Annotated in this window: 104 protein-coding genes, 1 tRNA gene and 1 pseudogene; 43 read left to right on the forward strand and 63 right to left on the reverse strand. The window is 74.5% G+C overall.

Going from position 1 to position 111,858, the window contains the following annotated elements:
* The 3 genes and pseudogenes from AB0910_RS18585 to AB0910_RS18595 form a co-directional block, all read right to left on the reverse strand.
* Window positions 1–311 (reverse strand): annotated as a pseudogene (locus AB0910_RS18585) (protein phosphatase); the annotation flags it as partial.
* A gap of 214 nt (window positions 312–525) precedes the next feature.
* A complete protein-coding gene (locus AB0910_RS18590) occupies window positions 526–3,024 on the reverse strand; it encodes an SUKH-4 family immunity protein (protein ID WP_366745682.1) in 2,499 nt (832 codons plus the stop codon).
* Between the two features lie 7 nt (window positions 3,025–3,031).
* Window positions 3,032–4,009, reverse strand: a complete 978-nt coding sequence (locus tag AB0910_RS18595) for an SMI1/KNR4 family protein (RefSeq protein WP_366745683.1) — start codon at window positions 4,007–4,009, stop codon at window positions 3,032–3,034.
* Window positions 4,010–4,338: 329 nt separating this feature from the next.
* On the opposite strand from AB0910_RS18595, the gene AB0910_RS18600 reads away from it, so the two are divergent.
* Entirely contained in the window at window positions 4,339–5,001 is a 663-nt protein-coding gene (locus tag AB0910_RS18600; RefSeq protein ID WP_366745684.1) for a YwqJ-related putative deaminase, read from the forward strand.
* 88 nt (window positions 5,002–5,089) lie between these two features.
* Entirely contained in the window at window positions 5,090–5,584 is a 495-nt protein-coding gene (locus tag AB0910_RS18605; RefSeq protein WP_366745685.1) for an SUKH-3 domain-containing protein, read from the forward strand.
* 73 nt (window positions 5,585–5,657) lie between these two features.
* On the opposite strand, the gene AB0910_RS18610 is transcribed toward AB0910_RS18605, so the two are convergent.
* Window positions 5,658–7,064: a histidine kinase gene (locus tag AB0910_RS18610; protein WP_366745686.1), complete on the reverse strand. Its 1,407-nt coding sequence runs from the start codon at window positions 7,062–7,064 to the stop codon at window positions 5,658–5,660.
* Window positions 7,065–7,218: 154 nt separating this feature from the next.
* Between AB0910_RS18610 and AB0910_RS18615 the strand changes: the two genes are divergently transcribed.
* From AB0910_RS18615 to AB0910_RS18645, 7 genes are all read left to right on the forward strand, one after another.
* Window positions 7,219–7,950 (forward strand): hypothetical protein, encoded by a 732-nt coding sequence (locus AB0910_RS18615; RefSeq protein WP_366745687.1) that lies wholly within the window; start codon window positions 7,219–7,221, stop codon window positions 7,948–7,950.
* Window positions 7,951–7,976: 26 nt separating this feature from the next.
* Window positions 7,977–8,048, forward strand: a tRNA-Gln gene (locus AB0910_RS18620).
* A gap of 113 nt (window positions 8,049–8,161) precedes the next feature.
* A complete protein-coding gene (gene glmU / locus AB0910_RS18625; RefSeq protein WP_366745688.1) occupies window positions 8,162–9,610 on the forward strand; it encodes a bifunctional UDP-N-acetylglucosamine diphosphorylase/glucosamine-1-phosphate N-acetyltransferase GlmU in 1,449 nt (482 codons plus the stop codon).
* 129 nt (window positions 9,611–9,739) lie between these two features.
* Window positions 9,740–10,717, forward strand: a complete 978-nt coding sequence (locus tag AB0910_RS18630) for a ribose-phosphate diphosphokinase (RefSeq protein ID WP_366745689.1) — start codon at window positions 9,740–9,742, stop codon at window positions 10,715–10,717.
* A 281-nt stretch (window positions 10,718–10,998) separates the two neighbouring features.
* Window positions 10,999–11,592 (forward strand): 50S ribosomal protein L25/general stress protein Ctc, encoded by a 594-nt coding sequence (locus tag AB0910_RS18635; RefSeq protein WP_366745690.1) that lies wholly within the window; start codon window positions 10,999–11,001, stop codon window positions 11,590–11,592.
* A gap of 127 nt (window positions 11,593–11,719) precedes the next feature.
* Window positions 11,720–12,316 (forward strand): aminoacyl-tRNA hydrolase, encoded by a 597-nt coding sequence (gene pth / locus AB0910_RS18640; protein WP_366745691.1) that lies wholly within the window; start codon window positions 11,720–11,722, stop codon window positions 12,314–12,316.
* Window positions 12,317–12,408: 92 nt separating this feature from the next.
* Window positions 12,409–12,894: a hypothetical protein gene (locus tag AB0910_RS18645; protein ID WP_366745692.1), complete on the forward strand. Its 486-nt coding sequence runs from the start codon at window positions 12,409–12,411 to the stop codon at window positions 12,892–12,894.
* 112 nt (window positions 12,895–13,006) lie between these two features.
* On the opposite strand, the gene ppc is transcribed toward AB0910_RS18645, so the two are convergent.
* Window positions 13,007–15,697: a phosphoenolpyruvate carboxylase gene (gene ppc, locus AB0910_RS18650; protein WP_366745799.1), complete on the reverse strand. Its 2,691-nt coding sequence runs from the start codon at window positions 15,695–15,697 to the stop codon at window positions 13,007–13,009.
* A 345-nt stretch (window positions 15,698–16,042) separates the two neighbouring features.
* On the opposite strand from ppc, the gene AB0910_RS18655 reads away from it, so the two are divergent.
* Together AB0910_RS18655 and AB0910_RS18660 are read left to right on the forward strand one after the other, a co-directional pair.
* Window positions 16,043–17,041 carry a fatty acid desaturase gene (locus AB0910_RS18655; protein WP_366745693.1) on the forward strand — a complete coding sequence of 333 codons (999 nt, stop codon included), beginning with the start codon at window positions 16,043–16,045 and terminating at the stop codon, window positions 17,039–17,041.
* Window positions 17,042–17,104: 63 nt separating this feature from the next.
* Entirely contained in the window at window positions 17,105–17,803 is a 699-nt protein-coding gene (locus tag AB0910_RS18660; RefSeq protein ID WP_366745800.1) for a TetR/AcrR family transcriptional regulator, read from the forward strand.
* Between the two features lie 74 nt (window positions 17,804–17,877).
* Here the strand turns inward: AB0910_RS18660 and AB0910_RS18665 are convergent, their stop codons facing one another.
* Entirely contained in the window at window positions 17,878–18,726 is an 849-nt protein-coding gene (locus AB0910_RS18665; RefSeq protein WP_366745694.1) for a trans-aconitate 2-methyltransferase, read from the reverse strand.
* A gap of 126 nt (window positions 18,727–18,852) precedes the next feature.
* On the opposite strand from AB0910_RS18665, the gene AB0910_RS18670 reads away from it, so the two are divergent.
* Entirely contained in the window at window positions 18,853–19,356 is a 504-nt protein-coding gene (locus tag AB0910_RS18670; RefSeq protein ID WP_366745695.1) for a MarR family transcriptional regulator, read from the forward strand.
* Here the strand turns inward: AB0910_RS18670 and AB0910_RS18675 are convergent.
* Window positions 19,309–20,262 carry a response regulator transcription factor gene (locus tag AB0910_RS18675; RefSeq protein WP_366745696.1) on the reverse strand — a complete coding sequence of 318 codons (954 nt, stop codon included), beginning with the start codon at window positions 20,260–20,262 and terminating at the stop codon, window positions 19,309–19,311. The genes AB0910_RS18670 and AB0910_RS18675 overlap by 48 nt on opposite strands.
* Window positions 20,263–20,513: 251 nt before the next feature.
* On the opposite strand from AB0910_RS18675, the gene AB0910_RS18680 reads away from it, so the two are divergent.
* The 4 genes from AB0910_RS18680 (at window position 20,514) to galK (ending at window position 24,350) form a co-directional block, all read left to right on the forward strand.
* Entirely contained in the window at window positions 20,514–20,963 is a 450-nt protein-coding gene (locus tag AB0910_RS18680) for a GNAT family N-acetyltransferase (RefSeq protein WP_366745697.1), read from the forward strand.
* A gap of 215 nt (window positions 20,964–21,178) precedes the next feature.
* Entirely contained in the window at window positions 21,179–22,222 is a 1,044-nt protein-coding gene (gene galT, locus AB0910_RS18685) for a galactose-1-phosphate uridylyltransferase (protein ID WP_366745698.1), read from the forward strand.
* Entirely contained in the window at window positions 22,219–23,181 is a 963-nt protein-coding gene (gene galE, locus AB0910_RS18690; RefSeq protein ID WP_366745699.1) for a UDP-glucose 4-epimerase GalE, read from the forward strand. Before galT ends, galE begins: the two co-directional genes overlap by 4 nt.
* Window positions 23,178–24,350 carry a galactokinase gene (gene galK, locus AB0910_RS18695; protein ID WP_366745700.1) on the forward strand — a complete coding sequence of 391 codons (1,173 nt, stop codon included), beginning with the start codon at window positions 23,178–23,180 and terminating at the stop codon, window positions 24,348–24,350. Before galE ends, galK begins: the two co-directional genes overlap by 4 nt.
* A 128-nt stretch (window positions 24,351–24,478) precedes the next feature.
* On the opposite strand, the gene AB0910_RS18700 is transcribed toward galK, so the two are convergent.
* The 4 genes from AB0910_RS18700 to AB0910_RS18715 form a co-directional block, all read right to left on the reverse strand.
* Window positions 24,479–25,150: a response regulator transcription factor gene (locus AB0910_RS18700; protein ID WP_366745701.1), complete on the reverse strand. Its 672-nt coding sequence runs from the start codon at window positions 25,148–25,150 to the stop codon at window positions 24,479–24,481.
* Between the two features lie 160 nt (window positions 25,151–25,310).
* Entirely contained in the window at window positions 25,311–27,065 is a 1,755-nt protein-coding gene (locus tag AB0910_RS18705) for a PQQ-binding-like beta-propeller repeat protein (RefSeq protein ID WP_366745702.1), read from the reverse strand.
* A gap of 58 nt (window positions 27,066–27,123) precedes the next feature.
* Entirely contained in the window at window positions 27,124–29,058 is a 1,935-nt protein-coding gene (locus tag AB0910_RS18710; protein WP_366745703.1) for a PQQ-binding-like beta-propeller repeat protein, read from the reverse strand.
* 241 nt (window positions 29,059–29,299) lie between these two features.
* Window positions 29,300–31,120 (reverse strand): ABC-F family ATP-binding cassette domain-containing protein, encoded by a 1,821-nt coding sequence (locus tag AB0910_RS18715; protein WP_366745704.1) that lies wholly within the window; start codon window positions 31,118–31,120, stop codon window positions 29,300–29,302.
* 211 nt (window positions 31,121–31,331) lie between these two features.
* On the opposite strand from AB0910_RS18715, the gene AB0910_RS18720 reads away from it, so the two are divergent.
* Window positions 31,332–32,948, forward strand: a complete 1,617-nt coding sequence (locus AB0910_RS18720; protein WP_366745705.1) for an MFS transporter — start codon at window positions 31,332–31,334, stop codon at window positions 32,946–32,948.
* A 24-nt stretch (window positions 32,949–32,972) separates the two neighbouring features.
* Here AB0910_RS18720 and AB0910_RS18725 read toward each other — a convergent pair whose 3' ends face one another.
* The 5 genes from AB0910_RS18725 to rsmI form a co-directional block, all read right to left on the reverse strand.
* Window positions 32,973–33,995, reverse strand: coding sequence for a 4-(cytidine 5'-diphospho)-2-C-methyl-D-erythritol kinase (locus AB0910_RS18725; protein WP_366745706.1), 1,023 nt, complete (start codon window positions 33,993–33,995; stop codon window positions 32,973–32,975).
* Window positions 33,992–34,903, reverse strand: coding sequence for a 16S rRNA (adenine(1518)-N(6)/adenine(1519)-N(6))-dimethyltransferase RsmA (rsmA, locus tag AB0910_RS18730; RefSeq protein ID WP_366745707.1), 912 nt, complete (start codon window positions 34,901–34,903; stop codon window positions 33,992–33,994). The genes AB0910_RS18725 and rsmA overlap by 4 nt, the downstream gene beginning before the upstream one ends.
* A gap of 9 nt (window positions 34,904–34,912) precedes the next feature.
* Window positions 34,913–35,740, reverse strand: coding sequence for a TatD family hydrolase (locus AB0910_RS18735; RefSeq protein ID WP_366745708.1), 828 nt, complete (start codon window positions 35,738–35,740; stop codon window positions 34,913–34,915).
* Window positions 35,741–35,787: 47 nt separating this feature from the next.
* Window positions 35,788–36,285, reverse strand: a complete 498-nt coding sequence (locus AB0910_RS18740; protein WP_366745709.1) for a hypothetical protein — start codon at window positions 36,283–36,285, stop codon at window positions 35,788–35,790.
* Window positions 36,286–36,525: 240 nt separating this feature from the next.
* Window positions 36,526–37,491 (reverse strand): 16S rRNA (cytidine(1402)-2'-O)-methyltransferase, encoded by a 966-nt coding sequence (gene rsmI / locus AB0910_RS18745; RefSeq protein ID WP_366745710.1) that lies wholly within the window; start codon window positions 37,489–37,491, stop codon window positions 36,526–36,528.
* A gap of 38 nt (window positions 37,492–37,529) precedes the next feature.
* On the opposite strand from rsmI, the gene AB0910_RS18750 reads away from it, so the two are divergent.
* Both AB0910_RS18750 and AB0910_RS18755 read left to right on the forward strand, forming a co-directional pair.
* Window positions 37,530–39,257 (forward strand): phospholipid carrier-dependent glycosyltransferase, encoded by a 1,728-nt coding sequence (locus AB0910_RS18750; RefSeq protein WP_366745711.1) that lies wholly within the window; start codon window positions 37,530–37,532, stop codon window positions 39,255–39,257.
* Window positions 39,258–39,335: 78 nt separating this feature from the next.
* Window positions 39,336–39,947: a hypothetical protein gene (locus AB0910_RS18755; protein ID WP_366745712.1), complete on the forward strand. Its 612-nt coding sequence runs from the start codon at window positions 39,336–39,338 to the stop codon at window positions 39,945–39,947.
* A 79-nt stretch (window positions 39,948–40,026) separates the two neighbouring features.
* Here the strand turns inward: AB0910_RS18755 and AB0910_RS18760 are convergent, their stop codons facing one another.
* Window positions 40,027–40,590, reverse strand: a complete 564-nt coding sequence (locus tag AB0910_RS18760; protein ID WP_366745713.1) for a GNAT family N-acetyltransferase — start codon at window positions 40,588–40,590, stop codon at window positions 40,027–40,029.
* A 165-nt stretch (window positions 40,591–40,755) separates the two neighbouring features.
* Here AB0910_RS18760 and AB0910_RS18765 point away from each other — a divergent pair, with 165 nt between their 5' ends.
* The 4 genes from AB0910_RS18765 (at window position 40,756) to AB0910_RS18780 (ending at window position 42,899) form a co-directional block, all read left to right on the forward strand.
* Entirely contained in the window at window positions 40,756–41,106 is a 351-nt protein-coding gene (locus AB0910_RS18765) for a hypothetical protein (RefSeq protein ID WP_366745714.1), read from the forward strand.
* Window positions 41,107–41,167: 61 nt separating this feature from the next.
* The gene (locus AB0910_RS18770; RefSeq protein ID WP_366745715.1) at window positions 41,168–41,551 is read left to right on the forward strand and encodes a hypothetical protein; all 384 of its coding nucleotides are present in this window, start codon (window positions 41,168–41,170) and stop codon (window positions 41,549–41,551) included.
* A 78-nt stretch (window positions 41,552–41,629) separates the two neighbouring features.
* Window positions 41,630–42,367 carry a GntR family transcriptional regulator gene (locus AB0910_RS18775; protein ID WP_366745716.1) on the forward strand — a complete coding sequence of 246 codons (738 nt, stop codon included), beginning with the start codon at window positions 41,630–41,632 and terminating at the stop codon, window positions 42,365–42,367.
* 157 nt (window positions 42,368–42,524) lie between these two features.
* Entirely contained in the window at window positions 42,525–42,899 is a 375-nt protein-coding gene (locus AB0910_RS18780; protein WP_366745717.1) for a hypothetical protein, read from the forward strand.
* Between the two features lie 36 nt (window positions 42,900–42,935).
* Here AB0910_RS18780 and AB0910_RS18785 read toward each other — a convergent pair whose 3' ends face one another.
* Window positions 42,936–43,559, reverse strand: a complete 624-nt coding sequence (locus AB0910_RS18785; RefSeq protein ID WP_366745718.1) for an RraA family protein — start codon at window positions 43,557–43,559, stop codon at window positions 42,936–42,938.
* A 237-nt stretch (window positions 43,560–43,796) separates the two neighbouring features.
* Between AB0910_RS18785 and AB0910_RS18790 the strand changes: the two genes are divergently transcribed.
* Window positions 43,797–45,479 (forward strand): penicillin-binding transpeptidase domain-containing protein, encoded by a 1,683-nt coding sequence (locus AB0910_RS18790; protein WP_366745719.1) that lies wholly within the window; start codon window positions 43,797–43,799, stop codon window positions 45,477–45,479.
* A gap of 82 nt (window positions 45,480–45,561) precedes the next feature.
* Here AB0910_RS18790 and AB0910_RS18795 read toward each other — a convergent pair whose 3' ends face one another.
* Together AB0910_RS18795 and AB0910_RS18800 are read right to left on the reverse strand one after the other, a co-directional pair.
* Window positions 45,562–46,362 (reverse strand): SAM-dependent methyltransferase, encoded by an 801-nt coding sequence (locus tag AB0910_RS18795; RefSeq protein ID WP_366745721.1) that lies wholly within the window; start codon window positions 46,360–46,362, stop codon window positions 45,562–45,564.
* A gap of 206 nt (window positions 46,363–46,568) precedes the next feature.
* Window positions 46,569–47,465 (reverse strand): GNAT family N-acetyltransferase, encoded by an 897-nt coding sequence (locus AB0910_RS18800; protein ID WP_366745722.1) that lies wholly within the window; start codon window positions 47,463–47,465, stop codon window positions 46,569–46,571.
* 298 nt (window positions 47,466–47,763) lie between these two features.
* On the opposite strand from AB0910_RS18800, the gene AB0910_RS18805 reads away from it, so the two are divergent.
* The gene (locus AB0910_RS18805; RefSeq protein ID WP_366745723.1) at window positions 47,764–49,248 is read left to right on the forward strand and encodes a CoA transferase; all 1,485 of its coding nucleotides are present in this window, start codon (window positions 47,764–47,766) and stop codon (window positions 49,246–49,248) included.
* A 31-nt stretch (window positions 49,249–49,279) separates the two neighbouring features.
* Entirely contained in the window at window positions 49,280–49,786 is a 507-nt protein-coding gene (locus AB0910_RS18810) for a YrdB family protein (protein ID WP_366745724.1), read from the forward strand.
* A 34-nt stretch (window positions 49,787–49,820) separates the two neighbouring features.
* On the opposite strand, the gene AB0910_RS18815 is transcribed toward AB0910_RS18810, so the two are convergent.
* Window positions 49,821–50,945 carry an XdhC/CoxI family protein gene (locus tag AB0910_RS18815; protein ID WP_366745725.1) on the reverse strand — a complete coding sequence of 375 codons (1,125 nt, stop codon included), beginning with the start codon at window positions 50,943–50,945 and terminating at the stop codon, window positions 49,821–49,823.
* A gap of 172 nt (window positions 50,946–51,117) precedes the next feature.
* Between AB0910_RS18815 and AB0910_RS18820 the strand changes: the two genes are divergently transcribed.
* Window positions 51,118–52,008 carry a GntR family transcriptional regulator gene (locus AB0910_RS18820; RefSeq protein ID WP_366745726.1) on the forward strand — a complete coding sequence of 297 codons (891 nt, stop codon included), beginning with the start codon at window positions 51,118–51,120 and terminating at the stop codon, window positions 52,006–52,008.
* A 53-nt stretch (window positions 52,009–52,061) separates the two neighbouring features.
* Here the strand turns inward: AB0910_RS18820 and AB0910_RS18825 are convergent, their stop codons facing one another.
* The 12 genes from AB0910_RS18825 to AB0910_RS18880 all read right to left on the reverse strand — a co-directional run bounded on the left by AB0910_RS18825 (window position 52,062) and on the right by AB0910_RS18880 (window position 65,688).
* Window positions 52,062–53,081: an amidohydrolase family protein gene (locus AB0910_RS18825; RefSeq protein WP_366745727.1), complete on the reverse strand. Its 1,020-nt coding sequence runs from the start codon at window positions 53,079–53,081 to the stop codon at window positions 52,062–52,064.
* Window positions 53,078–53,941, reverse strand: a complete 864-nt coding sequence (locus AB0910_RS18830) for an alpha/beta hydrolase (protein ID WP_366745728.1) — start codon at window positions 53,939–53,941, stop codon at window positions 53,078–53,080. The genes AB0910_RS18825 and AB0910_RS18830 overlap by 4 nt, the downstream gene beginning before the upstream one ends.
* Window positions 53,938–54,885 (reverse strand): FAD binding domain-containing protein, encoded by a 948-nt coding sequence (locus tag AB0910_RS18835; RefSeq protein WP_366745729.1) that lies wholly within the window; start codon window positions 54,883–54,885, stop codon window positions 53,938–53,940. Before AB0910_RS18835 ends, AB0910_RS18830 begins: the two co-directional genes overlap by 4 nt.
* Window positions 54,882–57,386, reverse strand: coding sequence for a xanthine dehydrogenase family protein molybdopterin-binding subunit (locus AB0910_RS18840; RefSeq protein ID WP_366745730.1), 2,505 nt, complete (start codon window positions 57,384–57,386; stop codon window positions 54,882–54,884). The genes AB0910_RS18835 and AB0910_RS18840 overlap by 4 nt, the downstream gene beginning before the upstream one ends.
* Window positions 57,386–58,003, reverse strand: coding sequence for a (2Fe-2S)-binding protein (locus tag AB0910_RS18845; RefSeq protein ID WP_366745731.1), 618 nt, complete (start codon window positions 58,001–58,003; stop codon window positions 57,386–57,388). The genes AB0910_RS18840 and AB0910_RS18845 overlap by 1 nt, the downstream gene beginning before the upstream one ends.
* On the reverse strand, window positions 58,000–58,731 hold the full coding sequence (locus tag AB0910_RS18850; protein WP_366745732.1) for a GntR family transcriptional regulator: 732 nt from the start codon (window positions 58,729–58,731) through the stop codon (window positions 58,000–58,002). The genes AB0910_RS18845 and AB0910_RS18850 overlap by 4 nt, the downstream gene beginning before the upstream one ends.
* Before the next feature lie 5 nt (window positions 58,732–58,736).
* Window positions 58,737–60,194 (reverse strand): UbiD family decarboxylase, encoded by a 1,458-nt coding sequence (locus AB0910_RS18855; protein ID WP_366745733.1) that lies wholly within the window; start codon window positions 60,192–60,194, stop codon window positions 58,737–58,739.
* A gap of 69 nt (window positions 60,195–60,263) precedes the next feature.
* Window positions 60,264–61,304, reverse strand: coding sequence for an ABC transporter substrate-binding protein (locus tag AB0910_RS18860; protein WP_366745734.1), 1,041 nt, complete (start codon window positions 61,302–61,304; stop codon window positions 60,264–60,266).
* 13 nt (window positions 61,305–61,317) lie between these two features.
* Complete coding sequence (locus AB0910_RS18865; RefSeq protein WP_366745736.1) at window positions 61,318–62,151, reverse strand: ABC transporter permease; 834 nt, start codon at window positions 62,149–62,151, stop codon at window positions 61,318–61,320.
* Complete coding sequence (locus tag AB0910_RS18870; protein ID WP_366745737.1) at window positions 62,123–62,965, reverse strand: ABC transporter ATP-binding protein; 843 nt, start codon at window positions 62,963–62,965, stop codon at window positions 62,123–62,125. The genes AB0910_RS18865 and AB0910_RS18870 overlap by 29 nt, the downstream gene beginning before the upstream one ends.
* Window positions 62,966–63,609: 644 nt before the next feature.
* The gene (locus tag AB0910_RS18875) at window positions 63,610–64,419 is read right to left on the reverse strand and encodes an SDR family oxidoreductase (protein ID WP_366745738.1); all 810 of its coding nucleotides are present in this window, start codon (window positions 64,417–64,419) and stop codon (window positions 63,610–63,612) included.
* 111 nt (window positions 64,420–64,530) lie between these two features.
* On the reverse strand, window positions 64,531–65,688 hold the full coding sequence (locus AB0910_RS18880; RefSeq protein WP_366745801.1) for a serine hydrolase domain-containing protein: 1,158 nt from the start codon (window positions 65,686–65,688) through the stop codon (window positions 64,531–64,533).
* A 236-nt stretch (window positions 65,689–65,924) separates the two neighbouring features.
* Here AB0910_RS18880 and AB0910_RS18885 point away from each other — a divergent pair, with 236 nt between their 5' ends.
* Genes AB0910_RS18885 through AB0910_RS18895 form a run of 3 tightly spaced genes read left to right on the forward strand, consistent with a single transcriptional unit; the run spans window position 65,925 to window position 68,226 of the window.
* Entirely contained in the window at window positions 65,925–67,055 is a 1,131-nt protein-coding gene (locus AB0910_RS18885; RefSeq protein ID WP_366745740.1) for an aromatic ring-hydroxylating dioxygenase subunit alpha, read from the forward strand.
* The gene (locus tag AB0910_RS18890) at window positions 67,052–67,273 is read left to right on the forward strand and encodes a hypothetical protein (protein WP_366745741.1); all 222 of its coding nucleotides are present in this window, start codon (window positions 67,052–67,054) and stop codon (window positions 67,271–67,273) included. Before AB0910_RS18885 ends, AB0910_RS18890 begins: the two co-directional genes overlap by 4 nt.
* Window positions 67,270–68,226 (forward strand): PDR/VanB family oxidoreductase, encoded by a 957-nt coding sequence (locus AB0910_RS18895; protein WP_366745742.1) that lies wholly within the window; start codon window positions 67,270–67,272, stop codon window positions 68,224–68,226. Before AB0910_RS18890 ends, AB0910_RS18895 begins: the two co-directional genes overlap by 4 nt.
* On the opposite strand, the gene AB0910_RS18900 is transcribed toward AB0910_RS18895, so the two are convergent.
* Window positions 68,177–69,196, reverse strand: coding sequence for an IclR family transcriptional regulator (locus AB0910_RS18900; protein ID WP_366745743.1), 1,020 nt, complete (start codon window positions 69,194–69,196; stop codon window positions 68,177–68,179). The two genes, AB0910_RS18895 and AB0910_RS18900, sit on opposite strands and share 50 nt — an antisense overlap.
* 147 nt (window positions 69,197–69,343) lie before the next feature.
* On the opposite strand from AB0910_RS18900, the gene AB0910_RS18905 reads away from it, so the two are divergent.
* Together AB0910_RS18905 and AB0910_RS18910 are read left to right on the forward strand one after the other, a co-directional pair.
* Window positions 69,344–69,751 (forward strand): SsgA family sporulation/cell division regulator, encoded by a 408-nt coding sequence (locus AB0910_RS18905; protein WP_366745744.1) that lies wholly within the window; start codon window positions 69,344–69,346, stop codon window positions 69,749–69,751.
* 69 nt (window positions 69,752–69,820) lie between these two features.
* A complete protein-coding gene (locus AB0910_RS18910; protein WP_366745745.1) occupies window positions 69,821–73,276 on the forward strand; it encodes a S41 family peptidase in 3,456 nt (1,151 codons plus the stop codon).
* Between the two features lie 63 nt (window positions 73,277–73,339).
* Here the strand turns inward: AB0910_RS18910 and AB0910_RS18915 are convergent, their stop codons facing one another.
* The 5 genes from AB0910_RS18915 to AB0910_RS18935 all read right to left on the reverse strand — a co-directional run bounded on the left by AB0910_RS18915 (window position 73,340) and on the right by AB0910_RS18935 (window position 78,774).
* Window positions 73,340–74,722, reverse strand: coding sequence for an MmgE/PrpD family protein (locus AB0910_RS18915; RefSeq protein WP_366745746.1), 1,383 nt, complete (start codon window positions 74,720–74,722; stop codon window positions 73,340–73,342).
* Window positions 74,719–75,714: a tripartite tricarboxylate transporter substrate binding protein gene (locus AB0910_RS18920; RefSeq protein ID WP_366745747.1), complete on the reverse strand. Its 996-nt coding sequence runs from the start codon at window positions 75,712–75,714 to the stop codon at window positions 74,719–74,721. The genes AB0910_RS18915 and AB0910_RS18920 overlap by 4 nt, the downstream gene beginning before the upstream one ends.
* Window positions 75,711–77,267, reverse strand: a complete 1,557-nt coding sequence (locus AB0910_RS18925) for a tripartite tricarboxylate transporter permease (RefSeq protein WP_366745748.1) — start codon at window positions 77,265–77,267, stop codon at window positions 75,711–75,713. Before AB0910_RS18925 ends, AB0910_RS18920 begins: the two co-directional genes overlap by 4 nt.
* Before the next feature lie 21 nt (window positions 77,268–77,288).
* Window positions 77,289–77,828 carry a tripartite tricarboxylate transporter TctB family protein gene (locus tag AB0910_RS18930; protein ID WP_366745749.1) on the reverse strand — a complete coding sequence of 180 codons (540 nt, stop codon included), beginning with the start codon at window positions 77,826–77,828 and terminating at the stop codon, window positions 77,289–77,291.
* A 157-nt stretch (window positions 77,829–77,985) separates the two neighbouring features.
* Window positions 77,986–78,774 (reverse strand): IclR family transcriptional regulator, encoded by a 789-nt coding sequence (locus tag AB0910_RS18935; RefSeq protein ID WP_366745750.1) that lies wholly within the window; start codon window positions 78,772–78,774, stop codon window positions 77,986–77,988.
* 128 nt (window positions 78,775–78,902) lie between these two features.
* Between AB0910_RS18935 and AB0910_RS18940 the strand changes: the two genes are divergently transcribed.
* On the forward strand, window positions 78,903–79,298 hold the full coding sequence (locus AB0910_RS18940; protein ID WP_366745751.1) for a VOC family protein: 396 nt from the start codon (window positions 78,903–78,905) through the stop codon (window positions 79,296–79,298).
* A 96-nt stretch (window positions 79,299–79,394) separates the two neighbouring features.
* Here AB0910_RS18940 and AB0910_RS18945 read toward each other — a convergent pair whose 3' ends face one another.
* From AB0910_RS18945 to AB0910_RS18960, 4 genes are all read right to left on the reverse strand, one after another.
* Window positions 79,395–80,309, reverse strand: a complete 915-nt coding sequence (locus tag AB0910_RS18945; protein WP_366745752.1) for an SDR family oxidoreductase — start codon at window positions 80,307–80,309, stop codon at window positions 79,395–79,397.
* Complete coding sequence (locus AB0910_RS18950) at window positions 80,306–81,211, reverse strand: alpha/beta hydrolase (RefSeq protein ID WP_366745753.1); 906 nt, start codon at window positions 81,209–81,211, stop codon at window positions 80,306–80,308. Before AB0910_RS18950 ends, AB0910_RS18945 begins: the two co-directional genes overlap by 4 nt.
* Entirely contained in the window at window positions 81,211–82,758 is a 1,548-nt protein-coding gene (locus AB0910_RS18955) for an NAD(P)/FAD-dependent oxidoreductase (protein WP_366745754.1), read from the reverse strand. Before AB0910_RS18955 ends, AB0910_RS18950 begins: the two co-directional genes overlap by 1 nt.
* Window positions 82,759–82,889: 131 nt before the next feature.
* Window positions 82,890–83,231: a hypothetical protein gene (locus AB0910_RS18960; protein WP_366745755.1), complete on the reverse strand. Its 342-nt coding sequence runs from the start codon at window positions 83,229–83,231 to the stop codon at window positions 82,890–82,892.
* Between the two features lie 169 nt (window positions 83,232–83,400).
* Here AB0910_RS18960 and AB0910_RS18965 point away from each other — a divergent pair, with 169 nt between their 5' ends.
* Window positions 83,401–84,117 carry a MerR family transcriptional regulator gene (locus AB0910_RS18965; RefSeq protein WP_366745756.1) on the forward strand — a complete coding sequence of 239 codons (717 nt, stop codon included), beginning with the start codon at window positions 83,401–83,403 and terminating at the stop codon, window positions 84,115–84,117.
* On the opposite strand, the gene AB0910_RS18970 is transcribed toward AB0910_RS18965, so the two are convergent.
* The 3 genes from AB0910_RS18970 to AB0910_RS18980 all read right to left on the reverse strand — a co-directional run bounded on the left by AB0910_RS18970 (window position 84,114) and on the right by AB0910_RS18980 (window position 86,046).
* Window positions 84,114–84,911, reverse strand: coding sequence for an exodeoxyribonuclease III (locus tag AB0910_RS18970; protein WP_366745757.1), 798 nt, complete (start codon window positions 84,909–84,911; stop codon window positions 84,114–84,116). The two genes, AB0910_RS18965 and AB0910_RS18970, sit on opposite strands and share 4 nt — an antisense overlap.
* Window positions 84,912–85,040: 129 nt before the next feature.
* The gene (locus AB0910_RS18975) at window positions 85,041–85,448 is read right to left on the reverse strand and encodes a rodlin (protein ID WP_366745758.1); all 408 of its coding nucleotides are present in this window, start codon (window positions 85,446–85,448) and stop codon (window positions 85,041–85,043) included.
* 187 nt (window positions 85,449–85,635) lie between these two features.
* Complete coding sequence (locus AB0910_RS18980) at window positions 85,636–86,046, reverse strand: rodlin (protein ID WP_366745759.1); 411 nt, start codon at window positions 86,044–86,046, stop codon at window positions 85,636–85,638.
* 217 nt (window positions 86,047–86,263) lie between these two features.
* Here AB0910_RS18980 and AB0910_RS18985 point away from each other — a divergent pair, with 217 nt between their 5' ends.
* From AB0910_RS18985 to AB0910_RS18995, 3 genes are all read left to right on the forward strand, one after another.
* Window positions 86,264–86,671, forward strand: coding sequence for a rodlin (locus tag AB0910_RS18985; RefSeq protein WP_366745802.1), 408 nt, complete (start codon window positions 86,264–86,266; stop codon window positions 86,669–86,671).
* A gap of 316 nt (window positions 86,672–86,987) precedes the next feature.
* Window positions 86,988–87,224, forward strand: coding sequence for a chaplin (locus AB0910_RS18990; protein ID WP_366745760.1), 237 nt, complete (start codon window positions 86,988–86,990; stop codon window positions 87,222–87,224).
* 132 nt (window positions 87,225–87,356) lie between these two features.
* Entirely contained in the window at window positions 87,357–88,457 is a 1,101-nt protein-coding gene (locus tag AB0910_RS18995; protein WP_366745761.1) for a chaplin, read from the forward strand.
* Between the two features lie 70 nt (window positions 88,458–88,527).
* On the opposite strand, the gene AB0910_RS19000 is transcribed toward AB0910_RS18995, so the two are convergent.
* Window positions 88,528–89,808 (reverse strand): FAD-dependent oxidoreductase, encoded by a 1,281-nt coding sequence (locus AB0910_RS19000; RefSeq protein ID WP_366745762.1) that lies wholly within the window; start codon window positions 89,806–89,808, stop codon window positions 88,528–88,530.
* Between the two features lie 90 nt (window positions 89,809–89,898).
* Window positions 89,899–91,200 carry an ATP-grasp domain-containing protein gene (locus AB0910_RS19005; protein ID WP_366745803.1) on the reverse strand — a complete coding sequence of 434 codons (1,302 nt, stop codon included), beginning with the start codon at window positions 91,198–91,200 and terminating at the stop codon, window positions 89,899–89,901.
* Between the two features lie 174 nt (window positions 91,201–91,374).
* Here AB0910_RS19005 and AB0910_RS19010 point away from each other — a divergent pair, with 174 nt between their 5' ends.
* The gene (locus AB0910_RS19010; RefSeq protein WP_366745763.1) at window positions 91,375–92,580 is read left to right on the forward strand and encodes a glycosyl hydrolase; all 1,206 of its coding nucleotides are present in this window, start codon (window positions 91,375–91,377) and stop codon (window positions 92,578–92,580) included.
* A gap of 41 nt (window positions 92,581–92,621) precedes the next feature.
* On the opposite strand, the gene AB0910_RS19015 is transcribed toward AB0910_RS19010, so the two are convergent.
* Genes AB0910_RS19015 through AB0910_RS19050 form a run of 8 tightly spaced genes read right to left on the reverse strand, consistent with a single transcriptional unit; the run spans window position 92,622 to window position 102,390 of the window.
* Entirely contained in the window at window positions 92,622–93,872 is a 1,251-nt protein-coding gene (locus AB0910_RS19015) for a GNAT family N-acetyltransferase (RefSeq protein WP_366745764.1), read from the reverse strand.
* Entirely contained in the window at window positions 93,869–94,537 is a 669-nt protein-coding gene (locus AB0910_RS19020) for a lipopolysaccharide biosynthesis protein (protein ID WP_366745765.1), read from the reverse strand. The genes AB0910_RS19015 and AB0910_RS19020 overlap by 4 nt, the downstream gene beginning before the upstream one ends.
* Window positions 94,534–95,673 carry a glycosyltransferase gene (locus tag AB0910_RS19025; RefSeq protein WP_366745766.1) on the reverse strand — a complete coding sequence of 380 codons (1,140 nt, stop codon included), beginning with the start codon at window positions 95,671–95,673 and terminating at the stop codon, window positions 94,534–94,536. Before AB0910_RS19025 ends, AB0910_RS19020 begins: the two co-directional genes overlap by 4 nt.
* On the reverse strand, window positions 95,670–96,497 hold the full coding sequence (locus AB0910_RS19030; protein ID WP_366745767.1) for a polysaccharide deacetylase family protein: 828 nt from the start codon (window positions 96,495–96,497) through the stop codon (window positions 95,670–95,672). Before AB0910_RS19030 ends, AB0910_RS19025 begins: the two co-directional genes overlap by 4 nt.
* The gene (locus AB0910_RS19035; protein WP_366745768.1) at window positions 96,487–98,238 is read right to left on the reverse strand and encodes a lipid II flippase MurJ; all 1,752 of its coding nucleotides are present in this window, start codon (window positions 98,236–98,238) and stop codon (window positions 96,487–96,489) included. Before AB0910_RS19035 ends, AB0910_RS19030 begins: the two co-directional genes overlap by 11 nt.
* Window positions 98,235–99,626, reverse strand: coding sequence for an O-antigen ligase family protein (locus AB0910_RS19040; protein ID WP_366745769.1), 1,392 nt, complete (start codon window positions 99,624–99,626; stop codon window positions 98,235–98,237). Before AB0910_RS19040 ends, AB0910_RS19035 begins: the two co-directional genes overlap by 4 nt.
* Window positions 99,626–101,188, reverse strand: coding sequence for an exopolysaccharide biosynthesis polyprenyl glycosylphosphotransferase (locus tag AB0910_RS19045; protein WP_366745770.1), 1,563 nt, complete (start codon window positions 101,186–101,188; stop codon window positions 99,626–99,628). Before AB0910_RS19045 ends, AB0910_RS19040 begins: the two co-directional genes overlap by 1 nt.
* Window positions 101,185–102,390 (reverse strand): glycosyltransferase family 4 protein, encoded by a 1,206-nt coding sequence (locus tag AB0910_RS19050; RefSeq protein ID WP_366745771.1) that lies wholly within the window; start codon window positions 102,388–102,390, stop codon window positions 101,185–101,187. The genes AB0910_RS19045 and AB0910_RS19050 overlap by 4 nt, the downstream gene beginning before the upstream one ends.
* Window positions 102,391–103,007: 617 nt before the next feature.
* Between AB0910_RS19050 and AB0910_RS19055 the strand changes: the two genes are divergently transcribed.
* From AB0910_RS19055 to AB0910_RS19070, 4 genes are all read left to right on the forward strand, one after another.
* Entirely contained in the window at window positions 103,008–103,247 is a 240-nt protein-coding gene (locus AB0910_RS19055) for a chaplin (RefSeq protein ID WP_345643635.1), read from the forward strand.
* 188 nt (window positions 103,248–103,435) lie between these two features.
* Window positions 103,436–104,116, forward strand: coding sequence for a hypothetical protein (locus AB0910_RS19060; protein ID WP_366745772.1), 681 nt, complete (start codon window positions 103,436–103,438; stop codon window positions 104,114–104,116).
* Window positions 104,117–104,322: 206 nt separating this feature from the next.
* Window positions 104,323–104,661 (forward strand): hypothetical protein, encoded by a 339-nt coding sequence (locus AB0910_RS19065; protein ID WP_366745774.1) that lies wholly within the window; start codon window positions 104,323–104,325, stop codon window positions 104,659–104,661.
* Window positions 104,662–104,793: 132 nt separating this feature from the next.
* Window positions 104,794–105,033 (forward strand): chaplin, encoded by a 240-nt coding sequence (locus AB0910_RS19070; RefSeq protein WP_366745775.1) that lies wholly within the window; start codon window positions 104,794–104,796, stop codon window positions 105,031–105,033.
* 150 nt (window positions 105,034–105,183) lie between these two features.
* Here AB0910_RS19070 and AB0910_RS19075 read toward each other — a convergent pair whose 3' ends face one another.
* Window positions 105,184–105,855 (reverse strand): vitamin K epoxide reductase family protein, encoded by a 672-nt coding sequence (locus tag AB0910_RS19075; RefSeq protein WP_366745777.1) that lies wholly within the window; start codon window positions 105,853–105,855, stop codon window positions 105,184–105,186.
* A 268-nt stretch (window positions 105,856–106,123) separates the two neighbouring features.
* Between AB0910_RS19075 and AB0910_RS19080 the strand changes: the two genes are divergently transcribed.
* Window positions 106,124–106,315 carry a hypothetical protein gene (locus AB0910_RS19080; protein ID WP_366745778.1) on the forward strand — a complete coding sequence of 64 codons (192 nt, stop codon included), beginning with the start codon at window positions 106,124–106,126 and terminating at the stop codon, window positions 106,313–106,315.
* Between the two features lie 133 nt (window positions 106,316–106,448).
* Here AB0910_RS19080 and AB0910_RS19085 read toward each other — a convergent pair whose 3' ends face one another.
* The 6 genes from AB0910_RS19085 to AB0910_RS19110 form a co-directional block, all read right to left on the reverse strand.
* A complete protein-coding gene (locus tag AB0910_RS19085; protein ID WP_366745779.1) occupies window positions 106,449–106,943 on the reverse strand; it encodes a DUF5949 family protein in 495 nt (164 codons plus the stop codon).
* A gap of 45 nt (window positions 106,944–106,988) precedes the next feature.
* A complete protein-coding gene (locus AB0910_RS19090; protein ID WP_366745780.1) occupies window positions 106,989–108,365 on the reverse strand; it encodes a cytochrome P450 in 1,377 nt (458 codons plus the stop codon).
* Entirely contained in the window at window positions 108,362–108,970 is a 609-nt protein-coding gene (locus AB0910_RS19095; protein WP_366745781.1) for an ATP/GTP-binding protein, read from the reverse strand. The genes AB0910_RS19090 and AB0910_RS19095 overlap by 4 nt, the downstream gene beginning before the upstream one ends.
* Window positions 108,948–109,277: a DUF742 domain-containing protein gene (locus tag AB0910_RS19100; protein ID WP_366745804.1), complete on the reverse strand. Its 330-nt coding sequence runs from the start codon at window positions 109,275–109,277 to the stop codon at window positions 108,948–108,950. The genes AB0910_RS19095 and AB0910_RS19100 overlap by 23 nt, the downstream gene beginning before the upstream one ends.
* 62 nt (window positions 109,278–109,339) lie before the next feature.
* Window positions 109,340–109,747, reverse strand: a complete 408-nt coding sequence (locus tag AB0910_RS19105) for a roadblock/LC7 domain-containing protein (RefSeq protein WP_345643609.1) — start codon at window positions 109,745–109,747, stop codon at window positions 109,340–109,342.
* A gap of 75 nt (window positions 109,748–109,822) precedes the next feature.
* Complete coding sequence (locus tag AB0910_RS19110) at window positions 109,823–111,751, reverse strand: sensor histidine kinase (RefSeq protein ID WP_366745782.1); 1,929 nt, start codon at window positions 111,749–111,751, stop codon at window positions 109,823–109,825.
* Between the last annotated feature and the right edge of the window lie 107 nt (window positions 111,752–111,858).

Below are 111,858 nucleotides of genomic sequence, written 5' to 3' on the forward strand. Positions count from 1 at the left end.
GCCTGCTGCTTGAGCTGCCTCAACCGCGCCGCCAGCGGCCGCACCTCACCCGCATACGCATCCAGCGCCGCACCCACACTCTCCAACTGCGTCGCAAACGCATCCGACTTCACCGCCACCGGACGCGTCGTCGCAAACAACTCCTCCGCCTCAGGAGCCCTGTAGAAAGCGGACAGGCCCTGGAAATCGGAATCGACATCCCCACCCGAGGTACGCCACAACGACGCATTCGTCCTCAGACCGGTGACATCCGACTCCAACTGCTCCAGATCACCGGTGAACTGAGGAATCTCCGCCGGATCGACAGGCACCGCACTCACCTGCCACCCCCTGAGCCGTGGCCGCCCTTCGCGCCCGGCAGATCGATCACGGGCTTCCCTGCCGTAATGCTTCTCCGGGACGCCGTGCCCGTACGGCTCCACGGTAGGGCGGGCCGTGGCCGTCTCTCAACGGGCAGCGGTTGGCTGGCCCGTGATGTGGCGTCTGCGGCGCCCCGCCCGGGGTGGCCCGGGCGGGGTCGGTGGGTCAGAGGAGGCCGTCCCACATTTGTTCCAGGAGGACCGACCACCAGCTCTCGGGGGATCCGAGCGCCGCCGGGTCCAGGGAGGCCAGCTGGGCCTGGAAGTCGACCGTCCAGCGGCCCGCCTGCTCGGGCGTCAGGCCGAAGCGCAGCCGCCACATGCGGCCGAGCATCGCCATGCACCGGGCGAACTGCGGCAGGCTCGTGTTGACGAACTGCGGTGCGGCCGGGGCGCCTTCGGGGCCCGCTTCCACCGGCACCGCCATGATGTGCGCCGTGCCGTACTGCACGCACAGCGCCCGCCCGAAGTCCGTGCCCACCACGAGGTACGAGGAGGCGTCGGACGCGGCGGCGACCTGCCGCTGCGCCGCCACCTCGGCCAGCGTCGGAATCACCGGCTGCGCGGGCTGCGCCCAGAAGAACGGCCCGAAGTCGGCGGGCAGCCCCGCCCACACGAGCGTCTGCGCCACCACCTCGGGCACGCCCTGCCGGGAGACGGCACGCTGGTCGTAGCGGCAGACGCCCTGAGGCCCGAACGCGCCCAGCATCTCCTGCTGGATCGCCTGCGGCGGCACCGCCGGCGCAGGCGGCACCTGCGGCAGCGGCGCCCGCACCGGCGCCGGGCGCGCGGGGCCGTCGGCAACCTGGTGCAACTCGCCCTGGTGCGTGAGCAGATGCTGCATCCCCTGGCGACGGCCCGCATGGTCCTGCCCGTACGGCGCGACGCTGGTGATCCGCACCTGCGGCCACATCTCGCGGATCATCCGCGCGCAGTAACCGCCGGGCAGCTCGCACGACTCCAGCTCCGTGTGGAGTTCGAGCACCTGCTGCGGCGGCACGTTCATGGCCCGCAACTCGTGCAGGATCTGCCACTCCGGGTGCGGGGTGCCCGGCGCCGAGCGCCGGATCAGCTGCGCCTCGGAGCCGTCGGGCGCGCGGTAGCGCAGCACCGCCTGGTAGCCGGGCCCGACCACCGGCACGCCTGGCGGCGCCTGCGGGTAGCCGTACGGCGCCGCCGGTGCCTGCGGCGGTCCTGGCAGGGGGCCGGCTCCGGGTACGGGTCCGGGGCCGGGCGCAGGCGCGGGCCCCGGCGCGGACGGGATTCCCGGCGGGGGCGGGGGCGGGGGCGGCGGGGGCGGCCCGCCCGCCTGCGGGTCGGCGAACACGGTCGCCGCGTGGTGCATCCCCGGCACCCCCGGCGCCCCGGGAGGCCCGGGAGGCCCGGGAGGCGCCGGGGGTCCAGGCGGTCCGGGAGGCGCGGGCGGTCCCGGCGGGCCCGGCGGCCGGGAGGTGTGCGGGGCGCCCTGCGCCGACACCAGCTGCGTCGGCACATAGCCGCCCGCCGCACCCGGCGCGCCGGGCGGCGCGGGCGGCGGCGGCGTCGCCGGCCCTCCCCCGCGCCGCGGCGGCGGCGTGGCCTTGCTCGTCGGCGCGGCCGCGATGTCGCCCGCCGCGATGTCCCCCGCCGAGGCGTCGGCCCCGGGCGCCGCGGGCGGCCCCTGCGGAGCGTGCGCCCCACCGGACGCGGGCGGCACGGCAGGCCCGACCGCGGTCGGCGGCAGCCCGCTGCCCCCGTCCATCAGCGCGGTCGGCGCGTCCGCGGGCACCCCCGGCGCGTCGTCCGCGCCGGACAGCGGCGGTGCGAACACCGTCGCGGGCAGCGGCACCGACCCGCTGTCCGACGCCGCGGTCGTGTCCGCACCCGCCCAGGGCGCGGGCGCGGCCCCCGCACCACCCGCACCCGACCCGCCACCGGCCGCCGGTGCCGGGTCCGCCACGGAACGCGGAGCCGTATCGGCAGGGCGGCCACCCGACTCCTCGGTGGCCTCCGGAGCCGCGCCCGGCCCCCGCGGCGGGGCGGCCCGCCCCTGCGCCGGGGCGGCGGTCGACGGCGACGCGGCGCCCGGCGCGGGCGGCTGCTCCGCCGACGGCGGTGAGGGCGGCTGCTCCGCCGACACCTGCGGCGGCGCGGCCGGACCGTCCGCCCGGCCGTCCCCCGGCTCGGCGGACGACGGCCCCGCGGACGCCCCCGCGGACTCGGCCACCGGCTCCGGCGGCGCGGACGGGCCCTCGACGGTGCCCGCACCGCCCCCCTGCGTGGCGCCCTGCACCCCCGCACGCTGGTCGGGGATGCCCAGCTTGTCCGCCGCGTCCTGAAGCCACTCGGGCGGCGTCAGCAGGAACGACGTCTGGTTCAGGTCGATACGCTCCGGCGGCGGCGCATCGGCGGGCTCCGCCGCACCCCGGGCCCCGTACTCCTCCTCGTACCTGCGGATCACCTCGCCGACGCTGAGCCCCGGCCACAGCGTCACCTCGCCGCTGTCGTGCGCGATCACCAGCCGCTGCCGCCCGCCGTCGACCGCGGGCCCGCCCTCGCGGTCCTCGGCCCACGCCACGAACCCCAGGTCGAACTCCCGCACCCGCACCGCACGGTGCTGGTACGCCGGCACATCGCCGTTCACCCACTCCTCGGCGCGCTCCTGCGCCTGCGCGAACGTCACCATCTGCCGCTCACCCCTCCACCGGGACGGCGCGCGCGAAGCCGCCGTCCACCATCAGGTTCGCCACGGTCCCCAGCTCCGGCGGATTGCCGGCCAGCCGCAGCAGGAACGCGTCGAAGTCCTCACCGCACGGCACGAGCAGCTGCTCCACCCGCTCCTGCACCGGCCAGCCGTCCCGGTCCCGCGCGTCGTCGTGCGCGCAGAACCACACCGAGCCCGCCCGCTCACCGCGCACCTTCACCGCGAGCAGCCCGCCCTGCACGAACGCCACCCCCAGGTAGTCCTTCGTGAGATGGTCGCGCAGGCACTTGTTCACGTACACCAGGTCGTTGACGGCCGCCTCGTCGCGCACCGTGAAGAACGGCTGGTCCACCAGCAGCCCCAACTCCGCGTCCAGCGCCGTCCCCACCGGCGCGCAGCCGCCCGCCGCCTTCAGGAACGCCCGGTACGCGCCCGGCAGGCGGTACCCGAGCTCCTCCTCGGCCGACGCCACCAGCTGCTCGCTCACCGCGGGCCCCGACTTCGGCAGCCGCACATGCACGGGCCGCGTCTCCTGGAGCGGCCGCGTCCCCCGCTTCCCGTGGTCGACCGGCGCCGTCGCGAGACCCCCGTGGTGCCGCAGCAGCGCCTTCACCTCCACCGGGACCAGCAGCAGCCTGCGCGTACGGGCCTCGTGGTGCCACGTCCAGCCGTGCGGTGTCGCCACCGCGTCCACCGTGTCCCACAGCTCGTGCCCCGCCGCGCTCAACGCCGCGTTCGCCGACACGTAGTCCGTCAGCCGCAGCTCGTCGACGCCGAAGCCCTCGGGCGGCTCCGCGACCTCGGCGGCCGCCCGCGCATACGGGCCGAAATCCGGATAGCCCTCCCCGTCCACGCGCACACCCGCCGGATGGCGAGCGGCCCGCACCGGGTCCGGGAAACGCACGACCTGCCCGGCGTACGCCGCGTTCGGAGGCGCGGCTTGCTGCCCGAGCCGACCTGTCGTCATGGCGGTTGCCCCCTGCTGAAGCTGGCTGTTCCGGACAGCCTAAGCGGTGGCACCGCCGCCCGGTCCTGGCCGGGCGGCCCGCCCCGCACCCCCACGACCGGGCCGTGAACACCAGATCGCCACCACACCTCCACAATGCTCACCAAACGTCACAGCTCCGTGACCGTACGACGACGGCACGCCGCGAAGTTCGCCCCCGCTACCCGATTCCCGCCCTCATTTGGCAATCTGTTTCCCGCGAACCGGGTTCCCCGCGAACTGGGTTCCCGCGAACCGGGGGACGTGAGCCCGCACACGACGCACCGCGGGCACGGGAGGGACACGGAACATTGCGCACCGCACCAACGACAGAGCCGCACGAAACACCCCGCACCCAGGACCCGCAGGACCCGCAGGACCCGCAGACCGACGCGATCCCGAGGACACCAGGGACCACACCGCAGACCGTGGGGACCGCGGGCGCCGCACCGCAGGCCGCCGCGGCCCCGGGAACAGCGCCGCACCCCCAGGGCGACCCCCGCCTCGGCTGGCGCACCACAGAACCCCACCTCCCGCCCCGCCAGGGCCACCGGCGCGACGGCATCCTGCCCGCGGTCGCCGCCGCACTCTCCGTCCGCGGCGAGACCCTCACCTGCACCGCGGGCAAGGCCGACCGGCCGCCCGCGCTCCACCCCCTCGTGCAGGACTTCCTCGACACCCTCCCCACCGCCCAACGGGAACGCTTCACCGGACGCTGCGCCGAGGCGATCCTCCTCTCCCGCCACCTCGCCACCACCGAGGACAACCGCTCCAAACGGGCCCGCAAGAAACCCCTCACCCCCGGCGAGGCCCGCCGCTCCCTCAAACACGCCAAGGTCACCGCGCGCCGCATCCGCGAGGACGGCGACCCCCTCCACGGCACCTACCACCCGCCCTGCCGCTCCTGCACCCCCCTCCTCGCCCACTTCGGCGTCCGCCACGTCGACCCCGCCGAGCAGGCCGCGACCGGCTGACCGCGTACGGGCCGCCCCCGCGACAGAACCACCCCACCGCCGGCACGACGACGACCGGCGGTCCCGACGCAGAACGGCAGACCCATCCATGCCCGACCTCTCCACCACCCGCTTCCCCGTCCCCGTCGACGCCGCGCTCCGCGAAGCCGGATGGCAGCCGGGCCGCTGGGACATCAAGCAGGCCGAGGAATGGGCCGACACCGTCAGCGCCTACATCACCCCCGCCGGCCACCGCCACCGCGTCTTCCCCGCCGCGGTCGAGGCCTGGGCCGAATTCGGCAACCTCCGCATCGCCCCGCTCGGCCCCGGCCGCCAGATCGCGCCCACCGCGCTCCGCGTCGACCCGCTCGCCGCCCTCCACCTCGCCCGCACCCTCTCCGACCTGGGCCGCTCCCTCGACACCGAGATCAGCCCGCTCGGCGAGGAAGGCGACAGACAGGCCGTGCTCGCCATCGACCGCGAGGGCCGCGTCTACAGCGTCGACCACACCGGCGACTGGTACCTCGGCCCCGACATCGACACCGCGCTCGGCACGCTCATCACCGGGCTCACACCCGTACGCCTCACCCCCGCGACCGGCTGACACCGATCCCGGGCGGGCGGGCCCGGGACGGTCCTGGCCCGCGGCCCGGCGCCGGCCCCGGCGGCCCCCAGGGCTAAGCCGACCGGGCCTCCGCCGCCGCCCCCGCCGCGTCCGGCAGCACCGCCGACACCCGGAAACCGCCCGCGTCCGTCCCGCCCGACACGAACGCGCCACCCAGCGCCGTCACCCGCTCCCGCATCCCCACCAGGCCGTTCCCGCCGGACGGCAGGCCCGCGCCCACCGCGCCGGCGACCGATGGACCGTTCTCCACCTGCATCGCCACCTCCACACCCCGGTACGCGAGCCGCACCACCACCTCCGCACCCACCGCGTGCTTGTGCGCGTTCGTCAGCGCCTCCTGCACCACGCGGTACGCCGTCTGCTCCACCTCGGGGGCATACGACCGCGCCTCCCCCTGCACCACAAGCTCCACCGCCATTCCCGCGTCCCGCGACTGCCCCACCAGCGACTCGATGTCCCCGAGACACGGCCCGTCCCCCGCCGCCGCGGCCGCGGCAGCCGCAGCGGCCGCACCCACCGCGGCGAGCGGCACCCCCGCCCCGGCACCGGCCCCGGGCCCGGCGGCCTCCGCCACAGGCTCCCGCCCGGGCCCGCGCGCCGGCACCCCCGCCGCCTCCCGCGCGGCCGCCGCCTCCCCCGTACGCAGAACCCCCAGCATCTCCCGCAACTCCGTCAACGCCTGCCGCCCCATGTCCCCCACCAGCGCCGCGTTCTTCACCGCCTTCGGCGGATCCTTCAACGCCACCGCCTGCAGCGCCGCCGCATGCACCACCATCAGGCTCACCCGGTGCGCCACCACATCGTGCATCTCCCGCGCGATCCGCGTCCGCTCCTCCGTACGCGCCCACTCCGCACGCTGCTCCGCACGGTCGGCCAGCAGCGACAACTCCTGCTCAAGGCTGTCCGCACGCTCCCGCAGGCTCTCCATCAGCCGGCGCCGCGCCCCCACATACAGGCCGAGCAGCACCGGCGGCGCCGTGAACCCCACCGAGATCAGCACCGTCAGCACCGGCACATACCACGGCTCGGAGTCGAACCCCGGACTCCCCATCTCCTGCCGCGTCCGCAGAAACGTCACGATGAACGTCGCAGCGAACGACATCCCGGAAAGCGCCGCGATGATCCGCCGCGGCGCCTCGGACGACGCCAGCGCGTACAAGCCGAGCACGCCCAGCACGAACCCCATCTCGGCCGGCGTCACCGCCACCGAGACCAGCACCACCGCATACGGCCACCGGCGCCGCACCACTACCACGGCCCCCACGAGGAAGCCCAGCACCACCCCCAGCGCCCCCGGCAGCGACACGTCCCCCGCGAACCTGCCGCCCTCCGCCGCACACTCCAGAGCCGACACCAGCGCCAGCCCCACATCGAGGACGACGCTGCGCCGCCGCCCCCACCACCAGTAACCGCGGGTGGTCACTCCCGCGGTCTCCTGATACGCCCCCGTCGTGGTCATGTGTCCACCCTAAAGGCGGGCGCATCCCCTTTTCCGGTGACCGACCGGTATGCCACCCGGGCACACATTCGATCAGCACGTGAACATTCGCTCGAACTGCTGAACTGATCGGCGCTCGCCACCGGAGCCCGGGAGTCCGGCAGAAGATCCCGGCATGGCCACACCGAACAGCACAGACTTCAGCGACAACCCCTTACGCGCCCGCGCCAGGGACGACCTCCGCGAACAGGCCCGCGCACTGCGCAGCCAGGGCCTCACCTACGACCGCATCCAGCAGCGGCTCGGCTGCTCCAAGAGCTCCATCTCCCTCTGGGTCCGCGACCTGCCGCGGCCCCCGCGGCGCGATCCCAGGGAGCAGGGCCTGCTCGCCGCCCGCAAACGCTGGGACCGCGAACTCCCGATCCGCGACGAGGAGCGGCAGCGCACCAAGGAAGCCGCGCTGGCAGAGATCGGCACGATGACCGATCGGGAACTCTTCATGGCAGGCGTGGCGCTGTACTGGGCCGAGGGGTCCAAGGACAAGACCTACGCCCGCCGGGAGCGCGCCGTCTTCATCAACAGCGACCCCGACGTCATCGGCCTCTACCTCGCCTGGCTTGACTTGTTGGGCATCGAGCGGGACCGGCTCAGATTCCGCCTCTCCATTCACGAGACGGCGGACGTACCGGGCGCCGAGAGCTACTGGGCCGCGCTCACGCGCATGGACCGGTCACAGTTTCAGCGAGCCACGCTCAAGAAGCACAATCCGAGGACGCTCCGGAAGAACTCGGGGGAAAACTATCGAGGCTGCCTGATCATCGCCGTACAGCAGAGCGCGGACCTATACCGTCGCATCGAAGGCTGGTGGTGCGGCATAGTTAGGGACGCCACCAAGGCGGGCCGATGAAATGTCCGGTTTGGAGGCTTAAGCCATCCCCTGTGGTGTAATAGGCAACACGGGTTACTTTGGATAACTTGTTCCAGGTTCGAGTCCTGGCAGGGGAGCCTCCACCTCGGGCCCCGACCGCCGGCGCGGTCGGGGCCCGAGGCCGTTTGCGGGGTGGGTGCGACCGCTAAGCTGCCCACGTCCCACCATCTGAACAGTCGAAAGGTGCACCGTGAGCGCCAATCGCCCGGCCGCCGTCGTCGTCCTCGCCGCGGGGGAAGGCACGCGTATGAAGTCGAGGACGCCGAAGGTCCTGCACGAGGTCTGCGGGCGGTCGCTCGTGGGGCATGTGGTGGCGGCCTCGCGTGCGTTGGAGCCGCAAGAGCTCGTCGTGGTCGTGGGGCATGCGCGCGAGGAGGTGGAGGAGCACCTGGCGGGCGCGTTCGGTGGGGTGCGTACGGCGTTCCAGGCGGAGCAGAACGGTACGGGGCACGCGGTGCGTACGGCGCTCGCCGAGCTGGGTTCCGTGCCGGACGGGACGGTGGTGGTGCTCGCGGGTGACACGCCGCTGCTGACGGCCAGGACGCTGGGCGCGCTGGTGGCGGGGCATGAGGCGGAGGGGAACGCGGTCACGGTGCTGACGGCCGAGGTGCCGGATGCTTCGGGGTACGGCCGGATCGTGCGGGATGCGGCGAGCGGTGCGGTGACGGCGATCGTGGAGCACAAGGACGCGAGTGAGGGGCAGCGGGCGATCCGGGAGATCAATTCGGGGGTGTTCGCGTTCGACGGGAGGCTGTTGGGTGACGCGCTGGGGAAGGTGCGGACGGACAACAGTCAGGGTGAGGAGTATCTGACGGATGTGCTGGGGATTCTGCGGGGGGCGGGGCACCGGGTGGGTGCGTCGGTGGCGGGTGACTTCCGGGAGATCGTGGGGATCAACAACCGGGTGCAGTTGGCGGAGGCGCGGGGGTTGTTGAATCGGCGGTTGCTGGAGCGGGCGATGCTCGCGGGGGTGACGGTGGTGGATCCGGCGTCGGTGCAGGTGGGTGTGGGTGTGGAGTTCGGGGTGGATGTGGTGGTGCATCCGAACACGCAGCTTTCGGGTGCGACGCGGCTTGGGGACGGTGCGGAGGTGGGTCCGAATTCGCGGCTGCACGACACGGTGGTGGGTGTGGACGCGCGGGTGGACAACACGGTGGCGGACGGCGCGGTGGTGGGTGACGAGGCGCAGGTGGGTCCGTTCGCGTATTTGCGGCCGGGTACGCGGCTGGGGGTGCGGGCGAAGGCGGGCACGTATGTGGAGATGAAGAACGCGTCGGTGGGTGAGGGGACGAAGGTGCCGCATCTGTCGTATGTGGGGGATGCGACGATCGGTGATTTCACGAACATCGGGGCGGCGAGTGTGTTCGTGAACTACGACGGGGTGCGCAAGCACCACACGACGATCGGTTCGCACTGCCGGACGGGGTCGGACAATATGTTTGTGGCGCCTGTCACGGTGGGGGACGGTGTCTACACGGCGGCCGGTTCGGTGATCACGAAGGATGTGCCGGCGGGTTCGTTGGCCGTGGCGCGGGGCCAGCAGCGGAATATCGAGGGCTGGGTGGCGCGCAAGCGGCCGGGTTCTGCTGCGGCGCGGGCCGCGGAGGCGGCGGGCGACGGGTCGGCGAACGGCGCCTGAAGCGGGGCTGGCCAGTACCCGGCCGCTCGCTCTCGCGTACGGTATATCTGCACGATTCGGCTGGCTCGCAGGTACCGGTCCCGGTACGTCGGGTCCAGCAGCATCCGACACGTCTGAGGAGTCTGTGCTGTGACCGGGATCAAGACGACCGGCGAGAAGAAGCTGATGTTCTTTACCGGCCGCGCCCACCCCGAGCTGGCCGAGGAGGTCGCGCACCAGTTGGGTGTCGGGATCGTCCCCACGAAGGCGTTCGATTTCGCGAACGGCGAGATCTATGTGCGCTACCAGGAGTCGGCGCGTGGGGCGGACTGTTTCCTGATCCAGAGCCATACGGCTCCGATCAACAAGTGGGTCATGGAGACGCTGATCATGATCGATGCGTTGAAGCGGGCCTCGGCCCGTTCGATCACGGTGATCATGCCGTTCTACGGGTATGCGCGGCAGGACAAGAAGCACCGCGGGCGTGAGCCGATCTCGGCGCGGCTGATCGCGGATCTGCTGAAGACGGCGGGTGCGCACCGGATCCTCACGGTGGATCTGCACACGGACCAGATCCAGGGGTTCTTCGACGGTCCTGTGGACCACTTGTTCGCGCTGCCGGTGCTCGCGGACTATGTGGGCGAGAAGGTGGACAGGTCGAAGCTGACGGTGGTGTCGCCCGACGCGGGCCGGGTGCGGGTGGCGGACCGGTGGTGCGACCGGTTGGGCGCGCCGTTGGCGATCGTGCACAAGAGGCGTGACAAGGATGTCGCGAATCAGGTGACGGTGCACGAGGTGGTCGGTGATGTGAAGGGCCGGGTGTGTGTCCTGGTCGATGACATGATCGACACGGCGGGCACGATCTGTGCGGCGGCGGACGCACTGTTCGCGCACGGTGCGGCGGATGTGATCGTGACGGCGACGCACGGTGTGCTCTCCGGTCCTGCGGCGGATCGTCTGAAGAATTCGAAGGTGAGCGAGTTCGTGCTCACGAACACGCTGCCGACGGCTGCTTCGCTGGATCTGGACAAGATCACGGTGTTGTCGATCGCGCCGACGATCGCGCGTGCGGTGCGTGAGGTGTTCGAGGACGGTTCGGTGACGAGCCTCTTCGACGAGGAGGCCTGAGCGGCCCGATCGGGGGCGTGTTTGCGCGTGTGACGAGTCCTGCGTGGGGCCGCTGCCGGAGGCGTAACGCTTCTGCACGCGGGCCCCTGGCGCCGGTGTACCGGTGATCGATTTCTGGACGGCCTCCCTGGCCGGGTAGACTCGTGGAGTTGCTCGGCGAGGGAGGCCGTACGCGTGCGTACGGCGGTCCGTTATCGACGCGCGCTCCTTGCAGCAGGCCCGTTCGTGGCCGGGTGACGCCGACGACATCCATCCGTCACCGATTACGAGGAGCCGCCGTCATGGCCGAGCTGAAGATCGCTTCCGAGACCCGTACCGAGTTCGGCAAGGGCGCTGCCCGCCGTATCCGCCGCGCCGACAAGGTGCCCGGCGTCGTCTACGGGCACGGCGCGGAGCCGGTGCACGTGACCCTGCCGGGCCACGACCTGATGATGGCGCTCAAGACGGCGAACGTCCTGCTGAGCCTGGACATCGAGGGCCGCAACGAGCTGGTGATCCCGAAGGCCGTGCAGCGCGACCCGCTGAAGGGCTTCATCGAGCACGTGGACCTGCTCGCGGTCAAGCGCGGCGAGAAGGTCACCGTCGAGATCAACATCCTGACCGAGGGCGAGCTCGCCCCGGGCCAGAACCTGCTGGAGCACGTGCTGAACACGCTGTCGGTGGAGACCGAGGCGACGCACATCCCCGAGTCGGTGACGGTCTCCGTCGAGGGCCTCGCGACCGGTGACTCGGTGCTGGCGAAGGACATCACGCTGCCGTCCGGCACGACGCTGGTGACGGACGAGGACGCGGTCGTCCTCCAGGTGCTGGCCGCGCAGGCCGAGGAGCCGACCGAGGAGTCCGCCGAGGACGCGGAGGAGTCCGCCGAGGCGTGAGTTCCGTACGCTCCGTACGGTGCGGGGCGGGTGGGCCTGGTGGTCCGCCCGCCCCGTCGCTGTGTCACGGCGGGTGCTGGTTCACTGTCCGTACGTTCCGTACGGCGAGTTGCGAGGGTTGGAGACGATGACGACGGATGGTTCCGCGCCCTGGCTGGTCGTGGGTCTCGGCAATCCGGGCCCGGGGTACGCGGCCAACCGCCACAACGTGGGGTTCATGGTGGCGGATCTGCTCGCGGCCCGGATGGGCGGTTCGTTCAAGCGGGCGGGCAAGGCGCAGGCGCAGGTGGTGGAGGGGCGGCTCGGGCCGATGGGCCCTGGGAGCCGGCGGGTGGTGCTGGCGAAGCCGATGTCGTTCATGAACCTGTCCGGTGGGCCGGTGGTGGCGCTGCGGGACTTCTACAAGGTGGACACGGCGCATGTCGTGGCGGTGCACGACGAGTTGGACATCGACTTCGGGACGCTGCGGCTGAAGCTGGCCGGCGGGGACAACGGCCACAACGGGCTGAAGTCGATGACGAAGGCGATGGGTCCCGGCTACCACCGGGTGCGGTTCGGCATCGGGCGGCCGCCGGGGCGCATGCAGGTGGCGGACTTCGTGCTGAAGGACTTCTCGTCGGTGGAGCGCAAGGAGCTGGACTACTTCGTGGACCGTGCGGCGGACGCGGTGGAGGCGCTGGTGACGGAGGGGCTCGAACGGGCGCAGGGGGCGTACAACTCGTAGGGGCCGCGGGGGCGGTGGCCCGCGGTCCGCGCGGGTGGCGGTGGCGCGGCCGCGGTTTGACGGAGAGCTGTGCCATGGCCAAGGATCCGGCCATGCCCGCAGAGTCCTCCCGCGCCTCAGGTTCGCGTTCCGCCCTCTCGGCCGGCAGGTCGGTGCTGATGGCGCTGGTCGCGCTGCTGCTGCTCGTGGGCGGCTGCTACGCGTCGTGGGGTGACGCGCAGCAGGTGCTGCTGGGCAAGGGGCGGGTGCACGGGGAGTTCGCGGTGACGGCGTGCGGGGACACGGCGTGCGCGGGGTCGTTCGACCCCGAGGGGCCCGAGGGGCCGCGGTCGGACATGACGGTCAGGACGTCGGTCGCGGTGCGCAAGGGCGACAGGTTCCCCGCGGTGGTGAAGCCGGGGACGCACGAGGTGGTGCGCGCGGGCACGGCGGGCGGTCTGCACGCGTGGGTGCCGCTGGGCGGCGGGCTGCTGCTCGCGGGCCTGGTGATCGCGGGCGGGATGCGCCGCGGGCGGCTGGGTCTCGTGGTCGCGGCGCTGGGCGCCGCGCAGCTGTTCGCGACGTTCCTGCTGCTGTAGGGGCGGGCCGGCGCCGGCCGGACGCGAGCCGGGGGCCGTGCCAGGGACGCCGTACGGCCGCGCGGAGGGGTTCCGTGCGGCCGTACGGGAGCGGTGGTGCGGGCGGGGCGTGTCAGCCGGTGTTGCGCAGACCTGCGGCGACGCCGTTGACGGTCAGGAGCAGGGCCCTGGCGAGCAGCGGGTCGGGCGCCTCGTCGGCCTCGGCCGCCGTGCGCTGGCGGGCGAGGAGCGCGACCTGGAGGTACGAGATCGGGTCGAGGTAGGCGTCGCGGATGGCGAACGTCTGCTGGAGCGCGGGGTTGGAGTCGAGGAGTTCCTCGCCGCCGGTGATCCGCAGGACCTCCTGGACGGTGAGGGCGTGTTCGGCCTCGATGTCCGCGAAGACGTGCTTGAGGTGGTCGGGCACGAGGGTGTCGACGTAGTGGCGGGCGATCCGCAGGTCCGTCTTGGCGAGGGTCATCTCGACGTTGGAGACGAAGTTGCGGAAGAAGTGCCAGTGCTCGTGCATCTCGTCGAGGACGGAGTCGAGCCCGGCCTCGCGCAGCGCCTTGAGGCCGGAGCCGACGCCGAACCAGCCGGGGACGATCTGCCGCGACTGGGTCCAGCCGAAGACCCAGGGGATGGCGCGCAGTCCGTCGAGTCCCGCGCCGGAGTCGGGGCGGCGCGAGGGCCGGGAGCCCAGGTGCAGGTCGGCGAGCTGGTCGACGGGGGTGGAGGCGAAGAAGTACGCGGGCAGGTCGGGGTCCTCGACGAGCCTGCGGTAGGCGGCGTGCGCGGCGTCGGAGACGGTGTCCATGGCCGCGTCCCAGCGGGCGAGCGCCTCGCCGGACTGGCGGGGCGCCGTGTGCAGGGCGGACGCCTGGAGGGTGGCGGCGACGGTCAGTTCGATGTTCTCGCGGGCGAGCGAGGGGATGAGGTACTTGTCGGAGATGACCTCGCCCTGCTCGGTCACCTTGATCTCGCCCTCCAGGGTGCCCCAGGGCTGGGAGAGGATCGCGTCGTGCGAGGGGCCGCCGCCGCGGCCGACGGTGCCGCCGCGGCCGTGGAAGAGGCGGAGCCGCACGCCGTGCCGGTGGGCGACGTCGCGCAGCCTGCGCTGGGCGCGGTGGATCTCCCACTGGGAGGTGGTGATGCCGCCGAACTTGGACGAGTCCGAGTAGCCGAGCATGACCTCCTGGACCTCGCCGCGCAGGGAGACGAGGCGGCGGTAGGAGGGGTCGGAGAGCATGTCGTCGAGGATGACGTCGGCGGCGCGCAGCTCGTCGGTGGTTTCGAGGAGCGGCACGATGCCGATCTTGGCCCAGCCGCCGTGCAGGTCGAGGAGGCCGGCCTCGCGGGCGAGGATCGCGGCGGCGAACACGTCGTCTGCGCCCTGGCACATGGAGATGATGTAGGACTCGATGACCTCGGGTCCGAAGCGCTCGAAGGCCTGCTTGACGGTCTGGAAGACGCCGAGGGTCTTGGCGCCCGCCTCGTCGAGCGGCGCGGGGCGCGGCGCGAGGGGGCGGCGGGAGCGCAGCTCCTTGGCGAGGAGCTTCTGCCGGTTCTCGCGGGGCATGTCGGCGTAGCGCCAGGACTCCTCGCCGAGCCGGTCGAACAGCTGGCCGAGCGCGTGGTGGTGGGCGTCGGCGTGCTCGCGTACGTCCATGGTGGCGAGCTGGAGGCCGAACGCGGCGAGGGTGCGGATGGTGCGGTCCAGGCGGCCGTCGGCGAAGAGGCCGCCGCGGTACTCGCGCAGCGACGTCTGGATGAGCGTGAGGTCCGTGAGGAGCTCGGCGGTGCCGAGGTAGTCGCGTCCCGGCTCGTGGGGGGTGTTGCGGGCGAGGCGCTCGCGGGTGTTGACGAGCTTCTGCCGGATGCAGGTGGCCTTGAGCCGGTAGGGCTCCTCCGCGTTGAGCCGCTTGTAGCGCGGGCTGATCTCCGGGAGGCGCTGGAGGTCGGTGGCGAGGGAGTCGAGGAGTTCCTCGGTGGCGCCGGTGTAGCGGATGGAGTTGGAGAGCTGGCCGCGCAGGGTGTCGATCATCTCCAGCGCGTCGGTGATGCCGTGCTCGTGCTGGAGGATGAGGACTTCGCGGGTGACGTCGGGGGTGACGTTGGGGTTGCCGTCGCGGTCGCCGCCGATCCAGGTGCCGAAGGTGAGGGGGCGGGTGCCGTGGGGCAGTTCGACGCCGACGCGCTCCAGTTCCGCGGTGAGGTCCTCCAGGACGTCGCCGACGGCGTTGGCGTGGAGCTCGTCGAGGTAGTAGATCGCGTTGCGTGCCTCGTCCGCGGGCTCGGGCCGTACGACGCGGAGTTCGTCGGTCTGCCAGATCAGGTCGATGGACTCGGCGAGCCTGAGGTCGTGGCGGCGCCGGTCGGAGGGGTTGACCGGGGTCTCGAGCAGCTCCGCGATGCGGCGGAGCTTGTTGAGGACGGAGCGGCGGGCCGCCTCGGTGGGGTGCGCGGTGAAGACGGGGCGCACGTTGAGGTTGCGCACGGTCGCGCGCAGGTGCTCGGGGTCCGCGTCCTTGAGCCGGTCGGCGGTGCGGGCGAGGAGTCCGCCCTCGGCGGCGCGGCGCTCGCGCAGCTCGCGCCCGCGGTGGACCTGCTCCGAGACATTGGCGAGGTGGAAGTACGTGGAGAACGCGCGGACCAGCTTGGCCGCGGTGTTCAGGTCGGTCTCGCCGAGGAGGGCGGCGGCGGCCTCGCCGTCCTCGCGGGTCAGGTGGCGTACGCGCTCGACGAGGTCGAGGAGGTCTTGGCCCTCCTGCCGTACGAGGGTCTCGCCCAGCAGGTCGCCGAGGCGGCGGATGTCGGAGCGCAGTTCCGCGCTCGCGGCCGCGCCGGCGGAACCGGCGGGGGCGTCCGTGGCCCTGGCCGGCTGGCTCGTGGTCTGGTCGGCACTGCTCACAGGTGCGGCTCCTTGCAGTGTTTGAGCACGTCTGGAGTGTTCTGGACGCTTCTGGAGACTGGGGACCGCCTGCCGGTCGTCACTGGGCAGCCGGTCGTGCGGACCACGCTGTCCGACGGGGTCAAGGATAGGTGCCCTTCGCCCGACGTTATCCACAGCCCTCTTGTCGCGACAGGGGGCGCTGCGATACTTACGATGCCGTAGGTTACGGATCCGTATCCGGGCAACTGCCGCATTCCTCACCACAGGGGATCCCCCATGACCACAAGCCCCGACGTGATCGAAGACGCGTCCCCCCGACCCGCGCCGCCCGACGGCGCCCCGTTCCCCGCCGCGACACTCGGCGGCGAACAGAAGCGCTCCATCGAGCAGGTCGCGCTGCTCCTGTTCATCTTCGTGCCGTTCGTGGCGCTCGTCGCCGCTGTTCCGCTGGCCTGGCGGTGGGGCGGCATCAGCTGGCTCGACCTCGGCCTGATGGTCGTCATGTACTACATCGGGTGCCACGGCATCACGATCGGCTTCCACCGCTATTTCACGCACGGCGCCTTCAAGGCGAAGCGGCCGCTGCGGATCGTGCTCGCGGTGATGGGCTCGATGGCGGTCGAGGGGCCGCTGGTGCGGTGGGTGGCCGACCACCGCAAGCACCACAGGTTCTCCGACGCCGAGGGCGACCCGCACTCGCCGTGGCGCTTCGGCGAGACGCTGCCCGCGCTGATGAAGGGCCTGTGGTGGGCGCACATCGGCTGGCTGTTCGACGAGGAGCAGACCCCGCAGCAGAAGTACGCGCCCGACCTGATCAAGGACTCGGCCATCCGGGCGGTGTCGAAGCAGTTCGCGCTGTGGACGGTGGTGTCGCTGCTGGTACCGCCGCTGGTGGGCGGCCTCGCCACCTGGTCGTGGACGGGTGCGTTCACGGCGTTCTTCTGGGGTTCACTGGTCCGGGTGGCGCTGCTGCACCACGTCACGTGGTCGATCAACTCGATCTGCCACGCCGTGGGCAAGCGCCCCTTCAGGTCGCGTGACCGCAGCGGGAACGTGTGGTGGCTCGCGGTGCTCTCGTGCGGCGAGTCCTGGCACAACCTCCACCACGCCGACCCGACGTGCGCGCGGCACGGGGTGCTGCGCGGGCAGCTGGATTCGAGCGCGCGGCTGATCCGCTGGTTCGAGCGGCTCGGCTGGGCGCACGACGTGCGCTGGCCGAGCGCGGCCCGGCTGAGCTCGAAGCGCGCGGCGGCCGCGCCGACGAACGCGGCCTGAGCGACGCCGTAGGGGGCCACGGGCGCCTCGACGCCCGGTCGGCGCTCAGGCCGATGGGGCATGATGGCGCCCGTGGCGACCGACACGAGTGCGAGCAGCGCGAGCGGCAGCGGCAAGGCCGGCCGCCCCACCCAGGGCAGGCGTGCGCGCCGGGTCCGGATGACCGGGGCGGAGCGTCGCGAGCAGCTGCTCGACATCGGCCGCACGGTGTTCGCCGAGAAGGGCTTCGAGAGCACGTCGGTCGAGGAGATCGCGGCGAAGGCCGGGGTGTCCAAGCCGGTGGTGTACGAGCACTTCGGCGGCAAGGAGGGGCTGTACGCGGTCGTGGTGGACCGCGAGATGCGCCAGCTGCTCGACATGGTGACCGGGGCGCTGACCGCGGGGCACCCGCGGGAGCTGCTGGAACAGGCGGCGTTCGCGCTGCTCGACTACATCGAGATGTACACGGACGGTTTCCGCATCCTGGTGCGCGACTCGCCCGTCGCGCAGTCGACGGGCACGTTCGCCTCGCTGATCAGCGACATCGCCACGCAGGTCGAGGACATCCTCGGCCTGGAGTTCAAGGCGCGCGGCTTCGACCCCAAGCTGGCCCCGCTCTACGCGCAGGCGCTGGTCGGCATGGTCGCGCTGACCGGCCAGTGGTGGGTGGACGCGCGGCGCCCGAAGAAGTCGGAGGTGGCCGCGCACCTGGTCAACCTCGCCTGGCACGGCCTGGGCAACCTGGAGGCGAAGCCCCGGATGATAGGCCACCGCAAGGTCTGACCCCCCGGGGGCGCCCGGCGGCCCGGCGCGCGGCCCGCTTCCCGCGCGCTGGCCCGCGGGCGCCGCGCCGCGGCTCAGGCCGGGCGGCGGGCCACGGCGAAGAGGCGGCGGAAGGGGAAGACCGTGCCGTGCGGGGTGGGCGGGTACGCCTTCCGCAGGGCCGCGCGGTACTCGGCGGTGAAGGCGGCGGCGGCCGCCCCTTCGTCGTCGCAGGCGCCGAGCTCCGTGAGCACGGGCCGCAGCGCCGTGCCCTTCACCCAGTCGAGTACGGGGTCCTCACCGGTGAGCACCTGGAGGTAGGTGGTCTCCCAGACGTCGGCGTCGCAGCCCAGGTCGAGCAGGGCCGTGAGGTACGCGCCGGGTTCGAGCACGGGCGCGAACCGCAGGCGCCCTTCGAGGCGGGAGCGCCAGCGCGGGGAGGCGCACAGCTCCGCGAGGATGGTGTGGCTCGGCGCGGTGAAGTTGCCGGGTACCTGGAAGGCGAAGGTGCCGCCCGGCGCGAGCCCGTCGAGCCAGGCGGGGAAGGACGCGACGTGGTCGGGCACCCACTGGAGGGCCGCGTTGGAGACGATCAGGCCGTGGGGCAGGTCGGGCACCCAGGTCGCGGCGTCGGCCTCGCGGAACTCCAGGCTGCCGCCGCCGGGCGTGGGGCCCTCGTACGCGGTGCGGGCGCGGTCCAGCATGGGCTGCGAGGTGTCGAGGCCGGTGATGCGGGCCGCGGGCCAGCGGTCGGCGAGGAGCGCCGTCACATTGCCGGGGCCGCAGCCGATGTCCGCGATGCGGAGCTCGCCGTCCGGGGCCGGGGGGTCCTGGACGCGGGCGAGGAGGTCGAGGAAGGGGCGGGCGCGGTGGTCGGCGTGCCGCAGGTACTGCGCGGGGTCCCAGGAGGGCTTCCCCTGCGCGGGGGCGGGCTGAGCGGACATGCGGGGGCCTTTCGGACACGGCGGGCCCGAGGGCCGCGGTGCGCGGCCTCGGCGTGGCACCAGACTGCACCCCGAGTATCTTGACGTCAAGAGACTTCATGTCGAGGGACCAACTACACTGATCGCATGGAGGACGAGGTCGATCGACTGGTCGCGGCATGGCGCCGAGAGCGCCCCGACCTCGACGTGGAACCACTCGAAGTACTCAGCCGCGTCTCCCGCCTGGCCCGCCATCTCGACCGCGCCAGGCGGCTCGCGTTCACCGAGCACGGGCTCGAACCGTGGGAGTTCGACGTGCTGACCTCGCTGCGGCGCGCGGGCGCGCCGTACCAGCTCTCCCCCGGCCAGCTGCTCACCCAGACCCTGGTCACGTCGGGCACCATGACCAACCGCATCGACAGGCTCGCGAAGAAGGGCCTGGTCGAGCGGCTGCCCGACCCGAGCGACCGGCGCGGGGTCCTGGTCCGCCTCACCCCCGAGGGGCAGGACCGCGCGGACCAGGCCCTCGCGGGACTGCTCGACCAGGAGCGCGCACTCCTGTCCGAGCTGTCCCGCGCCCAGCGTGCCGAACTGGCAGGGCTGCTACGCCAGTTGACCGCCCCGTTCGACAACGTCCCCGGGGTCGGCTAGCTCGGCGGGACCCACTCCCGCCCGGCGCGCGAGCGCCACAGCGGCCAGGGTGGAGTGCACACCGAGCTTCCCGAGCACGTTCTGCATGTGCGTGCGCACGGTGTGCGGCGAGAGGTACAGCCGCTCGGCGACGGCCTTGCGGCCGAGGCCTGCGACCATGCAGCGCAGCACCTCGCGCTCGCGCGGTGTCAGCGACTCGACGAGCCGCTCGCTCTCCGTGCGGTGCTTGCGCGCCGCCGTCAGCTCCCGCAGGACGCCGGTGAGCAGCGCGGGCGGCAGATGGGTCTCGTCGCGCAGGACGCCCCTGATCACGGCGAGCAGCCGCTGCAGGGAGCAGTCCTTCGCGACCCACCCGAAGGCGCCCGCCTGGAGGGCGAGCGCCGCGCGGCGCGGGTCGTCGCGCTCGGCGAGCACGACCGTGCGGACGGCGGGATGGCTGCTGCGGACGCCCGCGACGAGCGAGAGCCCGTCCACGAACACCAGCTCGCCGCCCGACTCGGGCGCCGGGACCCGGCCGGGTCCGACGCCGCTGCCGGGCCCGGCTCCGCTGCCGGCTCCGGTGTGCACGCCGACGGCGGTGCCGCGTGCGACGGCCGCGGGGACGCCCGGCGCACCTGAAGCGCCGGCCGTGCCCCGTACCCGTACACCCGCCGCGGGGCCCTGGCCAAGGCGGCCGGCGCCGGTGAGCGTGCGGCCCGCGGGCGCCGCGGCCGAGCCGAGGTCGGCGTCGACCAGCATCACATCGAAGCGGCGGCCCTCCGCGGCCGCCCGTTCGAGGCAGCGCAGCGCGGCCGGGCCGCTGCCCGCCGCCGCCACCTCCACATCGGGCTCTGCCGCCAGTGCGGCGGCGAGCGATTCGGCAAAGATCCTGTGGTCGTCGACCACGAGGACCCGGGTTCTTACCACGTGAGGAACACCCCCATAAGGCGGGGAGCGGAGCCGGCGGGGCGCGGCGCCCGGCGCGTGGTGCTGGGCGGCGCCCGGTCCGGACGACACCGTCCGGGGCCGCCGGACCCCGCCCCGGGCGCCCCGCCCGACCGGCTCCACCCCAGTTCAGCACCGGCCCCCACCGGCGCTGAGGATCAGGTTACGGGTGAGGGCCCCCAGCGGAAGGGAAAACGCAGAACTGGCAGGCGCCTGTGCCTACTGTGGGGCGCATGTTCCGGTTGGAGACAGGAGTGGACAGGGAGCGGCACGCGTTGCTGGGGCAGCGGCTGCGGGACACCAACACGCAGCGGTCCCCGACGCTGCGGGCCCTGCGCGGCACCCGGGCCAAGGACGAGGTCCCGCTGCATGTCTGGCTGACGGAGGAGGGGACCGGGCTGCTCGCGGGCGGCCTCGCGGGCCGTACCTGGGCGCGCTGGCTCCATGTGGACCTGCTGTGGGTCGACGACCGCCACCGCGGGGCCGGCCTCGGCTCGCGCCTGCTCGCGCGGGCGGAGCTGATCGCGCGGGAGGAGCGCGGCTGCGGCCGCTGCCGCCTGGAGACCTGGGACTTCCAGGCGCCCGGCTTCTACGTGAAGCAGGGCTACGAGGTGGCGGCGGAGATCGAGGACTATCCACCGGGCGTCACGGAGTACACCCTGATCAAGCGGCTGGCGGCCTGAGCGGGCCGCCGCAGGGGGCGTACGGGTCAGGACCGGGCGCGCGCGAGGTGGTCGCGGCACGGACGGCCGTGACCGGCTTTGTTGGATCGTGAGCGGATTTCGCGGCGGTTCCTGGGGAGTCTCTTGACGGTAACCCCTTTCCATGGTTTCTATATGTGCGATTATGTTTGTATGTGTTGCGCACCAGGCCGGCGTCCGCGCCGACAGGAGAGACCATGAAGAAGACGGTGACCACGCTCGCCGACGGCCGTGAGCTGATCTACTACGACCGTCGCGACGACGTCGTGCGCGACGCGGCGGACGAACGGCCGCTCGGCCGGGTCGCCACCTCCTCCGAGGTGCGCCGCGACGCCCTGCTCGGCGACAGCGTCGCCATCGCCTCGCACCGCCAGGACCGCACCTACCACCCGCCGGCCGACGCCTGCCCCCTCGACCCGTCGCGCGACGGGCGGCACACCGAGATCCCGGACAGCGACTACGACGTCGTCGTCTTCGAGAACCGCTTCCCCTCGCTCGCCGGAGACTCGGGGCGCTGCGAGGTCGTCTGCTTCACCTCGGACCACGACGCCTCGTTCGCCGACCTCGACGAGGAGCAGGCGGCGCTCGTCCTCGACGTGTGGACGGACCGCACCGCAGAGCTCGCCGAACTCCCCCAGGTCGAGCAGGTCTTCCCGTTCGAGAACCGCGGCGCCGAGATCGGCGTCACCCTCGCCCACCCGCACGGGCAGATCTACGCCTACCCCTTCGTCACCCCGCGCAGCGCCCTGATGCTGCGCTCGGCCGCCGAGCACAGGGCCGCCACCGGGCGCAACCTCTTCGAGGACGTCGTGGCGCGCGAGCGCGCCGACGCCGAGCGGGTCGTGCTGGAGAGCGAGCACTGGATCGCCTACGTGCCGTACGCGGCGCACTGGCCCTACGAGGTGCACCTCCACCCGGCCCGCCGCACGGCCGACCTGCGCGGCCTCGACGACGGCGCGCGCGCCGAGTTCCCCGGCGTCTACCTGGAGCTGCTGCGCCGCTTCGACCGGATCTTCGGCCCTGACCAGCCCCCCACCCCGTACATCTCCGCCTGGCACCAGGCGCCCCTCCGCGCTGCGGGCCGCGAGGAGTTCGCGCTGCACCTGGAGCTTTTCACCATCCGCCGCACGTTGGGCAAGCTGAAGTACCTCGCCGGCTCCGAGTCCGGCATGGGCGTGTTCATCAACGACGTGCCGCCGGAGGCAGCGGCGGCGCGACTGCGAGAGGTAGCGAGCCAGTGAGTAGCAAGAAGTACCTGGTCACGGGCGGTGCGGGCTATGTGGGCAGCGTCGTGGCGACGCATCTGCTGGAAGCCGGGCACCGGGTCACCGTGCTGGACGACCTGTCCACCGGCTTTCGCGCGGGCGTCCCCGAGGGCGCCGAGTTCGTCGAGGGCCGCGTCCAGGACGCGGCGAGGTGGCTGGACGGCTCGTACGACGCGGTGCTGCACTTCGCGGCCTCCTCGCAGGTCGGCGAGTCCGTGGTGAAGCCGGAGAAGTACTGGGAGAACAACGTCGGCGGCTCGATGGCGCTGCTCGCCGCGATGCGCGCGGCCGGGGTGCGCGCACTGGTGTTCTCCTCCACGGCCGCGACGTACGGCGAGCCCGCCACCACGCCCATCACGGAGAGCGACCCGACCGCGCCCACCAACCCGTACGGGGCGACCAAGCTCGCCGTCGACCACATGATCGCGAGCGAGTGCGCGGCGCACGGACTCGCCGCCGTCTCGCTGCGCTACTTCAACGTCGCCGGCGCGTACGGCGCGGCGGGCGAACGGCACGACCCCGAGTCGCACCTGATCCCGCTGGTCCTCCACGTCGCCCTGGGCAGGCGGAAGTCGATCTCGGTGTACGGGGACGACTACCCGACGCCCGACGGCACCTGCGTGCGCGACTACATCCATGTGGCGGACCTCGCCGAAGCGCACCTCGCGGCGCTCGGCGCCGCCGTCCCCGGCGAGCACCTGGTGTGCAACCTCGGCAACGGCAGCGGCTTCTCCGTGCGCGAGGTCATCGACACCGTGCGCAAGGTCACCGGGCACCCGGTGCCCGAGGTGACGGCGGCGCGGCGCGGCGGCGACCCCGCGGTGCTCGTCGCGTCGGCGCGCGCCGCGCACGAGCGGCTCGGCTGGACGCCGAGCCGCCCCGACCTCGCCGGAATCGTCGAGGACGCCTGGGACTTCGCACGGAGGAACGCGTGAGCGCGTCGGCCGCGGCCACGGCCGACGGGTTCGAGGAGCTGTACGGGGCGGCGCCGGAAGGCGTGTGGGCCGCGCCGGGCCGGGTGAACCTCATCGGCGAGTACACCGACTTCAACGACGGCTTCGTGATGCCGCTCGCGCTGCCGCACACCACGGTCGCCGCGGTCTCCCGGCGCACGGACGGCGTGCTGCGACTGCACTCGGCGGACTCCCCGCAGGGCGTGGTGCGGCTGGACTCCGCGTCCCTCGCGCCCGGTTCGGGCGCGGGTGGCTGGGCGGCCTACCCTGCGGGCGTCGTCTGGGCGCTGCGGGAGGCCGGGCACGCGGTCGGGGGCGCCGACATCCATGTGACGTCGACGGTGCCGACGGGCGCGGGCCTCTCCTCGTCCGCCGCCCTCGAAGTGGCCACGGCGGCCGCGCTCGACGACCTGTACGGGCTCGGGCTCTCCCCCGCCGACCTCGCGGTGCTCGCGCAGCGCGCGGAGAACGAGTTCGTCGGCGTGCCCTGCGGGATCATGGACCAGATGGCGTCCGCGTGCTGCACCGAGGGCCACGCGCTGTACCTGGACACCCGCGACCTCACGCAGCGCCAGGTGCCGTTCGACCTGGTCGCGCAGGGCCTGCGGCTGCTGGTGGTGGACACCGGGGTCAAGCACGAGCTGGGCGACGGCGCGTACGCGGAGCGCCGGGCGGGGTGCGAGGCCGGGGCGCGCGCCCTCGGCGTGCGGGCCCTGCGGGACGTGCCGTACGCGGAGCTGCCGGACGCGCTCGCCCGCATCGAGGCGGCCGGGCAGCCGGAGAGCGTGGTCCGCTACGTGCGGCACGTGGTCAGCGACGACGCGCGCGTCGAGCGCGTCATCGCCCTGCTCGACGCGGGCGAGGCCCGCGCCACGGGCGAGACCCTGCTCGAAGGGCACGCCTCGCTCCGCGACGACCTGCGGGTGTCGTGCGCGGAACTCGACCTGGCGGTCGAGGCGTCGGCCGCGGCGGGCGCGCTCGGCGCGCGGATGACGGGCGGCGGTTTCGGCGGCTCCGCGATCGTGCTGGCCGAGGCGGACGCGGTGGAGCGGATCGCGAAGGCCGTGGAGAGCGCGTTCGCCGCGGCCGGCTACCCGGCGCCGCGCATCTTCGAGGCGACACCGTCGAGGGGCGCCCACCGCCTGCGGTGAGCCGCGGCGCGCGGCCGGGACGGTGCACGGCCGGGACGGCACGCGGTCGCGAGGCGCCCGGCCCGGACGGCACGCGGCCCCGCCCTGCGCGTGGTCGGGGGCCGGGGCGGGCGGTGCGTGGGGTGTGGTCAGCCTTCGCGTTCGGCGTGGTCGAGGAGGCCCGTGCGGGCTGCGAGGGCGGCGGCCTCCAGGCGCGAGCCGACGTTGAGCTTCATCAGGACCCGCTGGACGTGGGTCCTCGCGGTGGAGGGCGCGATGCCCATGCCGGCGGCGATCTGCCGGGTGTCCTCGCCCTCCGCGACCCTGACAAGCACCTCCACCTCGCGCGGGGTGAGCATGGCGAGCAGCCGCCGCCCCTCGTCGTCCGGCTGGGCCACCGGGTTGAGCAGCTCGGTGAACGCGCCCTGGAGCAGCCCGGGGGCGACCGCGGCCTCCCCCGCGCGCGCCTTGGCCATGGCGCGCTCGACGCCCTCGATGCGCTCGTCGTGGCGTACGTAGCCCGACGCCCCCGCGGCGAAGGCGGCTGCGATGCCGCGCGGGCTCGGCACGGGCCCGAGCACCACCACCGCGACCTGCGGGCGGTCCCGCTTGATCCGGACGACGGGGTCGAAGGCGCCGGGCTCCGCGGGCGCGGCCGTCCCCATCAGGCACACCTCGGGCGCCCTGCTCACCACCAGCTCGGCGGCGCCCGCGGTGGGCGCCGCCGAGGCGAGCACCCGGTGCCCGCGCAGTTTCAGCGCGGAGGCCAGCGCCTCCGCGAGCAGCCTGTGGTCATCGATCACCATGACCCGCACGCCCATCGACAATCCCCCATCCGGCCGAGGCGGCCGGGCCCCAGGCTCCCAGACCCGGCAAGCTACACGCTTGTTCGAGGATGTGTGCCCCCTACCGGCCAGAAGACCCCCGGATTGTGGAATTCCGGCCGGTTCGCGCCCCGCGGGGGGCCGCGCGGGGCAGGGGTCAGCGCGTGGTGTACGCGAGCGCAAGCGGCTGCTTGGCGTCCTCCGCGTCGCTCGGCTTGTCGACGAAGTCCTGCGAGAGGAACAGCCGGCCTTCCGCGTAGAGCACCTGGGAGCCGCTGGGCACGAAGTCCGACTCCAGGTCGCGGGTGGCCTCGTCGGACGGGTTCTGCATCAGCACCGTCTGCCGGAAGGTGGAGCCGTCGACGGAGACGACCTGGCCGCCCTTGTCGTACGGGCCCGTCTTGTAGGCGATCAGGTTCGGACCGTCCATGCGCAGCAGCTGCGCGGTCCAGCCGTCGCCCGCGTCGGCGCGCTGCGCGGTGCCCTTGCCCGTGGCCAGGTCGAAGGAGACGATCTCGTTGGTCTCGTCGAGCGCCTCGCCGTCGTCGGCGTCGTGCTCGGCCGTGGGCAGGTAGAGGCGGTTGCCCGCGGCGAGGACGTCGGTGCAGTTCTCCATCGCGTCGGTGCAGCGGGCGGCGTACGTGTTGCCGGTCGCCGGGATCTTCGCCCTGAGCTTCCCCGTCCTCGCGTCGAGGGAGAAGAAGTCGGAGACGCCCTGGGAGCCGGTGTCGCCCACGTCCGCGGCGATGACCAGCGGGTCGGTGGAGACCGCGTGGATGTCCTCGACGCCGGGCGGCATCTTGTACGAGGAGATCGTGGCGCCCGTCTTCGGGTCGATGTTCTCGACGCTGATCTGCGCGTCGTCGCCGTAGCCGCACTGGCGGGAGGCGACGAGGATCTTCCCGCCCGCGTACCCGGCGTCGTGGCAGTCGTCGGTGGACGAAGGCTCCGGCTTCCACCGCACCGCGCCGGTGTCCAGGGCGAAGCCCGCACCGCCGCTGGTGGACCCGGCGGCGACGGTGTCGCCGGTCTGGGTGACGCTGTCGAAGCGTATGCCCTCGTCGCCGCCGGGGTTGGTGACGGACTTGCTCCACAGCAGCCGGCCCGACGCCAGGTCGACCACGCCGACCTGGGAGCAGGCCTTCGGCGCTGTCGTCCCGGTGCGCGGCGCGCCGTCGTAGACGACGGCCGCCTTGCCGTCGGAGCTGACGTGGGGGCTTGCTGTGCACACGTCACCCGGCAGCGGCAGGGTCCACAGCGTGCTGCCGTCGTCCGGGTCGTAGCCGGTGATCTTGCGGATGCCCGCCTTCGCGTAGACGGTGCCGGTGAGCCAGGACGCCTCGACCGTGTGCAGGTCGGTGGCGGCGGGCTGCGGCACGCGGAACGCCACCTTCGAGTGGGTGTCGGCGGGCGCCTTCTCGTGCGCGGCGTCCGGCCCCGTGGGGCTGGGGCGCACGGGGGCCTTGCCCCCGTCGTCGTCGCCGGTGCCGCTCGACGCGTACCAGACGCCTGCGCCGAGTATCAGCACGACGGCGACGGCCGTGGCGACGATCATCCGCAGCTCGGTCCTGGTCAGCCGGGACCCGCCGCCCCGCTGCGGCTGCTGGGCGGTGGCGGGCTGCGGGGCCTGGGCGGGGTGGCCGTACCCCTGCGGGGCCACGGCCACCTGGGGGTTGGCGGGGTAGCCGTACCCGGGGGCGCCCTGTGCGGGCGCGCCGAGCGGCGGCACGGCGTGCGGGAAGCCGTACACAGGCGGGTTCTGCGGCGCCCCGAACCCGCCCTGGGCGGGCGGCTGTTGCGGCGGCTGCTGGGGCTGCTGCGGCTGCTGGGGCGTCGGAGCCGACTGCTGAGGCGGCTGCTGAGGCGGCTGTGGCTGCTGGGGTTGCTGCGGCGGCTGGGGCGGCTGGGTCACGGCGGTCGTCCTCGGTCGGTCGGGGTGCGGGCGTGGCGGGGCGCGGAACGGCCCGGGGTCAGTCGCCCAGCACCATCATGGACAGGGACGCGGTGTCGGAGCCCTGCCGTGCGGGCGGCATGACCGCGTAGTTGGTGAGGTAGAACCTGCCGCCGACGTAGTGGTACGACGGGTGGTAGAAGCCGCTCGACTCCAGGTCGGCCGCCGCGTCGGGGTGCTTGCGCACGACCGTGTACGCACCGCCGCCAGAGCCGAGCGACGCGAGGGCGCCCGCCTGGCCCGGGGTGGCCTCCTCGTACACCAGGAGCCCGCCGCCGGGGCGCGGCGCCACCGGGTCGACGAGCCGGCCCGAGGGCGCGGGCGCCTTCCACTTCTGCTTGCCGGTGGCGAGGTCGAAGGCGACGACCGCGTTGCGGTAGGGCGAGTGGCTCTCGTCGAGCGCGGTGGTGATGTAGAGGGTGTGGGCGTCGACGGCGACGCCCTTGCAGTCCTGGAGGGTGCCGTCGTCGATGCCGAGCCCGTCGCCGCAGTCGTCGGAGAACTTCTCGCTGCTGCGCATCGTGGCGCGCTGGGTGCCGTCCGCGCCGAACGACGCGATGGCCCAGGCCTTGGTGTCGTCGTTCTTGACGGAGACGACGAGCGGGTCGGTCGAGTAGACCTTGTCGAGGGCGTAGCCGGACTTCAGCCTGAAGGTCCACTTGGGCTTGCCGGTGACCGGGTCGAGCTCCTGGAGCTGCTGCGGTCCGTGCCCGGTGAGCCCGGAGCCGGGGCAGGACTCGTCGGCGATCATCCTGTTGCCGCTGGTGACGGCGACGGGCTGGCACTCGCCCGGGACCTTGCTGAACAGCGGCTTGCCGTCGCCGACCCGGTAGGCGTTGGTGCCGCCGATGCGGGAGACGGCGACGGTGTCGCCGACGATCGCCATGTTGAGGTCGAGCAGGATGTCGAACTGGCCCTGCTGCGCGACGGTCTTGTGCCAGCCCGCCTTGCCGGTCCTGAGGTCGATCTCCTCGATCTGGTCGCAGTGCGCCGACTCGCCGGTGCCGTCCTCGTAGGCGACGACGATCCGGCCGTCGGCGGTCGGCGCGACCGGGGCCGCGCACACCGACTGCGGCAGGGTCACCGACCAGAGCTGCTTGCCGGTGGCGGGCGCGTACCCGGCGACCTGCTTGTACAGGGCGCGTACGACGGTGTTCCCGACGAACCACGGGCCGTAGACGGTGTTGTGGTCGCGCGGCACGTCGGCGCCGGCGGCCTGGGTCCACAGCACCCGGGCCTCCCCCGCCTTGCGGCCCGCGTTGGGGTCGGCGCTGGTGTCGGGGCCCCCTGGGCCCTTGCCGTCGCCCTGGAAGGGGGTGCCGGAGGCGCTCGGCCCGCGGGTGGCGGGCGAGGGGCTGACGTCGGCGACGGGCTTCGTGCCGCCGCCGCCCGTGCCGAAGGCGAGCCAGCTGCCACCGCCCACGACGACGACTCCCGCGACGACCGCGGCCAGGACGATGCCCGCCCTGCTCCGGAAGAAGCCGGGCCCGCCCGTTCCGCCGCCCGCGCCGGGCCCCGGGCCGTAGGGCGGCGGGGGCGGCATGCCCGGACCGCCGGGGTACTGCTGCTGCGGAGCGCCGTAGCCGCCGTAGGGGGCGGCGCCCGGCTGCTGCGCGTACGGGTTGGGCCCCGGCTGCCCGTAACCGCCGGGCTGCGCCCCCGGCTGGTACGGGCCCGGCGGGGCGTAGGGCCCCGGCTGCGCGCCCTGCTGCGGGAAGGGCTGCGCGTACGGGCCCGGCTGGGCGCCCGGGCAGCCGTACGCGGGCGGCGGCGCGGCCTGCGGCTGCGCGTACGGCGAAGGACCCGCGGCGGGCGCCTGCGGCGGCGCGGCGGGCTGCGCGCCCTCCGGGCCGCCGGGCGAGGGCGGGGCGCCCCCGGGCGGTGCCTGCTCCGCGGCGCCGTCGGGGCGCTGCGGTTCGCTGGGCGGTGGCTGCTTGCCTGGCGGCTGAGTCATCGACGCGGTTCCCCCTGTGTGCACGGCCCGCCCGTCGGTGCGCCCGGGCCGGACCGGGTCCGGGGGCGGGCTGTGAGGGGCGGGAGTCCCGCTCCGCGCGGCGGCGGGCGGGGCTTCTTTCTACCATCACGTACCGGAACGGGCACCGGACGCATACCGTCCTGTGCCCAAGGGAGAACCGCGCCGTGATGGTGCCGTGACGCCCCCTGGCGGGCGTCCGCGGGGCCGCTGTGCGCGCGCGTCACTGGGCGTCCTCCGCGAGCTCCAGCCAGCGGTTCTCCAACTCCTCGCGCTCCGCCACGAGTTCGCGCAGCTCGGCGTCGAGCCCCGCGACCTTCTCGAAGTCGGTCGCGTGGTCGGCGATCTGCTGGTGCAGCCCGGACTCGCGCGTCGAGAGCTTGTCGAGCTGCCGCTCCACGCGCTGGAGTTCCTTCTTCGCCGCGCGGCTGTCCTTGGCGGAGACGGCGCCCCCGGGCTTGGCGGCGGGCGGCGCGGCCGCGGGCCTGCGCTCGGCGAGGCGGGCCTCCTCCATGCGGTGGCGGCGCTCCAGGTACTCGTCGATGCCGCGCGGCAGCATCCGCAGCGTGCGGTCGCCGAGCAGGGCCATGACCTTGTCGGTGGTCCGCTCGATGAAGAACCGGTCGTGGGAGATGACGACGAGCGTGCCGGGCCAGCCGTCGAGCAGGTCCTCCAGCTGGGTGAGGGTCTCGATGTCGAGGTCGTTGGTGGGCTCGTCGAGGAAGAGGACGTTCGGCTCGTCCATCAGCAGCCGCAGCAGCTGGAGGCGGCGGCGCTCGCCGCCCGAGAGGTCGCCGACCGGCGTCCACTGCTTCTCCTTGGAGAAGCCGAACTGCTCGCACAGCTGGCCCGCGGTCAGCTCGCGGCCCGTGCCGAGGTCGACGCGGTCCCGCACCTGCTGGACGGCTTCGAGCACCCGCAGCGCCGGCGGGAGTTCCGCGACGTCCTGGGAGAGGTAGGCGAGCCGCACGGTGCGTCCCGCCTTGACCGTGCCCGCGGCGGGCTGGAGGTCGCCCTCGCTGCGCGCCGCGTCGGCGAGCGCGCGCAGCAGGGAGGTCTTGCCCGCGCCGTTGACGCCGACCAGGCCGATCCGGTCGCCGGGGCCGAGCTGCCAGGTCAGGTGCGCGAGGAGGGTTTTGGGGCCCGCCTCGATCGTCACGTCCTCCAGGTCGAAGACGGTCTTGCCGAGCCGGGTCGCGGCGAAGCGCATCAGCTCCGAGGTGTCGCGCGGCGGCGGCACGTCCGCGATCAGCTCGTTGGCCGCCTCGATGCGGAAGCGGGGCTTCGAGGTGCGGGCGGGGGCGCCGCGCCGCAGCCAGGCCAGCTCCTTGCGCACCAGGTTCTGCCGCTTGGCCTCCTCGGTCGCGGCGATCCGCTCGCGCTCGGCGCGGGCGAAGACGTAGTCCGAGTAGCCGCCCTCGTACTCGAAGACGGTGCCGCGCTGCACGTCCCACATGCGGGTGCAGACCTGGTCGAGGAACCAGCGGTCGTGGGTGACGCACACCAGCGCGGAGCGGCGCACCCGCAGGTGGCCGGCGAGCCAGGCGATGCCCTCGACGTCGAGGTGGTTGGTGGGCTCGTCGAGCACGAGGAGGTCCTGCTCGGCGATGAGCAGCTTGGCCAGCGCGATGCGGCGGCGCTCGCCGCCGGAGAGCGGCCCGATGACGGTGTCGAGGCCCTGCGGGAAGCCCGGCAGTTCGAGCCCGCCGAACAGGCCGGTGAGCACGTCGCGGATCTTCGCGTCGCCCGCCCACTCGTGGTCCGCGAGGTCCCCGACGACCTCGTGCCGCACGGTGGCCTCGGGGTCGAGGGAGTCGTGCTGGGTGAGGACGCCGAGCCGCAGGCCGCCGCTGTGGGTGACGCGCCCGGTGTCGGGCTCCTCCAGCTTGGTCAGCAGCCGGACGAGGGTGGTCTTGCCGTCGCCGTTGCGCCCGACGACGCCGGTCCTGTCGCCCTCGGAGACGCCGAGGGAGACACCGTCGAGCAGGGCACGGGTTCCGTACACCTTGGTGACCGACTCGACATTGACCAGATTGACGGCCATTTCACTCCTGACAAGGGGATGGATCAGCGTCCCAGCGTAGTCGGGCCGCGCGGTGGCGCGGACCGGACCTGGTGCGCTCCCTTGCCGCGGTCCCCGCGCGGGCCTACGTTGCTTCCGCGCCCCGGCCGCGCACACTCGTTCCCTCTACGAACGCGCGCCCGTGTCGCCCTCGCCACCGTTCCTTGTCGACCCCGAGGAAGGCGCACGCCCCATGCGGAAACCAGCAGCGAGCGGCATCCCTCCCCAGCGCACCGGCGCGCCGCCAGGACTCGCCGCAGGGACCCTGGTCGCCGGGTGCTTCGCCGTCTGCCTCGCGCAGATCGGCATCGCGACGCCCGCCACCCTCAACGGCCTCTTCCAGTCGGACCTGCACCCGGTGGGCTCGCAGCTCACCTGGATATCGGACGCGTTCCTGCTGCCGGTCGCGGTCCTCGAACTCACCTTCGGCGTGCTGGGCGACCTGTTCGGCCGCAAGCGGCTGCTGGTCGCAGGCGCCGCGCTGATGGCCGTCGGCGAGGCGGTGGCGGCGGCCGCCGGCGGGGTGCACCTGCTGTGGGTGGGGCAGGCGCTCGCGGGGCTCGGCGCCGCCGCGCTGTTCCCGACGTCGCTCGCGATGCTCGCCGCCGGGACCCGCACGCACGACCAGCGCGCGAAGGTGATCGCGCTGTGGGCGGCGCTGCTGTCGACGGGCGGCTTCCTCGCGCCGCTGCTCGGCGGGATCACCGGCACGTACGGGTCGTGGCGCTGGGCCTTCGCCGTGGTGGCGGTCCTCGCCGTGTTCAGCGCGCTGGCGAGCCTGTGGCTCGCGGACAACTCCAGTGCGCCCGAGGGCCGTTCGCTGGACGTGGCCGGGCAGGCCGCCATCGGCCTCGGCCTGTTCGCCCTGCTGTACGGGGTGATCCAGGCGCCCACGGACGGCTGGGGCTCGGCGGGCGTGGTCGCGGCCTTCGCGGTCGCCGCGGTCTGCCTCGCGGCGTTCGTCGCGGTGGAGCGGCGGGCGGCCTCGCCGCTGCTGCGGCTCGACCTGTTCGCCAACCGGGGCTTCGCCGTGGCGTCCGTGGTGGCCGTCGTCGGCATGTTCAGCTTCCTCGGCACCTGCTACGCGACGAGCATCAGGCTCGGACCCGTGCAGCACCAGAGCCCGCTGCGCACCGCGGTGGCGTTCCTGCTGCTGAACGGCCTCACGCTGTTCCTCACCCCGGTCACCGCCCGGCTGCTCGCCCGGGTCGCGCCGCGCTGGGTGCTCTCGGGCGGCCTGGCGCTGATGGCGGCCGGCGACTTCCTCGCGGCGACGCTGCCCATCGGCGACACCGCGCTGACCTCGCTGATCGTGCCGCTCGGGCTGGTCGGTGTGGGCTTCTCGCTCGCGGTGTCGTCGATCACGGCGACGGCCGTCAACACGGTGCCCGTGCACCTCGCGGGCATGGCGAGCGCGACCACCAGCCTGCTGCGCGACGTCGGCTTCACGCTGGGCCCCGCGGTGATCGGCGCGGTCGCGCTCGGCCGGGCGGGCTCGGCGTTCGGCGCCGCGCTCGCGGGCTCTCCGCTGCCCGGCCAGGTGAAGGCGGCGGCGGGCGAGGTCGCTGCGGAGGGCGGCCCGCTCGCGGTGAACTCGGTGGAGCCGGGGAGCACGCCTGGCCGGGCGGCACACCTCGCCGTCGACGCGCTCGGCCACGGCTATGCGATCGGCTTCACGGTGTGCGGGGCCGCGGCCCTGTTCTCCTGCGTCCTGACGGTGCTCGCCCTGCACGGCGCGCACCGCCCCGGCGAGACGGTCGAGACGGCGGACGAGGCGCTGCCCGCCGCGGGCGTCCCCGGCCGGGGCTGAGACGCCCCGCCGGGGGCAGGCGGGTCAGGCCCCGGCGCCCGCGGCCGGGTCCGCGCTGCCGGCCACGACCCTCGCGCCGCGCGCCGGGCTCGCGGCGACCCGGGTCGTACGGCAGGTGCCCGACGCCGTCAGCCCCGCGGCGACCCGGTGGGCGGCCTCGGTGTCCGCCGTGAGGAACGCCGTCGTGGGGCCCGAGCCCGAGACGAGCGCGGCGAGCGCGCCCGCTTCGGTGCCCGCGGCGAGCGTGGTGCGCAGGGCGGGGCGCAGGGAGAGCGCCGCGCGCTGGAGGTCGTTGGCGAGCGCCTTGGCGAGCGCGGGGGCGTCGCCTGCGCGCAGGGCGGTGAGCAGCGCGGGGTCTGCGGCGGGCGGCGGCACGTCGGCACCCGCCGTGAGCCGGTCGAACTCCTGGAAGACGCGGGGTGTGGAGAGCCCCTCGTCGGCGACGGCGAAGACCCAGTGGAAGGTGCCGCCGACCGGCAGCGGGGTGAGCTGCTCGCCGCGCCCGGTGCCGAGGGCGGCGCCGCCGAGCAGGCTGAACGGCACGTCGCTGCCGAGTCCCGCGCACAGCGCGAGGAGTTCGTCCTGCGGCGTGCCGAGGCCCCAGAGGGTGTCGCAGGCGAGGAGCGCGGCGGCGCCGTCGGCGCTGCCGCCCGCCATGCCGCCGGCGACGGGGATGTCCTTGGCGATGTGGATGCGCACGTCGGGCGCGATGCCGTGGCGGTCGGCGAGGGCGAGGGCGGCGCGCGCGGCGAGGTTGGTCGCGTCGAGCGGCACCTGCGCGGCGTCGGGGCCCGTACAGGTGAGGACGGGTCCTTCGCCCGGGGTGCCGCGGGCGACCGTCACCTCGTCGTAGAGGCCGACGGCGAGGAACACGTTGGCCAGGTCGTGGTAGCCGTCGGGGCGCGCGCCGCCCACGGCGAGCTGCGCGTTCACCTTCGCGGGCACCCGCACCCGCACCGCGTCCTGCCGTGCGCCCCGCGCGCTGTCTGTGCCCTGCGTGCTCGCCGTACGCCCCGTGCTCGCCGCACCGTCCACGGACCCGCTCACCCGTCCGCCTCCCCGCTTCCCGCGCCGGTCCTGCACTCGGCGATCCGGGCGAACTCTGCCACAGTCAGCGACTCGCCCCGCGCCTGCGGCGAGACGCCCGCGGCGACGAGCGCGCGCTCCGCGGCGGCGGCCGAGCCCGCCCAGCCGGCGAGCGCGGCGCGCAGCGTCTTGCGGCGCTGCGCGAACGCCGCGTCGACGGCCGCGAAGACCTCGCGCCTGGTGGCGGTGGTCTCGGGCGGCGCCGCCCTGCGGACCAGGGAGACGAGCCCGGAGTCGACGTTGGGCGCAGGCCAGAAGACGGTGCGCCCGATGGCGCCCGCCCGCTTCACCTCCGCGTACCAGGACGCCTTGACCGAGGGGACGCCGTACACCTTCGAGCCGGGGGCGGCGGCGAGCCGGTCGGCGACCTCCGACTGCACCATGACGAGGGTCCGCTCGATGCTGGGGAAGTGCTCCAGCATGTGCAGGAGCACGGGCACGGCCACGTTGTACGGGAGGTTCGCGACGAGCGCGGTGGGCGGCGGGCCCGGCAGCGCCGTCACGTCGAGCGCGTCGGAGTGGACCAGCGCGAACCGGTCGGCGCGCTCCGGCAGCCGGCCGGCGACGGTGTCCGGCAGGGCGGCCGCGAGCACGTCGTCGATCTCGACGGCGACGACCCGCTCCGCGCTCTCCAGCAGCCCCAGCGTCAGCGAGCCGAGCCCGGGGCCGATCTCCACCACCGTGTCGTCCGCCCGCACCCCGGCCGTGCGGACGATCCGGCGCACGGTGTTGGCGTCGATGACGAAGTTCTGCCCGCGCTGCTTGGTGGGGCGCACACCCAGGCGCGCCGCGAGCTCCCGCACGTCCCCGGGTCCGAGCAGGGAGTCGGGACCGGCTGCGGGATACGGGGCGTGCTCAGGGGTGCTCACCGCTCAAGCCTACGGCGCGTATCCGAAGGCGCGTGCCGTGTTCGCCGCGAGGGCGGCGGCGAAGCCGTCCTCGTCGGCGCCGCGCACGGCGGCCATGGCGCGCAGCGTCACGGGAATGAGATACGGCGCGTTCGGCCGGCCGCGGAAGGGCGCCGGAGTGAGAAAAGGCGCGTCTGTCTCGACGAGGACGAGTTCCTGCGGTGCGACGGCGAGCGCGTCCCGCAGCGGTTGGGCGTTCTTGAAGGTGACATTTCCAGCGAAGGACATGAAGTAGCCGCGCTCTGCGCACACTCTCGCCATTTCCGCGTCACCGGAATAACAGTGGAACACCGTGCGCTCCGGCGCCCCTTCCTCCTCCAGAATGCGCAGCACGTCCGCGTGCGCGTCCCGGTCGTGAATCATCAGCGCCTTGCCGTGCCGCTTGGCGATGTCGATGTGGGCGCGGAACGAGCGCTCCTGCGCGCCGCGCCCCTCGGGCCCGGTCCTGAAGTGGTCGAGCCCTGTCTCGCCCACGGCCCTGACCTCGGGGAGCGCGGCGAGCCCGGCGATCTCGGCGAGCGCAGCGTCCAGGGTGCCGGCGGCTTCGAGCTTCGGCGCCTCGTTGGGGTGCAGGGCGACGGCGGCGTGCACGGCGGCGTGCGCGGCCGCCGTCCGCGCCGCCCACCGCGAGCCCGCCAGGTCGCAGCCCACCTGCATAACGGTGGTCACGCCGACGGACGCGGCCCTGGCGAGGCTCTCCTCGACGTCGTCGCGCTGCATGTCGAGGTGCGTGTGCGCGTCCGCCACCGCGACCCGCAGCGGTGCGGGCAGCGGCGGCGGCGTCTCGTTCGAACTCATGGGCGCGATCCTACGAGCCCGCGGGGACCCGCAGGCCGCGGGCGTCTTCAGTGCCCGGCGGGCTCGTGGTGCAGCAGGTGGCGCAGGAACTCGGGCAGGTGCGGATGCCAGGGCTGGGTGATGTGCTCGGGCGCCTCGGCCGCCGAATCGAAGGCGGGTACGGCGCCTGTGCCGCGTGCCCGCTCCTCGCGCGCGGCGCGCGCGGCGCGCGCGGCGCGCGCGGCGTCGCGCAGCGGCTGCGCGCCCGTGCCCTCGCCGGGCTGCCGGGCGAGGGCGGCCGTGCCGTAGGAGCGGGTCAGCTCGCGGTAGTCGGAGACCTGGCCCGCGCGCATGATCCGCACGACGTGCCCCTCGCACGTCGGGCAGCTCGGGCTCGTCAGCGGCGAGGGAACGGTTTTCCCCTCGGACTTGTACACAACAAACGGCTCCCCCTTGTCGCCGACGTGGTGCTCGATGTCGAACGACTGCTCCCAGCCGTGCCCGCACCTCATGCAGGCAAAGGCGTACGCCTCATGGGCTGCGACGGTACCCACACGCTCATTCATACCGTCTCCTTTCCACTCCTCCAGTTCACTACCCGAAGCTGTGGAAGGCACCGCGGCCAAGCAATTGATGGCGAGGTCTTGGGAATTCCGAGGCCCGTACACCGTTCGCCCCGGCGTGCGTTTTACCTTGATGTAAAGACTCTTTACGTACCGACCTTCGCGGGGCGGCGGCGCGGCGCCGAGCACGGGCGTGAGGCCGCTCACCCGCGCCCGCGCGATCACGCTCCGCGCCCGGCGCGCTCACGCCCCGCGTGCCGCGTTCTTCGCCGCCACCACCGCGTCGAACACCCGGCGCTTCGGCAGCCCCGCCTCGGCAGCGACCGCCGCGATGGCCTCCTTGCGGCGCTCGCCCGCCTCCTCGCGGACCCGCACGCGGCCCACCAGCTCCTCGTCGTCGAGCTCCGCGGGGCCCGCTGCCGGGGCGCCCGCCACGACGACGGTGATCTCGCCGCGCACGCCCTCGGCGGCCCACCGCGCGAGCTCTCCGAGCGGGCCGCGCCTGACCTCCTCGTACGTCTTCGTCAGCTCGCGGCAGACCGCCGCGGGCCGGTCGCCGCCGAACACCTCGGCCATCGCGGCGAGCGTGTCGTCGAGGCGGTGCGGCGCCTCGAAGTAGACGAGGGTGCGCCGCTCGTCCGCGTTCTCCCGCAGCCTGGCGAGCCGCTCGCCCGCCTTGCGGGGCAGGAACCCCTCGAAGCAGAACCGGTCCACCGGAAGCCCGGACAACGCGAGCGCCGTGAGCACGGCGGACGGGCCCGGCACGGCCGTCACCCTGATCCCCCGCTCCACCGCGGCGGCGACCAGCCGGTAGCCGGGGTCGGAGACGGACGGCATCCCCGCGTCCGTGACCAGCAGCACCCGCGCGCCCCCGGCGAGCGCGTCGGCGAGCTCAGGCGTACGGGCCGACTCGTTGCCCTCGAAGTACGAGACGACCCGGCCCGCGGGCTGCACGCCGAGTGCCTGGGTGAGCCTGCGCAGCCGCCTGGTGTCCTCGGCGGCGACCACGTCGGCGCGCGCCAGCTCGGCGGAGAGCCGGGGCGGGGCGTCCGCCACGTCGCCGATCGGCGTCCCGGCGAGCACGAGCACCCCGGCGCCCGGGCCGCCGGGTCCCGGCGCGTCCGGCGCCGGCGGGGCCGCGGCCCGCGGTGCGAAGGTCGTATCGGCGGGGTGGCCGTCGGGCGGCTCGTTCGCATTCACAGCCGCCATCCTCCCAGCCTCACGGATACGTTCCCTACGATGGCGCGGTGACCAGTACTGCGCCCGAAGCCCTGCACGGGTCCGACGCCGACGACACCCCGTCCACGTGGCCCGGGCGGCTGCGCCGGTTCGGTCATGTGCCCCGGCCCACCGTCAGCCTGCGCGACCGCCTCGTGCCCCCGTACACCGCGCCGTCCGACCGCCTGTGGGCGGTGCTGCGGGTGCCCCCGCGCACGGCGGAGCTGCTCGGCCGGTGGTCCGGCTGGGGCGGGCCGCTGCTCGTCACGCTGGTCGCAGGGCTGATGCGCTTCTGGCACCTCGGCAGCCCGAAGGCCGTCATATTCGACGAGACGTACTACGCCAAGGACGCCTGGGCGCTGTGGCACCAGGGCTACGAGGGCAACTGGCCCAAGGACGTCGACAAGAAGATCCTGCTCGACCCGTCGTCCGTGCCGGTCCCGCACGACCCCGGGTACGTCGTGCACCCGCCGGTCGGCAAGTGGGTCATCGGCTTCGGCGAGTGGCTCTTCGGCTTCGACCCGTTCGGCTGGCGCTTCATGGTGGCCGTCTGCGGGACCCTGTCGGTCCTCATCCTGTGCCGGATCGGGCGGCGGCTGTTCCGCTCCACCTTCCTCGGCTGCCTCGCGGGCGCCCTGCTCGCCACGGACGGCCTGCACTTCGTGATGAGCCGCACCGCGCTGCTCGACACCGTGCTGATGTTCTTCGTGCTCGCCGGGTTCGGCTGCCTGCTGCTCGACCGGGACTGGACGAGACGGCGGATGGCCGCCGCGCTGCCGGTCGACGGGGACGGGGTGCTGCGGCCCGACGCGCGCGTCGCCTCCACCCTGCGCCCGGGCCTGCGGCCGTGGCGGCTCGCGGCGGGCGTGGTACTCGGCCTCGCGTTCGCCACCAAGTGGAACGGCCTGTACATCCTCGCGGCGTTCGCGCTGATGTCGGTGGTCTGGGACGTCGGCACCCGCCGCACGGCCGGTGCGGCACGGCCCTGGTCGGCGGTGCTGCGGCGGGACCTCGTGCCGGCGTTCGTCTCGACCGTGCCGGTGGCGTTCGCCACGTACCTGCTGTCGTGGAGCGGCTGGCTGTTCACCGACAACGGCTACTACCGCAACTGGGCGAGCACCAAGGGGCAGGGCCTCGGCGGCCACTACACCTGGCTGCCGGACTGGCTGCGCAGCCTGTGGCACTACGAGTACCAGGTCTACGAGTTCAACATCCACCTCGACAGCGGCCACACGTACCAGTCGAACCCGTGGAGCTGGATCGTCCTCGGCCGCCCCATCTCCTTCTACTACGAGTCGCCCTCGGCCGGGCAGTCCGGCTGCCCCGCCGACACCGTCGGCAAGTGCAGCAGCGAGGTGCTCGCCATCGGCACCCCGCTGCTGTGGTGGACGGCCTGCTTCGCGCTCCTCTTCGTGCTCTGGCGCTGGCTGTTCCGCCGCGACTGGCGCGCGGGCGCGATCGCCTGCGGCGTCGCGGCGGGCTGGGCGCCGTGGTTCCTCTACCAGGACCGCACGATCTTCTACTTCTACGCGGTCGTCTTCGTGCCGTTCCTCTGCCTCGCGGTCACGATGCTGATCGGCGCGCTCATCGGCCCGCCGGGCTCCGGCGAGCGCCGCCGCACGGCGGGCGTGGTCGGCGCGGGGGTGCTGGTGCTGCTCGTCTTCTGGAACTTCGTCTACTTCTGGCCGCTGTACACGGGCACCCCGATCCCGTACACCTCGTGGCAGCACCGGATGTGGCTGGACACCTGGATCTGACCGGCCCTTTCCCACAGCCGGGCCCCGCTGTCGGTGGGTGCTCCTAGGCTGGCGGCCCCACCGAGCCATGGAGGACTGATGAGCGCCGCACGGCTTCCCCTGACCGACCATTCGCCCGTCCTGCGGACGGACTTCACCGACGAGGACGCCTGGCGCGCGCTCCTCGGCGAGCTGGGCGAAGGGTGGGTGGCCGTGCTCGCAGAACCCGCCCACGCGGGCCTGGGCACCGAAGGGCTGCTCGCGCTGCTGCCCGAGGGCAGGCGCTACCCGGTGCTCGTGGTCGCGGACGCCGCGACGTTCGCGGGTGCCGAGCGCACGCTGCTCCTCGTCGACCTGGCGGACGCGCACCACCCCACCGTGCGGGTCGCGGCGAGCGCTTTCCCCTCCGTGATCGGCAATCTGGCGATCCAGAACACGGAGTTCGCGACCTACCGGGAGTCGGCGGACGCCTCGGGCGTCTACCGGCTCACCGACCGCCACCTCCAGGCCATGGCCGACCTCGCTACCGCCGCCGGCCAGGCGGCGCCTGGCCCGCGCACGGCCGTCCGCGGCCCCGAGCGCGGCGGGCTCTCCCGGCCCACCACGCGCGGCACCCGCGCGGGCCGCGCCGTCCCCGGCGCAGCCGCACGCCCCGCGGTCCGGCCCACGCCCCCGGCCGACCCGGAGCCGGAGACGCCGCCGCAGTCCTGAGCGGCAGGAGCCGGGCGGCCACAGGAGCCGGGCCTCGGCAGGAGCCGGGCTGCGGCAGATCGGCGGCGCGCGGCCCCGGTCAGTCGGCGCTGCGGAAGTCCAGCATGCAGAAGACCTTGTCGTAGCGGCGGTCGCCGACGGCCACGAAGCCGGGCAGACGTCCGTACTCCGTGAAGCCGAGTGACCGGTAGAGGCGCAGGGCGCCCGCGTTGTCGCCGCGGGCGTCCAGGGTGAGGACCTCGATCCCCGCTTCCCTCGCGCCGGCGATCAGGGCGGCCGCGAGCGCCCGCCCGGCCCCGCGGCCCTGGACGGCCGCGTCCACGGCGATCTTCTCCAGATCGGCGTGCGGCCTGTGGGTCGGGCGGGCGTAGCGCAGCCAGTACCCGAGACCGACGAGCCGGGGGCCGAGGTAGGCGGCGCGCAGGGCCGCGTCCCCCGCGCGCGCCGCGGAGGCGACGCGGTCGAGGAGCCCCGCGATCTCGTCGTGCGAGGGCGGCTCGACCCAGCCGAGCGCCGCGCCACCCGCGACCAGATCCGCCAGGATCCGGTGGGCCGACTCCGCGAACAGGGCCGCACGCGCCGGATCCGCGCCCGGCTCAAGGGGGTCGAGAACGGCAAGCTCCGTGGTCGCGCCGTCGGTCATGGCCGGCAGCATAGCCAGCTCACCGCGGGGCCCCGCGCCACCGGGCGTGCGGCAGACGTGGCCCCATCACCCATGCGGACATGCGTACGGATACTCAGGCGCGCGCGGCCGGCCCGGTGGACCGTGGAAGGCGACCGCACACCCGGTACGACGGGAGAAAAACCCATGCAGCCCCTGGAGCCCACGGACGCCGGCACGACCGCGCGCGCACGCACCGCCGCGTTCCTCCGCTCGCTGCGGCACCCGGTCGCCCTCGCCTACCTGGCGCTGGTCGCGGCGGTCTGGGTATGGGTCGCGGCCGACCTCCTCTTCGTCACCCACGAGGACGCGAGCCTCTCGGGCGTCTGGGCGTTCCTCGTGACGGCGCCCACCTCGCTCGTCTTCGCCGCGCTGCCGTCGCCGTTCATCTGGCTCGGCCTCCCGGTGGGCGCCGCGGTCCAGGCCGCGGCCCTCGGCGCGGCGGCCCGCCACGCGGCGCCGCTCGTGCGCGGCGGCTTCCGGCGCGCGCACCAGTGAGCGGGCCGGAGAGCAGGAACACAGCGAAAGGAACCCACCGAGCCATCCAGGAGGATGTGCCATGCACTCCGCTTTACCGCCGCACGCGCGCCGCGTCTGCGGCGCCACCACCCGCCTCCCCGAGCGCCTCGTCCTCGCGGCCCTGCGCCTCGCGCCCGAGCCGTACGGCGAGCCGGAGGACGGCCGGGTGGAGCGCAGGCTCCGCTGCGTCCGCGAGGCGCACGCCCGGGGCGACCACCACGCGCGCGTGCGCGACGTCGACGGCCTGCGCGCCGGCGCCGTATGGGCCAGGTGGCGCGGCAGCGAAAGGCCGCGGACCGTGGCCGTGCTCCCCGACTGCCCCGCCGTCCAGAGCCACCACTGCGGCACCACCCCCTGCACCGCGTTCCGCAACCACCCGGGCGGCCACAGCTGGGAGCTGCACCCGGGGGCCACGCCCGCATGACCTCTCCCCCGAGCCGCCGCACGCCGGTCGGCCGTGCCAGGGTGGTGGCACTCCACCCTAGGGAAGTGAGGACCAACGATGTCGGTCAGCGCCCGGCAGATCGCCGACGGACTGCGCGAGCGTATCCAGGACGGATCACTCGCACCCGGGGAACGCCTCCCGGGCGAGCCCGCGCTCGTACGGGAGCACGGCGTGGCCAAGGAGACAGCGCGGAGAGCACTCACCCTGCTGGTCAACGAGGGACTCGCGGTGCGCAGGCGCGGAAGCGGCACGTACGTGCGCGAGTTCCGGCCGATCCGGCGGGTGGCCGGGCAACGTCTGTCACGCGTCACCTGGGGGTCTGGCCGGTCGATCTGGGGTACAGAGGTACGCGACCGTGAGCTGGCGGTCGCAGATCTCGCAGTGGGTGAAGAGCCCGTGCCCGATGAGGTCGCGCCGCTGCTGGACCTGGCGGGCGGGATGCCCGTCGTGGTGAGGAGACGGCGCTATCTGGTCGACGGCGAGCCGGTCCAGTACGCGACGTCGTACCTGCCGGCCGATCTCGTACGCGGCTCCGCCGCCGCCCTCCCGGACTCGGGCCCCGGCGGCACCTATGCGCGCCTGGCCGAACTGGGCCTGGAGCCCGCGCGATTCACCGAGGAGCTGCGGGCCCGCATGCCGAGCCCCGAGGAGGCCGCGGGACTACAACTACCGGAGGGCACACCGGTGGTGGAAATCTGGCGCGTGGCCCTCACCGCCGGGGAGCGCCCGGTCGACGTGACGCGGATGGTGCTGGACGCGAGTGTCTACACCCTGGTGTACGACTTCCCCAGCTGAACCGCCGGCGCGGCCGTGTGGACCGACGCCCGTCAGCGCGGGACCTCTTGGGCACGACAAGGCCGGATCACGGACCTGCGCGAACCACCCCCCAAATCCTCCCTAGGGATGTAGGCTCAACATCCCTAGGGAGGATTTCGTTACGGGAGGTTCCGCCATGCGTTCCACGACATCGGAGACTGGGCTCCCCCTCTGCGGCGCCACAGCACGGCTACCTGAGCGCCTCGCGCTCGCGGCGCTGCGCCTGGCGCCCGAGCCGTACGGCGAACCGGAGGACGCACGCCTGGAGCGCGACCTCTGGTGCACCCGGGAGGCCCATGGCGCCGACGAACACCACGCCCTCGTGCGCGAGCTCGACGGCGTGCGCACCGGAGCCGTATGGACCCGGTGGCGGGACGGCGGCAGACCGAGGACCGTGACGGTCCTCCCGGACTGTCCTGCGGTCATGACGCGCACGGACGGCGGCTCGGAGGCGTGCGCCGAGTTCCTCGGTCACCCGGGCGGCCACAGCTGGGAGTTGGGCGGTGGGTGAGGGAGGCGGAGGGGAGCAGCCGAGGGGGCCGGGGGGTCAGGCGGTCGGGGTGTGCTCGGCGAGGAGGGCGTCGATGCGGGTGCGGTGCGCCTTCTCCCAGTCGTCGAGGGACTCGGCCTCCTCCGCGGCCAGCACGCGGCGGGCCTCGGGGAGGACTTCGGCGGCGCGGGCGGCCGGGACGGACACGATGCCCTCCTCGTCGGCCACCACGATGTCGCCCGCGCCCACCCGCACACCGCCGCAGCGGATCTCGGCGCCGAGCGGCGTGACGGCCTGCTTGGTGCCGGGGATCGGGACGACCCCGCGGGCGTAGACGGGGAAGCGTGCCTCGCGGACCTCCGCCACGTCGCGGATCACACCGTCGAGGACGAAGGCGGCGACGCCCCTGCGCTGGGCGACGGCGCACACGTTGCCGCCGGCGAGCGCGTAGTCGAGGTCGCCCGACTCCACCACGATCACGGAGCCCGGCTCCGCGCGGTGGATGGCCGCGTGCAGCATCAGGTTGTCGCCCGGCGGGCACCGCACGGTGAAGGCGGGGCCCGCGACCCGGGGGCCGCCCGCCCACAGCGGGCGGATGCCGATGTCCATCACCTGCTTCCTGCCGAGCAGATCGGCGAGTGTGGTGGTGGGGATCGTCTCGAAGCCGCTGTCGCCGCTCATGTCTGCCTCCGCCTTCCGCGAGGGTGCGCGTACGCCGTCCCCGGTTCGTGCCACGACGCGTGCGCGATGCTACGGGAGAGGGCCGCCCCCGCGCGTGGGCCTGCGGCCCGGTGTGATCGTGGTCCCAGTCGGATCACGGCGGGGGCCGCGCCGCGCCCCGGCCCCGTAGAGTGCCGTGACAGAGGGTTTTGAACGCGTTCAAGATCCGGGGGGACCCGGGGGGAGTGAGGCTGCGCCATGCGCAGGGGGCTGAAGAGTGGCGTGGTCGGCGGCGCGTTCGCCGTCGTCGCCGTGGGGGCGGCCTGGGGCGGGCTCAACCTGTACCACGGCCTCACCGGCGGCAACCCCCGCACGACGGACCAGGGCCTGGTGGGCCAGGCGGCACCGCGCAGCACCGCCCCCGCGCGTCCCGGGCCGCCGAGCGCCGCCGAAGTACGAGGCACCGCACGGCGGTTCCTCGACGCCTGGGCCTCGGGCGAGGACCCGCGGGACCTCGCGCGGCTCACCGACGCTGCGGCCGAGGCCGCCCCGTACTTCACCGACTTCCGCGACTCCGCGCACGTCACGAAGGCCGTCATCACCCCGGGCACACCGACCGGCACGACCGTGCCCTACACCGTCCGCGCGACCGTCTCGTACGGCGGCGCCACCAAGCCGTGGACGTACCACTCGCAGCTCACGGTCGTGCGCGAGCGCTCCACGGGCCGCGCCCTGGTCGACTGGTCGCCCGCGGTGGTCCCGCCCGACCTGACGGCCGCCACGACGCTCGTCACGGACCGGGCGGCGGCGCCGCCCGTCGAGGCCCTGGACCGCGAAGGCGGGGTGCTCGACACGGCCCGCTACCCCTCGCTCGGCCCGGTCGTCGACGCGCTGCGTCAGCGGTACGGGGCGCAGGCGGGCGGCAAGCCCGAGATCACGCTGCGCGTCGAGGAGCGCGGCGACAGCGCGGACGCCGGGCAGGGCGCCACGCCGAAGATCCTGCTGACGCTGGCCAAGGGCCGCGCGGGGAGGGTCCCGACGACGATCGACGCCCGGGTGCAGGCGGCGGCCGAGGCCGCGGTGAAGCGGTACACCAACGCGTCGGTCGTGGCGATCCGGCCGAGCACGGGCGCGGTGCTCGCCGTCGCCGACCACCGCGGCGACGGCTTCGACGCCGCGCTCCAGGGCGCCCAGGCGCCCGGCTCGACCATGAAGATCGTGACGTCCGCGCTGCTGCTCGAAAAGGGGCTCGCCGCGCCGGACTCGCCGATGGAGTGCCCGCCCACGGCCACGTACTACGGCCGCACGTTCCACAACGAGGACCACTTCTCCCTCAAGCCGGGCTCCACGATGCGGGACGCGTTCGCGCAGTCCTGCAACACCGCCTTCATCAAGCTGATAGACGACACCAGGGACGACGCGGGCCTGAGCGAGGAGGCCCGCGAGGTCTTCGGCCTCGGCGGCAACGACTGGAAGACGGGCGTGGTGTCGTTCGACGGCAAGGTGCCCGCGGAGACGGGCGGCGAGGCCGCGGCCCAGTACATAGGCCAGGGCACGGTCCAGATGAACGCGCTGGACATGGCCTCGGTGACCGCCACCGTCAAGGCGGGCGCCTTCCACCAGCCCGTGCTGGTGCCGCAGTCCTTCGACCACCGCGAACTCGCCACGGCACGGCGCGCGTTGGCGCCGTCCGTCGCCCAGGCCATCACCGGCATGATGCGGACGACGGCCCTCAGCGGGACCGCGGCGCACGCGATGGCGGGCCTCGGCGGCGACAAGGGCGCGAAGACCGGCTCGGCCGAGGTCGACGGGCAGGCCGTCTCCAACAGCTGGTTCACGGCCTTCCGCGACGACTGCGCCGCCACCGCCGTCGTCGACGCGGGCGGCCACGGGGCCGACGCCGCGGGGCCGTTGGTCGCCTCGGTCCTCGCGGCGGACTGACGCGCCGGGCCGAGTCGGCGGACTGACGCGCCGGGCCGGAGGATCAGGGCCCCGCCGCCCCCGGGCCGGGCCGGGGGGCGGCCTAGCCCGCGCCGACCTCGGCGACTCCGGCCCAGATCGCGCTGCGTTCCCGGCTCGGCCTGAGCTGGTCGGCCTGGTACCACTCGGGGGCCGTCACCAGGCCAGGCGGCACCAGCGTGAGGCGGTCCTCGGCGAAGAAGGGCGCTATCTCGGCGCGCCGGCGGAACTGCGCCTCGATCCTGCGCTCGTACGCGCCCGCCGCCTCGGCGTCCTCGGGGAACTGCGTGACGTCGCCGTGGCTGAGGACGAGGAAACTGCCGACGGGCAGCCGGTCCACCAGCGTGCGCACGATCGCGCGCGGGTCGTGGGCGTCGGTGACGAAGTGGAGTACGGCGATGAGGGAGAGCGCGATCGGCCGGTCGAAGTCGAGGGTGCGGCCCGCCGCGTCCAGGATCGCCTCGGGAGAGCGCAGGTCCGCGTCGACGTAGTCGGTCCTGCCCTCGGGGCTGCTGACGAGCAGCGCGGCGGCGTGCGCCAGCACGATGGGGTCGTTGTCGGTGTACACGACGCGCGCCGCCGGGTTGACGCGCTGGGCGATCTGGTGGAGGTTCGGGGCCGTGGGGATGCCCGTGCCGATGTCGAGGAACTGGTCGATGCCGCGCAGCGCGAGCCAGTTGACGGCGCGGCGCATGAACGCCCGGTTCTGCACGGCCGCCGACCTGAAGAGGCCGGGGAGTTCCTCGGCGAGCTCGCGGTCTACGGCGTAGTTGTCCTTTCCTCCGAGCAAGTAGTCGTACACGCGCGCCGAGTGGGGACGGCTGGTGTCGATCTGCCCTTTCGGCCGTGGGGGGAGGTGAGGCATCGTCCGTCCTTCTGGTCGCGCGCGCCGCGCGTGCGGGTCCCGCCGCAGCCGCGCGCCCCGTCGCGGAGCGGGGCACGACCGGCCGTACGGGCGCGGCATGCCGCGGTGGCCGCCGGCCCTCGGGTACGACTGCGAAGCGGTCATGGGCCGTTGAGCGTACGGGACCCGGCCGCCTCCCGTGAAGGCGGCCGCGACCGGCTCCCGGTTCAGGGGAGGTCGAGGCGGCAGAGGGCCTCTCGGCGCGTGGGGCCGTATCCCAGGGCCTCGTTGACGCGGCGCATCGGCGCGTTGGTCTCCGCGGTGTCGGTCAGCAGGCCGCCGAGCGCGGGGTGCCGGGTGCGGGCGTGCAGGACGGACGCCGACTTGATCCAGCGGGCGAGGCCGCGTCCCCGGTGCTCCGGCAGGACGCCTGTGCCGTAGTGCTGGGCGTCGCCCGTGCCGCAGCCGGGCACGACGAGTTCGGTGAAGGCGGCGACCGAGCCGTCGGCGGTGTCGAAGGCGACGACGGTGTGCAGCAGGTCGCCCCGGTCGGCGACGGCACGCGCCGCCGCGCGCACGCGCCCGGCGTCCCACACCGCGGGGACCGTGCCGTCGCCCGTCGGCATGTCGTCCATGGCGCGGCGCGCCTGGGCGAAGCTCTCCGCGAAGCGGTCCGGGACTGTGCCCGCCCAGGACTCCAACCGGTAGCCGGGGTGCGGCCGTTCGACCGCGGCGGCGAGGGCGGCGGGGTCGGCGTCGGTGAGCGCGAGCCGCGTGTGGACCAGTGTGAGGGACGTACGGAAGCCCCGCCCCGCGAGGAACCCCGCGCCGGGCGAGCCCTCGTCGGCACGCGCCGTCACCGTGCGCCGCCCCTCCTCGCGCGCGGCCGCGACGGCGGCGGCGAGCAGCAGGGTGCCTGCGCCCCTGCCCCGCTCGGCGGGGTGCACCCGCAGCTCGGCCTCGGCGAGGTGGTCGCGGCCAGGACGCTCGTGCAGCAGCAGGTAGCACGTACCGACCGGGCGGCCGTCGGCACCCGTGTCCGCGGCGACCCAGGCGAGGCGGCGGGTGCCGGGCGCGGGCCACGGATCGCTCAGCGGAGTGATCAGGAACGCGGTGGGGAGCACGGGCCCGCCCGGGGCGGACGGCGGCTGCACGGGCCCGCCCGGGGCCGCCGGCGGCTCCGGGGCACTCGGGGCAGCGGACGGGCCCGGGGGCGCAAGCCCGCGCTCAGGGCCGTCCTGCGGTGGTTTCTGGGTCACGGTCCGCCGACCGTAACGATCCGCGGCCCCGGCCACAACCGGGTTACGCGCGGGCCGCCGCGGCGCGCGCCAGGCGCCCGTCCGGGCCTGCGGGGCCACGGGGAGGGGTGGACACAGCCGGGACGTGCACGGCTGCGCGGGGATCGGCGTCGACAATGGCGGCATGAACGTGACGCCTGACCCCGACCGTGCGAACGACTCCGCCGCGTCCGCGTACCGGCCGACGGCCGGGGGCGGCGACGCCGCGACCGGTGCCGTGTGGGCGGCGCTCGGCGGACGGCCCGCGCTGCTCGAACGCGTCTCCTACGAGGGCGCGGCCGACGTCCTGCCGTCCCGGCTGCCCGTACGGGAACTGGCGCGCGCCACCGTCGGCACCGCCTCGCTCGCCGCGGCCGAGCTGCTGGCCGTGCGGCGCCTCGGCGACGGTACGGGCGGGCGGGCGCACGCGGGCGGCGCGGAGGCCGTCCCTGCGGACGCGGTGCCCGCGGTCGCGGTCAAAGAAGGCGCCGTCGCGACCGCGTTCGTCAGCGAGCGGCACCTGCGGATCGACGGCAGGCGGCCCGCGCCCTTCGCGCCGCTGTCCCGCTTCTGGCCGGTCGCCGACGGCTGGATCCGCACCCACGCGAACTACCCGCACCACCGGGCCAGGCTGCTGCGCGCCCTCGGCATGGAGGACATCGGCGACGACGCCAAGCTCGTGGCGCGCGTCGGGACGGCCCTCGCGGCGAGCCGCGCGGCGGACGTCGAGGAGGCCGTGTACGAGGGCGGCGGGCTCGCCGTGCGCGTCGCGTCCGGGCCGGTGGAGCGGACCCTGCCGCTGGTGGAGACGGCGCCGGGCGAGGCGGCTGGCGGGGCGCGGCCGCTGCCGCCCGCCGCGCTGCCCGCGCAGGGCGTACGCGTGCTCGACCTGACACGGGTGATCGCGGGGCCCGTCGCCACCCGCACCCTCGCGCTGCTCGGCGCCGACGTGCTGCGCGTGGACTCGCCGCGCCTGCCGGAGATGCCGGAGGCGCACGCGGACACCGGCCTCGGCAAGCGGTCCACGCTGCTCGACCTCGGCGCGGCGGCGGACCGCGCGACCTTCGACGACCTGCTCGCCGGCGCCGATGTGGTCGTCACCGGCTACCGGCCCGGCGCGCTCGACCGGCTCGGCCTCGCGGCGGACGAGTTGCGCGAGCGCCACCCAGGCCTCGTCGTGGCGCAGCTGTCCGCGTGGGGCTGGTCCGGAGTGGGGCCGTGGCGGCGGCGCCGGGGCTTCGACAGCCTGGTGCAGGCGGCGACGGGCATCGCCGCCGTGGAGGCGGCCGAGGACGGCACGCCCGGCGTGCTGCCCGCCCAGGCCCTCGACCACGGCACCGGCTATCTGCTCGCCGCAGCCGTGCTGCGGTCGCTGACCGACCGGCAGGCGACGGGCGCGGGTTCCCGCGTACGGCTGTCCCTCGCGGGCACCGCGCAGTGGCTGCTGCGCGGCCTCGCCCCCGACCCGCTGCCGGGGCCGCCGTACGCGCCCGACCAGTACGTCACCCAGGAGCCCCCGCCCGAGCGCGGCGTGCGGCACGCCCTGCCGCCGCTGCACTACGAGGGCGCGCCCGCCGACTGGAACCACCTGGCCACCCCGTGGGGCTCGGACACCGCGAACTGGCTGTGAGTGCGGTCCTGGCGCCCGATACGGTCGGGCCATGAGCGACACGGGCGGGGGCAGCGACCGGCGGACGGCCGAGGGCGGGGGCGCGCCGGGCGGTGTGCCGGGGCGGGCCAGGGGCGTGGACTGGAGCGGGCGGCCCGCGTGGTTCGTCGTCAACGAGTCGGCGGCCTTCCTGGTGGAGCTTGCGGCGTTCGCCGCGCTGTGCTGGTGGGGGCTGCGCGCGGGCGGCGCGCTGCTCGCCGTGGTGCTGCCGCTCGCGGCGATGGTGGTGTGGGGGCTGTTCGCCGCGCCGCGTGCCCGCTTCGCGGTGCCGCTCGCCGCGGTCCTGCTGGTGAAGGCCGTGGTCCTGGGCGGCGGCGCGGTCGCGCTGTGGAGGGTCGGGCACCCGGTGTGGGCGGTGGTGTCCGGCGCCGTGGCCGTCCTCAACACCGCGCTCGGCGAGGCGTCACGCCACCGCGACGCCGAAGCCCACACGGGCTCCGGCTCCGGCTCCGGCTCCGGCTCCGGCTCCGGCTCCGGCTCCGGCTCCGGCTCCGGCTGACCGTACGGGCGCCGAGGGAGCGCCGCGCCGCCGGCTACCGCCCCGGCGCGCCCGCCAGCGCGTGGTGAATGCCCCCCGAGGCGCGGGAGAGGCGCTCGCCCGTGCCGCCCCAGCGCAGGGCGATGATCTCGGCGGCGATGGAGACCGCGGTCTCCTCCGGGGTGCGGGCGCCGAGGTCGAGGCCGATCGGCGAGGCGAGGCGCGCCAGGTCCGCGGCGGCCACGCCCTCCTCGCGCAGGCGCGCCGTCCGCTCGTCATGGGTGCGGCGGCTGCCCATCACGCCGATGTACGCGGCGGGCGTGCGCACCGCGGCCCGCAGCAGCGGCACGTCGAACCGGGGGTCGTGCGTCAGCACGCACACCACGGTGCGCTCGTCCACCTCGGTGCGGGCCAGGTACTCGTGCGGCCAGGCCCGCACGACCTCGTCGGCCGCGGGAAAGCGCTCGGGCGTGGCGAAGGCGGGCCGCGCGTCGCACACCGTCACCCGGTAGCCGAGGAAGGCGCCCATGCGGGCGGTGGCTGCGGCGTAGTCGATCGCGCCGAACACCAGCATCCTGGGCGGCGGCCTGAAGGACTGCACGAACACCGTCACCTCCTCAAGGCGCCGCTGGCCGCGCGCCCCGTAGTGCCGCACCCCCGTGGCGCCCTGCGCGAGCAGCCCGCGCGCGTCCTCGTCCACGGCGGTGTCGAGCCAGGGGTGGCCGCCGAGCGTACCCGAGGCGCGGGCCGCGGTGACCGAGCGGCGGGCGCCGAGCGGCGCTGCGCCGCCTGTCACCGTCGCCACCGCGAGGTGCTCCCCCGCCGCGATCGCGTCGAGCACCTCGCCGAGCGCGGCCCGCGCTGCGCCGTCCCCGTACGGCACGATCAGTACGGACAGCACGCCGCCGCAGGTCAGGCCGACGGCGAAGGCGTCGTCGTCGGAGACGCCGTAGGTCTCCGTCACGGCCTCGCCGCTCGCCAGGGCGCCGAGCCCCGCCTCGTACACGGCGCCCTCGACGCAGCCGCCCGAGATGCTGCCGATCACCCGGCCCCCCTCGGTCACGGCCATGGCCGCGCCGGGGTCGCGGGGCGCGCTGCCGCGCACGCCGACGACGGTGGCGAGCGCGAACGGCGTGCCGGACGCGACCAGTTCACGCAGCTGCGGCAGGATCTCACGCATCGGTGCCTCCTCGGGCAGACGCCGGGACGGCTCCGGGAGGCCGCCCGGGACCCGGGTGTGGTTCTGTGGTGTACGAGGGGTGCGGGGTGTGCGGGTGCCGTGGGACGTGCCAGGGCCGGACGGTGCACGCGGACGGGAGCGTACGGCGAGTGGCGGTGTCGGGGTGAGCGGCATGAACGGTGTCAGTGGTCTGAACGGTGTGAGCGATGTGAGCGATGTCGGCGGTGTGAGCGGTGTCGGCGGTGTGGCCAGTGGGGACGGCGCGGGTGCGGACGGGGCGGCGCAGGCGCGCGCCGTGCTCCACGGGGCGGGCCTGACGGCGGGCGAGCGGGAGATCCTGCGGGTGCTCGGCCGGTCGGAGGACCTGGACAGCGTCGGCTCGCAGATCGTGGTCTCGCTCGGCGCCTCCATCATCGAGGGCAGGCTGCGGCCGGGCGAAGACCTGAACTCCGTCGACCTGGCCCGCCGCTTCGGCAGCAGCCGCACCCCGGTCAGGGAGGCCCTGGCGATCCTGGAGCGCGAGGGCCTGGTGGAGGTCAAGGCCCGCAGGCGGCCCCGGGTGCGCAGGCTGGGGATCGTCGAGGTCAGGGAGATCTACGAGCTCCGCGCCGAGCTGTACGCGCTGGTGAGCAGGCGCATCGTGCAGCACTGCCCCGACACGGCGGGCGACCGCGCCACAGGCGGCCCGGGAGCAGGCGGGGGCACGGCCGGCGGTCTGGACGAGCTGGGCGCGGCGCAGGCGGAGCTGGAGGCGGCCGCCGCGGCCGGCGATCCCGAGCGGTTCTTCTGGGCGATCGTCGGCTTCCGCAACACGGAGGCGCGGCTCGCGGCCAACGAGACCGTGCGCGGCGTCCTCGACTCGGTCGGCATCAGGACGCTCCAACTGCGCCACCTCAGCCTTTCGCTGCCCGGCCGGGTCGAGACCTCCGTCGCCGACCACCGGCGGCTGATGAGGGCGTACACGGACCGGGAGGCGGACCTCGCCGCCGCCCTCACCCGCTCCATCGTGCGGCGCAGCCTCGCCGCGCTGGAGAGCTCCGGCTGGAACGGCTTCTCGGACTGACCGCGCGGGCCCCGGCGCGCCGCCGTGGCCCGGCGCGGGCGCCGGTACTGCGCTCACCGGCCCCGCCCGGCCGCGAGCCGCTCGAACAGGTCGGATCCGGTCAGGGCGCGCTCGCGCGCCGCGCCGTCCTGCTTGGCCGCTTCGAGGGCCGCCACCGGCTGGTCGACGCGCATCGGGAACGGGTAGTCGCTGCCGAGCACCACCCGGCCGGGCCCCGCGAAGTCCAGCAGATGGCGCAGGGCGTCGTCGTCGTGCAGGACGGTGTCGAAGTAGAGCCGCCCGGCCAGCTGCCGTGGGCTGAGCGCGCCCTTGGCGCGGGCGGCGGGCGGCGCGGCGGTGAACCCGCGGTCCAGGCGGCCGATCTGGTACGGGACGAAGCCGCCGCCGTGCACCAGCAGCACCCGCAGCGCCGGATGGTCCTCCAGCACCCCGCCGAGCATCAGGGCCGCGGCGGCGAACGTGGTCTCCGCAGGGTTGCCCACCAGGATGTGCAGGAAAAGCCGCCGCATCCGCTCGGGCACGTCCAGCTCGGCCGGGTGCACGATCACCGGCACGCCGAGGTCCTCCGCCGCGCCCCAGAACGGCGCGAGCGAGGGGTCGTCCAGGCCGAGCTCGCCGACCCGGGCCCCGATCTGCACCGCCTCGTGCCCCAACTCCTTTACCGCACGGCGTAGTTCGGTGACCGCGAGGTCGGGGGCCTGGAGCGGCACGGCGGCCGCGGCCCGGAACCTGTCGGGGTGCGCGGCGCGCAGCGCGGCCGCCGAGTCGTTCTGCACGCGGGCCAGCCACAGGCCGTCGTCCGGCGGGAGCTCATAGCCCGCGAGGTCCATCCAGGGCGCGACGAGCTGCACGTCGACCCCGGCCGCCGCCATCCACTCCAGGCGCGCCGCCACGTCGTTGAGCTGCGGGATCAGCGGCAGGCCGCTCAGCCGCCCGCCGACCTCGACCCGGGTCACGCGGCGACCGCCCGCCTCCTGCGCGACCAGCAGGACACCGTGGTCGGCGCCCTCCTCGCGGATGCGCTCGACGGCGTGCTCGCCGACGTGGTGCGCGTGGACGTCGAGGACGGTCATGATGCCTCCCCTGCGCCGGTGGGCGACCCTGCGCCGGGCCCGGCGGCCTCGACGATGCGGATCAGCGCGTCTGCGACGACGCCCGGGTTCTCGAGCGGCGTCAGATGGCGGGTGCCCGGCACCACCACGGCGGGCCCGTCGCCGATGAGCGCGGCGAGCTCCGCGGCCATGGCGGGCGGTGTCGCACTGTCGTCCTCGCCGACGAGGACCGCGGCGGGGTGCGGGATGCGCGGGGCCGTGCCGCGCAGGTCGGCGGCGCCGAGCATGGTGCAGGTCGCCTCGTAGGCGGCGGGGGTGTTGGCGGTGAACACGTCCTTCAGATGGTCCATCAGGGCGGGCTCGGCCGCCCGGAACGCGTCCCCGAACCAGCGGGTCAGCTGGAACGGGATCAGCGAGGCGAGCCCCTCCTCCCGCGCCTTCGCCGCCCGGCCCGCCCAGTCGTCGGGCGCCGTGGGCCCGTACCAGGCCGTGGTGTCGACGAACAGCGCGCCCCGCGTGCGGCCGTGGTGGCGCGCGGCGAAGTCCTGCGCGACGCAGCCGCCCATCGAGCAGCCGGCGACGAAGGTGTCGCGCCAGCCGACGTGGTCCAGCAGGTCCGCCAGGTCGTCCGCGAACTGGGCGGTGGTGTAGGGGCCTTCGGGCCGCCCCGACCTGCCGTGGCCCCGGCAGTCGTAGACGAGGAGCTCGGCGCGCCCGGCGAGCAGCGGCGTCACCCGGGACCACAGGGACCGGTCGAGCGCCAGGCTGTGCACCAGGGCGACGCGGGGGGCGCCGGCGGGCGCGGGGGTGTGCGTGTACGACAGGACGACGCCGTCGCGTGTGCGCGCCTCGCCCTCGACTGCGGTGTCCACGGCGGTCATCGGTCTCCTCCTCGGTGCTGCGCGGTGGCGCGGGCCCTGCCTGCGGCCCGGGTCAGCGCGCGCCGTGCGAACTCGGCGATCATGCGCGTCTTGTACGCCGCTGAGCCCTTCACGTCGTCGTAGGGCCGGGTGGTCGCGGCGGCGCGCCGCGCGGCCTCGGCGATCAGGGCCTCGTCGACGGGGGCGCCGAGCAGGTCGTCGAGCGCGACGGCCACCGGGCCGCCCTCGACCGACCCGACGGCGAGCGAGAGCCGCCCGGCGCCTCCGGTGGTGCGGCCGTCGAGGCCGACAACGGCGGCGACATGGACGCAGGCGTACTCCCACACCCCGCGGACCAGGAACTTCTCGTACGCGGAGCCGGTGGCAGCGCCCTCGGGCCGCGGCGGCAGCACGACGCTCTCGATCAGCTCGCCGTGCCGCAGCCCTGCTCCGCCGCCCGCCAGGTCGGCCGGGGTCAGGGTCCGGGTGCCCGTGCGGGCACCGCGGACGGTGAGGGTGGCGCCCGCCGCGGTCAGCGCGACCGGCGGGTCGTGGGCGTCGTCGCGCGCGGCGATGTTCCCGCCGAGCGTGACGAGCCTGCGGATCCTGGCGGTGGCGACGACGCCGCACGCCTCGGCGACGACGGGCCACACGCGGGCCAGCACGGGGTCGGCGGCGCACGCGGCGAGCCGGGTGGCGGCGCCGACGGTGAGGCTCCCGTCGTCCCCTGTGCGGACACCGGCGAGCCCCGGCAGCCCCGCGACCGACACGAGGGTGCGGCCTTCGGCCGGGATGCGGTGGTGCCGCGCGAGGGTGTGCCCCACGCCGCCGCCGAGCACGGCGGCGCCGTCCTCGGCGAGCAGCGCGAGCGCCTCGTCCAGCGTGCGGGGCACGGCGACGGCCACGGGCGGCCGGGGCGCGGGGGCCGCGCCGCCCGCGACGGGTCCTGGTGCGACGGTCGTCATCGGTCCTCCTCCGTGCCGGGGCGCGCGGCGTCCGCGCCCGTGTGCGGGGCCGCGCCCGTGTGCGGGGCCGCGCCCGTGTGCGGGGCCGGGCCTCCGGGCGCCGGGTCCTGGCCGCCGGGCGGCGCCGACCTGGCGTCCTGGGCCACCGGGTCGGCGGTGCCGGGCGGCGCGCCCTCGGGCGCCATGCCCCAGAAGATCTTCTCCGCCGTGATCGGCAGCTCGTGGACCCGTACGCCCACGGCGTCGGCGACCGCGCTCGCGATGATGGAGGGCACGGGGTCGAGGGAGATCTCGCCGACGCCCTTCGCGCCGAACGGGCCTGTCGGCTCGTAGGAGTCGGCGAACCCGATGTGCAGTGTGCGCGGCATGATGCCGGCGGTGGGGAGCTTGTAGTCGCCGAAGTTGGGCCGGCCCGGCGCGCCGTCCTGCCAGGCGAACCGCTCGGTGACCGCCATGCCGAGGCCCTGCGCGATGCCGCCCTCGACCTGCCCCTCGGCGAGCGGCGGGTTGAGGACGGTGCCGCAGTCCACGACCGCGGCGAACTCGGTGACCGTGAGGGCGCCCGTCGCCGGGTCGACCTCCACCTCGGCGGCCTCGGCCGCGAAGTTGTACGCGCCGGACTCGTTGCCGTACCTGGACTGGTCGGGGAACTCCGAGGGGTTGTCGAACGAGCCGACACCGACGATGGGTTCGCCGTCCGGGCGGTACAGCTCGGCCCGCACGACCGTGCCGACGGGCGAGGACACCGGACCCTCGCCGTCCGGCCCCGCGGGGCCGTGCACGACGCCGTCCTCCACCCACAGCTGGGACGCGGGCCTGCCGAGCTGCCGGGACGCCGCTTCGAGCAGTCGCTCGCACGCCTGCTCCGCCGCGCGCTTGACGGCGTTGCCCGCGACGTACGTGACCCGGCTCGCGAGCGCGCCCAGCGCGTGCGTCGTCAGGTCCGTGTCGGGCCTGGAGACGGACACGTCGGCGACGGGCAGGCCGAGTTCGGCTGCGGTGATCTGGGCGAGCGTGGTCCGCGCGCCCGTGCCGATGTCGCCCTCGCCGACGATGACCGCGGCGCGGCCGTCCTCGGTGAGGCGGACGATCGCCGAGCTGCCGTCGTAGTCGCCGAAGCTGCGCCGCCCGGAGACATGGACGCTGACGCCCATCGCGAGGCCGCGGTGGGGGGTGGGGTGGGCGCGCTTGCCGTACCAGTCGATGGCCTCGGCCGCCTTGCGGATGCACTGCTTCAGCTCGCAGCTGGTGATCTTGTGGTTGTGCGGCGAGACGCTGCCCGGCTCCACGGCGTTGAGCAGGAAGAGGTCGGGCACCTCGATGCCCAGCCGCTCGGCCGCCAGGTCCCACGCCTGCCCGACCGCCCAGTCGGCTGACGGGTTGCCGAAGCCGCGGAACGCGCCCGTGGGCACCAGATTGGTGTAGACGAGGCGTGAATGCGCCTTCACCGCGCGGTAGTTGAACAGTGCGTCATGCCGGACCGTGGCGGCGCCGAGCACCGCCTGCGCCTTGCCCGTGTAGGCGCCGTTGTCCGCGGTGACCTCGATGTCCTTCGCCGTGACCAGGCCGGAAGCGGTGAAGCCGAGCTTCACCCGGTACCGCATGGGGATACGGGGTCGACTCGCGAGGAACTCGTCCTCGCGGGTGTTCACCAGCTGCACCGGCCTGCCGGTCCTGCGGGCCAGGATCGCGCAGATCACCGACGTGTTGTCGTCGCCCGACTTGCCGCCGAAGCCGCCGCCGATCTCCGTCTGCACCACCCGCACGGCCCGCAGCGGCAGGCCGAGCGCGGTGGCGTAGCGCTGCCGCGCGAGGAACGGCGTCTGGGTGTTGACCCACATCGAGACCCGGTCGCCCGACCACTCGGCGGTGCAGCCGATGGTCTCGATCGCGGCGTGCCACTGCCGCGCGGTCTCCCACACGCCCTCCACGACGACGTCGCTGCGCTCGAACCAGTCGTCGGCGCCGCCCCGGTCGAAGGCGAACTCGTGCGCCACATTGCCCTCGGCGTCGTCGTGCACGAGCGGCGCGCCCTCGGCGAGCGCCTCGTCGAGCGAGAGCACCGCGGGCAGCGGCGCGTACTCCACGGAGATCAGCTCGCAGGCGCGGCGTGCGGTCTCCAGGTCGCGGGCGGCGACCGCGGCGACCTCGTCGCCCACGTACCGCACGCGGTCGAGGGCGAGCGGGTACAGGTCGGGCCTGAAGGCGCCCCACTTGACCTTGGCGGTGTCGGCGCCGGTGATCACGGCGTGCACCCCGGGCAGCCGCTCGGCGCGCGAGGTGTCGACGCGCAGCACCCTGGCGTGGGCGTGCGGGGAGCGCAGGACCGCGCCGTACAGCATGCGCGGCAGGCGGGAGTCGGCCGCGTACGAGGCGCGGCCCGAGACCTTCTCCAGGGCGTCGATGCGCTCGACGGGGCTGCCGATGAGCGGAGGCAGTACGGCCCTGCCCAGGTCGAGCGGGGCGGTGGGGCTCGCAGTGGGCAGGTCGGTCGTGGACATCAGCGCTCCCCCTCACCCGCGGCGCGGCCGGGGGCGCCGGGCCCCGCGGCCTCCAGGGCGACGGCCTCGCGCGCGGCGGCGAGGATCTTCACATAGCCCGTGCAGCGGCAGTAGTTGCCGTCGACGGTCTCGCGCAGCCGCTCCTCGCCCGGCTCGGGGTCCCCGTCGAGGAGGGCGCGCAGCGCCATGATGTGACCGGGGGTGCAGAACCCGCACTGGAAGCCCGCCTTGTCGACGAACGCCCGCTGGACGGGGTCGAGCCCGTCCGGGCCGCCGAGCCCCTCGACCGTGCGCACGTCGCGGCCCTCGACCAGGCCGGCCATCTGGAGGCAGGACGGCACGGCCTCGCCGTCCACGATGACCGTGCAGGCGCCGCAGTAGCCGATCTCGCAGCCGGACTTGGTGCCGGTCAGGCCGAGGTCGTGGCGGAGCACGTCGAGCAGGGGCGCGCCGGGGTCCTGGACATGGACTTCCACGTCCTCCTCGTTGAGCCGGAAACGCAGGGGTACGGACATGGTCTTCCTTGCCTGGGTCTCGTGCGGGTGCGGGTGCCTCGTGTCGGTGTGTTCGGTGTGTTCGGTGTGTTCGGCGTGCGCGGCCGGGGCGGTGCCGCTCATGGCTCCTCCCCCGTCCAGCCGGAGCGCTCTATGGCCGCGAAGCCGCCTCTGACCAGGGACTGGGTGAGCGCGGACGCCAGGTCCTCGTCCCGGTCCTCGTAGGCGCGCAGCAGCCGTGCGTGGTCCTCGACGGACGGCCCGAGCCTGCCGGGCTGCGACAGGCTGAGGTGGCGGAGCTGGAGGGCGCGCAGCCCGAGCGTGTCGAGGACGCGGCGCAGGGTGGCGTCCCGCGCGATCGCCGCCTCGGTGTTGCGGTACTGGACGTTGACCCAGAAGTACCGGTCCACGTCGTCCTCGGCTGCGGCCGCTTCGAGGGCACGCTGGTGGCCGCGCAGCAGCTCCAGGTCCTCGGGCGTGGCGACCCGGCACACCGAGTGGCTGACCACCGCGTACAGTTCGGCGCGCAGGTTGTACAGCTCCCGCACCTCGCTGAGCAGCAGCCGCGCGACCCGGGGCCTGCGGCGCGCGGTGATCTGCACGAACCCCTCGCGCTCCAGGACCAGCAGCGCCTCCCGCACGGGCGTCCTGCTGCTGTTGAACGTCCGTGCCAGCTCGACCGAGTTGAGGTCGTCGCCGGGCGAGAGCCGGCCCTCGATGATCTCCGCGGCGACCGCGACGGCTATTTCGTCGGCGATGCTGGCGCCCGCGATGCCCCGATTCAGCATGCGGGTGAGCTCGTGCCGCCTGGCGGTGTCCCCGATGGTGGGGTAGGCGGGGCGGATCGGCACCGCACTCACCACGAACCGCCGAGCGCGTCGGGCCAGCGCCGCACGACCCGGTCGATCAGCTCCTCGCTGGCCTCGGCGACGGGCGGGAAGGAGTCGATCCTGCTCCAGGGGCGGCACGCGTCGATCACCGCGCGGGTGTTGAACGGCGGGACGCCCTTCTCCCGCAGCGGGTCGACCCGGCTGCCCCAGGTCTTGCGCATGGTCTCGATGTCCTCGGCGGGGTCCGTGCGGGTGCACATCGCCCAGACCACGTCGCTGAGGCTGCGCGGGTTGACGTCCGCGTCCACGACGACCACGAACTTGTTCATGTACGCGGCGGACGGCAGCTGCGCCGCGAGGTAGCCGGCCTGCCGGGCGTGGCCCGCGTACCGCTGGTGGACCGCGACGGCGAGCAGCTGCCGCCCGCCGCCCGCCTCGTGCGCCCAGACCCCCTCGACGCCGGGCAGCCCGGCCTGGATCAGGGCGTCCTGGATCATCGCGGACTTCATGACGCTGCGCATGTACGAGTAGTCGTGCGGCGGCTTACCGGGGGGCGCCCCGAGCTGGATGGGGTCGTCGCGGTGGTAGATCCGCTCGATGTCGAGCGTCAGCACGGGCTCGGTGCCACCGCTGTAGTAGCCCGTCCACTCGCCGAACGGGCCCTCCTGCTCCCGCCTCTCCGGGTAGAGCCAGCCCTCCACGGCGATCTCCGCGGTGGCGGGGATGGGCAGCCCGGTGACCTCGCCCTTGATCACGTCGATGGACCGGCCCAGCACGGCGCCCGCGTACTCCAGCTCCGAGGTCCCGGTGGGCACCTCCGTGCCCGCGACGACCAGCAGCAGCGGATCGTGCCCGAACGAGGCGGTGACCGGCGCCCTGCCCTCCCGGGCGAACCACTCCCGCACATGCGCGGCGCCGTGCTTGCCCGCCTCGATGTTGACGCTGGCCGCGCGGCCGTCGTTCTGCACCTGCATGCGGTAGGCGCCCGCGTTGAGCACGCCCGTCTCCGGGTCGGTGGTGAACACGGCGCACCCGGTGCCGATGTAGCGGCCGCCGTCCGCCTCGTGCCACTGCGGGACGGGGAAGTCCAGCAGGTTCGCCGCGTCGCCCGCTATGACGTTCTCCTTGACGGGTCCTGTCTCCACCTCGCGCACCGGGTAGCGCGACGCGTTGGCCGCCCACTCGCCCGGCTTGCTGCGCAGCGCCTCCACCAGGGAGCGGTCGTCGAGGTCGGTGCCGAGCCTGAGGGTCATGCCGAGACGGCGGGCGTTGCTCATGGACGCGGTCAGCACCCGCTGGCCGGTCCGGTAGCCGACGATGTCGTCGAAGAGGAGCGCGGGCGGTGCGGGCCGCTTGTAGTTGGCCTCGGACGCGGCACCGATCTCCTTGTCCCAGTGGGCGCCGCTGACCGTTCTGACCTCGCCGAGCTTCTCCGCGAGCGCGAGCCAGCCCCGCAGGTCGTCGATGCTCTCAAGTGACGCCATGTCACTCACCCTTCGTCTCGTCCGCGGGGCTGCCGCCGGTGCGCCGCCGGCACCGGCGGCAGCCGCGGGTCACCGGTACAGGGAGTCGATGAAGCCGGAGTCCTTCAGCTTGTCGACGTAGGAGTTGTCGATGAACTCGTCGGTGTTCTTCGGCATCGTGCCGACACCCTTGGCGACGGTCGCGGCGAACGCGTCGTGGACGAGCGCGGGATCGACGCGCGGGTCCTTCGCCCACAGCTTGTCGAAGAAGTCGTACGAGTACTCGGCGAGCGCCTTGTTGTCGACGCCGCTGTGCTTCATGATGCTGCGCACCGCCGCGTCCCTGTCGTTGTGCAGCATGGCCAGGCACTCCGCCTCCGACTTGGTGAAGGCGGCGACGGCCTTGCCGTTGGCGGAGAGGTAACCCGTCTTCACCGTGTAGGCGTTGGCCGCGGTGGGCAGGTCGGTGAAGTCCATGACCTTCTTGAAGCCCTTCTGGCGGGTCTTGGTACCGGTGGGCGGCTGGGTGACGATCGCGTCGACCGCGCCGTTCTCCAGGGCCGACACCTCGGCGGGGGTGGACTTCAGATAGACCTTCTGGAGGTCGTCCTGCGACCAGCCGTTCTTCTTGATGAGCGCGTCGACCGCGGCGTCCCCGAGCGAGCCGGGCGAACTCAGGCCGATCTTGCGGCCCTTGAGGTCGTCGCCCGCGCTGAGGGACTTCCTGCCCCACATCTCCATGTAGTAGCGCTTGATCGGCAGGGCGATGTAGCGCAGGTCGACGCCCTTGAGGTTCATCGCGCCCGCCGCGGTCGCCGTGGTGGCGCCGACACCGATCTGCACGCTGTTGCTGACGAGGGCGGCCACCAGCTGGGACGAGCTGTTCAGCAGGGTGATCTTGACGTCGAGGCCGTTCTTCTTGAAGACCCCGGCGTCCTCGCAGATGTACAGGTCGGAGTAGGCGGCGCCGATGGCCGTGTAGCCGACCGTCATCTTCATGCTGGACGGCTGGATCGACGCACTGCCCGACACCGCGCAGCCTGAGGCGGTCAGCGCGAGGGCCGCGGCCAGCGGGACGGCGAGCCGCACGGTGCGGCGCTGACGCCACGGCACGGGTACACGCATGCGCATTCGGGCCTCCCTCTCAGTCCGTCGCCGACCAGAACGTGAACCGGCGCTCCAGGTAGCCGACGCCCCGTGTCAGGGCGATCGCGACCACCGCGATCACCGCGATCGAGGCCATCGCGTCGTCCATCTCGAAGTTCGACGTCTGGAGCTGGACCTGGTAGCCGAGGCCCGAGGACCCCATGAACAGCTCGGCGACGATCGCACCGATCAGAGCGCGGCCCACTGCCTGCCGCACACCGGCGAGGATGTACGGGAGGGTCGCGGGGAACGCGACCGCGCGCAGTGTGTACATGCGGGAGGCGCAGTAGACGCGGGAGACCTGCGCGTACGCCGGGTCGAGGTTGCGGGTGCCCGCGATCACGTTGATCAGCAGCGGGAACATCGCGCTCCACACCACGATCACCAGGCGGGCGTTCATCCCGATGCCGAACCAGAAGATCAGCATGGGCAGGAACACCACGTAGGGCACCGAGTACAGGATGCTGATGAGCGGGTCGGTCAGCCCGTACAGGTACTTGTTGCGGCCGATGAGGAGGCCGACGGGTATCCCGACGACGACCGAGATCGCCATGCCGAGCGCGACGATCGACAGGGTCGAGCCGAGCGGCGACCAGATGGTGCCCGAGGCGATCGAGTCGATCAGCGCCACGAAGGCCCCGGCGGGCGAGCTGCTGAAGTTGGGGTCGACGACGCCGGTGGACGAGCAGAGCTGCCAGACGGCGAGCACCACCGCGAGGCCGACCACGCCCAGGATCAGGTTGAGCCGGCGGCCCGATCCCCGGCGCCGCCCCTGCCGGGCCACCTGGACCGGGGGCCCGACCCTATCCGACGACAGTTGTGTTGCTGCCACGGTCGCTCGCCGCCCTTCGTCCCGGCTGTGTCTGGCTCATGACGAGCCCGAGGATGTAGTCGTTCAACTCCTGGAATTCGGGGGTCCGCTTCACGGCGGCGTCCCGGGGGCGCGGCAGGTCGATGTCCACCACCTCGACCAGGTGCGCGGGTCCGCTGGAGAACACCACCACGCGGTCGGCGAGGAACACGGCCTCCGGCACGTCGTGCGTCACGAACACGGCGGTCTTGCCCTGGCCCGCCACGTCGGCCTGCCAGATGCGGGTCAGCTCCTCCTGCATGACCTCCCTGGTCTGCGCGTCGAGCGCGGAGAACGGCTCGTCGAGCAGGAGGAGGTCGGGGTCGGTGGCGAGCGCGCGGGCGAGATTGACCCGCTGACTCATGCCGCCGGACAGCTCGCGCGGATAGGTGCGCTCCTTGCCCGCGAGTCCGACGAGCTCCACCAGCTCGGCGACTCTGGCGCGGCCCTTGGCGTCGAGGCGCTGCTGTGCCTTGAGGCCGAACTCGACATTGGCCGTCACCGTGGCCCACGGGAACAGGGACGCCTGCTGGAAGACGAGTGAGCGGTCGGGTGCGGGGCCCGATATCTGCGCGCCGTTGAGCTCCAGGCGGCCCGAGGTCACCGGAACCAGGCCCGCGAGCGCGGTGAGGAACGTGGTCTTGCCGCAGCCGCTCGGGCCCACCACGGCGACGAATTCGTTCTCCGCGATCTCGAACGAGAGCCCGTCGCACGCCAGCGAGAACGCCTCGGTGCGCGAGGACCAGTGCCCGAGCCGCAGATCGTCGACGACGAGTTTGGCAGTTGGGTGGTTCACGGATACCTCCTGACGAGGGGGGAGCCGGTCACACGGTCGGACACCCGTGAGCGGGCGGGGCGGGCGGCATCGGGAGAACCGGAACGGCACGCGAGGGGCCTGTCCCGGCCCCGCACGGCACGCCCGCCGAGGCCGCTCCGTCACGGCTCGTCGCAAAGTGTCGACACTAAGATTCAAGCAGCGCCCCCGGCCGATGTCCATAGCGTTGCGAACACCCGTCCAGATTGCTTCGCGCATGCGATATTGACGTTCGCTGACCCCTGTCGGCCGCGCGCGCACCGCTGTGCGGCCGCCGCGGGCGCGGCCGGTTCCCGTGGGCCTTAAGGTATGGAAACCCCACACAGGGGGCAAGGAAGCGGCACAATCCGGCACTCGGCCCCTCTCGGCGCCGCCCCGCGTCCCGCGCGTCCCGCCGCCCGCCGATCGGGGCGCCCGGCGGCGGGGCCCCGACGACCCCGAGCCCCGCGTCCCGCACTCCGCAGCATCAAGTGTCGACACTTGGTGCCACGAGAACCGGCCTGACATCCGGCGACCGGACGGCGGCGCGGCCCACCACGGATCCACCGCACCGCAGCCCGGAGCGTCCGCTCAGCCCGGGACGCTCAGCCCGGGACGCCCGGCCCGGGACGCCCAGCCCGGGCCGCTCAGTCCAGGCCCCTGACCGCTCTGCGGAAGCCCGGCTGGGCCGTGAGGATGCCGCCGTCGACCGGCAGGGCGATGCCGGTGATCCAGGCGGCGTCGGACGACGCGAGGAAGGCGACCGCGGCCGCGATGTCCTCGGGCCGCCCCACCCGCCCCATCGGGTAGAGCGCGGCGGCCCGTTCGAGCGCGTCTTCGCGCCCCGCCCACCCCTCGGTGTGCACGGTGCCCGGCTCCACGAGGTTGACCCGCACGCCGCGCGGCGCCGCATGCCCCGACAGGGTCCGCGTCAGGCCGGCGAGCCCCGCCTTGGCCGCGCTGTAGGCGTGGTTGCCGAAGTCCTGCTCGCCGTTGACCGAGCCGATGGAGACGATCGCACCGCGCCCCGACTCCACCAGGTGCGGCAGCGCGGCACGCGCGCAGCGGAACGCGCCGGTCAGCGTGAGGTCCAGGTCGCGGGCCCACTTCTCGTCGGGTTCGTCCTCGAACAGCGGCTCGTCGACGCCGCACGAGAACGCGTTGTTGACCAGCACGTCGAGCCGGCCGAAGCGCCGCACGGCCTGCGCGACCGCCGCCTCGACCTCGGCGCGGTCCCCCACGTCGCAGCGGAACGCCTCGGCGCCCCCGATGCCGGCGGCCGTCGCCGCGGCGCGCTCCTCGTCGATGTCCGTGACGAGGACCCGCGCGCCCTCGGCGGCGAGCCGCCGCGCGGTCGCCGCCCCGATGCCGCGCCCCGCCCCCGTGATCAGTACGCCGTACCCGTCGAACCGCCGGATCGCCGTGCCACCGTCGCCGCCTCGCTCAATCGCCGTCATCCGACGATCAGAACACCGCGGCCCCCACCGGCACCAGAGGCCCTGTCCGACGCTTCCCTTCCGCCCCGCGCGGCGCGCGGAGCGCCGCGCTCGCAGGGCGGAGCGCCGCCCTCACAGCGCCGAGCGGACCGCACGTACCAGCGCCTGCGCCCGCGGGTCGGCCGTGACGCCCCTGCGCATCCCGTTCGTCACGTATCCGAAGGCGATCCCGGACTCCGGGTCGGCGAACCCCAGCGAGCCGCCGCGCCCCGGGTGTCCGAAGGAGCCCTTCGCGAGCATCGGCGCCGCGGGGCCGTGCAGCATGTAGCCCAGCCCGAACCGGGTGGAGACCACGAGCACCCGGTCGGGGCCCGCCGACTCCTCGGTGCGCGCGAGCGTCAGCGTGGCCGGGGCGAACAGCCGGTGCCCGTCCACGGGTCCGATCATCGCCGCGTACACCCGCGCGAGCGCACGCGCCGTGGCGATGCCGCCGGACGCGGGCATCTCGGCGGCGTGGAACCCGGCCGCGTTCTCGTCGGGCGCGGGCCGGACGGCGCCGAACGCCCGCCGCGTCAGCGACCCGGGGTCCGCGTACGCCTCGGCCACCGACCGCTTGGGCCGCAGCCGCAGTTCGCCGCCTGCCGCAGGCGGCTCCGCGACCTCGCCGATGCGGCCGACCCTGCGCCGCTCCTCCTCCGGCAGGCCGATCCAGAAGTCGAGGCCGAGCGGGCGCGCGATCTCCTCGGCGACCATGCGGCCGACCGTGCGCCCGGTGACCCGGCGTACCAGTTCGGCGATGAGCCAGCCGTAGGTGTGCGGGTGGTAGCCGTGGTCTGCGCCCGGCTCCCAGACGGGCCGCTGCGCCGCGAGCGCCCGCGGCCCCGACTCGCCGTCGAGCGCCTGGGCCGGCGTCAGCGGCGTGTCGAGCACGGGCAGTCCCGCGCGGTGCGACAGCAGGTGCCTGACGAGGACGCGCTCCTTGCCCGCCGCCTTGAACTCGGGCCAGTACGTGCCGACCGGGGCGTCCAGGTCGATGTGGCCGCGCTGGTGCAGCAGCAGCGGCACGGCGGCGGCGACGCCCTTCGTGGCCGACCGCACGACCTGCGCGGTGTCGAGGGCCCAGGGCTCACGCCCGGCCGCGTCGCGCGAACCGCCCCACAGGTCGACGACCTTCCGCCCGTCCCGGTACACCGCGACGGCCGCGCCGCGCTCGCCGAGGCGCTCGAAATTCCGTACGAAGGCGTCCCTGACCGGCTCGAAGCCGGCCGCCACCGTGCCCTGGACGTCCACGCCCGCACTCCCGCTCGTCATCCCGCCCGGCGCACCGCATGGCGCGCGGCACCCGGGTGGTGCCGCTTCTCTATGGTGCAACGTCCTCGGGGCCCCGGGGGACCAGGGGTGCGCCCCGCTTCCTTCCGCTGAGCGGAAGTCGCCCTGTGCGGCGCCCCGGTGCGCGGGCACGCTGGGCCCGACCCGGCCCGAGGCGGCTTCCCGCCACACCGTCGTGGCGGAGAAAGGCAGGAGCGATGAGTTCTCCCGTCGGCACGGAAACCAGCAGGACCAGCACGGCCGACACGGCCGCGAGCACCAGCACGCCCGACCCGGCCCCCGCCCCCTGGTACGTGCGCAACCAGTGGTACGTCGCGGCGTACGGCGCCGAGGTGGGCCGCGAGCCCTTCTCCCGCACGGTCTGCGGCGAGCCCGTCCTGCTGTGGCGCACCGAGGCGGGCGCGGTCACCGCGATGTCCGACCGCTGCGTGCACCGGCGCTTCCCGCTCTCCCAGCAGCCGAGCCACCTGGTCGGCGACCAACTGGTCTGCGGCTACCACGGCTTCACCTACGGCGCGGACGGCGTGTGCGTCGCCGTGCCGGGGCAGCGCAAGGTGCCGAGGACGGCCAGGCTCACCTCGTACCCGGTGGCGGAGCGCGACGCGTTCGTCTGGGTCTGGATCGGGGACCGGGAGGCGGCCGACGAGGCGCTGATCCCCCGCGCGCCCTGGCTCGCGGACCCCGGCTACACGACCGTGTCGGGCAGGGAGCCGCTCGCCGCGCGGTACGGGCTGCTCGTCGACAACCTCCTCGACCTGTCCCACGAGACGTATCTGCACGGCGGGTACATCGGCACACCCGAGGTGGCCGAGACGCCGATCACCACCGAGGTGGACGAGGCCGCGGGCATCGTGCGCGTCAGCAGGCACATGGACGACGCGGCCTGCCCGCCGTTCTACGCGGAGTCGACGGGCGTGCGCGGCCGGATCACGCGCTGGCAGGACATCGAGTACCACGCGCCGTGCCTGTACCTGCTGCACAGCAGGATCGCGCCGGCCGGCACCCCGCCGCCGGCCGCGGACGGCTCGGACCCGGACGCCTTCCACGTCGAGGTGGTGTACGCGATCACGCCGGAGACCGAGCACAGCACGCACGACTTCTGGGCGGTCGCGCGGGACTTCGCCCCCGGCGACCAGGGCGTGACGGACTTCCTGCACGACAACAACCGCACGGTGGTCCTCCAGGACGTGGTCGCGCTCGACGTGCTGGAGCGCGCGGTGGCCGCGGAGGCGGGGGCGTACCAGGAGCTGAGCATCAACATCGACACCGGCGGCCTCGCGGCCCGCAGGATCCTCGACCGGATGCGGACGGCGGGGGCGGGGGCGTGACCGGCGCACCGGCCGGGCACGCGGCGGCGGACGAGGTCTTCCGCATCCGCTGGCTGCCCGGCAGCGACGAGCTGCTCGCCGTCTGCTTCTGCGGCGCCGACCGGGTGTTCGACGACCCGGTGGAGCTGTGGGACTGGCTGCTCGCCCACCCCGGCCACCGGCCGGAGCCCGCCGCGGGGGCCGCGGCTCACGGCCGGGCCGCCGGGGCGCGCTCATGACCGGCGGGGGCGGGGAGTTCACCGTGGTCGTCGCGCGCCGCGACCCCCTCGCCGACGGCGTCGTGCGGCTCACCCTCGCGGACCCCGACGGCGGGCGGCTGCCCGCCTGGGAGCCGGGCGCCCACCTGGACCTGCTGCTCGCGCCCGGCCTCGAACGGCAGTACTCGCTCTGCGGCGACCCCGCGGACCGCTCGGTGCTCCAGGTGGCCGTGGCCAGGGAGCACGAAGGGCGCGGCGGCTCGCGGTACGTGCACGACGAGCTGGCCGAGGGCGCCAAGGTGTCCGTGCGCGGCCCGCGCAACAACTTCCCGCTCGTCGCCGCCGAGCGCTACCTCTTCGTCGCCGGCGGGATCGGCATCACCCCGCTCGTGCCGATGGTCGCGCGGGCGGCGGCAGGGGGCGCCGACTGGCGGCTGGTCTACGGGGGCCGTACGGCGTCCGCCATGGCGTTCGCCGGGCCGCTCGCCGCGGCACACCCCGACCGGGTGGAGCTGTGGCCGCAGGACGAGCGCGGCCTGCTCGACCTGGACGGGCTGCTCGGCGCCCCGCGCGCGGACACCGCGGTCTACTGCTGCGGTCCGGAGCCGCTGCTCGCCGCGGTCGAGGAGCGGTGCGCGCGGTGGCCGTCGGGCGCGCTGCACACGGAGCGCTTCGCGCCGGCGGCGGGCGGGCCCGCCGGCCCCCTCGATGCGTTCGAGGTCGAACTCGCCGCGTCCGGGCGCACGGTGACCGTGCCACCTGACCGGTCGATCCTCCAGGTGGTGGAGGACGCCGGGATCCCGGTCCTGTCGTCGTGCCGCGAGGGCACCTGCGGGACCTGCGAGACGGATGTGCTGGCGGGCGAGGTCGACCACCGGGACTCGCTGCTGACCGCACAGGAGCGCGCGGCCAACGACGTCATGTTCATCTGCGTCTCGCGCTGCCGCTCCGGCCGCCTCGTCCTCGACCTGTGAGACCGGGACCTGCGGGACCTGCGGGGTCTGCGGGACCTGCGGGACCTGCCGGGCCCGCGGCACCGGCGGCACCCGTGTGCGTGCGGGGGTCCGCCGGGGCCCGCCCGCCCGGCTCGGCGCCCAGCGCCCGGGAGATGCCGCGCGCCGCGACCTGCACGAGCGGCACCAGGGTGTGCGGCCGTACGCGGTCGGCGTGCGCCACGACCGAGACGGCGGCGACCACGTCGCCGTGCGGCCCGTGCACCGGCGCGGCGACCGAGACGCTGTCGTCGGTCACCTGCCGCTCGCAGATCGCCACCCCGGTGCGGCGCACCTCGGCGAGCGACTGCCGCAGCACGCCGGGGTCGCACTCGGTGGCCGGGGTGCAGCGGGCCTGAGGACCGGCCAGCGCGCGCTCCTGCACCTCGGGCGGGGCGTAGGCGAGCAGGACCCGCCCCACACCTGTCGGCATGAGGGCGAAGCGGCCCGCCACCCGGGTCAGCACGGGGACGGCGCCGCGCCCGGCGAGCCGCTCCACGAACACCACGGACAGGTCCTCACGCACCGCCAACTGCGCGTTCTCGCCGGTGACATGGACAAGATCGGAGAGCTGGGGCAGGGCCGACTCGCGCAGCCCGAGGCCGCGCGGCGCGAGCGAGGCGATCTCCCACAGCCTGAGCCCGATGCGGTAGCCGCCGCCCTCCTCGCGCTCCAGCGCGCCCCACCGGGCCAGCTCGCCCACCAGGCGGTGGACGGTGGTGAGCGGGAGGCCGGTGTGGCGCGCGAGGTCGGTGAGGGTACGGACGGGGGCGGCGGGCGTGAACGCCTCCAGCACGCACAGGGCCCGTCCGGTGACGGAGACAGGGCCCCGCTGCTCCCCCGCCTTCGCCGCGGGCCCGGCGCCGGGGGCCGCGCGGCGGTCCCCTTCGGCGCCCGCGCGGCCGCGCCCCGCGCTCCCCGCGGCTCCGGCTCCCTCGCCCCGCACGCCCATCCCGCCATCGTCGGGCCGCCGGCGCCGCGGGTCAACGGTCCTGCCACCCGTCGCCGCGATGCGGAATTTGCACATGTTTGTACCATTGAGAGGTGATTTTGCCGTGCCGGGGTATCGCGACCCGGCATCCGTACGGAGGAGACGCCGATGTCACCCGTGGTCGAGCAGTCCGTCAAAGCCCGCCTGATAAGCGACGCCCCCCACCCCCGGATCGTCCCGGTGATGCTGCGCTACGACGGTGCCGACCCCCTCGCGATGCGGATGGTCTTCCCCGCCGAGGTCTCCCTCGACGACGACGAGGTCGTCTGGGCCTTCGCCCGCGACCTCGCGAGGAACGGCCTGCGGGAGCCCGCGGGCGACGGCGACGTGCACGTGTGGCCGTGCGGGCGGGCCCAGACGGTGTTCGAGTTCCGGGCGCCCGAGGGCGTCGCGCTCGTCCAGTTCGACAACGCGCCGCTGCGCCGGTTCCTCAAGAGCGCCTACTCCGTCGTGCCGGCCGGCCAGGAGGCCGACCACCTCGACGTCGAGCAGCACGTCGGCAGTCTCATCATCTGAACTCGTCTGAGCCCGGCCGGTTCCCCTGGACGAGTTGCCCGCGCCACGCGCCGTGGAAAGCATGGGATGGTGAGTGACGACGCCGCGTATCTCCGCTTCCCGCACCTGCACGAGGACTTGGTGTGCTTCGCCGCCGAGGACGACATCTGGATCGCCCCCGTAGCCCCGGCGGGCAGCCGGGCCGAACGGGCCTGGCGGCTGACCGTCGACCGGACCAGGGTGGGGCCCCCGCGCTTCTCGCCCGACGGCCGGCACATCGCCTACACGAACTGGCGCAGCCTCGACCCCGAGATCCACCTCGCCCCCGTCGACGGCGGACCCGCGCGCCGCCTCACCTACTGGGGCTCGACCGACACGCGGGTGTGCGGCTGGAGCGCGCCCGACCCGCGCGAGCCCGGCAGCGGCGAGCCGCAGATCCTCGCCGTCTCCTCGCACGGCCAGCCGTTCTCCTACTACTCCTGGGCCTACGGCGTCCCCCTCGACGGCTCCCCCGGCGGCAAGCTGCCCTGGGGCCCCGTCTCCGACCTCGCCGTGGGCGACGTGTGCGGCGAGCGCAGGACGCTGCTGCTGACCGGGACGCCGCCGCACGAGCCCGCCGCGTGGAAGCGCTACCGCGGCGGCGCGACCGGCCGTCTCTGGCTGCACGGGGAGCGGCTGCTCGCCGGCATCGGCGGGCACCTCGCCTGCCCGATGATCGTCGGGGACCGCGTCGCGTTCCTCTCCGACCACGAGGGCGTCGGCAACCTCTACTCCTGCCGCCCCGACGGCACCGGTCTGCTGCGCCACACCGACCACGACGCCTTCTACGCCCGGCACGCCTCGACCGACGGGCGGCGCGTCGTCTACCAGTGCGCGGGCGAGGTGTGGCTGGTGGACGCGCTGACCCGGGACGCGCGGCCGCGCAGGCTGGACATCCGCCTCGGCGGCCAGCGCGCGGGCCGCCGCGCCTACCAGGTGCCTGCGGCACGCCACCTCGGCGCGCTCTCCGTGGACACCACGGGCCGGGCGAGCGCCGTCTCCGTGCGCGGCAGCCTGTACTGGCTGACCCACCGCGACGGCCCCGCCCGCACCATCGCCGACACCCCGGGCGTCCGGGTCAGGCTGCCCGCGATGCTCGGCGCGGGCGGCCGGGTCGCGTACGTCACGGACGCGGAGGGCGACGACGCCGTCGAGATCGCGTACCTCCCGCGTGCCAGCGGCGACCGCCCGCCGCGCAGGCTGGCCGCGGGGCTGCTGGGGCGGGTGCACGAGATGGAGCCCGACCCCGAGGGCGCGCGCGTCGCGATCGCCACCCACGACGGCCGCCTGCTCCTCCTGGACGTCTCCGACCAGCCACCCCCCGAGGAGCCGGCCCCGGGCGCGGAGGCCCCCGCGGCCGATGCCCCCGCGGCGGACGGTCGAGGCGCGGGGCCCTGGGGTGTCACCGAGATCGTGCGGTCGCTCAACGGGCCCGTCACCGATCTGGCCTTCTCCCCCGACGGGACGTGGATCACCTGGTCGCAGCCGGGGATCGGCCGCTCGCTGCGGCAGATCAGGATGGCCAGGATCGGCGGCGCTGGGGCCGCGGACGCCGCCCCCGCGGTCGTGGACGTCACGGACGGCCGCTTCGAGGACGAGAACCCCGTCTTCACCAGCGACGGCCGCTACCTCGCCTTCCTCTCCTGGCGCGGCTTCGACCCGGTGTACGACGTGCACACCGGCGACCTGTCGTTCCCGCTCGGCTGCCGCCCCTACCTCGTACCGCTGTCCTCGGCGACGCCCTCGCCGTTCGCGCTGTCCCCCGAGGGGCGGCCCGCGGCCGGCGGTCTCGACCCGCGCGACGAGGGCGGGGCCGACGCGGAGGGCGGGGCGGTCACCGTCGAGGTGGAGGGGCTCGCGAGCCGGGTCACGCCGTTCCCCGTCGCCGCGTCGAAGTACTCGTCGCTCCACCCGGTCGGCGGTGGCGGCCTGGTGTGGCTGCGGTGGCCGATCTCCGGCGCGCTCGGCGAGACGTTCGCCAACCCCGCGGACACCTCGGGCCGCCCCACCCTCGAACACTTCGACCTCGCGAAGGCCCGCAGGACCGAACTCGTCGACCACCTCGACTGGTTCGCGCCGAGCGGCGACGGCACCCGGCTCGTCGTCGTGGACGAGGGCGAGCTGCGGGTGGTTTCGGCGACCGACGCGGGCGACGGCGACGCGGTCCACCTCGACCTGCGCCGCATCCTGCACGAGGCCGACCCCGGGGCGGAGTGGCGGCAGGCGTTCGACGAGGCGGGCCGCATCGTCCGCGCGTACTTCTGGGACCCGGGGATGAGCGGGCTCGACTGGGACGCGGTGCTCGACCAGTACCGGCCGCTGGTCGAACGGGTCGCCTCCCCCGACGAGTTCGCGGATCTGCTGTGGGAGACGCTGGGCGAGCTCGGCACGTCGCACGCGTACGTCTCGGCCGCGCGGCGCGACGAGGGACCGTCGCACTACCAGCGGCCGATGGGCCTGCTCGGCGCCAACCTCGTGTGCAGGGACGGCGAGTGGCTGGTGAAGCGGATCCTGCCCGGCGACTCCTCGGACTCGCGTGCGCGCTCCCCGCTCGCCGGTACGGGGGTGCGTGAGGGCGCGGTCCTCACCCAGGTCGACGGCCGTCCTGTCGACCCGGTCGCGGGCCCAGGACCGCTGCTGTCGGCGGCGGGCGGTACGACGGTGGAGCTGACGTTCCGCACCGCGGTTCCCGCGCAGGACGCAGCGCAGGACACGGCACAGGAGACCGGGCGGGCGCAGGCGCCCGACCGTCCGCACCCGCACACCCGGCGCGTCGCCGTCGTCCCGCTGATCGACGAGCGGCCGCTGCGCTACCAGGACTGGGTCACCAAGCGCCGCGAGGTCGTGCGCGAGCTCAGCGACGGCCGCTGCGGCTATCTGCACATCCCCGACATGCAGGGCTCCGGCTGGGCGCAGTTCAACCGCGACCTGCGGATGGAGATGTCACGCCCCGCGCTCATCGTGGACGTGCGGGGCAACGCGGGCGGCAACATCAGCGAGCTGGTGGTGGAGAAGCTGAGCCGCCGGATCATCGGCTGGGACCTGACGCGCGACGCGCAGCCGGTCTCTTACGCCTCCGACGCGCCGCGCGGCCCGGTCGTCGCGATCGCCGACGAGGCGACCGCGTCCGACGGCGACATGATCACCGCCGCCTTCCGGCTGCTCGGCCTCGGCCCGGTGGTCGGCCAGCGCACCTGGGGCGGCGTGGTCGGCATGACGGGACGGCACCGGCTCGGCGACGGCACGGTGATCACGGTCCCGATGAACGCGGCCTGGTTCGACGCGTACGGCTGGTCCGTCGAGAACCACGGCGTGGAGCCCGACATAGAGGCGCTGCGCACCCCGCTCGACTGGGCCGAGGGCCGGCACGCCCAGCTCGACGACGCCGTCTGGGTCGCCCTCGACCTGCTGGCCGCCCGCCCGGCGGCCGCACCCCCCGGCTACCGCTCCCTGCCCGACCGCAGCCGCCCCCGGCTGCCCCCGCGCGCGACCCCCTCGGACACCTGACGCCGAGGCCGCCGGGGCGTGCGGGTGCGGTACGGCCGCCTGCCGTGCCACACCCGCACGCGCTCAGTCGGTGCCGGGGCCCCCGGGCCCCGGGGCCGGTGACCAGAGCGCGGCCAGTTCGTCGAGGCCCGGGGCGGTGTCCAGCGCCCAGCACGCCCGCACCAGGCGGTCGGTCCTGCGGTGGCCGAGCGCCGCGTCGCCCGCCGTGACGAGCTTGTCCTCCAGGTCGGCGTCGGTCAGCGGCGCGGCCGGGGTGCCGCGGTTCTGGTCGACGGCCGAGCGGATCTCGGTGCCGTCGTGCAGGGTGATCCTGACCCGGCAGCCACGCTTGGTGACGGCCTCGTCCGCGCGCACCGCGACCTTGGCCCGCAGCGCGGCGATCCCCGGATCGTGCACCACCGCCTCGGCGAACTCGGCGGGGCCCACCCGCCGGTGGACCAGCGCGGCGGCGGCGCAGTGCGCGGTGCTGAACTTCGCCGCCGCCCCCGTCTCCGGCCGGCCCAGCGCCGTCACGGTCGCGGCGAAGCCCGCCATGCGGACCTCGACGGCCGCGATCCGCGCCGGGTCGACCGGGTCGAGGGCGAGCAGCGCGTCGATCGCCGGGTGGGTGAGCGACGCGCTCGGATAGAGCTTGTGCCCGTTCTCCAGCAGGTGCCAGTGGGTGCCGAGGCCCTCCGTCAGCAGCTCCGGGTACGGCCGGGGCGTGATCGCGCGCAGCAGCCCGCGCTCGCCCTCGATGGCGGTGTCGGTCGACGTCAGACCGCTCTCGGCGAGCAGGGCGGCGAGCACGCCGTCCATCGCCGCCTTGCCGGGGTGCATGGCCTTGGTGTCGCTGCCGTAGACCTCGCGGACGCCCGCCGCCTGGGTCGCTGCGCAGCCGAGCGCGTGGCTCGTCTCCAGGGCGGAGAGGCCGAGTGCGTTGGCCGCCGCGGCGGCGGCCGCGAGGTGCCCTGCGGTGCCGGTGACGTGCCAGCCGCTCTCGTAGTGCTGCGGCCCGGCCGCGCACGCCACGCGCGCCCCCACCTCGAAGCCGGCGACGTGCGCCGCGACCAGCCGCGCCCCCGTGAGGCCGCGCAGCTGCCCGATCGCGAGCACCGCGGGCCATACGCACGAGCCCAGGTGGACCGTGGTGGAGGGCGGGTTGTAGACGTCGTCGTAGTCCAGCAGGTGCGAGGTGTAGGCGTTGGCCAGCGCGGCGAACGGCGCGCCGGTGCGCAGCGGCGTCCCGACGATGCCGCAGGGGCCGTCGCCCCCGCTGCCCGCGGCGACCGCGCGCACCCTGGCGGCCGCGGGCTCGCGGATGCCGGCGAGCAAGGCGGCCGTCCAGTCGACGAACGCGCGGCGCGCGTGGTGCACGACGTCGGCGGGCAGCTGCCCGGCGGTGACGGAGGCACCGAAGGCGGCGAGTTCGCTTGACCGGGTGAGGACCGGTTCTGTGGTGGTCACGTGTTCCCCTGGTGCAGTCGGGCGACGAGTGGCTTCATGCTGGTGGTGAACGTCGCGATCTGTTTCTTGAGAGCGTCCCCGGTGAGGAACCGGGTCACGTTGCCCTCGCTGTGGATGTACCGCTGCCAGGCCGGCGTCTTCACGAGCTTGGCGAACAGGTCGGCGTAGTACTTCACGGACTGCGCGCTCATCCCCGGCGGGCCCGCGATCCCGCGGAACTGGAGCTGCTGCGGCAGCCCCGCAGAGGACAGCCCCTGCTCCGAGAGCGTCGGCACGTCCGGGAACGACGGCGAGCGCCGGTCGCCCAGCACGCCGATCACCTTCAGCTGGTGGGCTGCGACCTGCTCGGAGAAGTCGGACTCCGCGCCGATCATCATCTGCGCGTCGCCCCGCAGGAGCGCGGTGATGCGGGGGCCGTCGTCGGCGAACGACAGGTACTTCCAGGTGGTGCCCGCGTCCTTCTCGTACTTGAGCGCCACGAGGTTGTCGACCGAGAAGCTCGCGCCGCCGACCTGGACGAGGGTGCCCGGCCTGCGTTGGGCGTCGGCCACGAAGTCGGCGAAGGTGCGGTAGGGCGAGTCCTCGGGTACGGCGACGACCTGCTGCTCCTCGGCCAGTTCCGCGATCGGGGTGAGCCGGCCGAGGGTGGCGGGCGCGTCTTTCGTCGCCATCCCGCTCACGATCCACTTCGAGGTGAACGCGGCGATCACGTTGTTCTTCGAACCGCGCCCCGCCATGTAGGCCATCGCGCCGAGCCCGCCGCCCTGCGGCTTGCTCAGCACGGGCCAGTTGCTGTCGACGATCTTCGCCTGCTGGGCGATCTTCAGCACCTGGCGGGCGAACACGTCGCTGCCGCCGCCCGGGCCCGTGTCCACCACGAACTGGATGTTGGCCGGCGTCCTGCCGTCCCCCGCGCCGAGGTGGCAGCCCGAGAGGGCGCCGCCGATCAGCGTGAGGCCGAGCAGCGCGGCCGCTGCCTTCCCTGCCTTCATCGGCCTTCCCCTTCCGAGGCGGTGACGAGACCCGGGTCCTGCACCGGGGCGGTGAGCGCGGTGCGCCGCCTGCGCGCCCTGCTGACCACGGCGAACACGACGACCGCGCCGGTGACGCCGAGGATCGTGGCGGAGACGGGGCGCTGCACGAAGATCAGCGGGCTGTTGCCGGACAGCGTGAGCGACTGGCGCAGCGTCAGCTCGGCCTGTGGTCCGAGCACGAACGCCATCAGCATGGGGGCGCTCGGGATGTCGAGGCGCCGGAAGGCGTAGCCGAGCGCGCTGAACCCGAGCAGCAGCCACACGTCGAACATCGAGCCGCGCACGCTGTACGCGCCGACCACGGCGAGCACCAGGATCGTCGGGTACAGCAGCCAGTACGGGACGCGCAGGATCTGCACCCACATCGGGATCAGCGGCAGGTTCAGCACGAGCAGCGCGATGGTGCCGAGGTAGAGGCTCGCGATGACCGGCCAGCCGATCTCGGGGTGGTCGGTGAACAGCAGGGGCCCTGGCTGCACGCCGTAGAGCAGCAGCGCGGCGAGCATCACCGACGTGCTGGCGCTGCCCGGCAGTCCGAGGCTCAGCAGGGGGATCATCGCGCCGCCGGACTCGGAGTTGTTGGCCGCCTCGGGTCCCGCCACGCCCTCGATGGCGCCCTTGCCGAACATGTGCTTGCGGCGCGAGGTGTTCTTCACCAGCGCGTAGGAGAGGAACGAGCCGATCGTGGAGCCGCCGCCGGGAACCGCGCCGACGAAGAACCCGATCACGGAGCCCAGGGCCATCGCGAAGCGGGAGCGGCGCAGGTCCTCGCGATTGGGCAGGTAGTCGCGCAGCCGCCGGGGTGCGGTGAAGGAGTGCAGGGTCCCCCGCACGCGCCGCAGGTTCACCAGCACCTCGCCGACGGCGAAGAGGCCGAGGGTGAGGCTGAGGAACTGGACGCCGTCGTAGAGGTTGAGGCTGCCGAAGGTGTAGCGCCGGCTGCCGGTGAACAGGTCGACGCCCACGGTGGCGACGAGCAGCCCCGCGACCATCGAGATGAGGCCCTTGACCGGGGACTTGCCCGCCATGGTCACCACGAGGAGCAGCCCGAAGAACATCAGCACGGCGAACTCGGGGGGCCCGAACTTCACGGCGACCGCGGCGGCGGCCGGCGCGGCGAACGTCAGGGCGATCACCCCGACGGTGCTGGCGACGAACCCGGAGATGGCGGACATGCCCATCGCGGGGCCCGCGCGCCCCTGTCTGGCCAGTTCGTGGCCGTCGTAGCAGAGCACGACGGAGGAGGTCTCGGTCGGGATGTTGAGCAGGATCGCGGTGGTGGCGCCGGCGAACTTGGCGCCGTGGTAGATGCCCGCCATGGTGATCAGGCCGGTGGTGGGCGGGAGTTGGAGGGTGAGCGGCAGGAGTACCGCCAGGGTGGCGGCCGGGTTGCCGAGACCGGGCAGGATGCCGATCGCCGTGCCGAGGATCGCTCCGATCACGACCCACAGCAGGTTCATCGGGGTGAGCGCGGCGGTGAAGCCGTCGAGAAGGTTCGAGAACACGGACATGTGGATCCCTTCTCGGACCGCTCAGATCCCCAGGAGGCCGATGTCGACGAGGCCGACCGGGAGCTGGATGGCCAGCAGGTCGACGAAGAGGCCGTAGAGGACCAGCGGCACCACGAGTGCGGCGACGGCGGGCAGGACGCCCCGTTTCCGTTCGACGCCGTAGAAGAGGAGGAGGAGCAGCGCGACCGCGGCCACGACGAAGCCCGTGACGGCCATGAGCCCGATGCAGGCGGCGAAGGACGCCCACACGAGGGCCGGTTTGGGCACCCGCCGCACCCCGGAGGGCGGCGGTCCCTCCGGTACGGGCACGGCGGCCTTGGCGGCCTTCTCGACGTCGCTCACGGCCCCGCCGATGGCGCGGACCTGGACGTGCTGGGGCCGGGTGCCCTGGGCGGCGAGGACCCCGCCGAGCACGGCGAGCGCCGCGGAGAGGACCACGGGGAAGAAGCCGGGCCCGACCCCGCCGCCGGGGCCGAAGAAGCCCATGCCGAGCGCGGGGACCAGGGCCAGGAGCCCGACGAGGGAGACGACTGCACCGGTGACGACATCAGCTCTGCGCACTTCGGTCCTCCATTGGACAGAAATGGTTTCTGCAAGACGAAAATAGGGACCGACGCAGACACCGTCAACGGTGCGCACACGACCAAAACGCCGCGGGGGCCCGCGACTTGGCGGGCCCCCGCGGCGTTGGCGCGGGGCGGTGGCGGCGGGCGGGCGCTCAGCCCATGACCTCGCCGAGCTCCTCGCGCACCTCGCGCAGCGCACGCACGATATGGGTCTCGACCTTGGAGTTCAGCCTGCTCACCGGCACCGCGACGGCGATCGCGGCACCCGCGTGCCCGGCCTGGGCCGGCAGGGCGATCGCGACGGAGCCGACCCCCTCCTCGCTCTCCTCGAAGTTGGTGGCGTAGCCCCGGGCGCGCACCTCGTCGAGGGCCGCTTCGAGGGCGCGCAGACTGCGCAGGGACTGGCCTGTCTGCCCGGTGAGCCTCCCGTCCGGGTAGAGCGCGTGGACCTCGTCCCGCGACAGCTCGGCGAGCAGCGCCTTCCCCGCCGACGTGCAGTGCGCGGGCAGCACCTTGCCGGTGCGCGCCGCCACCCGCAGCGCCCGGTCGCTCTCCACGGAGTCGAGGAACCGCACCTGGTTCCCCTCCAGTTCGACCAGGTGGATCGTCTCCTCGAACTCCGCGGACAGCCGGGTGAGGAACGGCCGCACGAGGACGCGCACGTCCATGCGCTGCACCACGGCGAGACCGAGCCCGACCAGCGTGGGACCGGGCCGGTAGGTGCGCGTGCCCTTGTCCTGGCGCACGAACCCGTGGTGCACCAGCATCGCGAGCAGCCGGTGCGCGGTGGAGTGCGCGACCCCCAGGTGGGCGCACGCCTCGGTCAGCCGCACCGAGTCGCAGTCGCGGAACAGCAGCAGCAGGCGCAGGGCGTTGTCCACCGACGAGATGGGGTAGCTCGGGGCCGTCGCCCCACCGTCAGACCTCTGACTTTTCTCCATAGCAGACATCATAGAGAAGAACTTCCGCAGGGAGGACAAGGCGGGTTGACCGTCTCGCCCGGGCGCGCTTACAGTTCCAGATGTCCGCTCTACGGACAGTGTTTCTCTCAGCCAGACATGGAGGACCTATGCGGATCCGGCACATGGGCATCGTGACGAAGGACCTGGAGAAGGCGGCCACCTTCTACGAGAAGGTGTTCGGGTTCCAGCGCCTCGGTGACGTCCGCACCCCGGGTCACTACCCCGGCAAGGCACTCGACCTCAGCGACGGAGAGGTCAACTACTCACTGCTCTGCCCCGACGAGCGGGTGCAGACGGCGCCCTGGGCGCAGGGCACGCTCGGCCCCAACCACATCGGCGTCGAGATCGCCGACACCGCGGCCGTCGTCGAGTCGCTCAAGGAGTTCGGCATCGAGATCTACGGCGAGGACAAGGAGCAGCAGCCGCCGCGGTTCTTCAAGTTCCGCGACCCGGACGGCGTCGAGATCGACGTCGCCACCCCGGACCGCAGCTGGAAGTTCTGACCCGCACGCCGGGCGCGCCGGGGCCGGGTCCGAAGCCCGGACCCGGCCCCTCCTGCGGACCCGGCCCCTCCTGCACAAACCCGCACCCGCGCGGGGTCAGCCCCCGCTCGGGCGTCCCGTCTCGTCGGCCTGGCCGCCCGCGCCGACGAGGCCGCGGCCGACGCGCGCGAGGCGCGGCTCGAAGCGGCGCATCTCGCGCCTGCCGACCGTGGCGATCAGGCCGGGCAGGTAGGGCCGCGCGCCCTGCATGCCGCGCAGCCACCACTGACCGTACACGTGCGGCGCGCGGCGCTCGATCCCGGCGACGAGGCGGTCGACGGCCGGGCCGAGCGGATAGGTGCGGTTCGACGGCCAGGGCAGCCGCTGCCGCAGCTCGCGCATGACCTCGTCGCGGTCGGCGCCGCGCACCATGTCGGTGTCGGTCCACGACAGGTAGCCGACGCCGACCCCCACGCCCCGGTGCCCGACCTCGCACCGCAGCCCGTGGGCGAACGCCTCGACGCCCGACTTCGACGCGCAGTACGCCGTCATCATCGGCGCAGGGGTGAGCGCGGCGAGCGAGGCGACCTGCAGGAAGTAGCCCCGGCTTTCGAGCAGCGCGGGCAGGAAGGCGCGGGCGGTGTTGGCGCCGCCGACGAGGTTCACCTCGATCACCCGCCGCCAGGTGTCCGGGTCGGACCCGGCGAACGGGCCCCCCGTCGCCACACCCGCGTTGGCGACGGCGATGTCGACCCGCCCGAACCGCCCGGCGACCTCGTGGGCGACCCGGCCGAGCGCCGCGTGGTCGGTGACGTCCGCGTACCAGTGGCCGTACGGCCCGTGCAGCCGCTCCCCGACCAGCTTGAGCCGGTCCTCTTCGAGGCCGACGAGGGCGACGGTGGCGCCGCGCGCCGACAGCTTGCGTGCGAGGAGTTCGCCGACGCCCCGGGCCGCGCCGGTGACGACGGCGACCCGCCCTTCGAGCACCGGCCGCCGCCCGGCCGTCCCCGCCCCGCTGTCCGTGCCCTTCATGCGACCTCCTCCGTACGCTCCAGATGGGCGGCGGTGAGCGCGCGGATCGCCGCGGTCACCGCACCGGGCGCCTCCATCGGGCTCATGTGCCCGACGCCAGGCAGCACCCTCAGATCCACGCAGTCGGGCAGCGCGTCGGCGATCCTGCGCGCGTGGACGGGCGGCGTGAGCCGGTCGGCGTCACCGCAGACGACCGCGGTGGGCACGGTCAACTCCCGTATGCCGAGCTCCACATCGAGCGTGTCAAGCACCCGGGACCAGCCGGTGCGCGCGCCCCGCGGGCAGGCGTGCACCATCTCCACGCACCGCCGCACCCGGTCCTTAGGCGCGCCCGGCCCCATGGTCCCGTAGTGCAGCAGCCGTACGGAGAGCGGCGTGACGGGCCCGAGCGGTGCCCGCGCCGCGAGGACGCGGCGGGTGAGCCCGGTGCGCAGCCGGCCGGCCGGCAGCGGCAGCACCCGCGCGTCGGCCACCAGCCGCGAGGCGCCCGTGCTGCACAGCAGGACGGCGGCGGCGTGCGCGCGGAACGCGGGCCGCCCCGACGCGGCCATCATCGTCATGCCGCCCATGGAGTGCCCGACGAGCACCGCGCGCCCGCCCGGTTCGAGCGCCGTGTCGAGCACGGCCTCCAGGTCGTCGGCGAGCGCCTCCGCGCTGTAGTCCTCCGGCGCGCCCGCCGGGCTCGCGCCGTGGCCGCGCTGGTCGTAGACGACGACGCGGTGGTCGGCCGCGAGGTCGGCGATCTGGTCGGCCCAGAAGGCGGTGTTGCAGGTCCAGCCGTGGGCCAGGACGACGGCGGGCGCGCCGTCGGGCCCGTACGACGCGACGTGCAGCCGGGAGCCGTCGGCCGAGACGGCCTCGAACACCCGCGCGGGGCCGGGGATCCGTGCGATCGGGTCCATCACCGCACCGCCTCCTTCGCGCCCGCGCCGGCCGCTGCGGGCGTCGCCGCGGTGTCGGGCTGCCGGACGATGTCGTACTCGGCCGGGTCGACCCGCAGGGTCGCCCGCCTGAACTCCCCAGTGGTACCGGGCCACATGGTGGTGTTGCGGCCCTCGGCGTCCTGGTACCAGCTGGTGCAGCCGCCGGTGCTCCACACGGTGCGGGCCATCCTGCGCTGCACCTGCTCCGTCCAGGAGTGCACCGCGCGCGGGCGGGCGTCGAGCGCGGCGCGGCGGCCGCGGCCCCCGCGGTCGAGGGTGCCGAGCTTGCGCAGATAGTCGGCGAGGTAGTTCAGCTGCGCCTCGATCATGAGGATCATCGAGGAGTTGCCGAGGCCGGTGTTGGGCCCGATGATCGTCAGCCAGTTGGGGAAGCCGTCGACCGCGGCGCCGCGCAGCGAGCGCATGCCCGTCTCGCTCCAGCTCTGGGCGAGGGTGCGCCCGCCGGTGCCGACGACGCGGTCCGCGATCGGCATGTCGGTGACGTGGAAGCCGGTGGCGAAGACGATCGCGTCGGCCTCGGCGGTCGTGCCGTCGGCGCCGACCAGCTCGCTGCCGCGCACCTCGGCGAGCCCGGCGGCGACGACGTCCACATTGGGCCGCGCGAGCGCCGGGTAGTACGTGTTGGACAGCAGGATCCGCTTGCAGCCGATCCGGTACGAGGGCGTCAGCCGGGCCCGCAGTCCCGGGTCGGCGATCGCCTTGGCGAGGTGGTGGCGGCCGAGCGCCTCCACCATGCCGAGTTCGCCGGTGTGCTGGGTGAACGCCTGCACCTGGAGCTCCCGCACGCCCCACAGGCCCTGGCGGCGCAGGGTCGCGGCCGACGGCACGGCCCGGTGCAGGGCGCGCTCGAAGCGGCTGATCGCCCGGTCGCGACGCGGCATCACCCACGGCGGGGTGCGCTGGAAGAGGGTGAGCCGCGCGACCTCGGGCTGGATCGCGGGCACGACCTGGATCGCCGAGGCGCCGGTGCCGACGACGGCGACGCGCTTGCCGCGCAGGTCGTAGCCGTGGTCCCAGCGCGCGGTGTGGAACACCCGGCCGGGGAAGGCGGCGAGCCCCGGTATGTCCGGGGTCTTCGGGTCGGACAGCGGTCCCGCGGCGGAGACGACGACGTCCGCCGTGTACGTGCGCCCGTGCGCGGTGCGCACCGTCCAGTACAGCCCGTCCTCGTCCCAGCGCAGCGAGGTGACCTCGTGGCCGAGCCTGAGGTGCGGGCCGATGCCGAAGGTGTCGACGACGTCCTCCAGGTACGCCCTGATGTAGGGCTGCCCCGAGAAGGTGCGCGGCCAGTCGGGGTTGGGCGCGAACGAGAACGAGTAGAGGTGCGAGGGCACGTCGCAGGCGCACCCCGGATAGTCGTTGTCCCGCCAGGCCCCGCCGACCGAGTCGGCGCGCTCGAGCACCACGAAGTCGGTGATGCCTTCGCGGCGCAGGCGTACCGCGGCGCCGATCCCGGCGAACCCGGACCCGATCACCGCCACGCGCACGTGCTTGTGCTGTCCCATGCTTCGCCTCCCAACCACGCCAGCAATCACTGGCACGGTGGGAGCGTAGGGCATCTCCATACCGATGGGTAGGGGTGCTGCACCGCCGGGTTACCCGCGGTACGCGCGGCGGGGCGGCGCCGCGGAGGCGGTCACCCCAGGCCGGGTCCCGGGCGGCTCGCGCCGCTGATGGTCTCCTCCCAGGTGGCGCCGCGCGCCCTGAGGCAGTCGATCGTGGGGCCGATCTCGTCGCCGTAGACGGCGGGCGTGCGCGCGCGGACCCGGCTGCGCAGCGGCTCGGGCGTGCGGGCCTTGAACACCGCGGTGAGGGCCCGCCGTTCGGCGTGCACCCGGCGCGCGACGCTCTCCGCGTCGCCGCCCGCGGCGAGGTACTCGGCCGCCGCACGGCCCAGCGCGCGTACCCGCCGCTCGTACTCCTCGCGCAACTCCCGCGCGAACGCGGCGGACTCCTCCACATCGCGGCGGTCGGCCATCGCGGTCCTCTCCCCTGTGTGACGGCGCGTCCCCTGGCGGCGACGGCCGACGGGCGGGCGACCGCACGCGCCCACACGGTTTTTGCAGGTGGGCCGCACCATTCGCCCGAGCGCGGCGGAACCCGGCTCGTCCCGGGCCGCCGCCGCGGCACGGTCTAAGCTGGCCAACATGGCGGACGATCACCAGGGCCCGGCGGACGGCGGGGTGCGCGAGTACCGCATGGCGGAGCTGGCCGAGGCCGCGGGCCTGCCGCTGCGCACCGTGCGCTACTACCGCGAGCGCGGCCTGCTGCCGCCGCCGCGCCGCTCCGGCCGCATCGCCTGGTACGACGAACACCACCTCGCCAGGCTCCGCACGATCGCCGCGCTGCTCGAACGCGGCCACACACTCAACGGGATCGCGGACCTCGCGGCGGCGCTGGAGAGCGGGCGCGGCATCCACGACGTGCTCGGCGCCGACGCGCCCACCGAGGAGACGCCCGTCAGCCTCTCGCCCGAGGAGATGGCCGACTACTTCGGGGCCGAGGTCACCCCGGAGAACCTCGCCGCGGCGCTCGACCTCGGCTATCTCGCCACCGAGGGCGACCAGTTGGTGCACATGAGCCGCCGCCTGCTCGAAGTCTCCTCGGCCCTGGTGCGCACGGGCGTCCCACTCTCCGCCGTGCTCGCCGCCGGCCGCGAGGTACGCGCCCACGCCGACGCCCTCGCCGCCCTCTTCACCGACCTGCTGCGCACCCACGCCCCGGCCGCCGACCCCAACGCCCTGCGCCCCCTGGCCCGCAGCGTCGTCGAGGCCGAACTCTCCCTCGCCCTCGACCACCGCATCGCCGCACCCGGGAGCGTCCAGGACCCCGGCTCCGACGGCGCCAGGGACGAAACCGCCTAGTCCCCGTAGACCACGGTCACCGGCGCGTGGTCGGACCAGCGCTCGGCGTGCGTCGCGGCGCGTTCGACGCCCGCCTTGACGGCGCGCGCCGCGAGGCCCGGAGTCGCGGCGTGGTAGTCGATGCGCCAGCCCGTGTCGTTGTCGAAGGCCCGGCCGCGGTACGACCACCAGGAGTACGGGCCCTCCTGGTCCGGGTGGAGCGCACGGACCACGTCCACGTAGCCGGCCTCCCCGTACACGCGGGAGAGCCACGCGCGCTCCTCGGGCAGGAAGCCCGCGTTCTTCCGGTTGCCGCGCCAGTTCCGCAGGTCGGCCTCGTGGTGCGCGATGTTCCAGTCGCCGCACACCAGCACCTCGCGGCCGTCCGCCGCGGCCCGTGCCCGCACCTCCACGAGGTGGGCGAAGAACTCCTCCATGAAGCGGTACTTCTCCTCCTGGCGCTCCGTGCCCACCTCGCCCGACGGCAGGTAGAGGCTGGCGACCACGACACCGGGCAGCTCGATCTCCGCGTACCGTCCGCTGGTGTCGAACTCGGCGCTGCCGAAGCCGATCCGCACCGCGTCGGGCTCCCTGCGCGAGTAGAGCGAGACGCCCGCGCGGCCCTTCGCCGCGGCCGGCGCGTGCAGGGTGTGCCACCCCTCGGGCGCCCGTACGTCTTCGGGCAGCCGGCCCGGCTCGGCCCGTACCTCCTGGAGGCAGAGCACGTCGGCTGCGGTCCCGGCGAGCCACGGCACGAAGCCCTTCCTCGCCGCGGCGCGCAGGCCGTTCACATTCACGGAAGTCACGGTGAGCACCCGTGCACACTACACACCGCACGACGCAGGGCCCGGCCCCGCGCGGTGTGCGCGGGACCGGGCCCTGGGGCCTTACGTGCGGGTCGTGCGGGGCACGACCCGCACGAAAGACCCGGAGTACGCGGTACGTCAGTGGTTGCCGACGCCGTTGCCCGACAGGACCGGGATCTGGTCCAGGATGTGCGACAGCGGCTCGTCGCCCTTGGCCTGGGTGGAGTTCTCGGTGCACTGCTGGTTCTGCGGGTTCGACAGGACGTCGATGTCCTGGACGGTGACCGGCACGAGGCCGACCAGCGAACCGACGTTGGCCTTGAGCGGCAGGCCGACACACGGCTTGTTCAGCGTGCCCTCGATGAGGCTCAGCTGAGGGCTCATGTCGCCGTCGGTCGAGGAGTTGCCGAAGGCCTGCTTCGAGCCGTTGCCGCTGGCCGACACCGTGCCGGAGTCGTCGCCGACCGCCAGGGCCGGAGCGGCCGCGGCGCCCGTGGCACCGACCAGCGAGGCGGCGACCACAGCGGTTGCCCACAGCTTCTTCATTTGAATACCTTTCCGGAAAGTCCGACTCCACCGGTGGAGTCCGATTCATTCAACTCGGCCGCCGGGGGTTGGTTGCGCGCCTTCCCCCGGACGGCCCACCGCGGTGGGTCACCGCGCTTAGACAAGGGCGGCCGGGCGGGCGGCGGAGCTGCGTCGCGCCGCACACCCCGGCCGGCTCAGCGGACGGTCAGTGGTTGGCCGTGCCGTTGCCCGAGAGCAGCGGGATGTCGTCGAGGATGTGCGACAGCGCCTCGTCACCCTTGGCCTGCGTCGAGTTCTCGGTGCACTGCTGGTTCTGCGGGCTCGACAGGACGTTGATGTCCTGGACGGAGACCGGCACGAGACCGACGAGCGAGCCGAGGTTGGCCTTGGCCGGCAGGCCGATGCAGGGCTTGTTCAGGGAGCCCTGGATGAGCGCCATCTGCGGGCTCATGTTGCCGTACGTGGCCGAGTTGCCGTAGTACTGCGCGGCCCCGTTGCCGCTCAGCGAGGTGGTGCCGCCGCTGTCGCCGACGGCCATCGCCTGCGGCGCGAGGGCGGCCGAGGCGCCCACCACGGAAGCGGCGACGGCGGCTCCCGCCATAACCTTCTTGATCACGATGAGTCCCCATTCTGGTGGATGCCCCAACTGGCCGGGGCCCCCTGAGCAACTACGCGCCACGGGTTTGGTTCTTGGCATTCACCCCAATGGCCCAGTGGTCGCGTCCGTGCGCCCCCGCAAGCCGATCGGGTGACAAAGCGGAACCAAAGCCGGAACCCGCGGTTGGTACAGGACGCACCACTTGCATTCTTGAGAAAAGGAAAAGCACACCGTGATCAAGAAGATGATGGCCGGGGCCGCGATCGCCGCTTCCGTGATCGGCGCCTCGGCCGCCCTCGCGCCGCAGGCGATGGCGGTGGGCGACAGCCACGGCACCACCTCCGCCAGCGGCAACGGCGCCGAGCAGGCATTCGGCAACTCCTCGGCCAAGGGTGACCTGAGCCCCCAGGCCACGCTCGTCGGCAGCTCGCTCAACGCGCTCTGCCTCGGCGTCCCGGTCAAGGCCAACGTCGGTTCGCTGGTCGGTCTCGTGCCGGTCACCGTCCAGGACATCGACGCCCTGTCCAACCCGCAGAACCAGCAGTGCGCCGACAACTCGACGCAGAGCAAGGGCGACGAGGACCTGTCGCACCTCGCGGACCAGATCCCGGTGCTCTCGGGCAACGGCACGGCCAACGGCTGATCCGCACCCGCACGGCATGCGGCCGGCCCGGGGCACAGCGCCCCCGGGCCGGCCGTACGCATGAGGTCCCCGACACCGCCCGAAAGGCCCCGGCGCCGGAACCCGGCGCCCGCGCGAAAGGCACGACGGGGGCGCGCGGGCCGCACCGTGCGCGGCAATCGAGTGAACGCGCCGCGCGCCGCAATACCCAACAGTTTCCTCGCCACTTTCCGCTCGTTGGAGTTCCCGCAGCGGCTTTACGGGCCGGTGAACAAGGCGGCCCGCGGACCACGAAAGTCGTGCGGACGCGTGTTTCCCGCTGCGGAAAGGGCTCACCATGAAGTACATGAAGGCCGCCTCGGCCGTCGCCGGGGTGCTCATGGCGGTCGGTGCCGCGGCTCCCGCGATGGCGGACTCCGGTGCCGGTGCCGTCGCCGCCGGTTCGCCCGGCGTGCTCTCCGGCAACGTCGTCCAGATCCCGGTGCACATCCCGGTGAACGCCTGCGGCCTCAGCGTCGACGTGATCGCGCTGCTGAACCCGGCCTTCGGCAACACCTGCGTCAACGCCGACTGACGTCGGCCCTCCCGCGGTTCCCCCCGCGTGCGGCGAAGGCCGCGCGCGGGGGCCCGCGCATCCGGCCGCCCGGTGCGGCGGCCCGGCGACCCGCAACGGTGCCGAACCTGTCAGCAGGAGAGAAAAGACCAGATGCGAGACCTCATCAGCAAAGGGCTGCTCACGGCCGCAGCGGCGACGAGTGTGCTGTCCCTCGGCGGCGGACACGCCTTCGCGTCCGACGCGCAGGGGGCCGCGACCGGCTCCCCCGGCGTGCTGTCCGGCAACAACGTGCAGGTACCCGTCGAGATCCCGGTGAACCTCTGCGGCAACACCGTGGACGCGGCGGGCGTGGGCAACCCGGCGTTCGGCAACAAGTGCGCCAACGTGACCCAGCGGCACACCCACCGCCAGTACGAGCAGGCGTACCAGGACGCCATGGCGCGCACCCACGGGCAGCAGGCCCCGGCGGACGACCGCTCGGCGGCCCCGGCCGCCGACCGCTCAGCCGCCCCCGCGCCCGCGGCGGGCGGTGCCCACAGCGCGGAAGCGCCCACGACGCTGCCCGCCCCCGTGCACCAGCCGGCCCCGCGCCCCGGTGACGGCTCCGCCGGTCTTGTCCCGTCCCCGGCCACGCCGATGGGCACTCCGCAGCAGCCCGCGCCCGCCCACGGCACCACCCCGACCAGGTCGGCCGCCCCCGCGCCGGTCGCCGCCGCGCAGCACCGCGGGCCCGACGGCGGACACGGCGACCACCAGGGGTACGGAGGCGGCCACCAGCAGCACGGCGGGCCGTCGGCGCAGGCGGGCTCGGGCTCCCACGCCGCTGCCGTCGCGCAGGGCTCCCCCGGCGTCCTCTCCGGCAACCTCGCGCAGCTCCCGATCGACATCCCGGTCAACGCCTGCGGCAACACCATCGACATCGTCGGCCTGCTCAACCCGGCGTTCGGCAACCACTGCGAGACGGGGAGCACCCCGGCCCCGCCGCAGCACCACCCGCACCAGCCCCCGGCGCCCCAGCCGCCGCACCACCATCACCACACGCCGCCGCCCCCGCCGGTGCGCCACACCCCGCCCCCGCCGGTGCACACGTCCTACGTCCCGCCCGCGCCGGCCACGCCGCAGACGCCGCAGCTCGCCCACACCGGGGCGGACTCCGACCTGCTCGGGGCGGGCGCGCTCAGCGCGGGCCTGCTGCTCGGCGGCACCGTCCTGTACCGCCGCGGCACCGCCGCGGCCCGCGCCCGCCGCTGACCCGGCGTCGGACCGCGTACGTCCCCGGCGAGGCCGGGAGAGCCCACCGGCTCTCCCGGCCTCCCGCGTTTCAGGGCGTGGCCTCGGCGGGGCGCCCGCGCGCCGGCAGCTTCTCCGCGCCGGCCCGCTGCGTGATCAGGCCGGGCGCGCCGCCCGAGGCGCCGAGGCGCCGCCGCACCCCGCGCACCAGCCGCTCGGCCGTGTATGTGGCGCCGTACACGAAGCGCATCGAGGGGCCGAACGACGGCGCGCTCAGCAGCCCGGCGAGGAAGAGGCCCGGGTGGGAGGACTCGAAGAGGCCGCTCGCCTCCGGGCCCTCGCTGCCGTCGACGGTCGCGAGCGAGCCCCGCAGCTCGGGCGCGAGCAGGCCGAGCCTGCCGAGCGTCGGGGTGAAGCCGGTCGCCGCGATCACATGGTCGGTCTCGACGTGCGTACGGGCACCGTCCGCGCCGGCGAGGCCGAGCCTGAGCCCGCCGCCCGCGGGCTCGGCCGCGGCGACCCGCTCGCCGAGCCGCACCTCGACCGCGCCCTCGAAGCGCTCCCGCAGCCACCACGCGCCCGCCGGGCCGAGCGCCGAGGTGAAGACCCGGGCCCTGGTGGCGGCGGGCAGCCGCCTGAAGGCTCCGGGGGCCTCCGCGTACAGCCAGTTCTTCCAGCCGCAGCCGAGGCCGGTGTGCGGGCCGCGCAGCCGCTCGGGCAGCGGGCGCAGAAGCGGGGGCGGCAGGGTGTTCCAGTTCAGCGCGGACGAGCGCGCCACCACCCGCACCGAGGTGCCCTGCTCCGCGAGGAGCGCCGCGGTCTCAAGGGCCGCCTGGCCCGCGCCGACCACCGTCACGTCGCGCCCTGCGAAGCGGCCGAGGTCGGCGTGGTGGCTGCTGTGTGAGGCCAGCTCCGCCGGCAGTCCGCGCAGCGCCTCCGGCACGTCGACGAACGGCATCACGCCGACCGCGAGGGCGACCGTGCGCGCCACGACCGGCTCGCCGTCCGCCGTCGTCAGCACGAAGCCGCCGGGTCCCGGCCGTACGGAGACCACCTCGCGCTCGTCGGCCGGGGGCGCCGCGCGCCCCGCGAACCAGAGCCCGTAGGCGGCGAAGAAGCGCACCGGCACCGGGACGCCGTGCCGGGACGGGGTGCCGAGGGCCTCGGCGTACGCGGCGAGGGTGTGCGCGCCGTCCGGGTCCGAGAGGTTGGACGCCCACGGCTCCGACTTGAGGAACATGCCGGGCGGCATGTGGTCGAGCCAGGACGCCATCGGCCTGCCGAAGACCTTGACGTCGAGTCCTGCGCGGGCGGCGTGGGCCGCGATCGACAGGCCGTAGGGCCCTGCGCCCACAACTACCAGGTCGTACATGGGGGTACCGCTTCCTGTGTCGTCGTCATGCGGTCTTCTTCATGCGGTCTTCCACGCGCTCTTTCATGCGGCCGTCGCCCTGCGCGGCCGTCACGCGGTCGTCGTCGGGCGCTGCTCGGGCCGCGTGGCGGCGGCCTGCGGGGGCGCCGCGGGCGGGCGGCGCCGGGCCGGCAGGGCGCGCCGCACCGCGTGCCGGGTCCACGCGGCGGCCATCGCGGCGGCGGGCCCCGGGTCGTCCGCGGCCCACCACGCGGCCTCGGTGCCGCCCCCGCCCGTCCCGCGGGCGGCCGGGGCACCCGCACCGCGGCCCGTGCGCCGACGGGCCCGCGCGGCGAGGGCCCCGGCGAGCGAGAGCAGCGCGTAGTTCTCCACGACGAAGCTCCTCCCGTGCGCCGGTGCGAGGGGCGGCACCCGGCGCCCCGTCAGATCCAGGTGCAGCGCCCTGACGACGTCGAGCCCCGACCCGTCGGTGAACAGCCGGAACTGGGCGCCGGGCCGCGGGTTGAAGTCGAGCAGGTGGTAGGCGCCGGTGCCGGGGTCGAGCCGGAAGTCCAGGTCGAGGATGCCCCGGTAGCCGAGCGCGGCGACGACACGGCGCGCCGCGGAGTCGACAGCGGGGTTGGGCAGCCATCTGCCGACCGCGGTGAGACCCGCTTCCGCGGGCCAGGACCGCTCCTTGCGGCCGGTGGCACCGGGGAAGCAGGCGGGGCCGCTGCCCGCGTAGCCGTGGAAGAACCAGTCGAGGCCGCGGCCCGGCGGCAGGAACTCCTGCACCAGCAGGCGGCTGCCCGCCTCGGCGGCGCGCGCCTGGAGGTCGCGGGCCTCGCGCGCCGAGCGCAGCAGCCGGGTGGAGCGCAGGCCGGAGCCGGGCGGCAGCAGCCAGGGCCTGCTCCACTTGGCGACCGCGGGCAGCCCGAGCGACCAGGCGGCGGCCGCCGCCTCCGCCGGGGTGCAGGGCAGCGCGGTACGCGGGTGCGGCACGCCGAGCTCCGCGCAGACCGCGACGAGCTCGGCCTTGTCCGCGACCCGCGCGGCGAGCCCTGACGGCTGCTCAGGCTGGAGGTAGCGGCCGGCGAGCGCGGTGCGCAGCGCGTCGGCCGCGAGCGCGGTGACGTCGTCGAGCGGCACCAGGACCGCGGGCCTGCCCACCCGTTCCGAGACGGTGCGCAGCAGCCGGTGCACGCCGTCCAGGTCTGCCGTGCCCGGCGGTGCGACATGGGCGCGTGCCAGGTGGCGCGAGCGGGCGACCGGGCCGGCCGCCGCGCCGGTCACGGCGTGCACCTCGACGCCCGCGCGCCCCAGCGAGCGGACCGCGCCGAGGGTGCCGTGGTGGAAGGGGTTCCGGTCGAGCCGTACGAGTACGGCGGGTGTGCTGGTGTCAAAGGTCGGCAGCAACGCGCCCCCTTCTTCGCTTTCCGATGGCCCATCAGAGGGATGAAATGCACGAACGGACCAGGAAAGGGCGGGACCGGATTCCCGTTCGGCGCAATAGAAATACTTTTGTTTTCAGCGTGGACGCGGACCGCCCGCGGCCACCGTAATGACATCGCACGCCGAGGAGCAGTCATGGCCCATTCGCGTCGCCGTATCGCGGTCACTTGTGCGGGCACCGCCGTGGCAGGCCTCCTCGCCGCCGCGGCGCTGCCCGCGCCCGGTTTCGCCGTGGAGCCGCGGCCCGGAGGCGCAGCGGAGACGGCGAAACCCCCGCCGGCCGCGCGGCCGGCGTTCGGCGCGTTCACCGACTCCGACGCGCGGGGCGTGCAGGCGCTCGCCGCGATGCAGAGCTGGCTCGGCGGCACGGAGCTGCGGGTCGGCCACACGTATCTGCCGGGCGGGTCCTGGTCGGACATCGAGGGCCAGGCCGACTTCCTCCAGGACTGGGCGCGGTGGAAGCAGGCGAAGGCGGACCGGATGTTCGTCCTCAACGTCCCGATGCTCGACGACAACGAGGGCCACGTCCCCGACGCCCAGGTCGCCGCCGAACTGCGGCAGGGCGCGGCAGGGCGGTTCGACGCGCACTACAAGGCCCTGGGGCAGCGGCTCGTGGACCTCGGGGTGCCGGACACCGTGGTGGTGCTCGGCTGGGAGATGAACGGCACGACGTACACCGGCAGGTGCGGGCCCGACCCGGCCGCGTGGAAGGCGTACTGGAAGCGCGTGGTGGCCGCGATGCGGTCCGTGCCGGGGCAGAAGTTCCAGTTCGACTTCGCGCCGAGCCGCGGCAGGGACGCCGTGCCGTGGACCCAGTGCTACCCGGGCGACGACGTGGTCGACGTGATCGGCATGGACTCCTACGACCAGCCGCCCGGCACCTCGTTCCAGCAGGAGGTCGACGAGCCGTACGGCCTGAAAGCGCACGTGGAATTCGCCGCCGCCCACAAGAAGCCGGTCTCGTACCCGGAGTGGGGGCTTTTCCGCAACGGCGACAATCCGCAGTACGTGGCGTCGATGCTGAAGTGGTTCGACACGTACAAGCCGCTCTACAACACGCTCACCGACTACTGCCCGCACGGGGTGCGGGAGTGCGGGGCGAATCCGAAGTCGGCGAAGGTGTTCAGGGACACGCTGTACGGGCGGGGCGCCAATCCGGTGGACCCGCCGACCGAGCCGACGAAGCCGCCGGCCCCGCCGACGGATCCGACGAAGCCCCCGAAGCCCCCGGCCGACCAGGACTCGCCCGGCTGCACCGAGGTGCCGCTCGGCGACTGGCTCGAGTCCTGGCTCGGCGGGAAGGTCTGCGTCCCGTCCGGCTGGTGGCACGCCTGGTACTGACCCGCAGGCGCAAACGGGCCCCGGCGGGGGCGCCGTGCGGGTCATGCCCGCCCGGCGCCCCCGCCGCCCTTCGCCGTCTCGGCGCCCGCGGGCGTGCTGCTCGCCGCCGCCGTGGCGGGGGCCGCGCCGCGGGCCCGCCACCGCTTGACCGCGCCGGCCGCCGTGCGGCGCGCCGCCACGCCGGTGGCGAGCGCGGCGAGTGCGGGCCGCTGCGCGGGCGCCGCGAGCAGCAGCCGCTTGTTGCGCACGGGCTCGGGCCGCCAGTGGCCCTTGTACGCCTCGGTGCCGCGCAGCATGCTCAGCACGGCGCCCTGCGGTGTGCCGGGCCCGAAGTGCCCGGCGCTGTTGCGCAGCAGCACAGCGGACACGTCGACCTTGCGGTCGCGCAGCGCGGGGTCCGCGCCGTACAGGTAGCCGCCCGCGAGGCGGGGCGAGAGCAGCGTCAGGTCGGAGATCACGAGGTCGCCGCCGAGCCGGAACTCCGTGACCCGCGCCTGGCCGCGCACGGTCATGGCCGTCACCGCGCGTGCGAGGTGCTCGGCGAACCTGTCGGTCAGGTGCTCGGGGTTGACGCCGCGGCCCGCCCACTGGCGGCGGTGCAGCCCGAGCAGCCGGCCGACGGCCGCGGGCACCTCGTCCGCGGGCACGGGCCGCGCCTCGATGCCGAGCTTGTCGGCCTTGCGGAGCTTGGAGCGCACCCGCTGGCCGGTCTGCGAGGGCAGCCGCCCGATCAGGTCGGCGACGGGCGCGCCCGGCAGTTCGAGGCAGAGCGAGTCGGCGAGCTGGCGGCGCGGGCCCTGCCACTGGGCGAAGATCCGCTCGGCCGCGCCGCCAGGACGCACCTCGCGCAGGTCGAGCACGGCGCCGCGGGCCGCGCCGCGCAGCGCCTCGGCGAGCGCGTGCGCCGCCTGGTCGGGGCAGGCGTCGTCGAGCAGCACGTCGCAGAAGTCTGTGAGCGCGCCGCCGAGCGGCACCAGGACGGGGAACGGACGGTACGTCAGCGCGAGCGGCGCGAGCGCGAGCAGCTGCCCGCCCTCGCCGCGCACGGCGGCGATCCGCAGCCGCCCCTCGGTGCCGTACGAGAGCCACCACGAGTACAGCCAGGCGTGGCTCTGGAACGGGGTGGCGGTGCGGCAGCGCGCGAACAGGGCGTCCCACTCCTCGGCGAGCGCGGCGAAGTCGTCGGTGTCGCGGTGGACGTGGACGGTGAGGCCGGTGGCGCCCCGCTGCCCCGGCACGGCGGTTGCGGCCGTGTCCGCGGGCTCAGCGGTGGCGTGCCCTGGGGCCGTCACACCGTTTCCGGCTGGGGCGTGTGGCCGCCTGCGTGCGCCGTCGCGGGCCCCGGCACCTGCGCGTACGTCTCCGCAGCGCCGCGCCGCCGCGGCCGTACGAGCAGGGCGAGCGCGCCCAGCAGGCCGCCCGCGCAGCCGCCGACGAGCGCGGCGAGCGGGGTGGAGGGGGACGTGGGCGCCGTGGGTTTCACGGCCCGGGAGAACTGGAGGACCTTGACGTTGGTGTCGGTCTGGAGGTGGCCGCCGCCTGCGACGAGGGCGCGGGCCACGCCGTCCGCCATGTTCACCGCGGTGGTGGGGCTCGCGTCGGTGGCGGTCACGGAGATCATCGGCGCGTCGGGCGAGGTCGCCGTGGTGACGTGCTCCTTGAGCCGCGCGACCGGCACGCCGGCCCACACCTGCGCGTCGCCGAGTACCGCGACCTGCGAGGCGACCCGGCCGTACGCGGTGGCGAAGCCGAGTGCGGCGGTCGGGTCCGACTTGTCGGTGGGCACGACGAGCACATAGCTCGTCGCGGTGTACTCGGCCGTGCTGAGGGCTCCGTAGACGCTGCCCGCCGCGACGCCGAGGACGGCGGCAGCGGGGACGACGGTCCACAGCGGCACCCTCCGCAGCCGGTCGAGGAGGGCGGGCCGCGCGGGCTTCTCCGGTGTCTTCTCGGTCATGATCGGTCACTCGCTCCTCGTGTGGCGATGGTGTAGACGGCCATCAGCCGCTCGGCACTGTGCGCGATGTCGTAGTGGTGTGCGGCGCGCGGCGCGGGCAGCCTGTCGTGCCGCCCGGCGGCGAACCGCTGCTGGTGGTCGCGGAGTTCGGCGGTCAGCTCCGGCACGGAGCCGGAGATCTGCCGGGCGCCCGGCGCGGCCTCGGTCGGCAGGTCGTGCAGGGCGGGGCAGGTGACGTGCAGCACCGGCAGCCCCGCGGCGAGCGCCTCCACGACGGCGAGGCCGAACGCCTCGTCGGGCGAGGGCGAGACGAACACGTCCATCGCGGAGAGCAGCGCGGGCAGCGAGAGCGCGGACGGCGCGGACGGCGGGTCCTCGCAGGCGCCGGTGAGCACAAGACGGTCCGCCGCGCCGCGCCGCCGTGCCACGCTCAGCAGCGCGTCGCGCTCGGGCCCCTCGCCGACCAGCAGCAGCCGGGCACCGGGCAGTTCGGCCACGGCCCGTACGAGGGTGTCGAAGCGCTTGCCGCGGGTGAGGCGGCCCACACCGCCGACGACGAACGCGCCCTGCGGCAGCCCGAGCCGCTCGCGGGTGGCGCGGCGCGCCTTCGCGTCGTAGCCGAAGCGTGCGGCCTCGATGCCGTTGGGCACGACGTGGATGCGGTCGTGCCGCACGCCCCAGCGCTCCAGGCGGCGGGCGACGGTGTCGGAGACGGCGACGGTCGCGGAGCCGAGGCGCTCGCCCGCGAGGTAGAGCGCGCGGGCGCCCGCCGACAGGGGGCGGCCCTCGATCTGCCGGGCGCCCAGGGAGTGCTCGGTCGCGACGACGGCGCGCACCCCGGCGAGGCGGGCGGCGAACCGCCCGTACACGCAGGCGCGGTAGAGGTGCGTGTGGACCAGGTCGTATCTCCCGCGGCCGATGAGGCCGGTGAGCCTGGGCAGGGCGGCGAGGTCGCGGTTGCCCGCCATGCCGAGGTGGCGCACAAAGACGCCGTCGGCGGCGATCCCCGCGGCGACGGCGCCCGGGTTGGTGAGCGTGACCACGTCGTGGTCGGTGGGCAGATGCCGCAGCAGCAGCCGCAGTTGCTGCTCGGCGCCGCCGATGCCGAGGCCGGTGATGACATGGAGGACCCTCACGGCGCGGCCCCCTCTCCGGTGGCGGCGTGCGGTGCCGCGGGCCCGGCGGGCTCGGCGGGCTCGTGTTCGGGGTAGGGCCCGTACGGGACGGGCTCGCGGCGCCTGCCGTGCAGCGCCCGCTTGAGGAAGAGGCGCGCGCCGGTGTCCTGCTGGCCGACGTGCACGCGCGGCAGGGCGAAGAGGCCGGTGAGCGGGCCGGGGTCGATGGCGACCGCGTACCGGTACCCGGCGGCGCGCACGGCGTCGACCGCGCGCCGGTCGACGGCGCCGTACGGGTAGCAGAAGCCGGTCACGTCGGCGCCGGTGATCTCCCGCAGCAGGGCGCGGCTGCGGGCGGTCTCGGCGGCGAGCAGCTCGGTGCCCACGGCGCTGTGGTCGGTGAGGTCGGTGTGGAGCAGGCCGTGCGAGCCGATCTCCATCCCCGCGTCGGCCGCCGCCCTGATGCCGTCCTCGGTCAGCAGCGGCTTGCGCGGGCCGAGCGGGTCCCACGCGTTGGTGCCGCCGAGCCGCCCCGGCAGGGCGTAGACGGTCGCGGTGAAGCCGTACCGCAGCAGCGCGGGCAGCGCGTGCTCGGTGAAGTCGGCGTAACCGTCGTCGAAGGTGAGGCCGACGAGCCCGGCGGCGGTGCCCGCCGCGCGGGCCCGCAGCAGGCGCTCCATGCTGACGCCGGTCAGGCCGCGCCTGCGCAGGAAGCGCAGCTGGCGGTCGAGGCGCCCCGGCGTGACGGTGACGCGGTACGGGTCGTCCGCGGGGTCGGCGAAGTCGGCGACCGAGTGGTACATGGCTGCCCACAGGGGACCTGCGGACGGGCTGTCAGCGGGCATCGGGGAGCTTTCGTGTGAGGGTGCGTGCGGTACGGGGCAGGGCGGCGAGCACGGCGACGGCACCGGGCGCGCGCAGGGCGGCAGCGGCGGCGAGGAAGACGGCGGCGACGGCGAGCGCGCCCGCCGCGGTGGCGAGGTACGGGTCGGGCAGGGCGCCCGCGCACAGCCGCCCTGCGGCGGTGGCGGCGAGGGCGGCGGCGGTGAGCTTGGCGAGCCCGGCGGCGACGTGCGGGACGCGGACGGGCACGCTGCGCCCGCCGAGCCCGGTGAGCAGCAGGACGGCGGTGAGGCTGATGCCGAGCGCGTTGGCGGCCGCGATGCCGAGGACGCCCCACACCCGCACCAGTGCGGCGCCCGACACGGTGGTGAGGGCGAGGCCGCCGAGCATCGCGAGCGCCGGGTACCACAGGGGGCGGGCGGCGGAGAAGTAGCAGCGCACGAGGGCGCCGACGAGGGTCTGGCCGAGCAGGCCGAGCGCGTACACCCGCATCACGGACGCGGTGGCCGCGGTGTCCGCCGCGTCGAACGCGCCGCGCTGGAAGAGGATGTGCACGATCTGCGGGGCGCAGGCGGTGACCAGCGCGGTGCCGAGGAGCACCACGACCGCCGCGGTCGCGAGGTCGCGCTCGACGCGGCGGCGCGCGGTCTCCGTGTCGCCCGCGCCCATCGCGCGCGCGACCACGGGGAAGGTGACGGTGCACAGCATCAGCGACAGCGTCATCGGCAACTGCGCGACTTTCTGGGCATAGTTGAGATGCGAGATGGCGCCCGCCGGCAGCGGCGCCGCGAGGAAGCGCTCCACGAGGACCTGCGCCTGGCGGCTGAGCGCGAAGACGATGACGGGCGCGACGAGCGCGACACCGACGCCCGGCACCCGGGCGCCGGGCAGCGCGGGTCCCGCGGCCCGCACCCGGCGCCACAGCGAGGGCGCCTGGATCGCGGCCATGCAGGCGCCGCCGACGGCGACGCCGATCGCGGCGGCCCGCACGCCGAGGGCGCCGGGCAGCAGCACCATGGTGACGACGATGCCGGTGTTGTACGCGACGTAGATCGCGGCGGGGGCGAGGAAGCGGGAGTGCGCGCGCAGGGCCGCGCTGAAGTAGCCGACGAGCCCGAAGGTGAAGACGCAGGTCGCGGTGGCGCGCGTGCAGTCGACGGCCAGCCGGTGGTCGGGCAGCCCCGGGGCGAGCGCGTCCACCACCCAGGGCGCCCCCGCGATCACCAGCAGGGCGATGCAGCCGAGCACGCCGCACAGCGCGGGCAGCGTCCTGCGCAGCAGCGCGCGCACGGAGCCGCGGGCGACGGCGAGGCTGAAGGCGGGCACCAGGATCAGCGCCATCGCGTCCTCGATCAACAGCGTGGAGGAGACCTCTGGCACGGTCCACGACACGAGGAACGCGTCGCTCTCCGCGCCCGCGCCGAAGAGGTGCGCGATGACCTGGTCACGCACCAGCCCCAGCAGCGCCCCCAGCGCGGTCAGCACGGCGGTGACCAGCGCGGCCCGCCCGAACCGCCGCCCGGTGGCGCCCTCTTCCCGGACGGCAGCGGCCTCGCGCGCGAGCACGGGGGCGGGCGCGCTCGCCTCCACGGCCTCCGGCGCCGGGCCGGGCGCGCTCCCCGGGCCGGGCGCCGTCGCGCGCGCGGGCGCGGGCGAGGCGGTGCGCGCGGGCGCAGGCGCGGGTACCGCGGGCGCGGGGGCCGCGTCCGCGGGCTGGGGGCTCGGGGCCGCCGTGTCCTTCATCGGCGCGGCGCCTCCCCCGGTGCGGTGCCGTGCGCGCCGCGGCCCAGCGCCCAGGCGGCCGTCAGGCCGAGCATCACGGCCGTCAGGACCGTGGAGGGGCCGCCGATGTCGGCGTAGGCGAAGTCGATGAGCTGCCACACAAGCAGCCCGCACACCAGCACGGCGGCGCCCGCGCCGCGCCCGGCCCTGCGGGCGCGCGGCAGCCTGCGCAGCGCGCACACCAGGACCGCGAGCCAGCTGCCGACGAGCGCGACCACCCCGATGAGGCCCTGCTCGCTGAGGACCAGCAGGTACATGTTGTGCGGCGAGAGCAGCGGCTGCCGCTCGAAGCCCGCGCCCGCGCCGTCGGTGTCGCTGCCCGAGGAGAGCGCGAGCGAGGCGTGCGCGTCGCGGTGCGCGGGGAACCCCTTGAGCCCGACGCCCGTCACCGGGTCGTCGCGCCACATGTCGACCGCAGCCGCCCACATCGTGTACCGGTCCGTGACGGACTGGTCGGGGTCGTCGGTGACCTGGGTGATCGAGTCGAGCCGCTGGGAGACCAGCTGCGAGCCGACGCCCGCGCCGCCGATCAGCACCACCCCGAGCGCCCCCGCCACCAGCGCGGCGGCCAGCGCCCGCCGCACACCCGTGGCCAGCAGCATCAGCACGAGCACCACCGCGGTGGCGATCCACGCGCCGCGGCTGAACGACAGCAGCAGCGGCACGCACAGCAGCGCGGCGCAGGCCAGGGCGGCGCCCCGGCGGCGCGCGGTGCCGCCGCCGTCCAGCGCGTACCCGACCGCGATGATCAGGCCGTACGAGACGACGGTCGCCATGCCCATCACGTCGGTGGCGCCGAAGGTGCCGACCGCGCGGATGTCCTTGCCCTCGTACGAGGCGCCGGTGGCCGTCGCGTACTGCACGGCGCCGACCGCGCCCTCCACCAGGGCGAGGCCGACGAGCCCGCAGGCGACCACGCCGAAGTCCCGCCGGTCGCGCACGAGCAGCACGAGCGAGGCGGGCACGAGGACGAAGACCTGGAGGTAGCGGGGGACCCCGGCGAGGCTGAACGCCGGGTCCTGGGAGGTGATCGCGGCGAGCGCGACGCCGACCACCGGAGCGCCGAGCACGAAGGCCGCCGTCCTGCTCAGGGGGCGCTCGCGCCGCCGCAGCAGCCGCCCGGCGCAGAACAGCACGAGCACCCCCGACGCCGCGTCGGCGACCGTGCCTGTGCCCTCGGCCGCGCCGCCGCCCGGCGGCGCGGGCGCGGCGAGCAGCGCGAGCACGGCGAGCACCGGCAGCAGGTGCGCGTGGCGCCGCCACCAGGCGGCCGTACGCGGCGCCGCCGGGGCGCGTACGGACGCGGCGGGCGCGGGCGCGTGCACCGCCACGGGCGCCGGCGCGCTCATCAGCTGCCCGCCGGGCGGACGAGCGAGAGCGCGGTGCGCACCAGGATGCAGACGTCCTGCCACAGCGACCAGTGGTCGATGTAGTGGTTGTCGAAGCGCGAGCGGTCCTCGATGGACGTGTCGCCGCGCAGCCCGTGCACCTGGGCGAGCCCGGTGATGCCGACCGGCATCCGGTGGCGGGCCGCGTAGCCGGGCAGCGTCTTGCTGAAGTTGGCGACGAAGTGCGGGCGTTCGGGTCTCGGCCCGACGAGGCTCATGTCGCCGCGCAGCACGTTCCACAGCTGCGGCAGCTCGTCGAGCGAGGTGCGGCGCAGGATGTTGCCGACGGCGCTCATCCGGTGGTCGCCCGCGATGTTCCAGCGGGTGGCCGCCTCGTGCTCGTCGGCCGGCCGCAGCGTACGGAACTTCAGCAGCGTGAACAGGCGGCCGTCCTGCCCCACCCGCTCCTGCCTGAACAGCACGCCGGGGCCGTCGAGCAACCGTACGGCGAGGGCGCAGCCGAGCAGCACGGGCGCGAGCGCGACCAGCGCGGGCGCGGCGAGCGCGATGTCGAGGAGCCGCTTGGCGCGGCTGCCGCGCGGTGCGGGCGCGGGATCGTCGATCCGGCGGATCGCGAAGCCCCACAGGTGGTCGGTCATCCGGGGGCGCGCGGCGCCCGGCGCCCAGCCGCCGTCGCCGACCCAGAGCACGCCACAGCCGTACGCCCGTACCAGCGCGAGGAGTTCGGCGGGCGCCGGGCCCGCGGCCGCGGGCTCACCGGGGGCGGAGAAGACGTCGGGGCCGACGAAGACGGCCTCCTGCACGCCGTTCTGGACGACGGCCCTGTGCACCTCCTCGGCGGTGGCGAGCACCGGCAGCCGGCCGCCGGGCCCCGCCGCGTCCGGGGGCGTGCCGCAGGCGACGCCCACGGGCCGCAGGCCGTACTCGGGGTGCTGGGCGAGCAGCGCGCAGACGGCGCGCGCCCGCGCGCCCGTGCCCACCACGAGCGTGGAGCGCGCCCGGCTCGCGGCGCGGGCCCGCGCCCGCGCGTGGACGGCCGCGCGCCCCACGCACGCCGTGACGAGCTGCGCGCAGGCCCCCACGGCGAGGACCGCGGGCGCGCACACCTCGGCGCCGGGGAACACCGCCTCGCACACGGCGGCTGCCACGCACCAGGCGATGCCGACCCGCGCGGCGAGCGCGGGCAGCCGGTCGAGGACCGCGGGGTTGAGGGGCGGCTCGTACAGCCCGCCGTACGCGTTGAGCGCCGTCACGCACGCGGCGAGCAGCACCCCGAGCGCGGCGTCGGCCGCGCCCGGCGCCCCGCCGCCGCGCACGGCGGCGAGCCCGGCGAGCACACCCGCCAGATCGGCGCAGGCGGCCGGGAGCGCCCGCAGCACGGCAGCCCCCGCGGGCGCGCGCCCTGCGGGCGGTGCGAGCCGCCCCGCGGGGTCGAGGCCGCGTGGCGCGTGGTCGCGCGCGCGGCCCCTCGGCGGGGCGGCGACGACGCCGCGGTCCGCGGTGGTCCCGGAGCGGCGCGCGGGCCCCGAGGGCGAGGGAACACTGGTGCTTTCCGTGCTCACTGGGGGATCGGCTCCCTGCGGTCAGGGTGCGGCGCGCCCGTGGCCTCGCGGTAGACGCCCGCGATGGCCTCTGCGGTCAGCCGCACGTCGAAGGTGCTCAGGACGTGGTCGTGGGCCCGGCGGCCGAGCGCGGCGCGCCGCGCCGGGTCGCGCAGCAGCGCGACGGCGGCCGCAGCGAGCGCGGCGGGGTCCTCCGGCGGCACGAGGCACGCGTCGGCGTGGCCCGGCGGCAGGCTCTCGCGGGCGCCGTCGACGTCGGTGACGACGACGGGCCGCCCGCAGGCCATGGCTTCGAGCGGGGAGAGCGCCATGCCCTCCCAGCGGGACGGCAGGACCACCAGGTCGGCGGCGCGGTACCAGCGCGCGGTGTCGGCGACGGAGCCGGCGAAGAGGACGGACGGCGGGGCCGCGGCCCGCAGCGCCGCGGCGTCGGGGCCTTCGCCGACGAGCACGAGGCGCGCGCCCCGCACCTCGCGCGCGACGGACTCCCAGGCGCGCAGCAGCACGTCCTGCCCCTTCTGGCGGCAGAGCCTGCCGACGCACACCACGACGGGGGCCGCCGCGCCGTCCCTGCCCGCTTCGAGGTCGAGGCCCTCGGGGCCGAGGCCGGCGAGCGGCTGCGGCGGACCGCTGCCCGGTGGCGCCTGCGGGGTGAAGCGTCGGGTGTCCACGCCGTTGCGCACCACGTGGAACCTGCCGCGCACCCCGGCGCGCACGCCGGTGGCGCGCTCGGCCTCGCTGACGCAGACGACGGCGTCGCTCCAGCGTGCGGCCCACCGCTCCCAGCCGCGTGCCGCGCGGGCCAGGGCGCCGTCCGCCGCCTCGAAGGACCAGGCGTGCGGCTGGAAGACGGTGGGGACGCGGCCGCGCACGGCGAGCCGCCCCGCGAGCCCTGCCTTGGCGCTGTGCGCGTGCAGGACGTCGGGCCGTACGGCGTCGATGAGGCGGGCTGCCGCGCGCACCTCGCCCGGCAGCGAGGGCCCGGGCTCCCGGGTGGCGGCCCAGGGCAGCACCTCGGCGCCCGCGCGGGCAGCGGCGGGCGCGAGGGTGCTGCCGGGCGGGCAGGCGACGACGACGCGCAGTCCCGCGGCGGTCTGCGCCGCGGCGAGGTCGGCGACCACGCGCGGCACACCGCCGTCGAGGGGCTGGACGAGATGGAGTGCGGTGAAGCCGGCCTTGGCCCCGGATCTGCCCGACGTCACGCGCACGTCATTCCACTTCTTTCCACTCGTGGGCGGGAAAGCCTTCGCGGTCACCTCTGCCGAGGCGCGGGATTCCGGTCACCCCCCGGTTGCCGCCCGTACGAAGAACGCATCGGCTCGAACGGGGTAACGCCCGGCGGCCAATCGAACGCAAAAAGGTTCTGCCACCCCGGATGGAGCGGTTCCGGAATCGAACGCACCTGACCCTCCGCCACGATTGTTCGCATAAAAGGGTTGTCTCTTGATCCGGCCGTCGCGGGGCGGACGGCGCGCGGGGCGGGCATACGGCGCCGAAGCCGCGGGCACCGCCGGCATGACCCACGTGATCCGCGCCGTCGGCGTGATCCGCGTCCGCACAGAAACCTCCCGCCAGAGGGCCGGACAGCCGGCCGGAAAGCGGCCGGCCCGAACCGATAGGCACCTTTACAGAGCGGATGGTGAAAGTGCCGGAGGCACGCTGGCGCGCCCCGGCCGCCACGGTCGCGGCCAGGCAGAAGAGATCAGGCTTCACTCATTCGGGGCAGCAACCGATCGGACCTCCGCGCGTTGATCGCTACGTCGGGCATTCACGTCCGGCGATTCGTTTGCCTGTTGTCACACCGAGGAGCCTCATCCCCATGTCGCGTATCGCGAAGGCTGTTGTCCTGTCCACCACGGCGGTCGCCGCTGTCGCCGGCGCGTCCGGTGCCGCGTTCGCCGACGCCGGCGCGGGTGCCGCGGCCATCGGTTCCCCCGGTGTCGCCTCCGGCAACGCCATCCAGGTGCCGGTCCACGTCCCGGTCAACGTCTGCGGCAACACCATCGACATCATCGGTCTGCTGAACCCCTCGTTCGGCAACACCTGCGTCAACGCCTGAGGCACCGCGCCCCCTGGCACGAGGAAGCCGTCCCGCCGTCCCGGCGGGGCGGCTTCCGCCGTCTCGGGACACCGCGGGGGCGGTGTCACCCACCCGTTCGGACCGGGGTGCATTGCGGGGCACACCCGCGGAACCGACCGTGAGGTGGATCCCCCTCGCCCCGAGCGCTCCGAAAGGACCCCCGTACGATGCGTCCCCACCTCCCCCTGGGCGCGGCAGCAGCCGTCGCCTGCGCGGCCCTCGCCCTCGGCACCGCGGGCCCCGCTGCCGCCGCCCCGACCACCCCTGCGGGAGGCGCACGCACCGCGCACTCCGCGCCCGCGCCCGACGCGGCGGCCCTCGCCCGACAGGTCGCCACGCTGCGCGGTCTCGGCGGCGTCCTCACCCCCGTCACCGACCTGCTGACCGCCGTGCTCAAGGCAGACCACGGCAGGCTCCCGGCCGCGGAAGCCGACCGGCTCTCCGCCGCCGCGGAGAAGGCGATCGCCGCCGCGCGGCCCGCCACCGCTCCGGGGGCCGCCCGTACCACGGCGCCCGCGTCCACGGTCGACCAGGCGCTCACCGCGCTCGACACGTCCGTGGACGCGCTCACCGCCGCCGCGCGCACGGGCACCGCCCAGTCCGGCGGGAAGACCCGCACGGCCGTCGGCGACACCGTGACCCAGCTGGTCAACGTGGTCGTCGCCGATGCGCTCGGCGGCGGGCTGCCCAAGCCGGACCTGCCGGGCCTTCCCGAGCTCCCCGGCCTGCCTGCGGCCCCCGGCGGCCAGGAGCCCGAGACCTCCACGCTGCCGGCCTCGACCCAGGTGACGACGCTGCCCGCGTTCGCCCACCCCGGCCTGACCAACCTGTCGGACCTCACCGACTGACGGCCGCGCGCCCAGGGCCGGCCCCGGCGGACCGCGCCGGGGCCGGCCCGTCGCGCGCCCAACGACCGCGCGGCGGTTTCGATACGTGCGTCGGCGCACTGCCAGGCGTACGAGTGGCACCGGCGGAATTCGCGTACGTGCGAGTTTCCCCTGGCGGCGGGGGCTCGTTAGGGATATCGCAGTCCACGCGAAAGAAGGTTCACACCATGAAGTCCACGAAGGTTGCCGCGATCGTCGCCGGTTCCCTGGTCGCCCTCGGTACGGCCGCCCCGGCCTTCGCCGACGGCCTCACCCCCACCAGCCTCAACGGCGGGATCGACGCGATCGCGGCCAACGGCCTGCGCGACGGTTCACCGATCAACACCAACGCCCTCGACCCCTCGAACAAGGGCTCGCTGATCAACGCCGTCAACAACACGGCGCAGAGCCTCAGCAAGGCGAAGCCCGCCCAGGACGCGCAGGCCCCGTCGAAGGAGTCCATCAAGCACCAGGGCCCCTCCGACCCGGTCGGCCAGCTCCTCGGCGGCCTCCCGCTCGGCGGCTGAACCGGCCCCGCACCAGGGTGCGGCACCTTGCGATTACGCCAGGCGGAGGAGTTTCCGTACGCGGCCGGGTCGGTCGGAACACCGACCCGAGCCCGTACATAAACTGACAAAACGTCGAGGAAAGGTAATCGCATGAACGGCATCAAGAAGGCAGCTCTCGTCCTCGCGGCCGCCGGCATCGCGGCAGGCGCCGCCGCCGGTACCGCAGCGGCCGACTCGGGCGCGGGCGCCGCGGCCATCGGCTCGCCCGGCGTCCTGTCCGGCAACATCGCCCAGGTCCCGGTGCACGTCCCGGTCAACGTGAGCGGCAACAGCGCCAACCTGATCGGCGCGCTGAACCCGGCGTTCGGCAACCAGGCGGCGAACGGCTGACAAGCCGCGAACGGCTGCCCCCGGGCGGATCCCCCCTCCTCGGGAACCTCCCTGCGGGCAGCCTCCCTCCTCGGGAACACGACGGAGCGGGCGTGTGGAGTTGGGGCTCCACACGTCCGCTCCGTCCTGTGTCAGCAGGCCCGTTGGTGGTCAGCCGGTCCAGAAGTCCCACCAGCGCGTGAGGATCAGCATGCCGATGCCGCAGAGCCACACCACCGGCGGCAGCCAGTGGAACTCCGCGAGCGCGGTGCGCACGGCGGCGGGCGCGGGAAGCACCCCCTGCTCGATGTTGTGCACCGTGACGTAGCAGAACGCGAGGATCGTCCCCGTCCACGCCAGGCAACACCACAGGCACAGCGCGTTGATCTCGTACAGCGACTGGATCTGCAGCCAGGTGCAGAAGCCGACGCCGAACAGGGTGCCCGCGTTCAGCCCGAGCCAGTACCAGCGGCCGTAGCGGGCGCCGGCGAGCACGCCCATGCCGACCGCGACCACCACCGGGTACGTCGCGAGGCCCAGCATCGGGTTGGGGAATCCGAAGACCGACGCCTGCGCGCTTTTCATCACACTTCCGCACGAGACCACCGGGTTGAGGCTGCACCCCGGGGTGAAGTTCGGGTCCTTGAGCAGCTCGAACTCGTCCAGGGTGATCACCCAGGCGGCCAGCAGGCCCATCAGTCCCGCCACCACCAGGAGAACGCCGAAGGGGCGGCTGCCGCCGTACCGGCGCCCGCCGCCCTCGGGCCCGGCCTCTCTCGCGTGTGCCGGGCGTCCGTCTTGCTGCTTGCCGGCGGAACCCCTGCCGGCCACTGCCGTTGCCATGGCGACGACGCTATGCCCGGTTACGGCCGACTCAGCCGCCACGGGCGTTCTTTCACCGAAACGAGCGAGCCGGTCCGCGACGGTGGCCGGACAATCCGATGAGCGGGAACACAAGTGAGCCGCTCGCACGCGGAGTTCGGGCCCCGGGGGGCGAGGAGCAAGGGGTTCGAGCGACGGTTCGAGCGACGGGTTCGAAGAAGCGTTTCCCCCGTCCCCCTGTCCGCCCCCGCGAGAGTGACCCTGTGGACATCCTGTGCGTTCTCCCGGTATGGAAACCCTCCGTGCCCCGCGCTGGGACCGCCCGGCCGCCGAGCGGAAGCCGCGCGCCGAGACGGCGCATCCGCGCACGCCCATCTACAACGCCCTCGTGAGGGAGTGGTGGGACGCGGGGCGCACCGTGCCCGCGGCCCCGCAGGCTTCCGCGGAGAGCGGCGCCGAGGACCGCCACGGGGCCGGATGAGACGGTCCCGGTGTTCCGGTGGCCCCCGCGGCCCCGGCCGGGCTGCCGCGCCGCTCCCCCGCCGCAGAGCACTCCGGGCCCGGTCCGCACGGGCGTGCGGACCGGGCCCGGGGTGTGCTCGGGCGCCCTCCCGTCAGCCGGTCAGGCTGCGGACCGGTACGAGGCAGTGGGCCGCGGTCGCGACCACCTCGGGGTTGCCGACGAACGCGCGCAACTGGTCCTCGGAGACGGGGCGTCCAGGCACCCCGTCCGTCCACGGCCTGGTCGCCACGATGAAGTACACCCGGCCCGCTCTGCGCGCGTCCTGCTCCCACTCCGGCGGCACCGGGCACTGCGCGTTGAGGTACGGCATGGTCAGCACGGCCCGCCCCGCCTCCACCAGCAGTTTGATCGCGACGGACGGCCGGTCCGCGAGGTCCACGGTCTCGGTACCGGGTTCGAGACCGATCTCGCCGAGGACGGCGCGCACCGCGTCCTCACCCGCCGCGGGACCCTGCCGCCCGTCACCGAGCGAGTAGGCGAGCAGGAACGGCGCGCTGCGCTCCCCCTCCGCGGGATCACTGGTCCAGGGGATCACCGAGAGCGTGCCCATGAGCGGGGCGTACGCCGCGGTGTTGCTTGTGGTCATATCTCGTCACATTACCGGCTATTGGGTCGTGATCGCGCCTTGTTGTCACCCGATGGGGTCACTCCGTGCGCCGTCGGGCCCGGTGTCCGGGCCCTCGGGCACCCCGCGCGGTGTGAACGAGACGGGCAGCCGTGCGGGCACCCGGGTCCACGGCGACGGGCTCGGCACCAGTTCGTCGGCGGGCACGGTGAGTTCGAGATCGGGCAGCAGGTTGAGCACCGTGCGCACGGCCGTGCGGGCGATCAGCCGGGCCGGCAGCTGCGCGGGGCAGCGGTGCGGTCCCGCGGAGAAGGCGAGATGGGCGCGGTTGCCCCAGTCCTCGCCCTCGTCCGGCCGGATCTCCGGGTCGTCGTTGGCCGCGCCGATGCCCATGATCAGGCAGTCGCCCCTGCGCAGCACCTGGCCGCCGAGCTCGATGTCGTGCAGCACGTACCGCGCGGGCATCGCGTTCAACGGCGGTTCGCGCCACAGGGCTTCGTCGAGCGCGTCGTCCACGCCGAGCCGTCCGCCGCGCAGCCGGGCGGCGAACCGCGGGTCGGTGATCATCATCCGCAGGGTCTGCGCGATCCAGGAGATGGTGGGGGCGTTGCCCGCGATCAGCATCAGGTGCATCGCCGCGTACCGCTCCTCGTCCGTCACCAGGTTGGGGTGGTGGGCGAAGGTCCAGGTGAGGTCCGTCTCGGGGGCGGCGCGCTGGCGGGCGATCATCTCGCCGATGATGCGGTGCTGGGTCTGGTACGCCTCCTCGGAGCCGGGGTTGGAGCCCACCACGCCGAGGACCGTGCGCACCAGCTCCTCGCTCTGCGCGGGGCCGAGGCCGAAGAGTCCGGCGAGCGACATCATCGGCGCGAGCGCCGCGTAGTCGTTGACGAGGTCGGCGTGGCCCTCCTCGGAGAACCGGGCGACGAGCGCGCGGCAGCGGACCTCGATCAGCCGCCTGGCCGCCCGCTCGTTGAGCCTGCCGACGCCCTCGTCGAACGGGACACGCATGCGCCGGTGTTCCGCGCCGTCCTCGTGGTAGCAGACGGGGTGGTAGCGCATCATCGGCATCAGCGGCGACTCGGGCGCGATCCTGCCCTCGCGCAGGGCGTGCCAGTTGCGCGGGTCGCGGGAGAACAGCTGCTCCTGGCGCGTGATGACGAGGAGTTCGTGGTAGCCGAGCACCAGCCAGGCGGGCAGGCCGGGTTCGAGTTCGACGGGCGCCACCGCGCCGTACCTGTCGCGCAGTGCGCGGTAGACGAGGTGCGGGTCGGGCGAGGAGACGATGTCGGTGAGCAGCATCGGCCGCTCCGCGCCGCGGTGCTGCCCGCCGCCGCCCGCGCCGTGCGGGACGGGGCAGCCGCCGGGCGGCGCCGCCTCCCGCGCACCGGCCTGTGCGCCGTGCCGCGCCGTGTCGTGGGGGCCGCTCCCGCGCGGCGTCACGACGCGGTCTCCGGCGTGCGTACGGCGCTGCTGTCCATCACGTACTCGACGAGGGTGATCAGTGCCTCCGCCGACGACGCGCGATCCCTCGCGTCGCACATCACGATGGGTGTCTCCTCCAACAGGTCCAGGGCTTCCCGGAGTTCCTCGGTGGGGTAGGGGTGGCTGTCGGGGAACTGGTTGACCGCGACGGCGAACGGCACCCGCCGCAGCTCCAGTTGCTCCAGCACGTCGAAGCTGTCCTCAAGGCGGCGGGTATCGATCACCACCAGCACTCCGAGCGCTCCTTCGAGCAGCCCCTCCCACAGGTCCCAGAACCGCTTCTGGCCCGGTGTGCCGAAGAGGTAGAGCACGATGCGCGGGCTGAGGGTGATGCGCCCGAAGTCCATGGCGACGGTGGTGGTGGTCTTGCCGCTGGTGGCCGCGAGGTCGTCCACGCCGACGCCGGCCTGCGTCATGACCTCCTCCGTGCGCAGCGGCGCGATCTCGCTGACGGAGCCGACCAGCGTCGTCTTGCCGACCCCGAAGGCCCCGACCACGGGGATCTTGACGGCCTGCTGGACAGTGTCGGGCAGGTAGCGGTCAGCGGAGCCGACGGAGACCATCCAGTACCTCCTGAAGCAGTTTCGGGTCGGGCAGTACGGCCTGCGGCACGCCGGAGCGCGCGGTGAGGTGGCCGCTGTCGACCAGGTCGGACGCAAGGACCTTCACCAGGCTCACGGGGAGTGCGAGGTGGGCCGCGGCCTCGACCAGGGACAGCAGCCGCTCGCACATCCGCACGAGGGCCCGCTCCTCGCGTGCCGCGGACACCGGCAGCGGCTTGGCGGGCACGGTCGCGACCAGCAGCGTCTCGACGCCGACCGTGTTGCGGCTCGGCCGCGAGCGGCCCCGCGTGATGACGTAGGGGCGCAGCGCCGCGGAACCGTCCTCGGTTTCCGGCCCCGGGCGCGCTCGCCCGGGGCCGGCTGAGCCGCTCACACAGACCCCTGCCGGGGCGGACTGCTGAGGTTGGGGGCCCCGATCTTCATCACCTGGGCCTGCATCTGCCGGGCCACCAGCTTCGGGTCCACCACGGGCCCTGTGACGACGGCGAGATGGGCGCCGTGCGCGCTGCGCATGAAGAGGAAGCCGCCGTTGAACTCGACCATCTGCTGGTGGACGAGGCCCCCGTCGGAGCCGAACTCCTTGCCGAGGCTGCGGCCGAGCGAGAGCAGTCCGGAGCAGTTGGCCGCGAGCCGGTCGGCCGCGTCCCTGTCCATCCCCTCAGAACTGGTCAGCAGGAGTCCGTCGGCGCTGAAGACGATGACCTGGCGTACCCCCGGAACGGCGGCGACGTCGGCGATCATCCAGCTCCGCTGCTCCGGCTCGGTCACGTAACTCATGGTCGGTTCCGTTCTTCTGGTGATTCGGGAGGGCGGGAGGGGAGGGGGCGGTGCGGCGGCACCCGGCGGGCGGGGTCATGGCGTGGGCGGAGGTGTTCCGTCGTCGCCCGCGGGGCGCGGGTGCGGGGGTTCCTGCGCGTTGCAGCCCTCGTTGCAGCCCTCGAAAAAGGCCGACATCCACTCCCCCGCCTCCTCGGGCGTGCCCGGCGGGGTGGTGCTGCTGGGGCCGTTCGGCATCGGGCGCGACTCGCCCCGTGCCGACCTGCGGCGCGGCAGCCGCCTCGGTCCTTCGGGCGCGCTGTCGGGGGCCGCGGAGCCGGCCCGCTGGCGGGGCTCGGGGACGAGCGGCTCGGGGGCCGCCGGGTGCTGCGCCGCGGAGCGCCCGGACTCGGAGGGGCGGCCCGCGGCGTCGTCGCGGTCCCGCGCGGTGCGGTCGTGGGTGATCGGGTCCTGTGCGCTGCGGTCGTACGGGTCGCGCTCCCCTGCCGTGCGGCCGGTGCCCGCCAGGTCCTCGGGGCGCGGGTCCTGCGCGCGGGCCGGTGCGGCCCGGTCCTGGGCGGGGCCGCCCGGCTCGCGCCCGGTGCGCTCCCGTCCCTGCGCTGGCGTGCCGGGTCCCTCGCGGCGGGGCAGGGCGGGCTCCTGCGCGGGGAGTTCGGGCCTGCGGGGCTTCCGCGGCGGCTGCGGGACCAGCGGGTTGTGCACGAACCGCGGGTCGGCGGGCGACACGTCCGCCTCGGTCAGGCCGTCGGGCCGCACCCGGCCGGGGGCGCGGTGGGCCGAGCGCTCCTCGTCCGCCGCCGGGCGGCGCTTGGCGGTGCCGGGCGGGTCGAGCTTCTCCAGCATCTCCAGGGGTACGAGGACGACCGCGCGGATCCCGCCGTACGGCGAGGGCCCGAGGTCGACGCCGAAGCCGTGCCGCCTGGCGAACCTGCCGATGACCGCGAAGCCGGTCTGCGGGATCTCCCCCACGTCGCCCACGCCGAGCAGCCTGCGGCCGGAGACGATCTCCCGCGCCTCGGCGAGCCGGTAGTCGTCGAGGCCGAGTCCGCCGTCGTCCACCTCGATGACCGCGCCGCGCTGCACCGGGCGCACGGCGACGGGTACCGCGGTGCGCGGCGGCGAGTACTCGGTGGCGTTGGCGAGGAGTTCGGCGATCAGGTGGATCAGCGGCTCCACGACGATCGCGGCGATGCCGACGTCCGGGTCGCCCGTGACCTCCACCCTGCGGTACGACATGATCCGGCCGGACGCGGCCCGTACGACGTCGACCAGCGCGAGCGGCTCCTGCCACTGCTGCCCCGGCCACTCGTCGCACAGGACCTTGAGGCTCTGCGCGTGTCTGGCCTGCTGGGTGGCCGCGTGGTCGACCTGCATGGTGGTCTCCAGCAGGTCCGTGTCGCCCGGGTAGCGGTCCGCGATGCCGGTGGCCTTGGCCTGGATGCGGTGTGCCGAGGTCTGGATGCGGTTCGCCAGCTCCACCAGGGAGAGCCGTTGGGACTCCTCGCGCTCGTCGATGGAGCGTGAGACCTCGGCGAGCATCCGGTCGAACCAGGCGGAGATGCCCTCGCCGCCGTCGCCCCCGGGGCCCGGCGGCCTCGCCGTCTCCGCCGCGCCGTCCGCGCCGTCGGCGTGCAGCGCGGGCGGCACCGCCGTGCGGGCGAGGGCCGCGGGCAGCCGCCGTTCGAGCGTGAACTGCGCCTCTTCTCTGATGCGTTCGGCCTGGGTGTTGACGTATCCGTGCCACTGGGCGTCGCGGCGGGCGAGCTCGGCGTCGCGCTCCTTGACCTCGCCGCGCAGCTTGATCAGGGCGTAGGTGAGGTCGTGCTGCGCGCGCCTGAACGATTCGAGCCAGCCGAGCAGTACGGCGCCCGCGACGCCGTACGCCGCCACGGCGCCGACCCCGACCGCCCGCTCCATGGCGAAGCCGCCGCCGGTCAGGGCGAGGAACGCGAGGACGAGCACGACCGGCCAGGGGCGTGTCCTGCGGGCGGTGGTGGCAGACACGGGGGTGCGGGCACGGGTCATGGAAAACCTTCGTGTGGTCCGAAGTCTCGTCTCCGACCGGCACTCCGTGGCGGACGGTGCCGGCCCGGCCGATCCTGAGGTCAATT

The organism is Streptomyces sp. NPDC047002, from assembly GCF_040704505.1.
Classification (GTDB): domain Bacteria; phylum Actinomycetota; class Actinomycetes; order Streptomycetales; family Streptomycetaceae; genus Streptomyces.

Coding starts and splice junctions, on each gene's coding strand:
- AB0910_RS18735 (WP_366745708.1), bottom strand. CDS start 35,740: ATGAGTTCGAACGAGACGCCGCCGCCGCTGCCCGCACCGCTGCGGGTC.
- AB0910_RS18700 (WP_366745701.1), bottom strand. CDS start 25,150: ATGGGCGTGCGGGTCATGGTGATCGATGACCACAGGCTGCTCGCGGAG.
- AB0910_RS18720 (WP_366745705.1), top strand. CDS start 31,332: ATGCGGAAACCAGCAGCGAGCGGCATCCCTCCCCAGCGCACCGGCGCG.
- pth (WP_366745691.1), top strand. CDS start 11,720: ATGACGACGGATGGTTCCGCGCCCTGGCTGGTCGTGGGTCTCGGCAAT.
- AB0910_RS18765 (WP_366745714.1), top strand. CDS start 40,756: ATGCAGCCCCTGGAGCCCACGGACGCCGGCACGACCGCGCGCGCACGC.
- AB0910_RS19055 (WP_345643635.1), top strand. CDS start 103,008: ATGTCGCGTATCGCGAAGGCTGTTGTCCTGTCCACCACGGCGGTCGCC.
- AB0910_RS19035 (WP_366745768.1), bottom strand. CDS start 98,238: ATGAAGGACACGGCGGCCCCGAGCCCCCAGCCCGCGGACGCGGCCCCC.
- AB0910_RS18875 (WP_366745738.1), bottom strand. CDS start 64,419: ATGACGGCGATTGAGCGAGGCGGCGACGGTGGCACGGCGATCCGGCGG.
- AB0910_RS19080 (WP_366745778.1), top strand. CDS start 106,124: ATGGAAACCCTCCGTGCCCCGCGCTGGGACCGCCCGGCCGCCGAGCGG.
- AB0910_RS18835 (WP_366745729.1), bottom strand. CDS start 54,885: ATGACGACCGTCGCACCAGGACCCGTCGCGGGCGGCGCGGCCCCCGCG.
- AB0910_RS18805 (WP_366745723.1), top strand. CDS start 47,764: ATGAACGTGACGCCTGACCCCGACCGTGCGAACGACTCCGCCGCGTCC.
- AB0910_RS18960 (WP_366745755.1), bottom strand. CDS start 83,231: ATGGCCGACCGCCGCGATGTGGAGGAGTCCGCCGCGTTCGCGCGGGAG.
- AB0910_RS18900 (WP_366745743.1), bottom strand. CDS start 69,196: ATGGGCGTGCGGGGCGAGGGAGCCGGAGCCGCGGGGAGCGCGGGGCGC.
- AB0910_RS18780 (WP_366745717.1), top strand. CDS start 42,525: ATGCGTTCCACGACATCGGAGACTGGGCTCCCCCTCTGCGGCGCCACA.
- AB0910_RS18775 (WP_366745716.1), top strand. CDS start 41,630: ATGTCGGTCAGCGCCCGGCAGATCGCCGACGGACTGCGCGAGCGTATC.
- AB0910_RS18860 (WP_366745734.1), bottom strand. CDS start 61,304: ATGCGCATGCGTGTACCCGTGCCGTGGCGTCAGCGCCGCACCGTGCGG.
- AB0910_RS19010 (WP_366745763.1), top strand. CDS start 91,375: ATGGCCCATTCGCGTCGCCGTATCGCGGTCACTTGTGCGGGCACCGCC.
- AB0910_RS18855 (WP_366745733.1), bottom strand. CDS start 60,194: ATGGCGTCACTTGAGAGCATCGACGACCTGCGGGGCTGGCTCGCGCTC.
- AB0910_RS18770 (WP_366745715.1), top strand. CDS start 41,168: ATGCACTCCGCTTTACCGCCGCACGCGCGCCGCGTCTGCGGCGCCACC.
- AB0910_RS18820 (WP_366745726.1), top strand. CDS start 51,118: ATGAACGGTGTCAGTGGTCTGAACGGTGTGAGCGATGTGAGCGATGTC.
- AB0910_RS18815 (WP_366745725.1), bottom strand. CDS start 50,945: ATGCGTGAGATCCTGCCGCAGCTGCGTGAACTGGTCGCGTCCGGCACG.
- AB0910_RS18955 (WP_366745754.1), bottom strand. CDS start 82,758: ATGGGACAGCACAAGCACGTGCGCGTGGCGGTGATCGGGTCCGGGTTC.
- AB0910_RS18935 (WP_366745750.1), bottom strand. CDS start 78,774: ATGGAGAAAAGTCAGAGGTCTGACGGTGGGGCGACGGCCCCGAGCTAC.
- AB0910_RS18715 (WP_366745704.1), bottom strand. CDS start 31,120: ATGGCCGTCAATCTGGTCAATGTCGAGTCGGTCACCAAGGTGTACGGA.
- AB0910_RS18840 (WP_366745730.1), bottom strand. CDS start 57,386: ATGTCCACGACCGACCTGCCCACTGCGAGCCCCACCGCCCCGCTCGAC.
- AB0910_RS18920 (WP_366745747.1), bottom strand. CDS start 75,714: ATGAAGGCAGGGAAGGCAGCGGCCGCGCTGCTCGGCCTCACGCTGATC.
- AB0910_RS18785 (WP_366745718.1), bottom strand. CDS start 43,559: ATGAGCGGCGACAGCGGCTTCGAGACGATCCCCACCACCACACTCGCC.
- AB0910_RS18595 (WP_366745683.1), bottom strand. CDS start 4,009: ATGACGACAGGTCGGCTCGGGCAGCAAGCCGCGCCTCCGAACGCGGCG.
- AB0910_RS18810 (WP_366745724.1), top strand. CDS start 49,280: ATGAGCGACACGGGCGGGGGCAGCGACCGGCGGACGGCCGAGGGCGGG.
- AB0910_RS18975 (WP_366745758.1), bottom strand. CDS start 85,448: ATGAAGAAGCTGTGGGCAACCGCTGTGGTCGCCGCCTCGCTGGTCGGT.
- AB0910_RS18830 (WP_366745728.1), bottom strand. CDS start 53,941: ATGACCGCCGTGGACACCGCAGTCGAGGGCGAGGCGCGCACACGCGAC.
- AB0910_RS18995 (WP_366745761.1), top strand. CDS start 87,357: ATGCGAGACCTCATCAGCAAAGGGCTGCTCACGGCCGCAGCGGCGACG.
- AB0910_RS18645 (WP_366745692.1), top strand. CDS start 12,409: ATGCCCGCAGAGTCCTCCCGCGCCTCAGGTTCGCGTTCCGCCCTCTCG.
- AB0910_RS18680 (WP_366745697.1), top strand. CDS start 20,514: ATGTTCCGGTTGGAGACAGGAGTGGACAGGGAGCGGCACGCGTTGCTG.
- AB0910_RS18635 (WP_366745690.1), top strand. CDS start 10,999: ATGGCCGAGCTGAAGATCGCTTCCGAGACCCGTACCGAGTTCGGCAAG.
- galT (WP_366745698.1), top strand. CDS start 21,179: ATGAAGAAGACGGTGACCACGCTCGCCGACGGCCGTGAGCTGATCTAC.
- AB0910_RS18790 (WP_366745719.1), top strand. CDS start 43,797: ATGCGCAGGGGGCTGAAGAGTGGCGTGGTCGGCGGCGCGTTCGCCGTC.
- AB0910_RS18895 (WP_366745742.1), top strand. CDS start 67,270: ATGACCGGCGGGGGCGGGGAGTTCACCGTGGTCGTCGCGCGCCGCGAC.
- AB0910_RS18710 (WP_366745703.1), bottom strand. CDS start 29,058: ATGACTCAGCCGCCAGGCAAGCAGCCACCGCCCAGCGAACCGCAGCGC.
- AB0910_RS19070 (WP_366745775.1), top strand. CDS start 104,794: ATGAACGGCATCAAGAAGGCAGCTCTCGTCCTCGCGGCCGCCGGCATC.
- AB0910_RS18905 (WP_366745744.1), top strand. CDS start 69,344: ATGTCACCCGTGGTCGAGCAGTCCGTCAAAGCCCGCCTGATAAGCGAC.
- AB0910_RS19020 (WP_366745765.1), bottom strand. CDS start 94,537: ATGACCGAGAAGACACCGGAGAAGCCCGCGCGGCCCGCCCTCCTCGAC.
- AB0910_RS18605 (WP_366745685.1), top strand. CDS start 5,090: ATGCCCGACCTCTCCACCACCCGCTTCCCCGTCCCCGTCGACGCCGCG.
- AB0910_RS19105 (WP_345643609.1), bottom strand. CDS start 109,747: ATGAGTTACGTGACCGAGCCGGAGCAGCGGAGCTGGATGATCGCCGAC.
- AB0910_RS18825 (WP_366745727.1), bottom strand. CDS start 53,081: ATGACCGTCCTCGACGTCCACGCGCACCACGTCGGCGAGCACGCCGTC.
- AB0910_RS18590 (WP_366745682.1), bottom strand. CDS start 3,024: ATGGTGACGTTCGCGCAGGCGCAGGAGCGCGCCGAGGAGTGGGTGAAC.
- AB0910_RS18990 (WP_366745760.1), top strand. CDS start 86,988: ATGAAGTACATGAAGGCCGCCTCGGCCGTCGCCGGGGTGCTCATGGCG.
- AB0910_RS18925 (WP_366745748.1), bottom strand. CDS start 77,267: ATGTCCGTGTTCTCGAACCTTCTCGACGGCTTCACCGCCGCGCTCACC.
- AB0910_RS19030 (WP_366745767.1), bottom strand. CDS start 96,497: ATGCCCGCTGACAGCCCGTCCGCAGGTCCCCTGTGGGCAGCCATGTAC.
- AB0910_RS18755 (WP_366745712.1), top strand. CDS start 39,336: ATGAGCGCCGCACGGCTTCCCCTGACCGACCATTCGCCCGTCCTGCGG.
- AB0910_RS19060 (WP_366745772.1), top strand. CDS start 103,436: ATGCGTCCCCACCTCCCCCTGGGCGCGGCAGCAGCCGTCGCCTGCGCG.
- AB0910_RS18740 (WP_366745709.1), bottom strand. CDS start 36,285: ATGAATGAGCGTGTGGGTACCGTCGCAGCCCATGAGGCGTACGCCTTT.
- rsmI (WP_366745710.1), bottom strand. CDS start 37,491: ATGGCGGCTGTGAATGCGAACGAGCCGCCCGACGGCCACCCCGCCGAT.
- AB0910_RS18760 (WP_366745713.1), bottom strand. CDS start 40,590: ATGACCGACGGCGCGACCACGGAGCTTGCCGTTCTCGACCCCCTTGAG.
- AB0910_RS19095 (WP_366745781.1), bottom strand. CDS start 108,970: ATGGTCTCCGTCGGCTCCGCTGACCGCTACCTGCCCGACACTGTCCAG.
- AB0910_RS18615 (WP_366745687.1), top strand. CDS start 7,219: ATGGCCACACCGAACAGCACAGACTTCAGCGACAACCCCTTACGCGCC.
- AB0910_RS19065 (WP_366745774.1), top strand. CDS start 104,323: ATGAAGTCCACGAAGGTTGCCGCGATCGTCGCCGGTTCCCTGGTCGCC.
- AB0910_RS18660 (WP_366745800.1), top strand. CDS start 17,105: ATGGCGCCCGTGGCGACCGACACGAGTGCGAGCAGCGCGAGCGGCAGC.
- AB0910_RS18940 (WP_366745751.1), top strand. CDS start 78,903: ATGCGGATCCGGCACATGGGCATCGTGACGAAGGACCTGGAGAAGGCG.
- AB0910_RS19085 (WP_366745779.1), bottom strand. CDS start 106,943: ATGACCACAAGCAACACCGCGGCGTACGCCCCGCTCATGGGCACGCTC.
- AB0910_RS19000 (WP_366745762.1), bottom strand. CDS start 89,808: ATGTACGACCTGGTAGTTGTGGGCGCAGGGCCCTACGGCCTGTCGATC.
- AB0910_RS18655 (WP_366745693.1), top strand. CDS start 16,043: ATGACCACAAGCCCCGACGTGATCGAAGACGCGTCCCCCCGACCCGCG.
- AB0910_RS18885 (WP_366745740.1), top strand. CDS start 65,925: ATGAGTTCTCCCGTCGGCACGGAAACCAGCAGGACCAGCACGGCCGAC.
- AB0910_RS19040 (WP_366745769.1), bottom strand. CDS start 99,626: ATGAGCGCGCCGGCGCCCGTGGCGGTGCACGCGCCCGCGCCCGCCGCG.
- AB0910_RS18610 (WP_366745686.1), bottom strand. CDS start 7,064: ATGACCACGACGGGGGCGTATCAGGAGACCGCGGGAGTGACCACCCGC.
- AB0910_RS18945 (WP_366745752.1), bottom strand. CDS start 80,309: ATGAAGGGCACGGACAGCGGGGCGGGGACGGCCGGGCGGCGGCCGGTG.
- AB0910_RS18950 (WP_366745753.1), bottom strand. CDS start 81,211: ATGGACCCGATCGCACGGATCCCCGGCCCCGCGCGGGTGTTCGAGGCC.
- AB0910_RS19075 (WP_366745777.1), bottom strand. CDS start 105,855: ATGGCAACGGCAGTGGCCGGCAGGGGTTCCGCCGGCAAGCAGCAAGAC.
- AB0910_RS18670 (WP_366745695.1), top strand. CDS start 18,853: ATGGAGGACGAGGTCGATCGACTGGTCGCGGCATGGCGCCGAGAGCGC.
- AB0910_RS18845 (WP_366745731.1), bottom strand. CDS start 58,003: ATGAGCGGCACCGCCCCGGCCGCGCACGCCGAACACACCGAACACACC.
- AB0910_RS18965 (WP_366745756.1), top strand. CDS start 83,401: ATGGCGGACGATCACCAGGGCCCGGCGGACGGCGGGGTGCGCGAGTAC.
- AB0910_RS18795 (WP_366745721.1), bottom strand. CDS start 46,362: ATGCCTCACCTCCCCCCACGGCCGAAAGGGCAGATCGACACCAGCCGT.
- AB0910_RS18665 (WP_366745694.1), bottom strand. CDS start 18,726: ATGTCCGCTCAGCCCGCCCCCGCGCAGGGGAAGCCCTCCTGGGACCCC.